Origin of the sequence: Streptomyces dryopteridis (assembly GCF_049606955.1) — a bacterium.
Classification (GTDB): Bacteria; Actinomycetota; Actinomycetes; order Streptomycetales; family Streptomycetaceae; genus Streptomyces.
Genome location: NZ_CP187113.1, coordinates 1,779,296 through 1,892,600 on the forward strand (window position 1 = coordinate 1,779,296; position 113,305 = coordinate 1,892,600).

Annotated in this window: 103 protein-coding genes (1 of these 103 only partly in view); 36 read left to right on the forward strand and 67 right to left on the reverse strand. The window is 73.6% G+C overall.

Annotation, left to right across the window (positions count from 1 at the left end):
- Positions 1–1,255 precede the first annotated feature (1,255 nt).
- Positions 1,256–5,170: a UvrD-helicase domain-containing protein gene (locus ACN20G_RS07225; RefSeq protein WP_424215408.1), complete on the reverse strand. Its 3,915-nt coding sequence runs from the start codon at positions 5,168–5,170 to the stop codon at positions 1,256–1,258.
- Positions 5,171–5,920: 750 nt separating this feature from the next.
- On the reverse strand, positions 5,921–6,349 hold the full coding sequence (locus ACN20G_RS07230) for an MGMT family protein (RefSeq protein WP_424211896.1): 429 nt from the start codon (positions 6,347–6,349) through the stop codon (positions 5,921–5,923).
- 893 nt (positions 6,350–7,242) lie between these two features.
- Here ACN20G_RS07230 and ACN20G_RS07235 point away from each other — a divergent pair.
- Positions 7,243–9,942: a lysylphosphatidylglycerol synthase domain-containing protein gene (locus ACN20G_RS07235; RefSeq protein WP_424215409.1), complete on the forward strand. Its 2,700-nt coding sequence runs from the start codon at positions 7,243–7,245 to the stop codon at positions 9,940–9,942.
- A gap of 106 nt (positions 9,943–10,048) precedes the next feature.
- On the opposite strand, the gene ACN20G_RS07240 is transcribed toward ACN20G_RS07235, so the two are convergent.
- Positions 10,049–10,969 (reverse strand): YwiC-like family protein, encoded by a 921-nt coding sequence (locus tag ACN20G_RS07240; RefSeq protein WP_424211897.1) that lies wholly within the window; start codon positions 10,967–10,969, stop codon positions 10,049–10,051.
- A 409-nt stretch (positions 10,970–11,378) separates the two neighbouring features.
- Here ACN20G_RS07240 and ACN20G_RS07245 point away from each other — a divergent pair, with 409 nt between their 5' ends.
- The 6 genes from ACN20G_RS07245 (at position 11,379) to hemG (ending at position 21,001) form a co-directional block, all read left to right on the forward strand.
- Positions 11,379–15,008: a nitrate reductase subunit alpha gene (locus tag ACN20G_RS07245; protein ID WP_424215410.1), complete on the forward strand. Its 3,630-nt coding sequence runs from the start codon at positions 11,379–11,381 to the stop codon at positions 15,006–15,008.
- A gap of 4 nt (positions 15,009–15,012) precedes the next feature.
- Positions 15,013–16,566 (forward strand): nitrate reductase subunit beta, encoded by a 1,554-nt coding sequence (gene narH / locus ACN20G_RS07250; RefSeq protein WP_424211898.1) that lies wholly within the window; start codon positions 15,013–15,015, stop codon positions 16,564–16,566.
- Positions 16,563–17,459 carry a nitrate reductase molybdenum cofactor assembly chaperone gene (narJ, locus tag ACN20G_RS07255; protein WP_424211899.1) on the forward strand — a complete coding sequence of 299 codons (897 nt, stop codon included), beginning with the start codon at positions 16,563–16,565 and terminating at the stop codon, positions 17,457–17,459. Before narH ends, narJ begins: the two co-directional genes overlap by 4 nt.
- Positions 17,459–18,187 (forward strand): respiratory nitrate reductase subunit gamma, encoded by a 729-nt coding sequence (gene narI / locus ACN20G_RS07260; protein WP_424215411.1) that lies wholly within the window; start codon positions 17,459–17,461, stop codon positions 18,185–18,187. Before narJ ends, narI begins: the two co-directional genes overlap by 1 nt.
- 142 nt (positions 18,188–18,329) lie before the next feature.
- The gene (locus tag ACN20G_RS07265) at positions 18,330–19,547 is read left to right on the forward strand and encodes a TIGR04053 family radical SAM/SPASM domain-containing protein (RefSeq protein ID WP_424211900.1); all 1,218 of its coding nucleotides are present in this window, start codon (positions 18,330–18,332) and stop codon (positions 19,545–19,547) included.
- Positions 19,548–19,618: 71 nt separating this feature from the next.
- Positions 19,619–21,001, forward strand: a complete 1,383-nt coding sequence (gene hemG / locus ACN20G_RS07270; protein ID WP_424211901.1) for a protoporphyrinogen oxidase — start codon at positions 19,619–19,621, stop codon at positions 20,999–21,001.
- 102 nt (positions 21,002–21,103) lie between these two features.
- On the opposite strand, the gene ACN20G_RS07275 is transcribed toward hemG, so the two are convergent.
- From ACN20G_RS07275 to ACN20G_RS07300, 6 genes are all read right to left on the reverse strand, one after another.
- Entirely contained in the window at positions 21,104–21,499 is a 396-nt protein-coding gene (locus ACN20G_RS07275) for a hypothetical protein (protein WP_424211902.1), read from the reverse strand.
- A 59-nt stretch (positions 21,500–21,558) separates the two neighbouring features.
- On the reverse strand, positions 21,559–21,966 hold the full coding sequence (locus ACN20G_RS07280) for a hypothetical protein (protein WP_424211903.1): 408 nt from the start codon (positions 21,964–21,966) through the stop codon (positions 21,559–21,561).
- 156 nt (positions 21,967–22,122) lie between these two features.
- Positions 22,123–22,320: a DUF397 domain-containing protein gene (locus ACN20G_RS07285; protein WP_424211904.1), complete on the reverse strand. Its 198-nt coding sequence runs from the start codon at positions 22,318–22,320 to the stop codon at positions 22,123–22,125.
- Between the two features lie 125 nt (positions 22,321–22,445).
- The gene (locus tag ACN20G_RS07290) at positions 22,446–22,643 is read right to left on the reverse strand and encodes a DUF397 domain-containing protein (protein WP_424211905.1); all 198 of its coding nucleotides are present in this window, start codon (positions 22,641–22,643) and stop codon (positions 22,446–22,448) included.
- A 125-nt stretch (positions 22,644–22,768) separates the two neighbouring features.
- Complete coding sequence (locus ACN20G_RS07295) at positions 22,769–22,969, reverse strand: DUF397 domain-containing protein (RefSeq protein ID WP_424211906.1); 201 nt, start codon at positions 22,967–22,969, stop codon at positions 22,769–22,771.
- Complete coding sequence (locus ACN20G_RS07300; RefSeq protein WP_424211907.1) at positions 22,966–24,126, reverse strand: helix-turn-helix domain-containing protein; 1,161 nt, start codon at positions 24,124–24,126, stop codon at positions 22,966–22,968. Before ACN20G_RS07300 ends, ACN20G_RS07295 begins: the two co-directional genes overlap by 4 nt.
- Between ACN20G_RS07300 and ACN20G_RS07305 the strand changes: the two genes are divergently transcribed.
- The 3 genes from ACN20G_RS07305 (at position 24,021) to ACN20G_RS07315 (ending at position 25,999) form a co-directional block, all read left to right on the forward strand.
- Positions 24,021–24,473, forward strand: coding sequence for a hypothetical protein (locus tag ACN20G_RS07305; protein ID WP_424215694.1), 453 nt, complete (start codon positions 24,021–24,023; stop codon positions 24,471–24,473). The genes ACN20G_RS07300 and ACN20G_RS07305 overlap by 106 nt on opposite strands.
- Before the next feature lie 65 nt (positions 24,474–24,538).
- A complete protein-coding gene (locus tag ACN20G_RS07310) occupies positions 24,539–24,844 on the forward strand; it encodes a hypothetical protein (protein ID WP_424211908.1) in 306 nt (101 codons plus the stop codon).
- A 456-nt stretch (positions 24,845–25,300) separates the two neighbouring features.
- Positions 25,301–25,999 carry a class I SAM-dependent methyltransferase gene (locus ACN20G_RS07315; RefSeq protein WP_424211909.1) on the forward strand — a complete coding sequence of 233 codons (699 nt, stop codon included), beginning with the start codon at positions 25,301–25,303 and terminating at the stop codon, positions 25,997–25,999.
- 7 nt (positions 26,000–26,006) lie between these two features.
- On the opposite strand, the gene ACN20G_RS07320 is transcribed toward ACN20G_RS07315, so the two are convergent.
- Together ACN20G_RS07320 and ACN20G_RS07325 are read right to left on the reverse strand one after the other, a co-directional pair.
- On the reverse strand, positions 26,007–27,122 hold the full coding sequence (locus tag ACN20G_RS07320) for a serine hydrolase domain-containing protein (RefSeq protein WP_424211910.1): 1,116 nt from the start codon (positions 27,120–27,122) through the stop codon (positions 26,007–26,009).
- Positions 27,123–27,275: 153 nt separating this feature from the next.
- Positions 27,276–27,947, reverse strand: a complete 672-nt coding sequence (locus tag ACN20G_RS07325; RefSeq protein ID WP_424211911.1) for a DUF4097 family beta strand repeat-containing protein — start codon at positions 27,945–27,947, stop codon at positions 27,276–27,278.
- Positions 27,948–28,197: 250 nt separating this feature from the next.
- Here ACN20G_RS07325 and ACN20G_RS07330 point away from each other — a divergent pair, with 250 nt between their 5' ends.
- Positions 28,198–28,965 (forward strand): helix-turn-helix domain-containing protein, encoded by a 768-nt coding sequence (locus tag ACN20G_RS07330; protein ID WP_424211912.1) that lies wholly within the window; start codon positions 28,198–28,200, stop codon positions 28,963–28,965.
- A gap of 165 nt (positions 28,966–29,130) precedes the next feature.
- Here ACN20G_RS07330 and ACN20G_RS07335 read toward each other — a convergent pair whose 3' ends face one another.
- The 4 genes from ACN20G_RS07335 to ACN20G_RS07350 all read right to left on the reverse strand — a co-directional run bounded on the left by ACN20G_RS07335 (position 29,131) and on the right by ACN20G_RS07350 (position 32,539).
- Positions 29,131–29,883, reverse strand: a complete 753-nt coding sequence (locus tag ACN20G_RS07335) for a DsbA family protein (protein WP_424211913.1) — start codon at positions 29,881–29,883, stop codon at positions 29,131–29,133.
- A gap of 23 nt (positions 29,884–29,906) precedes the next feature.
- Positions 29,907–30,875 (reverse strand): FKBP-type peptidyl-prolyl cis-trans isomerase, encoded by a 969-nt coding sequence (locus ACN20G_RS07340; RefSeq protein ID WP_424211914.1) that lies wholly within the window; start codon positions 30,873–30,875, stop codon positions 29,907–29,909.
- A gap of 15 nt (positions 30,876–30,890) precedes the next feature.
- Positions 30,891–31,346: a hypothetical protein gene (locus tag ACN20G_RS07345; RefSeq protein ID WP_424211915.1), complete on the reverse strand. Its 456-nt coding sequence runs from the start codon at positions 31,344–31,346 to the stop codon at positions 30,891–30,893.
- Positions 31,347–31,792: 446 nt separating this feature from the next.
- Positions 31,793–32,539 (reverse strand): hypothetical protein, encoded by a 747-nt coding sequence (locus ACN20G_RS07350; protein ID WP_424211916.1) that lies wholly within the window; start codon positions 32,537–32,539, stop codon positions 31,793–31,795.
- Positions 32,540–32,628: 89 nt separating this feature from the next.
- On the opposite strand from ACN20G_RS07350, the gene ACN20G_RS07355 reads away from it, so the two are divergent.
- The 3 genes from ACN20G_RS07355 to ACN20G_RS07365 all read left to right on the forward strand — a co-directional run bounded on the left by ACN20G_RS07355 (position 32,629) and on the right by ACN20G_RS07365 (position 35,371).
- Positions 32,629–34,191: an alpha/beta hydrolase gene (locus ACN20G_RS07355; RefSeq protein ID WP_424211917.1), complete on the forward strand. Its 1,563-nt coding sequence runs from the start codon at positions 32,629–32,631 to the stop codon at positions 34,189–34,191.
- A gap of 176 nt (positions 34,192–34,367) precedes the next feature.
- The gene (locus tag ACN20G_RS07360) at positions 34,368–35,060 is read left to right on the forward strand and encodes a DUF6232 family protein (RefSeq protein ID WP_424211918.1); all 693 of its coding nucleotides are present in this window, start codon (positions 34,368–34,370) and stop codon (positions 35,058–35,060) included.
- The gene (locus tag ACN20G_RS07365) at positions 35,057–35,371 is read left to right on the forward strand and encodes a hypothetical protein (RefSeq protein WP_424211919.1); all 315 of its coding nucleotides are present in this window, start codon (positions 35,057–35,059) and stop codon (positions 35,369–35,371) included. Before ACN20G_RS07360 ends, ACN20G_RS07365 begins: the two co-directional genes overlap by 4 nt.
- A 111-nt stretch (positions 35,372–35,482) precedes the next feature.
- Here ACN20G_RS07365 and moeZ read toward each other — a convergent pair whose 3' ends face one another.
- From moeZ to ACN20G_RS07425, 12 genes are all read right to left on the reverse strand, one after another.
- Complete coding sequence (moeZ, locus tag ACN20G_RS07370) at positions 35,483–36,661, reverse strand: adenylyltransferase/sulfurtransferase MoeZ (protein WP_424211920.1); 1,179 nt, start codon at positions 36,659–36,661, stop codon at positions 35,483–35,485.
- A gap of 62 nt (positions 36,662–36,723) precedes the next feature.
- Positions 36,724–37,491, reverse strand: coding sequence for a spherulation-specific family 4 protein (locus ACN20G_RS07375; RefSeq protein ID WP_424211921.1), 768 nt, complete (start codon positions 37,489–37,491; stop codon positions 36,724–36,726).
- Complete coding sequence (locus tag ACN20G_RS07380) at positions 37,479–38,534, reverse strand: NAD-dependent epimerase/dehydratase family protein (RefSeq protein ID WP_424211922.1); 1,056 nt, start codon at positions 38,532–38,534, stop codon at positions 37,479–37,481. The genes ACN20G_RS07375 and ACN20G_RS07380 overlap by 13 nt, the downstream gene beginning before the upstream one ends.
- A gap of 81 nt (positions 38,535–38,615) precedes the next feature.
- Positions 38,616–39,584, reverse strand: a complete 969-nt coding sequence (locus ACN20G_RS07385) for a hypothetical protein (protein WP_424211923.1) — start codon at positions 39,582–39,584, stop codon at positions 38,616–38,618.
- Positions 39,581–41,248 carry a glycosyltransferase gene (locus ACN20G_RS07390; protein ID WP_424211924.1) on the reverse strand — a complete coding sequence of 556 codons (1,668 nt, stop codon included), beginning with the start codon at positions 41,246–41,248 and terminating at the stop codon, positions 39,581–39,583. Before ACN20G_RS07390 ends, ACN20G_RS07385 begins: the two co-directional genes overlap by 4 nt.
- 628 nt (positions 41,249–41,876) lie before the next feature.
- Positions 41,877–43,559 carry a dipeptide ABC transporter ATP-binding protein gene (locus ACN20G_RS07395; RefSeq protein WP_424211925.1) on the reverse strand — a complete coding sequence of 561 codons (1,683 nt, stop codon included), beginning with the start codon at positions 43,557–43,559 and terminating at the stop codon, positions 41,877–41,879.
- Complete coding sequence (locus ACN20G_RS07400; RefSeq protein ID WP_424211926.1) at positions 43,556–44,566, reverse strand: ABC transporter permease; 1,011 nt, start codon at positions 44,564–44,566, stop codon at positions 43,556–43,558. The genes ACN20G_RS07395 and ACN20G_RS07400 overlap by 4 nt, the downstream gene beginning before the upstream one ends.
- Positions 44,563–45,474 (reverse strand): ABC transporter permease, encoded by a 912-nt coding sequence (locus ACN20G_RS07405; RefSeq protein ID WP_424215412.1) that lies wholly within the window; start codon positions 45,472–45,474, stop codon positions 44,563–44,565. Before ACN20G_RS07405 ends, ACN20G_RS07400 begins: the two co-directional genes overlap by 4 nt.
- A gap of 107 nt (positions 45,475–45,581) precedes the next feature.
- Complete coding sequence (locus tag ACN20G_RS07410; RefSeq protein ID WP_424211927.1) at positions 45,582–47,330, reverse strand: ABC transporter substrate-binding protein; 1,749 nt, start codon at positions 47,328–47,330, stop codon at positions 45,582–45,584.
- A gap of 266 nt (positions 47,331–47,596) precedes the next feature.
- A complete protein-coding gene (locus tag ACN20G_RS07415) occupies positions 47,597–47,692 on the reverse strand; it encodes an Ms4533A family Cys-rich leader peptide (RefSeq protein ID WP_424211928.1) in 96 nt (31 codons plus the stop codon).
- A gap of 104 nt (positions 47,693–47,796) precedes the next feature.
- Entirely contained in the window at positions 47,797–49,005 is a 1,209-nt protein-coding gene (locus ACN20G_RS07420) for a DUF3152 domain-containing protein (RefSeq protein WP_424211929.1), read from the reverse strand.
- A gap of 181 nt (positions 49,006–49,186) precedes the next feature.
- Positions 49,187–50,161 (reverse strand): alpha/beta fold hydrolase, encoded by a 975-nt coding sequence (locus ACN20G_RS07425; protein ID WP_424211930.1) that lies wholly within the window; start codon positions 50,159–50,161, stop codon positions 49,187–49,189.
- Between the two features lie 222 nt (positions 50,162–50,383).
- On the opposite strand from ACN20G_RS07425, the gene ACN20G_RS07430 reads away from it, so the two are divergent.
- The 4 genes from ACN20G_RS07430 to ACN20G_RS07445 all read left to right on the forward strand — a co-directional run bounded on the left by ACN20G_RS07430 (position 50,384) and on the right by ACN20G_RS07445 (position 52,298).
- A complete protein-coding gene (locus tag ACN20G_RS07430; protein WP_424211931.1) occupies positions 50,384–50,599 on the forward strand; it encodes a hypothetical protein in 216 nt (71 codons plus the stop codon).
- Between the two features lie 190 nt (positions 50,600–50,789).
- Positions 50,790–51,437 (forward strand): TetR/AcrR family transcriptional regulator, encoded by a 648-nt coding sequence (locus ACN20G_RS07435; RefSeq protein ID WP_424211932.1) that lies wholly within the window; start codon positions 50,790–50,792, stop codon positions 51,435–51,437.
- A 175-nt stretch (positions 51,438–51,612) separates the two neighbouring features.
- Entirely contained in the window at positions 51,613–51,840 is a 228-nt protein-coding gene (locus tag ACN20G_RS07440; RefSeq protein ID WP_424211933.1) for a DUF3107 domain-containing protein, read from the forward strand.
- 146 nt (positions 51,841–51,986) lie between these two features.
- The gene (locus tag ACN20G_RS07445) at positions 51,987–52,298 is read left to right on the forward strand and encodes a hypothetical protein (RefSeq protein ID WP_424211934.1); all 312 of its coding nucleotides are present in this window, start codon (positions 51,987–51,989) and stop codon (positions 52,296–52,298) included.
- 82 nt (positions 52,299–52,380) lie between these two features.
- Here the strand turns inward: ACN20G_RS07445 and ACN20G_RS07450 are convergent, their stop codons facing one another.
- A complete protein-coding gene (locus ACN20G_RS07450) occupies positions 52,381–53,145 on the reverse strand; it encodes a ferritin-like fold-containing protein (RefSeq protein WP_424211935.1) in 765 nt (254 codons plus the stop codon).
- A 458-nt stretch (positions 53,146–53,603) separates the two neighbouring features.
- Here ACN20G_RS07450 and ACN20G_RS07455 point away from each other — a divergent pair, with 458 nt between their 5' ends.
- The 3 genes from ACN20G_RS07455 to ACN20G_RS07465 all read left to right on the forward strand — a co-directional run bounded on the left by ACN20G_RS07455 (position 53,604) and on the right by ACN20G_RS07465 (position 57,044).
- Entirely contained in the window at positions 53,604–55,793 is a 2,190-nt protein-coding gene (locus ACN20G_RS07455; protein WP_424211936.1) for a DEAD/DEAH box helicase, read from the forward strand.
- A gap of 130 nt (positions 55,794–55,923) precedes the next feature.
- The gene (locus ACN20G_RS07460) at positions 55,924–56,790 is read left to right on the forward strand and encodes an alpha/beta fold hydrolase (protein WP_424211937.1); all 867 of its coding nucleotides are present in this window, start codon (positions 55,924–55,926) and stop codon (positions 56,788–56,790) included.
- Between the two features lie 101 nt (positions 56,791–56,891).
- Positions 56,892–57,044 carry a hypothetical protein gene (locus tag ACN20G_RS07465; protein ID WP_424211938.1) on the forward strand — a complete coding sequence of 51 codons (153 nt, stop codon included), beginning with the start codon at positions 56,892–56,894 and terminating at the stop codon, positions 57,042–57,044.
- Between the two features lie 118 nt (positions 57,045–57,162).
- Here ACN20G_RS07465 and ACN20G_RS07470 read toward each other — a convergent pair whose 3' ends face one another.
- From ACN20G_RS07470 to ACN20G_RS07485, 4 genes are all read right to left on the reverse strand, one after another.
- Positions 57,163–57,768 (reverse strand): MarC family protein, encoded by a 606-nt coding sequence (locus ACN20G_RS07470; RefSeq protein ID WP_424211939.1) that lies wholly within the window; start codon positions 57,766–57,768, stop codon positions 57,163–57,165.
- A 207-nt stretch (positions 57,769–57,975) separates the two neighbouring features.
- Positions 57,976–58,842, reverse strand: coding sequence for a PHP domain-containing protein (locus tag ACN20G_RS07475; RefSeq protein ID WP_424211940.1), 867 nt, complete (start codon positions 58,840–58,842; stop codon positions 57,976–57,978).
- A gap of 133 nt (positions 58,843–58,975) precedes the next feature.
- A complete protein-coding gene (locus ACN20G_RS07480) occupies positions 58,976–59,614 on the reverse strand; it encodes a DUF6758 family protein (protein ID WP_424211941.1) in 639 nt (212 codons plus the stop codon).
- Between the two features lie 100 nt (positions 59,615–59,714).
- On the reverse strand, positions 59,715–60,305 hold the full coding sequence (locus ACN20G_RS07485) for a suppressor of fused domain protein (RefSeq protein WP_424211942.1): 591 nt from the start codon (positions 60,303–60,305) through the stop codon (positions 59,715–59,717).
- Between the two features lie 587 nt (positions 60,306–60,892).
- On the opposite strand from ACN20G_RS07485, the gene ACN20G_RS07490 reads away from it, so the two are divergent.
- The 3 genes from ACN20G_RS07490 to ACN20G_RS07500 all read left to right on the forward strand — a co-directional run bounded on the left by ACN20G_RS07490 (position 60,893) and on the right by ACN20G_RS07500 (position 62,914).
- Positions 60,893–62,011 carry a magnesium and cobalt transport protein CorA gene (locus ACN20G_RS07490; protein ID WP_424211943.1) on the forward strand — a complete coding sequence of 373 codons (1,119 nt, stop codon included), beginning with the start codon at positions 60,893–60,895 and terminating at the stop codon, positions 62,009–62,011.
- Positions 62,012–62,102: 91 nt separating this feature from the next.
- On the forward strand, positions 62,103–62,408 hold the full coding sequence (locus tag ACN20G_RS07495) for a hypothetical protein (protein WP_424211944.1): 306 nt from the start codon (positions 62,103–62,105) through the stop codon (positions 62,406–62,408).
- Entirely contained in the window at positions 62,405–62,914 is a 510-nt protein-coding gene (locus ACN20G_RS07500) for a hypothetical protein (RefSeq protein WP_424211945.1), read from the forward strand. Before ACN20G_RS07495 ends, ACN20G_RS07500 begins: the two co-directional genes overlap by 4 nt.
- Positions 62,915–62,937: 23 nt before the next feature.
- Here ACN20G_RS07500 and ACN20G_RS07505 read toward each other — a convergent pair whose 3' ends face one another.
- Positions 62,938–63,957: a hypothetical protein gene (locus ACN20G_RS07505; RefSeq protein ID WP_424211946.1), complete on the reverse strand. Its 1,020-nt coding sequence runs from the start codon at positions 63,955–63,957 to the stop codon at positions 62,938–62,940.
- Positions 63,958–64,171: 214 nt separating this feature from the next.
- Here ACN20G_RS07505 and ACN20G_RS07510 point away from each other — a divergent pair, with 214 nt between their 5' ends.
- The 3 genes from ACN20G_RS07510 (at position 64,172) to ACN20G_RS07520 (ending at position 67,422) form a co-directional block, all read left to right on the forward strand.
- Positions 64,172–65,443, forward strand: coding sequence for a magnesium transporter MgtE N-terminal domain-containing protein (locus tag ACN20G_RS07510; RefSeq protein ID WP_424211947.1), 1,272 nt, complete (start codon positions 64,172–64,174; stop codon positions 65,441–65,443).
- A gap of 88 nt (positions 65,444–65,531) precedes the next feature.
- On the forward strand, positions 65,532–66,200 hold the full coding sequence (locus ACN20G_RS07515) for a DUF1003 domain-containing protein (RefSeq protein ID WP_424215413.1): 669 nt from the start codon (positions 65,532–65,534) through the stop codon (positions 66,198–66,200).
- A 52-nt stretch (positions 66,201–66,252) separates the two neighbouring features.
- Positions 66,253–67,422, forward strand: a complete 1,170-nt coding sequence (locus tag ACN20G_RS07520) for an Mrp/NBP35 family ATP-binding protein (RefSeq protein WP_424211948.1) — start codon at positions 66,253–66,255, stop codon at positions 67,420–67,422.
- Positions 67,423–67,496: 74 nt separating this feature from the next.
- Here the strand turns inward: ACN20G_RS07520 and ACN20G_RS07525 are convergent, their stop codons facing one another.
- The 5 genes from ACN20G_RS07525 to sigE all read right to left on the reverse strand — a co-directional run bounded on the left by ACN20G_RS07525 (position 67,497) and on the right by sigE (position 72,056).
- Positions 67,497–68,189, reverse strand: a complete 693-nt coding sequence (locus ACN20G_RS07525) for a hypothetical protein (protein ID WP_424215414.1) — start codon at positions 68,187–68,189, stop codon at positions 67,497–67,499.
- Between the two features lie 195 nt (positions 68,190–68,384).
- Positions 68,385–68,882 carry a sec-independent translocase gene (locus ACN20G_RS07530; RefSeq protein ID WP_424211949.1) on the reverse strand — a complete coding sequence of 166 codons (498 nt, stop codon included), beginning with the start codon at positions 68,880–68,882 and terminating at the stop codon, positions 68,385–68,387.
- A 105-nt stretch (positions 68,883–68,987) separates the two neighbouring features.
- Positions 68,988–70,316, reverse strand: a complete 1,329-nt coding sequence (locus ACN20G_RS07535; RefSeq protein WP_424211950.1) for a S1C family serine protease — start codon at positions 70,314–70,316, stop codon at positions 68,988–68,990.
- A 136-nt stretch (positions 70,317–70,452) separates the two neighbouring features.
- Positions 70,453–71,244 carry an anti-sigma factor family protein gene (locus tag ACN20G_RS07540; protein WP_424211951.1) on the reverse strand — a complete coding sequence of 264 codons (792 nt, stop codon included), beginning with the start codon at positions 71,242–71,244 and terminating at the stop codon, positions 70,453–70,455.
- On the reverse strand, positions 71,241–72,056 hold the full coding sequence (sigE, locus tag ACN20G_RS07545) for an RNA polymerase sigma factor SigE (RefSeq protein WP_424211952.1): 816 nt from the start codon (positions 72,054–72,056) through the stop codon (positions 71,241–71,243). The genes ACN20G_RS07540 and sigE overlap by 4 nt, the downstream gene beginning before the upstream one ends.
- Positions 72,057–72,176: 120 nt before the next feature.
- Between sigE and ACN20G_RS07550 the strand changes: the two genes are divergently transcribed.
- Positions 72,177–72,875 (forward strand): O-methyltransferase, encoded by a 699-nt coding sequence (locus ACN20G_RS07550; RefSeq protein ID WP_424215415.1) that lies wholly within the window; start codon positions 72,177–72,179, stop codon positions 72,873–72,875.
- Between the two features lie 114 nt (positions 72,876–72,989).
- Here the strand turns inward: ACN20G_RS07550 and ACN20G_RS07555 are convergent, their stop codons facing one another.
- Complete coding sequence (locus ACN20G_RS07555) at positions 72,990–73,157, reverse strand: DUF3117 domain-containing protein (protein ID WP_424211953.1); 168 nt, start codon at positions 73,155–73,157, stop codon at positions 72,990–72,992.
- Positions 73,158–73,462: 305 nt separating this feature from the next.
- Here ACN20G_RS07555 and ACN20G_RS07560 point away from each other — a divergent pair, with 305 nt between their 5' ends.
- The gene (locus ACN20G_RS07560; RefSeq protein ID WP_424211954.1) at positions 73,463–74,266 is read left to right on the forward strand and encodes an enoyl-CoA hydratase/isomerase family protein; all 804 of its coding nucleotides are present in this window, start codon (positions 73,463–73,465) and stop codon (positions 74,264–74,266) included.
- Positions 74,267–74,306: 40 nt separating this feature from the next.
- Here the strand turns inward: ACN20G_RS07560 and ACN20G_RS07565 are convergent, their stop codons facing one another.
- Together ACN20G_RS07565 and ACN20G_RS07570 are read right to left on the reverse strand one after the other, a co-directional pair.
- Entirely contained in the window at positions 74,307–74,909 is a 603-nt protein-coding gene (locus ACN20G_RS07565; protein WP_424211955.1) for a DNA-3-methyladenine glycosylase I, read from the reverse strand.
- Positions 74,906–75,379 (reverse strand): DivIVA domain-containing protein, encoded by a 474-nt coding sequence (locus tag ACN20G_RS07570; RefSeq protein ID WP_424211956.1) that lies wholly within the window; start codon positions 75,377–75,379, stop codon positions 74,906–74,908. Before ACN20G_RS07570 ends, ACN20G_RS07565 begins: the two co-directional genes overlap by 4 nt.
- Positions 75,380–75,463: 84 nt before the next feature.
- On the opposite strand from ACN20G_RS07570, the gene folP reads away from it, so the two are divergent.
- Positions 75,464–76,324 (forward strand): dihydropteroate synthase, encoded by an 861-nt coding sequence (gene folP, locus ACN20G_RS07575; protein WP_424211957.1) that lies wholly within the window; start codon positions 75,464–75,466, stop codon positions 76,322–76,324.
- Between the two features lie 103 nt (positions 76,325–76,427).
- Here folP and ACN20G_RS07580 read toward each other — a convergent pair whose 3' ends face one another.
- From ACN20G_RS07580 to dapE, 3 genes are all read right to left on the reverse strand, one after another.
- A complete protein-coding gene (locus ACN20G_RS07580; protein WP_424211958.1) occupies positions 76,428–76,859 on the reverse strand; it encodes an STAS domain-containing protein in 432 nt (143 codons plus the stop codon).
- A 300-nt stretch (positions 76,860–77,159) separates the two neighbouring features.
- Positions 77,160–77,915: a TIGR00730 family Rossman fold protein gene (locus ACN20G_RS07585; RefSeq protein ID WP_424211959.1), complete on the reverse strand. Its 756-nt coding sequence runs from the start codon at positions 77,913–77,915 to the stop codon at positions 77,160–77,162.
- 94 nt (positions 77,916–78,009) lie between these two features.
- Complete coding sequence (gene dapE / locus ACN20G_RS07590) at positions 78,010–79,092, reverse strand: succinyl-diaminopimelate desuccinylase (protein ID WP_424211960.1); 1,083 nt, start codon at positions 79,090–79,092, stop codon at positions 78,010–78,012.
- Between the two features lie 87 nt (positions 79,093–79,179).
- Here dapE and ACN20G_RS07595 point away from each other — a divergent pair, with 87 nt between their 5' ends.
- Both ACN20G_RS07595 and ACN20G_RS07600 read left to right on the forward strand, forming a co-directional pair.
- A complete protein-coding gene (locus ACN20G_RS07595) occupies positions 79,180–80,487 on the forward strand; it encodes a hypothetical protein (RefSeq protein WP_424211961.1) in 1,308 nt (435 codons plus the stop codon).
- Positions 80,488–80,750: 263 nt separating this feature from the next.
- Positions 80,751–81,125 carry an ATP-binding protein gene (locus ACN20G_RS07600; protein ID WP_424211962.1) on the forward strand — a complete coding sequence of 125 codons (375 nt, stop codon included), beginning with the start codon at positions 80,751–80,753 and terminating at the stop codon, positions 81,123–81,125.
- A gap of 140 nt (positions 81,126–81,265) precedes the next feature.
- Here ACN20G_RS07600 and dapC read toward each other — a convergent pair whose 3' ends face one another.
- A complete protein-coding gene (dapC, locus tag ACN20G_RS07605) occupies positions 81,266–82,363 on the reverse strand; it encodes a succinyldiaminopimelate transaminase (RefSeq protein ID WP_424211963.1) in 1,098 nt (365 codons plus the stop codon).
- 112 nt (positions 82,364–82,475) lie between these two features.
- Positions 82,476–82,802 (reverse strand): ferredoxin, encoded by a 327-nt coding sequence (fdxA, locus tag ACN20G_RS07610; RefSeq protein ID WP_424211964.1) that lies wholly within the window; start codon positions 82,800–82,802, stop codon positions 82,476–82,478.
- A 115-nt stretch (positions 82,803–82,917) separates the two neighbouring features.
- Between fdxA and ACN20G_RS07615 the strand changes: the two genes are divergently transcribed.
- Positions 82,918–83,922 (forward strand): GNAT family N-acetyltransferase, encoded by a 1,005-nt coding sequence (locus ACN20G_RS07615; protein WP_424211965.1) that lies wholly within the window; start codon positions 82,918–82,920, stop codon positions 83,920–83,922.
- 50 nt (positions 83,923–83,972) lie between these two features.
- On the forward strand, positions 83,973–84,773 hold the full coding sequence (locus tag ACN20G_RS07620; RefSeq protein ID WP_424215416.1) for a transglutaminase family protein: 801 nt from the start codon (positions 83,973–83,975) through the stop codon (positions 84,771–84,773).
- Positions 84,774–84,797: 24 nt separating this feature from the next.
- Here ACN20G_RS07620 and ACN20G_RS07625 read toward each other — a convergent pair whose 3' ends face one another.
- From ACN20G_RS07625 to ACN20G_RS07660, 8 genes are all read right to left on the reverse strand, one after another.
- Positions 84,798–85,403, reverse strand: coding sequence for a response regulator transcription factor (locus tag ACN20G_RS07625; protein ID WP_424211966.1), 606 nt, complete (start codon positions 85,401–85,403; stop codon positions 84,798–84,800).
- Entirely contained in the window at positions 85,400–86,593 is a 1,194-nt protein-coding gene (locus tag ACN20G_RS07630; RefSeq protein ID WP_424215417.1) for a sensor histidine kinase, read from the reverse strand. The genes ACN20G_RS07625 and ACN20G_RS07630 overlap by 4 nt, the downstream gene beginning before the upstream one ends.
- A 76-nt stretch (positions 86,594–86,669) precedes the next feature.
- Complete coding sequence (locus tag ACN20G_RS07635; RefSeq protein ID WP_424211967.1) at positions 86,670–87,476, reverse strand: ABC transporter permease; 807 nt, start codon at positions 87,474–87,476, stop codon at positions 86,670–86,672.
- Positions 87,473–88,450 (reverse strand): ABC transporter ATP-binding protein, encoded by a 978-nt coding sequence (locus ACN20G_RS07640; RefSeq protein ID WP_424211968.1) that lies wholly within the window; start codon positions 88,448–88,450, stop codon positions 87,473–87,475. Before ACN20G_RS07640 ends, ACN20G_RS07635 begins: the two co-directional genes overlap by 4 nt.
- Before the next feature lie 175 nt (positions 88,451–88,625).
- Positions 88,626–90,698, reverse strand: coding sequence for a hypothetical protein (locus ACN20G_RS07645; protein WP_424211969.1), 2,073 nt, complete (start codon positions 90,696–90,698; stop codon positions 88,626–88,628).
- Between the two features lie 340 nt (positions 90,699–91,038).
- Complete coding sequence (locus ACN20G_RS07650; protein ID WP_424211970.1) at positions 91,039–91,422, reverse strand: DUF6113 family protein; 384 nt, start codon at positions 91,420–91,422, stop codon at positions 91,039–91,041.
- Positions 91,419–92,318, reverse strand: coding sequence for an N-acetyl-1-D-myo-inositol-2-amino-2-deoxy-alpha-D-glucopyranoside deacetylase (mshB, locus tag ACN20G_RS07655; protein WP_424211971.1), 900 nt, complete (start codon positions 92,316–92,318; stop codon positions 91,419–91,421). Before mshB ends, ACN20G_RS07650 begins: the two co-directional genes overlap by 4 nt.
- Before the next feature lie 62 nt (positions 92,319–92,380).
- Positions 92,381–92,575 carry a hypothetical protein gene (locus tag ACN20G_RS07660; RefSeq protein WP_424211972.1) on the reverse strand — a complete coding sequence of 65 codons (195 nt, stop codon included), beginning with the start codon at positions 92,573–92,575 and terminating at the stop codon, positions 92,381–92,383.
- Between the two features lie 579 nt (positions 92,576–93,154).
- Here ACN20G_RS07660 and ACN20G_RS07665 point away from each other — a divergent pair.
- Positions 93,155–94,492, forward strand: a complete 1,338-nt coding sequence (locus ACN20G_RS07665; RefSeq protein WP_424211973.1) for an anaerobic C4-dicarboxylate transporter family protein — start codon at positions 93,155–93,157, stop codon at positions 94,490–94,492.
- Between the two features lie 85 nt (positions 94,493–94,577).
- Positions 94,578–95,936: a M20/M25/M40 family metallo-hydrolase gene (locus ACN20G_RS07670; RefSeq protein ID WP_424211974.1), complete on the forward strand. Its 1,359-nt coding sequence runs from the start codon at positions 94,578–94,580 to the stop codon at positions 95,934–95,936.
- Positions 95,937–95,978: 42 nt separating this feature from the next.
- On the opposite strand, the gene ACN20G_RS07675 is transcribed toward ACN20G_RS07670, so the two are convergent.
- The 13 genes from ACN20G_RS07675 to ACN20G_RS07735 form a co-directional block, all read right to left on the reverse strand.
- Complete coding sequence (locus ACN20G_RS07675; RefSeq protein WP_424211975.1) at positions 95,979–97,028, reverse strand: ABC transporter ATP-binding protein; 1,050 nt, start codon at positions 97,026–97,028, stop codon at positions 95,979–95,981.
- Positions 97,021–97,995 (reverse strand): ABC transporter ATP-binding protein, encoded by a 975-nt coding sequence (locus ACN20G_RS07680; RefSeq protein WP_424211976.1) that lies wholly within the window; start codon positions 97,993–97,995, stop codon positions 97,021–97,023. The genes ACN20G_RS07675 and ACN20G_RS07680 overlap by 8 nt, the downstream gene beginning before the upstream one ends.
- Positions 97,996–98,009: 14 nt before the next feature.
- Positions 98,010–99,035, reverse strand: a complete 1,026-nt coding sequence (locus ACN20G_RS07685; RefSeq protein ID WP_424211977.1) for an ABC transporter permease — start codon at positions 99,033–99,035, stop codon at positions 98,010–98,012.
- Entirely contained in the window at positions 99,028–99,951 is a 924-nt protein-coding gene (locus ACN20G_RS07690; protein ID WP_424211978.1) for an ABC transporter permease, read from the reverse strand. Before ACN20G_RS07690 ends, ACN20G_RS07685 begins: the two co-directional genes overlap by 8 nt.
- Before the next feature lie 70 nt (positions 99,952–100,021).
- Positions 100,022–101,650, reverse strand: a complete 1,629-nt coding sequence (locus tag ACN20G_RS07695; RefSeq protein ID WP_424211979.1) for a peptide ABC transporter substrate-binding protein — start codon at positions 101,648–101,650, stop codon at positions 100,022–100,024.
- A 129-nt stretch (positions 101,651–101,779) separates the two neighbouring features.
- Positions 101,780–102,718, reverse strand: a complete 939-nt coding sequence (locus ACN20G_RS07700; protein ID WP_424211980.1) for a GNAT family N-acetyltransferase — start codon at positions 102,716–102,718, stop codon at positions 101,780–101,782.
- Positions 102,719–102,866: 148 nt separating this feature from the next.
- Positions 102,867–103,907, reverse strand: coding sequence for an ABC transporter ATP-binding protein (locus tag ACN20G_RS07705; protein WP_424211981.1), 1,041 nt, complete (start codon positions 103,905–103,907; stop codon positions 102,867–102,869).
- Entirely contained in the window at positions 103,900–104,958 is a 1,059-nt protein-coding gene (locus ACN20G_RS07710; RefSeq protein WP_424211982.1) for an ABC transporter ATP-binding protein, read from the reverse strand. Before ACN20G_RS07710 ends, ACN20G_RS07705 begins: the two co-directional genes overlap by 8 nt.
- A gap of 13 nt (positions 104,959–104,971) precedes the next feature.
- Positions 104,972–105,925 (reverse strand): ABC transporter permease, encoded by a 954-nt coding sequence (locus ACN20G_RS07715; RefSeq protein WP_424211983.1) that lies wholly within the window; start codon positions 105,923–105,925, stop codon positions 104,972–104,974.
- Positions 105,918–106,862 carry an ABC transporter permease gene (locus ACN20G_RS07720; protein WP_424211984.1) on the reverse strand — a complete coding sequence of 315 codons (945 nt, stop codon included), beginning with the start codon at positions 106,860–106,862 and terminating at the stop codon, positions 105,918–105,920. The genes ACN20G_RS07715 and ACN20G_RS07720 overlap by 8 nt, the downstream gene beginning before the upstream one ends.
- A gap of 90 nt (positions 106,863–106,952) precedes the next feature.
- Positions 106,953–108,578, reverse strand: a complete 1,626-nt coding sequence (locus tag ACN20G_RS07725; protein ID WP_424211985.1) for a peptide ABC transporter substrate-binding protein — start codon at positions 108,576–108,578, stop codon at positions 106,953–106,955.
- Positions 108,579–109,142: 564 nt separating this feature from the next.
- Entirely contained in the window at positions 109,143–111,041 is a 1,899-nt protein-coding gene (gene typA, locus ACN20G_RS07730) for a translational GTPase TypA (RefSeq protein ID WP_424211986.1), read from the reverse strand.
- 438 nt (positions 111,042–111,479) lie between these two features.
- Positions 111,480–113,305, reverse strand: partial view of an ABC transporter family substrate-binding protein gene (locus tag ACN20G_RS07735; RefSeq protein ID WP_424211987.1) — the 3' portion only. 499 nt of this gene lie beyond the right edge of the window; only the last 1,826 of its 2,325 coding nucleotides appear in the window; its start codon lies off the right edge, out of view; the stop codon is at positions 111,480–111,482.

Here is a 113,305-nt window from a genome sequence, read left to right on the forward strand (position 1 = left end):
TGGCAGGACCAGACCGACGGGGCGACGTCCCGGCGTGTGCGGGGAGCGGATCCGCGCCTTCGGGGCCTCCGCACGGGCGCAGGGGTCATCCCCGCGTGCGCGGGGGCTGGTGCCGTCCGAGCGGACGATGCAGCGCGTCGGTGGGGTCATCCCCGCGTGCGCGGGGGCTGGTCAGGGTCGGCGAATTGGACGGCGGCGTCGACGGGGTCATCCCCGCGTGCGCGGGGGCTGGAGGTTGTCCAGATCTCCCATCGAACGCAGGTCGGGGTCATCCCCGCGTGCGCGGGGGCTGGAGTCTTTCACCTGCGGGTTTGTGGCGGCGGGGTGGGGTTTTGAGTAAGGATTGAAGATTGCGACATTCCGGGCATTGCGGGGGCCTTGGGTAGCTGGGGGCCTTCGTTAGGGGGTGTTCGGTTGTTATCGTCGCGGATTTTTTGGGCGGGTGGGGTGCGGACGGCGGGATGGGGTTGGGCCCTTCGCGCACCAGACCGTTGGGGGGGGGCTGGGGTGGCCGCCTGCCGGCGGCGGGTAGGTCAAAGGCTTTTCCCAGGGGCGGCGGAGGGACGCCGGGGTCTGGGGCCGTGGCCGTTCGACGGTTCGCTCGGGGTCGGGGTTGGTCCACGGCAGGCGACCGGCCCGGGGGCGGCTGGGGTGGGCCGCTCCATGAACTGCGACCGTGCGCCCCGCCACCCGCCGCGCCCACCGGGCGGTCTCGGGCGGGTGCGGGCCCGTCGTGCCACCCCGAACCCCGGCCGCCTGACACCAGGCGGGCCCGACTGCGACCAGCCCGGCGTGTCGCCACGTCGCGCGGCCGTCTGACACCTGGCGGGCCCGGGTACGACCGGGCTTGTGTGCCCCCACGGGGCGGCCGACCGACACCGGGCGGGCCCGGAGTGGGCCGGTCCGGCGTGTTGCCACGTGCCTCAGCCGTCTGGCGCCTGGCGGGGTCGGGGTGGGACGGGCTGGTGTGTCCCCACGGGCCGACCCGCAGGCAGGGGACGGGCTTGGGCACAGGTGGCCCCCCGCCCGGCACGTTTCTTTCGGATAGGGGGCGGTGCCGGCAGAGCGGTTGGCTTGCGCCGGTGGGGACGGGGTCAAGGGTGGCGCTTGCGCCATCGCGCAGCGACGCGACCGAAGGGAGCGCCCTTGAGGCCGTCCACACCGGTGAAAGACGATCGGGCTGCCGGGAGCGACCCGACCCACACCAGCCACCGACCAGAACCACGCACCGCCCGCAGGCGCCCGCGCGGCTGTGTCAGTCGATCGTGTGGCGGCCTTCGGCTCGGGCGCTGCACGAGGAGCGGAAGGAGCAGCGGGTGCAGTGTTCGCCCGTGGTGGGGGTGAAGCGTTCGTCGAGGACGCGGCCGGCGGCCGTGGCGAGGAGGTCCGCCGCCCAGTCTTCCGGGCCCTCGCCGAGCGGGGCCTGGGCCTGGATCTTGGGGGCCTCGTCGCCGCCCTCCTTCTGGGGCGCGCCCTGGCGGAGTTGGACGAGTTCGGCGCCGCCGGGCGGGGGGCGGGTGCCGTCGAAGGCCGCGTCGACGGCGCCTTCGCGGACGGCGAGCTGGTAGACGGCGAGCTGGGGGTGGCGTTCGACCTGGGCGCGGGTGAGGGTGCCCTTGCCGGTCTTGAAGTCGACGACGTAGGCCCGCCCGGCCCCGTCGGCTTCGACGCGGTCCATGGAGCCCCGGACGCGGACGGCGTATTCGCCCGCTTCGATCGTCACGTCGAATTCGTGCTCGGTGGCCACCGTGGTGCGTCCGCCCCGGTCGGAGTGGTGCCAGCGCAGGAAGCGTTCGAGGGCGGTGCGGGCGTTCTCCTTCTCCTGCGCGGATTTCCACGGCGCGTCGAAGGCGAGGGCGTCCCACACGGTGTCGAGGCGTTCCATCAGCACGTCGAGGTCGGCGGGGGTGCGGCCGGAGGCGACCTCGTCGGCGAGGACGTGCACGACGTTGCCGAAGCCCTGCGCGGCGGTCGCGGGGCTGTCGGCCTTGACCTCGCGGCCGAGGAACCACTGGAGGGAGCAGGTGTTCGCGAGCTGGTCGAGGGCGCTGCCGGACAGGACGACGGGCCGGTCCCGTTCACGGACGGGCTTCTCGGCGCGGGTGGGCTCGTGCAGGCCCCACCAGCGTTGCGGGTGGGCGGCGGGCACGAGCGGCCGGCCGTCCTCGTCGGTGAGGGCGGCGAGCCGGGCGAGTCGACGGGCGGCGGCGTCGCGCAGGGCGGGGCTCGCGGCGGGGTCGACGGTGGTGGCGCGCAGTTCGGCGACGAGGGCGGGCACGGACAGGGGCCGGCGGGGCCGGCCGGTCACGTCCTTGGGGGTGACGCCGAGTTCGGTGAGGAAGCGGGAGGGCTGGTCGCCGTCGTCGGCGGCGCCCTTGACGGCGGTGACGACGAGCCGGTCCCGGGCGCGGGTGGCGGCCACGTAGAACAGCCGGCGTTCCTCGGCGAGCATCGCGCCGGCGGTGAGGGGCTCGGCGAGGCCGTCGACGCCGATGCGGTCGGCTTCGAGGAGGGAGCCGCGGCGGCGCAGGTCGGGCCAGACGCCTTCCTGGAGCCCGGGGACGACGACGAGGCTCCACTCCAGGCCCTTGGAGCGGTGCGCGGTCATGAGGCGGACGGCCTCGGTGCGGCGGCCGGCGGTGCGGCCGGAGAGGGGGTCGGCGGCGATGTCCTCGGCTTCGAGCTGTTCGAGGAAGTTGAGGGCGCCCCGGCCGCCGGTGCGTTCCTCGGCGCGGGCGGCGGTGTCGAACAGGACGCACAGGGCGTCGAGGTCGCGGTCGGCGTTGCGGGCGGCGGCGCCGCCGCGCGAGACGCCGCGCAGGAGACGTTCGCGCCAGAAGGTGCCGTCCCACAGGGTCCACAGGGCCTCTTCGGCACCCCCGCCGCCCGCGAGGAGCTCGCGAGTCTTGCGCAGGAGCAGGCCGAGGCGGTGGGCGGCGCGGGCGTGACCGACGTCGTGGGCGAGGAGGCGTTCGGGCTCGGCGAGGGCGCGGGCGAGGAGCACGTCGGAGGGGGCGGGGGCGGGCGCGCCGGCGGCGCGTTCCTCGTCGCGCAGGGCACGGCCGAGGCGCCGGAGGTCGGCGGCGTCGAGGCCGGCGAGGGGGGAGGTGAGGAGGTCCAGGGCGTCCTCGACCGAGAGCCAGGACGGCGCGGCGTGGCTCTCCTGGGGGGCCTGGGGGGCGGGGTCGTGCGGGTCGGCGGCGTGCGAAGCGGCGGCGTGCGGAGCGGCCTCGGACGCGGGGTAGGCCGGGGCGGGGTCGGCCGGGGCGGCCTCGGGCTCGGGGGTGAGGTCGGACGGCCCGGGTCCGGGACCGGCCGGGGCGGCCTCGGGCGCGGACGGGGTCGGGGAGGGGGGACCGGACGGGGTGGGCCCAGATGCGCGGCCGGACGAGGCAGTCGGGGCGGCCTCGGGGGCGGACGGGGTCGCGGAGGGCAGGCCGGACGGGGCGACCGCGGGCGCGGGGCCGGACGGGGCGGCCTCGGGCGCGGAGGTGCGGCCGGACGGGTCGGGCCCGCGCGTCAGGCCGTGGGGGGCTCCGTCGGGAGCGGGAGCAAGCGTGGGTGCCTCGGCTGCCAGAGCGGAAGCAAGCGTGGGTGCCTCGGCTGCCAGAGCGGGAGCGGCAGCGGGTGCCTCGGCTGCCGGAGCGGGCTGGGTGGGCGCCGTGGCCGGTGTTGCCGGTGTTGCGGGGGCGTTCTCCGGTGTGAGGTCGGGCGGTGTGTCCGCGGCGGTCGGGCCGGGCGTGGCGGGCTCGGGCGTGAGGCCGGACGGGGACGGGACGTGTGCCTCGGGGGCCGGGTCGGATCCGGTCGGGGTCGGGGCCGTCGCCTCGGTGCGTTGGGGAGGGACGTGCGGGGTGGGGGTGTCCACCGGGGTGGTGAGCGCGGCCGTGGCCGTGACGCGCAGGGCCGTGAGGAGGGGGGCGACGGCGGGTTCGTGGCGCAGGGGGAGGTCGCCGCCGTCGGTCTCCACGGGCACGCCGGCGGCGGCCAGGGCGCGGCGGACGGAGACGAGGGTGCGTCCGCCGGTCCGGACGAGGACGGCCATGTCCTCCCACGGCACCCCGTCCTCCAGATGGGCGCGGCGCAGGACGTCGGCGACGTTGTCGAGTTCGGAGCCGGCGGTCGGGTAGGTGTGGGCCTCGACGCGGCCGCCGTCGCGAGTGGCGGTCAGGGCGCGGTGGGCGCGGACGGCGGCGGCGGGCAGGCGGGGCACGGACATGCGGGTGGTGAGGAGCCGGGTCGCGGCCAGGAGCGTGGCGCGGGAGCGGCGGGACACGTCGAGGGTGCGGACGCGGGCCCCGGGGAACGCGTCGGTGAAGCCGAGGATGCCGTTGATGTCGGCGCCCCGGAAGGCGTAGATGGACTGGTCTGGGTCGCCGAACGCGGTGATCGTGGCGCCACCGGCGGTGAGGGCGCGCAGGAGGCGGACCTGGGCGGCGTCGGTGTCCTGGTACTCGTCCACGTAGACGGCGTCCCACTGGGCGGCGACGGCCGGGGTGCGTTCGGCGAGGAGGACGGCGCGGTGCACGAGCTCGGCGTAGTCGATGCTGCCCTGCATGTCGAGCACGTCGAGGTACTCGGCGAGGAACGCGGCGGCGGCCGTCCAGTCGGGGCGGCCCTGGCGGGCGGAGAACGCGGCGAGGGCCTCGGGGCCGAGGCCGAGTTCGCGGCTGCGGGCGATCACGGCGCGGACCTCGTCGGCGAAGCCGCGGGTGGTGAGCGCGGCGCGCAGGTCGTCGGGCCAGCGGATGGGGCGGTGGGCCTCGGGCAGTTCGCGGTGACCGGCGAGGAGGGAGCGGACGGTGACGTCCTGCTCGGGCCCGGAGAGCAGCCGCAGGGGTTCGGCGAACAGCTCGGGGTCCTGGTGCGCGCGGACGAGGGCGTAGCAGTAGGCGTGGAACGTGGTGGCCTGCGGGGCGCGGCCGCCGGTCAGACGCAGGGCGGTGCGGTCGCGGAGTTCGACGGCGGCCTTGCGGCTGAAGGTGAGGACGAGGATCCGGGAGGGGTCCGCGCCGGCGGCGACCTTCGCCGCGAGGGTCTCGACGAGGGTGGTGGTCTTGCCGGTGCCGGGGCCCGCGAGAACGAGCAGCGGACCGCCGGTGTGATCAACCACGGCCTGTTGCGCTGCGTCCAGTGAAGGAGGATCCACCTGTTCCGGCCCGGTGCGCACGAGGCGGTACGCGTCCGGGGTCCGGGGCCGCGGTGCGCGGTCCGTCGCGGGAGGAGAGGTGAGCACGTGGAGGGCCGGTCCTGGTCGTTCGAGGACCCGTGCGGGCGTCGCACGGGCGGGCCGCCCGCGGGCGGGCGAAAGAGCAACGCTACGACACCGGTCGGGGTGTGCGCAGGTCCCGCAGGTGAGCGGGTGCGCGGGGGTGCGGGCGGGGTGGACGGAGGGTGTGACGGCACGAGCGGAGCAGGCGACACGGGCGGGGCGAGCAGCGTCGGTGGGGCGGGCGGCGCGGGCGGCACCGGTGTGGCCTGCGGGGCCCGTGGTGGGTGGGCGGATCGGCCGGGCCCGCCGGAGCGCCCGGAGCGCGGGGGCGGGGGTGGGCGTCGTGCGGGCCTGTCGTCGGGAGGCCGACGTGGGCCGAGTGGTGTGGCGGGTGGTGCGGGGGTGGCCGGTGGGCCGGGGTGGGGGCGCGCGCGGGGGTGCGGGGGTCGCTCGTACGGGCCTGTCGGGAGCGGCGTGGGGGTGGTGGGGGCCCGGGTATGGCCGAAGCTGTCCCCCGTGGGTCCGCGCGCGTGTCCGGTGCCACCCGCGGCCCGCACCGGGCCCGCGGGCGGGCCGCCGTGCCGCGTCGCGCGGACGGGCCGGGGCGGCTCTGCGGAACGGGCCGGAACGGCGTGCCGGGGCGGGGCGGCTTGCCGTGTCGCATCGGTCTGTCGGGCCGGGGTGGAGTGGCGGGCCGTTGCGGCGTGGTCAGTGGTGGGGGTCGGCTTGGGTGTGGTCGGTGGGGGTGGTCGGGTGGTCGGGGCGGCCGTTCCAGCGGGCTCGGCGCATGTCGACGCGGGGGCCGGTCGCGGAGTCGCGCAGTGGGGTGCCCTCGGCGCGGTACTCCGGCAGGGCCCGGTGTTCGTGCCCGGGCAGGGGGCGGCCGTCGGAGCGGACCACCCGCCACCAGGGCACGGCCCCGCCCCAGCGGGCCATGACGGCGCCGACCTGGCGGGGGCCTCCGGTGCCGAGCCATTCGGCGACGTCGCCGTAGGTCATCACCCGGCCGGGCGGAATCAGCTCGGTGGTGGAGAGGACGCGTTCCGCGTAATCGGGGAGTTCGCCGGGGCCCGGGGGCGGGTCGGCGGGGTCGTGGGCGGTGGGGTCGGCAGGATCGTGGTCCGTCACCGTGCCCATGGTGCCGTACGTCCCGCACGGGGGTTCCGACGCCGTGCTCGGGGGTCCCGGGGGACGGATCGGGGTGGGCTCGCGGCCCTGCCGGTCCGGGGCCGGGCCGGTCCGTGCCACCATCGTGCGGGCGGTGAGCCGTGATACGCGAGCAAGAAGAGACGGAAGTGACGACGAAGGAGCGCGGTGTGAGTCCACCGGAGAAGTCGGGGCCAGGGGCCGGGACGGGTGACGTCCCGGACCCGGGCGGCTCCGCCGCGCCCGGATCTGCGGGACCCGAGGGGCCGTCCGGCCCAGGGGGGCCGGTCGACGGGGAGTCCGGGGTCACGGCCCCGGTCGAGCCGCAGGCCGGCCGCCGGGCGCGCCCGGCGCACACCCCCGACCCGGCCGGTCGACACCACGCGCCCCACGGGTCCGACCGGTCCCACGGGTCCGCCGGCTCCGACGGGTCCGACCGGTCCCACAGTTCTGACCCGTCCCACGGGTCCCGCAGGTCTGACCGGTCCCACGGGTCCGACGAGTCCAACGGGTCCGACGAGTCCAACGGGTCCCACGAGCCTCGCGAGGCCGACGGAACCCAGGAGCACCTCGGGTTCCAGGAGCCGGACCGGCCCCGTGAGCCGAATCGGTCGCACGAGCCCGACGCCTCCCACGCGCCCTCGGATCCCCCGGCTTCCCCAGCGTCCCCGGTTGCCCCGGGGGCCTCGGCTCCCCCGACATCCCCGGCTCTCCCGGTGTCCTCGGCTCCCCCGGCGTCCCCAGCTCCCCCGGCTCCCCCGGCATCCCCCGTGCCCCCCGCCCCCCATGTGACCCCCGAGCCCGGTCGGGCTCACGCGGCTCTCGTGCCCCGGACCCCGCATTCGGCGGTGTCCGCCCGCGAGGTCCGGGACGACCCCGGGGTCGTGCTCGCGGGTGCGGATGCCGATGCCGAGGGGCATCGGGCCGTGGAGCGGGTGGAGGTGGACGAGCCGCTGCTCGCGGCCCGCGTGCACCGGCCGTCCGATCTGCTGCGCCTGTTCTCCTGCCTGCTGGGCATCGCGCTCGTGCTGGGCCTGGCCGCGTTCGCGCACGGCACGACCGCCGGCCTGGAGAAGGACATCAGCCAGGGCACCGCCCAGGTCCCCATCCTGCTGATCAACTTCACCGGCCTGGTGTCGGGCATCGCCGTCCTCCTCGTGCCGGTCGCGTTCGCGATCGAGCGCCTGATCAAGCGGGACGGGCTGCGGATCGCCGACGGCGTGCTGGCCGCCGTCCTCGCGCACGGCGTGACCCTGGCCACCGACCTGTGGGTGGACCGGGCCGCGCCCGAGACCATTCAGGACGCGCTGACCCGGGCCGGGCCGGCCGGGTTGTTGACCGACCCCGTGCACAGCTACCTCGCGCCGGTGATCGCCTACATGACGGCGGTCGGGATGGCGCGGCGCCCGCATTGGCGGGTGCTGCTGTGGGCGGTGCTGCTGCTGGACGCGTTCGCGATGCTGGTGCGCGGCTCGATCACGCCGTTCTCGATCGTGTTGACGGTGCTGATCGGCTGGGCGGTGGCGTACGGGACGCTGTACGCGGTGGGTTCGCCGAACGTGCGGCCCACCGGGCAGAACCTCCTCGCGGGGCTGCGCCGGGTCGGTTTCCGGCCGGTGAGCGCGGCGCGCGCGGAGGTCGCGGGCGATCCGGGGACGGCGGAGACCACCGGCTCGGACGCCGGGGACTTCGGCGCGGACCGGGGCCGGCGCTATCACGTGGTGCTGGAGGACGGCCCGCCGCTGGACGTCACGGTCGTGGACCGCGAGCAGCAGGCCCACGGCTTCTTCTACCGGGTGTGGCGGCGGCTGACGCTGCGCGGGATCACCACCCGCCGCAGTCTCCAGTCGCTGCGGCAGGCCCTGGAGCAGGAGGCGCTGCTGTCGTACGCGGCGATCGCGGCGGGGGCTCGGGCGCCGAAGCTGATCGCGACCTCGGAGCTGGGGCCGGACGCGGTGATGCTCGTCTACGAGCACATCGGGGGCCGGACCCTGGACAACCTCGACGACGCGGAGCTGACCGACGAGCTGCTGGGCAACGCCTGGGAGCAGGTGCGGGCCTTGCAGTCGCGTCGGATCGCGCACCGCCGGCTGACGGGGGACGCGTTGCTGGTGGATCGTTCCGGCAACATCATCCTGACCGATCTGCGGGGCGGGGAGATCGCGGCGGGCGATCTGGTGTTGCGCATGGACGTGGCCCAGTTGCTGACGACGCTCGGCCTGCGGGTCGGGGCGGAGCGGTCGGTGGCCTCGGCGGTGCGGGTGCTGGGGCCGGACACGATCGCGGACTGCCTGCCGCTGCTCCAGCCGATCGCCCTGTCGCGTTCCACCCGCGCGACCCTGCGCCGGCTGGCCCGCGAGCGGTCCCGACGGCAGCGCGAGGCGGTGCTGGAAGCCTCGCGGGTCTCGAAGGAGGAACGGGAGCGGGCGCGCGCGGCGGCCGCCGCCGAGGGCGCGGAGGAACGCGCCGCGGCGGGCGCCCCGCCGATGTCGACGGTGAGCACGAAGGCCGAGACGAAGGCGGAGCGCCGGGCCGAGAAGCGGGCCTTGGACGACGCCATGGACGGGGTGCGGGAGGAGGATCTGCTGAGCCAGATCCGCCGCCAGGTGCTGCTGATCCGTCCGCAGGCCCCGGTGGAGCCGGCCCGACTGGAGCGGATCCGGCCCCGGACCCTGGTGTCGATCATCGCGGGCGCGGTGGCGGCGTACTTCCTGCTGTCGAGCCTGACCGAGGTGGACTTCAAGCGGGTCGTGGACGAGGCCCGGTGGGGTTGGGTCGGGGTCGCGGCGGCGATCTCGGGGCTCAGCTACGTGGCCGCCGCGATGAGCCTGCTCGGGTTCGTGCCGGAGCGGGTCGGGTTCTGGCGGACGGTGCAGGCGCAGGTGGCCGGTTCCTTCGTGAAGCTGGTGGCGCCGGCGGCGGTCGGCGGGGTCGCGCTCAACACGCGGTTCCTGCAACGGTCCGGGGTGCGGCCGGGGCTGGCGGTGGCCAGTGTCGGCGCCTCGCAGTTGTTCGGCCTGGCCAGTCACATCCTGCTGTTGCTGTCCTTCGGCTATCTGACGGGCACGGAGAAGACTCCGGAGATGACCCCGTCGCGGACCGTGATCGCCGGGCTGTTGACGGTCGCGGTGCTGGTGCTGGTGGTGACGGCGGTGCCGTTCCTGCGGAAGTTCGTGGTGACCCGGATGCGGGCGCTGTTCGCGGGCGTGGTGCCGCGTCTGCTGGACGTGTTGCAGCGGCCGCAGAAGCTGATCACGGGCATCGGCGGCATGTTGCTGCTGACGGGGTGCTTCGTGCTCTGCCTGGCGGCGTCGATCCAGGCGTTCGGCGCGGACGCGTCCTCGGTCAGTCTGGCGAGCATCGCCGTGGTCTTCCTCGCGGGCAACGCGCTGGGGTCGGCGGCGCCGACGCCGGGCGGTGTCGGCGCGGTGGAGACCACGCTGACCTTCGGTCTGATCGCGGCCGGGCTGGACAAGGACGTGGCCCTGTCGGCCGTGCTGTTGTTCCGCCTGATGACCTTCTGGCTGCCGGTCCTGCCGGGGTGGATCGCGTTCAACAACCTGACCCGCAAGGGCGCGATCTGAGCGCTGCCGCACGGCGACGGCCGGGGTCGGACGGGACACGCTCCCCGTCCGACCCCGGCCGTTCTCACGACGCGGCCCGCCCCGGCCCGGGCCCCGGCCCGGCGGGTCAGAAGGCCAGGGTGAGGGTGAGCAGCAGGGCCAGGGAGCCGAGGACCTCCACCGCGCCGACCACCGCGACCTTCGCCCCGGTGCGGGGCATCACGACGGCGCGCAGCAGGTAGCCGGCGAAGGGCAGGGCCAGCCACGGCGAGAGCGCGGCGGCGGCCGGCACCAGCACGGCGTGCAGGGCGATCGAGGCGCGCCGGTACCCGGGCGAGTTCTTCTCCCGGATCATCGTCTTGACGTAGGGGACGGTGCCGCCGAAGTACAGCAGGCACGCGAGGGCCGGGGCCCATCCCTCGGCGGGGGTACCGCCGCCGAGCACGAGGGTGACCACGAGCATCCCGCAGGCCGGGACCACCGCCGCGAGGCCGTTGACCAGGGCGCGTTCCCGGTTGCGCCAGGCGTGCCAGGTGTTGACGGCCACGAACGGGGCCGCGCAGCCGGCCGCGAGCAGCAGCCACGGGTGCGTCCACGCCAGGGGCAGGGCGCAGGCCGCGAACACCCCGCCGAGGACGAGCGCCGGGCGCACGTGCCGGCCGGCGGCGCGCGGGTTGCGCGAGAGCCGGCGCAGTCGCAGCCACTGCTGGGCGTGGAAGGAGGCGATGTAGCCGAGGACCCAGGTCGGCAGCAGCAGGGCGTGCCAGGGGGTGGGGTGGGGAGCGAGGAGGGTGCCGGCGAGGAAGGGGACGGCGAGCATGGCCCAGGCGCCGTGCTGGTCGGGGATCCAGCGGACCTTCTTGCGGCCGCCGCGCTTGCCCGCGGCGCCCTTCTTCCCGGGCCGGGCGCCCTTGCCCGCGATGTCCTTGCCCTCGGTGTCCTTGCCGATGGCGCCCTTGCCCGCGGTGTCCTTCTTCACGGGCCCGGCGCCCTCGCGCGGTCGCACCGCCGTCGGGGTCGGTCGGCCGCCCCGTTCCCGCTCGTCCATCGCCCCGGGCCGCCTTTCGGAATTCGCCGTGGGATATTCGGCATTCGATCGCGTGATTTCGGCCCCTCCGTTCACGGAATCGGGCCTTTCCAGTCTGGCACCACACGGCCCTGTGAAAATCCGGGAATTGGTCACGCCGGAACGGGACCTTTGCCCCCGAAGCCAGTCGATTTTCGGACGTACCGTCGTTTCTGGTCCCTCGTGCCGGGCGCCTGCCTGCCCTCGTGCGGGCCGGGTGTGCCCGTGGTCCACGGGGCCGCCCACACCACGGAAGCTTGGCCTGGAGGGTCGCGCGTTGCATGAGCAGCAGGTCCGGGAGGGCCGAACGAGCGGGGCGAACGCCCCCGAGAACTCCACTCCCACCGTCCCGGAGACGTTCACCGGCCCGCAGGGCGCGGCCGAGGCGCTCATCAAGGCCGGCGGGGTGTTCCGCACCGCCGAGGTCTCCGACGACCTGCGCACCGTGCACCACACGGGCGGGCGCGCCGGCGAGGCTTTCTACCGGGACCGGTGGAGCCACGACAAGGTCGTGTATTCGACGCACGGCGTGAACTGCACCGGTTCGTGCCGGTGGAAGGTGTACGTCAAGGACGGGATCATCACCTGGGAGACCCAGGCCACCGATTACCCGTCGACCGGCCCGGACCGTCCCGAGTACGAGCCGCGCGGCTGCCCGCGCGGTGCCTCGTTCTCCTGGTACAGCTACTCCCCCACCCGGGTCCGCTACCCGTACGTGCGCGGCACCCTGTTGAAGTCGTACCGCGAGGCCAAGGAGCGCCTGGGCGACCCGGTGCTGGCGTGGGCCGACATCCAGGCCGATCCGGAGCGGCGGCGCGCCTACCAGCTGGCCCGCGGCAAGGGCGGTCTGGTGCGGGCCACGTGGGAGGAGGCGACGGAGATCGTCGCCGCCGCGCACGTGCACACCATCAAGGAGCACGGCCCGGACCGGGTCGCGGGCTTCTCCCCGATCCCGGCGATGTCGATGGCCTCGCACGCGGCGGGCGCGCGGTTCCACTCCCTCATCGGCGCGCCGATGTTGAGCTTCTACGACTGGTACGCGGACCTGCCGGTCGCCTCGCCGCAGGTGTTCGGCGACCAGACGGACGTGCCGGAGTCGGGCGACTGGTGGGACGCGGCGTACCTGATGATGTGGGGCTCGAACGTCCCCGTCACCCGGACCCCGGACGCGCACTGGATGGCCGAGGCCCGTTACCGGGGCCAGAAGGTCGTCACCGTCTCCCCCGACTACGCGGACAACACCAAGTTCGCCGACGAGTGGATGCACCCGCACCCGGGCACCGACGGGGCACTGGCCATCGCGATGGGCCACGTGATCCTGAAGGAGTTCTTCGTCGAGCGGAAGACGCCGTTCTTCACCGACTACGTGCGCCAGTACACCGACCTGCCGTTCCTGGTCTCGCTCGCCGAGACCGAGGCGGGTCTGGTCCCGGGCAAGTTCGTGACGGCCGCCGACCTCGCCGAGTCCGGGCTGCGGCCCGAGGGCGAGGAGAACGCGAAGTTCAAGACGGTGCTGATCGACGACGTGACGGGCGAGCCCGTGGTCCCGAACGGCACCCTGGGCCACCGCTGGGGCAAGAACGAGACCCCCGAGTGGCACCTGGACCTGGGCGAGACCGTGCCCCGGCTGAGCCTGCTGGAGACGGCCTCGGAGACCGCCGAGATCGTGCTGCCCCGGTTCGAGGACGACGAGTCGGGCACGATCCGGCGCGGCGTGCCCGTGACCCGGCTCGGCGGCCGGCTGGTGACCACCGTCTTCGACCTGATGCTCGCGCAGTACGGCGTGGGCCGCGAGGGCCTGCCCGGCGAGTGGCCGAGCTCCTACGAGGACGCCTCGCAGCCCGGCACCCCCGGCTGGCAGGAGTCGCTGACCTCGGTGCCGGCCGCCCAGGCCGCCCGGGTGGCGCGCGAGTTCGCCGAGACCGCCGAGAAGTCCAACGGCCGCTGCATGATCCTCATGGGCGCCGGCACGAACCACTGGTTCCACTCCGAGACCATCTACCGGGCCTTCCTCGCCCTGCTGAACCTGACCGGCTGTCAGGGCCGCAACGGCGGCGGCTGGGGCCACTACGTGGGCCAGGAGAAGTGCCGTCCGGTGACCGGCTGGGCCACGCTGGCCGCCGCCTCCGACTGGTCGCGCCCGCCCCGCCAGATGATCGGCGCGGCCTGGTTCTACCTGCACACCGACCAGTGGCGCTACGACACGCTGCCCGCCGAGGCGCTGGCCTCCCCGCTGGGCACCGGCCGTTTCGAGGGCATGACGGGCGCCGACTGCCTGGCCGCCTCGGCCCGCATGGGCTGGATGCCGTCCTACCCGACCTTCGACCGCAACCCCCTCGAACTCGGCGCGGCCGAGGACCCGGTGGGGCAGGCGGTGGAGGAGCTGAAGGCGGGCACGCTGGGCTTCGCCGGCGAGGACCCGGACGCGCCCCACAACTGGCCGCGCGTGCTCAACGTGTGGCGGGCGAACCTGCTGGGTTCCTCCTCCAAGGGCAACGAGTACTTCCTCAAGCACCTGCTCGGCACCCACTCCAACCTTCCGGAGGACGGGCCGCGCTGCACGCCGAAGGACGTGGCGTGGCACGAGGAGGACGTGGAGGGCAAGCTCGACCTGCTCATGACCATGGACTTCCGGATGACGTCCACGACGCTCCTGTCGGACGTGGTCTTCCCAGCGGCGACCTGGTACGAGAAGCACGACCTGTCGTCCACCGACATGCACCCCTTCCTGCACGCGTTCAGCCCGGCCGTGGACCCGCCGTGGCAGGCCCGGTCCGACTACGACGCCTACCTCGGGCTCGCGCGCCGCTTCGGCGAGCTGGCCGGCGAGCACCTCGGCGTCCGCAAGGACCTCGTGGCCACCGCCCTCCAGCACGACACCCCGGGCGGCGAGATGGCGCAGCCCGGCGGCGTGGCCCTGGACTGGTCGAAGGGCGAGTGCGAGCCGGTGCCGGGTCGCACGATGTACAACCTGGCGGTCGTGGAGCGGGACTACGGGGCGGTCGGCGAGAAGTTCGCCGCGCTCGGCCCGCTCGTCGACAAGCTCGGCGTCACCACGAAGGCGATCACCTTCGACGTGGCCGAGGAGGTCGACTACCTGGGCGCGAAGAACGGCCTGGTGCGCGGCGGGGTCGCCGCCGGCCGGCCGAGCCTGGAGACGGCGCAGATGGCGTGCGAGGCGATCCTGTCGCTGTCGGGCACCTCGAACGGGCGGCTGGCCACCCAGGGCTTCCAGACCCTGGAGAAGAAGGTCGGCACCGAGCTGGCGCACCTGGCGGCCGAGGCCGAGGGCAAGCGCATCACGTTCGCCGACACCCAGGCCCGCCCCACCCCGGTGATCACCTCGCCGGAGTGGTCGGGCAGCGAGTCGGGCGGGCGCCGCTACAGCGCGTTCACCGTCAACACCGAGCACCTCAAGCCCTGGCACACGCTGACGGGCCGGATGCACTTCTTCCTCGATCACGACTGGCTGCACGAGGTCGGCGAGTCCCTGCCGGTGTTCAAGCCGCCGCTGAACATGAACCGGTTGTACGGGGAGCCGGCGCTGGGCGTCGTCGACGAGAAGACCGTCGCCGTGCGCTACCTGACCCCGCACAACAAGTGGGCGATCCACAGCCAGTACCAGGACAACCTGTACATGATGACGCTGGGTCGCGGCGGTCAGACCGTGTGGATGTCCCCGCAGGACGCCGCCGCCATCGGGGTCGCCGACAACGACTGGATCGAGGCCGTCAACCGCAACGGCGTCATCACCGCGCGGGCGATCGTCTCCCACAAGATGCCCCCCGGCACCGTCTACATGAACCACGCGCAGGAGCGCACGGTCGGCGTGCCGAAGACCGAGAAGACCGGTCGACGCGGCGGCATCCACAACTCGCTGACCCGCGTGATGCTCAAGCCCACGCACCTCGTGGGCGGTTACGCCCAGCTCACCTGGGCCTTCAACTACCTCGGTCCGACCGGCAACCAGCGCGACGAGGTGACCGTGATCCGGCGCCGCTCGCAGAAGGTGGAGTTCTAGTCCTATGCGCGTGATGGCTCAGATCGCCATGGTGATGAACCTCGACAAGTGCATCGGGTGTCACACCTGTTCGGTCACCTGCAAGCAGGCGTGGACCAACCGGCGCGGCACCGAGTACGTCTGGTTCAACAACGTCGAGACCCTCCCCGGCCAGGGCTACCCGCGCCGCTGGGAGGACCAGGAGAAGTGGAAGGGCGGCTGGGAGCGGACCCGCTCGGGCAAGCTGCGCCTGAAGGCCGGCGGCCGGCTGAAGAAGCTCGGCACGATCTTCGCCAACCCGAACCTGCCGGAGATCGACGACTACTACCAGCCGTGGACCTACGAGTACAAGAACCTCACGGACGCGCCGGCGGGCACCGACCTGCCGGTGGCGCGGCCCGTCTCGCAGGTCACCGGTGAGCCCCTCGACACCATCGAGTGGGGCCCGAACTGGGACGACAACCTGGGCGGCGCGCCCGAGCACGCCGTGAAGGACCCGATCGTGGAGAAGATCCGCGAGGAGGTCGGCGAGAAGATCCGCATGGAGTTCGAGCAGAGCTTCATGTTCTACCTGCCGCGGATCTGCGAGCACTGCCTGAACCCGGCGTGCGTGTCCTCGTGCCCCTCGGGCGCGATGTACAAGCGCGAGGAGGACGGCATCGTCCTGGTGGACCAGGACCAGTGCCGCGGCTGGCGCATGTGCGTCACCGGCTGCCCGTACAAGAAGGTCTACTTCAACCACTCCACCGGCAAGGCCGAGAAGTGCACCCTGTGCTTCCCGCGCATCGAGGTCGGCATGCCCACGGTGTGCTCGGAGACCTGCGTGGGCCGCATGCGCTACCTCGGCGTGATGCTGTACGACGCGGACAAGGTCGCGGCGGCGGCCGCCGTGGAGGACGAGCACGACCTGTACCCGGCGCAGGTCGAGTGCTTCCTCGACCCGCACGACCCGGAGGTCGCCAAGGCGGCGCGGGCGGCGGGCATCACCGACGAGTGGCTGGACGCGGCGCGCCGCTCCCCCGTCTACGACCTGATCGCGAACTACCAGGTGGCGCTGCCGCTGCACCCGGAGTACCGCACCATGCCGATGGTCTGGTACGTGCCGCCGCTGTCCCCGGTGGTGGAGGCCGTGGCCGCGACGGGCAGCGACGGCGAGGACGCCGGGAACCTGTTCGGCGCGATCGACGCCATGCGGATCCCCGTCGAGTACCTGGCCGAGATCCTCACGGCCGGCGACCGGATCCCGGTGGAGGCGGTGCTGCGGCGGATGGCCGCGATGCGCTCGTACATGCGCCGGATCAACCTGGGCGAGGAGCGGGACGAGTCCATCGCCGAGGCGGTCGGGCTGACCGGGCAGGAGCTGGAGGACATGTTCCGGCTGCTGGCGATCGCGAAGATCGAGGACCGGTTCGTGATCCCGACGGCGGCCCGCGCGGAGGCCGACGCCCTCGCCGACTCCCACCCGTTCGACGCCGACGGCCCGGACGCCGGGTGCCCGGTGGGCGAGGTCGCGGGCAAGCCGCGCACCGCGAAGGTGACCCTCAACCTGGGGCCGACCCGCTCCGGCGGTGCCGCGTGACCGCCCTGTCGGCGCACGGGCTGATCCGGCTCGTCGCCGCCCGGCTGCTGACCCACCCGGCGGACGGCTCCGGCGGCTCCGGCGGCTTCGACGCCGAGCTGCCCGCGCTGCGGGCCGCGCTGGCCGGGGTCACCGACCCGGCCGACGCGCCGGCCGTCGCCGACCTCGCGTCCTTCCTCGCGCACACCGCCGCGCTGGACCCGATCGACCGGGCCGCCGAGTACACGGCGACCTTCGACACCCGCAACCGCCGCTGCCTGTACCTCACCTGGTGGGTGGACGGGGACACGCGGCGGCGCGGGCTGTCGCTGGTGCGGCTGAAGCGGATCTACCGGGACTTCGGCATGGAGTACACGGGCGAGGAACTGCCCGACTTCCTGCCCGTGGCCTTGGAGTTCGCGGCCCGTCAGGAGGAGGCCGGAACCCTGCTGCTCCAGGAGCACCGGGCCGGCCTGGAGCTGCTGCGGCTCGCGCTCGCGGAGGCCGCGTCCCCGTACGCGGCCGTGCTGCGGGCCGTGGCCGCGACCCTGCCCGGCCCCTCCCCCGAGACCAAGGCGCAGGCCAAGGCCCTGGCGAAGGACGGCCCGCCGCAGGAACTGGTGGGCGCCGGCAACCCGCTGGAGCCCTTCGGCCCCGGCATCGAACGGGAGGACGGCTCGGACCTCCCCGAGGACCTGCGGGCCGCGCTGGCCACCGCGCTGTCGGCGGGCACGCCCGCGGGCGGTTCGGTAGGCGGGGCGGCCGTCGCGGGCGGGGCGGAGGACCTGCCCTGGCCCGTGAACCTGGCCGGCCCGCCCCCGGCCGCCGAGACCGCACCCGTCACCCCCTCCGCCGCTTCCACCGCTACGACCACTTCCACCGCGCCCGCTCCGTCCGAAAGGCACCCGGCATGATCGACCTGCTCCTGTGGGGCGTGCTGCCCTACGCGTCCGTGGTGCTGCTGATCGCGGGCACCGTCTGGCGGGGCCGGCACGACAAGTTCGGCCTGACCACCCACTCCTCACAGCTGCACGAGTCGCAGCTGCTGCGGATCGGCTCCCCGCTGTTCCACTTCGGGATGCTGTTCGTGGTCCTGGGGCACGTGGTGGGCCTGGTGATCCCGAAGTCCTGGACCGACGGCATGGGCCTGAGCGACCACGCCTACCACCTGATGGCCGTGTCCACGGGCGCGGTCGCGGGCGTGGCGGCGGCGGCCGGCATCGGGATCCTGGTGTGGCGGCGGTTCACCGTACGCGCGGTGCGCAAGGCGACCCTCAAGAGCGACCACCTGATGTACACGGTGCTGCTCGGGGCGATGGTGCTGGGCCTGCTGGCGACCGTGCTGAACTCGGCCGGCGCGATGGGCGACTTCAACTACCGCGAGGGCATCTCGCCGTGGTTCCGCAGCCTGTTCACGCTGTCCCCGGACTACGCGCTGATGGCGGGCGCGCCGCTCGCGTTCAAGCTGCACATCGTCTTCGGCTTCACGCTGTTCGCGCTGATCCCGTACTCGCGGCTGGTGCACATGTTCGCGGTGCCGATCGGCTACCTGTTCCGCCCGTACGTGGTCTACCGCCGGCGGGACCCGAAGCAGCTCGCCAACCGCGAGGAGACCAAGCGGGGTTGGGAGCGGGTGTCCTGAGCCGCGGGTCCTCCCGGGGGCCGGCGCGAAAACCTTGATTCCTCGAAGAGGGGTGACGAGATGTGACAATATGCCCAGAAGGGCTGACGGTCGCCTTGTCACCCCTTTTCCGGCTCCTTCCCCCTTGTGGAGGCTTTGCCCGATGACACCCATCCATCGGGGGCGGGCGAACGGCGGCACGACCGTCGTCCGCACCCCCCGGCACGCGGTCTCCGACCGTCCGTTCATCGTGATCTGGGAGGCCACCCGAGCCTGCCCCCTGGCCTGCCTGCACTGCCGGGCCGAGGCGCAGACGGCCCGGGACCCACAGGAGCTGGACGGGGCGGACGCCCGCCGGGTCATGGACCAGATCGCGGCCTTCGGCAAGCCCAGCCCGCTGTTCGTCATCACCGGCGGCGACCCCTTCCAGCGCGCCGACCTGACCGAGCTGGTCCGGTACGGCACGGAACTGGGCCTGCGGGTCGCGGTCTCCCCCTCGGGCACCCCGACCCTGACCCGCGAGAACCTGGAGGCGGTCCGGGACGCGGGCGCCGTCGCCCTCTCCCTCTCCCTCGACGGACCCGACGCCGCGCGGCACGACGCCTTCCGGGGCGTGCCCGGCGTCTTCGACTGGACCCTCGACGGCTGGCGGGCGGCCCGCGCCCTGGGGCTGAAGGTCCAGATCAACACCACCGTGACCCGGCACAGCCTGCCCGACCTCGCCGACATCGCCGCGCTCGTGCGCCGCGAGGGCGCCATGCTGTGGTCGGGCTTCCTGCTGGTGCCCACGGGCCGCGGCGAGGCCCTGGACGCGCTGGGCGCCGAGGAGATCGAGGACGTCCTGCACTTCCTCTACGACTGCGGCGCCGTCATCGCCACCAAGACCACCGAGGGCCACCACTTCCGCCGCGTCACCCTCCAGCGCACCATCCTCGACGCGCGCGGCGAACGCCCGCGCCTGGGCCCGGTGTACGAGCGGCTGCGCGAGCGGGCCGCGGAACTGGGCCTGTTCGAGGGCGAGGGCCGCGCCGTGCGCCGGCCGCCCATGGACGTGTCCTCGGGACGCGGGTTCGTGTTCATCTCGCACACCGGCGAGGTCCACCCCAGCGGCTTCCTGCCGATCTCGGCGGGCAACGTCAAGAACCACCCGCTGACCGACATCTACCGCGGATCCGCCCTGTTCACGACCCTGCGGCAGCCGGAGCTGCTGCGCGGCAAGTGCGGGGCCTGCGAGTTCAAGACGGTGTGCGGGGGCTCGCGCTCCCGGGCGTACGGGGCCACGAAGGACATGCTGGCCGCCGACCCCTACTGCGCGTACCGGCCGGGCAGCTTCCCCTACCAGGAGGAGCTGAGGGCCCTGACCGAAAGCATGAGGCGCTGAACCCGCCCCCACCGGTAAATTTATGGATTGGGCAGGTTTGTCCGATTCGGTCGTGAGAGAAGACGGAAACCATGCGTTCAGTGATCGTCATCGGCGGCGGCATCAGCGGCCTCGCCGCCGCCTGGCAACTGCGCGGTGGCGCCGACGTCACCGTGCTGGAGAGCCACGCCAAGGTCGGCGGGAAGCTCCGCACCGGCACCATCGCCGGGATCACCGTGGACGAGGGCGCCGAATCCCTCATGGCCCTGCGCCCGGAAGCCGTCGAGCTCGCCGCCGCCGTCGGCCTCGGGGACGCCCTGTGCGACCCGGCCTCCGCCCCCACCACCGTCTGGACCCACGGCGACCTGCGCCCCCTGCCCGCCGGCCACGTCATGGGCGTCCCCACCGACCCGGCCGCCCTCGCCGGCACCGGCCTCCTCTCCCCCGAGGGCCTCGCCCGCGTCATGGCCGAGGAGACCCTCCCGGCCCGGCCCGTCACCGAGGACGTGTCCGTCACCGAATACCTCGCCGGCCGCATCGGCCAGGAGGCCGTGGACCGGCTCGTCGAACCCATGCTCGGCGGCATCTACGCCGGCATGGCCGAACGCCTCTCGCTGCGCGCCGCCATGCCCCGCATCGCGGCACTGGCCGCCCAGGGCGCGCCCCTGCTGCCGGCCCTGCGCCGGATGCGCGCGGGCGGCGCCCCGCGCTCCGGGGCGGTCGCCGTCCAGGGCGTACGCGGGGGCACGGGCCGCTTCCCGCAGGCCGTCGCCGAGGCGTGCGGGGCCCGCATCCTCACCGGCACCACCGCCCGCTCCATGCAGCAGCTCCCCGGCGACCGCTGGCGGGTGCACGCCGTCACCAACGACGGCCCGCTGACCATGGAGGCCGACGCCGTCGTCCTCGCGCTCCCCGCGTACGCCGCCGCCGAACTCCTGCGCCCCCACTCCCCCGCCGCCGAGACCGAACTCTCGGCGATCCCGCACGCCTCCTCGGCCGTCATCACCATGGCCTTCTCCCGCGCCCAGTCCCACTACCTGCCCGAGGGCAACGGCTTCCTCGTGCCGCCGGTGGACGGACACCTGGTCAAGGCCGCGTCCTTCCTCTCCAACAAGTGGGGCTGGCTGCGCGAATCGGCGCCGGACGTGTTCGTGCTGCGGGCCTCCGTCGGCCGCATCGGCGAGGACGTCCTGGAACGCCCCGACCGGCACCTGATCCGCTCGGCCATCGCCGAACTGCACCACGCGGTCGGCCCCATGGGCGAACCCATCGCCACCCGCGTCACCCGCTGGGACCGCGGCCTGCCGCAGTACGGCGTGGGCCACCGCGACCGCGTGGACCGCATCCGCACGGCCGTCGACAAACTCCCCACCCTGGCGGTCGCGGGCGCGGCGTACGAAGGCGTCGGCGTGGCGGCCTGCGTGGCAACGGGCCGCACGGCGGCAAAGGACATCCTGGACCACCTGGCCCCCTGAGCCCCGCCGAAACCGAAACACGTCGAGGGCGGCACCCGTAACGCACGGGTGCCGCCCTCGCTCGTACGTCGCCCCCCGATTCCACTGCCGGAACCGGCGGGCTCAGCCCGTGACGTGGACCAGGTAGGGGTTCATGTCGTCACCGGCGGCTTCGGCCCGAAAGCCCGCGGACCCGAGGACCGCGACCAACGTCGCGTGCATGTGCTCGGTGACGAACCGAAAGTGCCGGAACTCGGGGGATGCGAAGTCGACGGCGCGCACGTCCTGCCGGGCGTCCGGGACCAGGGCCAAGTCGGTCGCCCACTGGACGAAGACGCCTCCCCGGGAGTCGTTCCCCGGATCCACCGACACCCTGGCGCCCAGCGGCGCGAGCCCGTCGTCCGCGTCCCGGTGCACGGCGAACCCCGCCGCCGCCAACGCCTCGGCCACCCTGCCGGCGAGCCCGTTCCGTTCGGCGATCTCCGCCTCGCCGGCCCTCCGGTCCTCGAACACCGTCATCCGCCGATCCCCCACCTTCACGTCGTCTCCGTCCCGGTGAACTCGGCGGCGGCGGAACGTCAGAAGACGAGCCCCGACTCCGCCGGGAACTCCGGCGGCCAAGGCCCGTCGTACAACGACTCCCGACCGCCCATCAACGCGGACTCCGCCTCACGCCACCCCGGATTCCCGCCGACGACGAAGCTGCCGCCCTCGGGGTCCAGGATCCAGGTGTACTCCGCGTCGCCGGGCACCAGCCCGTGCCGCTCCGCGAGCACGGCGAACTGCTCGGGGGCGGCCCGCCGGATGTGCAGGCCGTCCTCGTGGTAGGGCCGGAGCAGCATCAGCCGCACGTGCCCGATGTACACCTCGACGCGGGTCGAGGTGTTGTCGATCAACGTCGCCTCGCTCGCGAGCAACAACTGCCGGTGGGACGGGTTGAACGCAACCACACGGAAAAGCCTCCCCGTGCGGATGAAATCGCTCATGCCCAAGGCCCCTCCTGGTCCCGGCCCCGCAGGGGGGCTGCCGGACGTGGAGCAGGATCCTAATCACGGCCCGCCGAGCGCGACCAGAGGATGATCACGTTCCGCCGAAAACCCACACCCGAGCGGAACCGGGCAGGTCACACCACCACCCACACGTCAGACGGCGCGGCCACCCCTGACCCCGGCAACGAACGCGGCGAACGCCGGGGCGGCGACGCGAAGCACCGGCCCACCGGCCACCTTGGAGTCCCGCACGGGGATGAGGCCGGCGGGGATCAGGTCGACGGAGACTTCGATACACGCGCCGCCATCTTGGCTGTGCGAGGACTTGAACCAGCGGAAATCAGTGGTCACGGGAGGCCCTTTCACTATGCGGGGATCACGGCTACGGGCACCCTGCCCACGGCATACGCCCGCCACGCACGCGACGAACCCCCCGACCGACACGGCCAAGGGGTTCGTCGTACTCAGACACAAGGTCAGACGGCGCGGTCGCCCTTGACCCCGGCAACGAACGCGACAAACGCCGGGACGGCGACGCGAAGCGTCGGGCCGGACGAGACCTTGGAATCCCGGACGGGGACCACACCGGCAAGAAGCATGTCGGCGAAGACTTCCACGCACTGCCCGCCGTTCGCGCTGTGCGAGGACTTGAACCAGTGGAGATCAGTAGTCACAGGGCTCCCTTTCGCGCTGCGGGGATCACGAATACGGGCACCCTGCCCACGACGTGGGTCCGCCACTCACGCGAGGAACCCCTCAGCCGGCACGGCCAAGGGGTTCGTCGCGTTCAGGCAGCAGGTCAGACGGCGCGGTCGTCCTTGACGCCATCGACGAACGCGGCGAAAGCGGGGGCGGCGACGCGGAGCACCGGGCCGGCCTGCACCTTTGAGTCCCGGACGGGGACAACGCCGGTTGCTGCCGCAGTCGCAGGCTGCCACTCAACGCAGGTCCCGCCGTTGTCGCTGTAGGACGATTTCACCCAGCGGGTATCGGGGATCACGGCTTTCCCTTTCTGAGATCACGGAGCAGGGCCAGGGTTGCCGGTTGGGACAGCGCGCCCGCCTGTAGCTGATAGTAGGCCCTCAGCGTGGCCCGGACAGCGCGCGCATCCCGTTCAAGGTGACCCCGCTGGGCGGACTCAGCCCACGACATGAACGAGCCGCTCGGCATGGTCAGGATGTAGACGGGGAGCCGCAGAGGCCGCTCCGTCCCCATGTCGAACGGAGCCACTTGGAGGATGGTGTTGCCGCCTTCCGCGAACCTCTCCAAGGCGGCAAGCTGCTCACTCCACACCTCAGGACTGCCGACAGGACGTCGGATGCAGCTCTCGTCCAAGATGAAATGCAGCAGCATGGGCGGAGTGCGGGTCAACGCCTCCTGCCGCGCCATGGTCACGCGCACTCTCTCGTCTGCTTGATCCGCGGAGATTATGCCTCGCCGGGCATCGTATGCCGCGAGTTCCCGCGCGTACGCCTTGGTTTGGAGCAAGCCTGCCACGACGCCGACTTCATAGGCCCGCAGCTCTGCCGCGCGCGCCTCGTGCACCAGGTACTCGGGGTAGCCCTCCATAAGAGTGCCGCCCCGCAACCGTTCCACCTCAGCGACGAACGAATCCCGGTGATCCACGAGCCCCAAGGCCAGATCCACGGCTCTCGCCATGTCGAGAGTGAAGGTGCGTCGACCAGTTTCGACACCGGCAATATGCGAAGCGGCATATCCCAGATGCGTACTCATCGTCTCGCAGGACCAACCCCTCTGGTCCCGCAAGCTGCGCAAACGCACCCCAAGCGCCTCCCGGGCGCCCGCAGCAGGGTCCAGCTTCTTACGATTCACGCCACACCACTCAACTCTCAGGCCACTACAGGTCAGTTGATCGGTGCACCGACCGTACTCCAACCTGGTGGCACACCGCAGTCGGTTCGACACGGAGGGGAGTGGGCGGGCTTCGTGATGCCCGTCCGCCGGGGCCGGCCGCGTTGTGGGCGGGCCCTCGGCGTTGTCGTTCCCCGGGGGTTCGTCACGTCCGCTCGCCGTCCGGAGGAGCCCCCGCCATGAACCTCGCCTGTTCCGCCTCGCTGAGCCGGATCCCGCAGTACGTCGTCGCCACGGTTCCGCTCGGCACCGAGTACGAACGTGCCGCCGAGTGCGAACTCGCACGCGGCCACGACGGTTCGCACGCCGACCTGTTGTACGAGGTCGGCGGCTTCCTCGCCGTCTGGCTGCGGTGGGTGCTCGGCGGTGACCCCGAGACCGAGGCGCCCGCCCCATACTGCGACACGCGGCACCCCGGCGACGGGGAAGGCTGCGGGCTCGCCGTGACGCACCTCGGGCCGCACTCGTGGGAGATCCGCTACCCGGACCCCACGGCTGCGGCCACGGCCGCGGCCGAGATCGACGCCGAGGCCGGGGCCGACAGCGGGACCAGTGCCGACTCCGGGGTCGACGCCGGGACGGGGAGCGGCGTTGGGCCGGGGCCCGGGGCCGGGTCCGCGTTCACGGACTGAGTCGCGTCACCCCGTACCGCACGCCCCCACACCCGTCCCGCCCGCCCCGCGTCCCTGGAGTGTCCGTGACCGCGTTCCGTCGTGCCGAGTGTGGTGCTTCGTTCTTCGTCGCGCGGGATCTCGCCGGCGCGGCGCTGGACCGGCCGTGCGCACTCGCCCCCGGGCACCTGGGCCCGCACATGCGGCACGTGTGCGAGCACCCGACGCCGGGCGGCGCCGCCGTCTGGTTCGTGTGGAACGCCGTCATCGGGGTCACGCGGGTGCTGCCGTACTGTTCCTCGACCTCCGGGCACACCGGCTCCGCCTGCCTCTACCCGGAGGGGCACGGCAGCCCGCACACCTGGGGCTCGTCCGGGGTCGATCGCGCCTGATCTCGCCGGTGGGATATGCACCGGATTCGGGGGTTCCGGCGATTCGTCCCGTGTGCGTCTCCTGACCCCGGGGTTCCGCCCGCAGACTTGCGCGTCGTCACGCACCACTCGAAAGGGATCGAGAGGAGCACCGCCATGACGCTCGCACCGCACGCGCACGTGCCCGTCACACCCGTCCCGTCCACACCGGCCGGCTCGCCGCCCGCCCCGTACCGGGATCCCCGGGGGTACGTCCTGCCACCCGGGGGCCGACTGTCACTGATCCGCGTCCCCGATTCCGCCCACCCGGCCCGGAGTTCCTCTCGGGCCGGGTGACGCACGTCAAGGGCCCGGTGCCGTCCTCCCCCGTTCCGGGGGTCGGCGGGTCGGGGCCGTCCCCCGTCGGCGACCCACCCGTTTGGCCCCTCGACCGTTCTCCCCCGCACCCCCCGTTTCCCGGAAGCAGGCATCCCCACCATGAGCAGCACGACCGGCGCCCCGCCCACCACCCCCGCCGAGTACTGGGACAAGTACCGGCCCCACAAGGGCGAGGGGCCGCAGGTCCGGCCGGCGGCGGAGCGGTTCGACTGGACGGGGGTGCCGGGGGCGCCGGGGCCGGACGTGACGCTGTTCGGGGAACCGTTGCCCGCCGCGGCCCTGGACCTGGGGCCGGCCGAGGGCGAGAACGCGGCGGTCCTCGCGCGGGCGGGGGTGCGGGTGACGGCGGTGGACTTCTCGGCCGTGCAGGTGGCCCGGGCGCGCGGCTTCTGGGCCGATCTGCCGAACCTGGAGTTCGTGCACGCCGAGGCCCTGGCCTGGCTGGACGAGCAGACGGGGGCCGGGCGGCGGTGGGAGCTCGTCTACTCGACGTGGGGCGCCGTGTGGTTCACGGACCCGGAGGAGTTGCTGCCACGGGTGGCGCGGGCGCTGGCGCCGGGCGGGTTCTTCGCGTTCTCGCACCGTGAGCCGGCCGTCGGGCACCACGGGGCTCGGCGGATGAGCGGCGCGTGGTTGGCGGGGCGGGAATCGGAGCTGACCGTGCTGCGGTGGCAGCACACCGCGCAGGAGTGGTCGGACCTGCTCAAGCGGCACGGTTTCCGGGACGTGGACGCCCGGGTGCTGCCGGCGGCCGAGGCGGGCGCGCTGGGCACCCTTCTCGTCACCGCCCGAGCCTGAACCGCCCTCAGGAGGACGGCCGGCCGGGGCCGAAGACGGCGTCCACGAGTCGGCCGGTGGCCTGTTGGAAGGGGACGGCCATGGAGAGGCCGGCGTCGTCCGTGTAGTTGATCGACGCGGTGAGGATCGTGCCGGCGTCGGGGGTGGCGTAGAGCAGGGCGGCGTGGCCGGCCATGCCGCCGTTGTGGGTGAGGACCACGGCGCCGTCCTCGCCGACGGGCTGGACGAACAGCCCGAGCCCGTACCCGACCTTGGCCTCCGGGGTGCGCATCTCGGCGAGCAGCGCGGCCGGCAGGAACGACCCGCCCAGGAGGCCGGCGGCGAAGCACTGGAGGTCCTTGGTCGTGGAGATCACGTCGCCGCCGGTGGAGATCCAGGACGGGTTCTGCCGGGTGACGTCGACGGTGACCTGCTCGCCGGCCTCGTCCTCGTACCGGTAGTGGGCGCGGGCGTGGGGTTCGGGGAGGTCCGGGTCGGTCTCGGGCAGGCGGGTGTCGGCGAGGCCGAGCGGGTCGAGGACCAGGCGGCGCATCTCGTCGCGGAAGGGCCGGCCGGTGACGTTCTCGACGAGCAGGCGCAGCAGGACGTAGTTGGTGTTGGAGTAGCTCCAGTCGGTGCCCGGCTCGAAGCGGGCGGGGCGGGCGAGGGCGAAGCGGGCGAGTTCGGCGGGGCGGTACGTCGTGAACCGGTGGTCGACCCAGGCGCGGCCGGCGGTCGTCGCGGGGATGCCGGGGGTGAAGGTGCCGTCCTCGTGGTACTCGCCGGTGAAGTTGAAGACCCCGCTGGTGTGTTGGAGCAGCATCCGGGTGGTGACGCGGGGGTCGAGGCCGAGGCCGGGGAGGTGGCCGGCGGCCGGGGCGTCGAGGGTGAGGGCGCCCTCGGCGACGAGGCGCAGGACGGCAGCGGCGGTGAGGGGCTTGGTGACGCTGCCGACGCGGACGTGCCCGTCGATCGGCGGGGGTTCGGTGCCGCCGGGTGCGGTCAGGCCGGCGGCGGCGGTCCATTCGCCGTGCTCGTCGAGCAGGCGCAGGGTCACGCCGGTGAAGCCGCTCGCGGCCATGTCCTCGATGATCTCGCGCAGGTCAGGGCGGTCGTGGCGGTCGTGGGTCGTGATGGTGGACACGCGGATGCTCCTCGGGGTTGCGGTGCGACGGGGGAACGGGGGGGGGGACGGGGTGGGGCCGGCGGCCCGGGCGGTGCGGGGCCCGGACGGTCACGGGGGCCGGGCAGGAGTACGGATGGGGGTACGGGACCCGGCCGGACGCGGGTCAGGGGCTCAGGCGGTGCGGGCGGTGATGTCGCCGTATCCGGTGGTGGCGTGCACGGTGAGGGCGACCTCGGCGCCGCCGGTCGTGCCCAGGGCGTTGTGGATCCGGCCGTGACCGGTGCCCGCGTCGAGGGCGGCGGCGACGCCCCGGGCCGCGGAGACCTCGATGTCCCCGTGCCCGGTGTTCAGGCGGAGGGTGCCGCGCACGGCCTCGGTCACGCGGATGTCGCCCTTGAGGGTGCTGATCTCGGCGTCGCCGGTCAGTCGGCCGGCGGTGACGTCGCCGGCCTGGAGGACGAGGCGGGCGGCGGCGGCCTCGTCGAGCTTGACCGAACCGGCCGCGCTCTCGAAGCTCACGTCGCCCAGGCGGCCCACGCCGCGCAGTTCGGCGTCGGCGGCCGTGACCGCGACGCGGGAGCCGGCGGGCAGTTGGACGGTGATCTCGACGGCCCCGCTGTGGCCGAGGACCCGGTTGCCGGCCTCTGCCGCGCGGATCCGCAGCACCCCGTCGGCGTACCCGACCTCGATCCGCTCGGCGGCCTTCACGTCGCGGCTCTTGCCGGGGGTGGCGGGCAGGACCTCCACGACGGTGTCGGCGCGGTCGGCGGCGATGAGGCGGATCCGGCCGGCGGGGACGTCGAGGACGGCGGAGACGGCGGTGGTGGTGGCGAACGTGCGCATGGTGTCGATCCTTCGTTTCGGGTGACTCCGTCGGCGTTTCCGACATGAGAAAAGCTACGTTGCCTTTCCATGACAGGCAACACACCCAGCGCACAGAATCCTCAATATTGCAGCTCAGAACCCCTATTTCATTGCAACGGTCAGAATTCTAACGCAACGTCGACTCCGCACCACCGTTGCAATGGACTGAGATCGAACGCTATGCTGCGGATCCACCCGCACCACCCCGCACCACCCGAAGGAGAGCGCGATGCCGGGAGGCAGACTCACTCAGGCGGAACGCCGGCAGATCGCGCAGGGACTGGCCGACGGCCTCGCCTACGCCGAGATCGGCCGCCGCCTCGACCGGCCCACCTCCACCGTCACCCGCGAGGTGATGCGCAACGGCGGCCCCACCGACTACCGCGCCGACCGGGCCCACCGCGCCACCGAGGAACGCGCCCACCGCGGCCGGCAACCCGCCGCCCCCCGCACCGGCGGCGACGCCACCCCGCGCGCCCACGGCCGCGACCCCGAGGCGGTGCGCGCGTACGAGGAGGTGTTCGCGGGCGTCTTCGAGCAGTCGGGCCTGCCCCGGATGACGGCCCGCGTGCTGGCCTGCCTCTACACCACGGACGCCGGCACCCTCACGGCCGCCGAACTCGCCGGCCGTCTCCAGGTCAGCCCGGCGACCGTCTCCAAGGCCGTCGCCTTCCTCGAAAGCCAGGGCCTGGTGCGCCGGGAACGCGGCGAGGGCCGGCGCGAGCGGTACGTCGTGGACGACGACGTGCTGTACCAGTCCACGATGGCCAGCGCCCGCTCCACCGCCCACCTCGCCGTCATCGCCCGCCAGGGCGTCGGCGTCCTGGGCAGCGGCACGCCGGCGGCGGGCCGGCTGGAGAACATCGCGCGGTTCGTGGAGTTCGTCTCGGAAAACATCGCCCGAGCCGCCGACCAGGCCCGAGCCATCCTCCACACCACCCCGCCCATTCCCCCCACCCCGGCCGACGCCGAACCCCCGGCGTCGGCCGGGGGCTGAGTTCACCGTGTCGGGAGCTCGGCGACACGGCCGGCGGTGCGTGGCCGACCGTCGAAGACCTCCGCGCGCCGCTGTTCACGACCTGCCCGACCCGGGACCGGACGCTCTCGCCGGGGAGCCTCTCGGTGCGGGTCGGGCGGACACGTCATCGGGCTGTCGAGCCCCTCACAGGGTGGCACCCGAGGCCGCGAGGGCCTCCTTCACCTTGCGGATCAGCTGTTCGCCCGTCAGTGACGCCGTTTCGGAGCGCGACAGCAGGAGACCGTTGACGTCGAGGGAGGGAGCACCGGAGGGAACCTTCCCCTCGAACTCCTCCTGCGAAGCCGAGACCCAATTCCTGTAGGAATTCGCGGCGATGCAGGAGTTCATTTCACGGCTATCGAGCCCGGCACCTCGCGCCACGCCCCGAACCACGTCCTCGCCGCCCGAGCCGGAGTCCTTTCGCCGCTCCACGACGGCGGCGAGGAAGGGACTCAGCCCTCCGTGATCATCGGCACAGGCGGCAGCGGCGGCGAGGTCCCTGGCGAGCGATCCGTCACGGGATTCGGCGCGATCGTGCACGAATCGGTAATCGATCTGCACCTGCCCGGTCTTCAGGAGCCGCTCCAAGGACGACCGGTGCTTCTCGAGGAATCCGGTCGAGTGCTCGCCCGACAGATCGACGTACAGAGTCACCGTGACCGGCACCGCGGGTTGCTCTCGGAGCGCCAGTCGCCCCTCCGCCCCACCCGAGGAGTTCGAGGGGTAGACGACCTGACGGGCCGTCTTCTCGCGGACCTTGAGGCCGACGATCGCCGCAGCCCCGTACACCAGGGTGCCCGCCACCAGGATCACCACGATGCGGTTCTTGTTCTGCCGCACGGTCTCCAGAAGTCGCACCACCCGGGAGTTCGACCGCAGTTCTCTGTCACGCCACATCTGAAATTTCTCACACCCTCGTTCTAGGACGCCGCGGCAGGAGCCGCAGGCGCGGGACGGGAATCGAAGATGTCCACGACGAACACCAGCGTCGCATCCTCGGGACAGTCACGTGGCGGATTCTTTCCATACCCCTTTTCCGGGGGAATGGTCAAAAGAACCCGACTGCCGACCCTCTTCCCGATCAACCCCTCGCTCCAGCCTTCGGTCCATTGTGACACCGGCTCCCACATGGGCACGGGCAAAGGGTGATTGAACTCCCATGAAGAGTCGAACTTCTTGCCCGCCTCCCACGCGTAACCCGCGTAGTGGACCTGGATCTGGTCCATGGATCCGACAGGCTTCCCCGAACCCTCCACGATGACCTCACTCCGGTACTCCCGGGGCGGAGCACCTTCCGGAATCCTCACGTCGGGTTCCGACGCACCGGCGGTGACGATCGGGTTTCCGGCATCGCCCCGTTCGACGAGGCGGCCGTCCACCTGGACCCTCTTGGCGTAGTTCTTCACCACGTCCAGCACCAGCAGCACCGGCTCGTCGGGTTTGACACCGAAGCGCTTGTTGCCACGGTCCCCGTAGAGGGACTCGGCCGGAGTGGAGACCTGTAGCCTGCTGCCTTCGGCAGCTCCTTCGACCGCCTTGAGGAAAGCCTCCGGAGGGCGTCCGGGGCCGGTGTCACCGGCCTGGAAGAAGAGCGGGAACTCTGCCGCCGCAAAAGAGTTCCCGACCTCCCGTCCGTCCCCGAGCGAGTACATGGCGTACTCGACCGAGATGAAATCCCCCGACTCCACGGGCTTGCCGTCACCGGTGATGACGGTTTTCACGTCGAGTTCCGGAGGGGTGACAGGTGAGCTGATCCCGACCGTCGGCTTCTCTCCGAATGCACCCGCGACCGATATCTTCTCGGCTTTCGGTGCGGTGCACGCGGCGAGCGTCAGTGCCATGACTGCCGCGGCGAAGGCGGTACCGGTCTTGAACCGCCACCTGTCCATGTTCGGCCCCGATCCTTAACGGGCGGACGCCGCCGCCTGAGCGGGCGCCGGTTCGGCGGCGCTCTTGTGCAGGGACTTGCCGTCACCGGGCACCCCGGCGGGCCCGTAGACGACACCGTTGATCCGCTGGTACGTCACCCAGGTGTCGCCATCCTGGATCCAGTCCGCGAAGCGGTTGTCGTAGTAGAAGGTGTGCTTCTTGCCCTTCTGGTACCCAATGAAGTGGCCGTAGGCGAAGTTCCCCGCCATCATCCAGTCGGCCCACACCTCGGGCTCGGAGTCCCGACCGGTGTAGCAGGCCTGGTAGACCTTGTTACCCTCGTGGAACTTGTACTTGGTGAAGGGCTTGAACCCCGGCGCGACCTCGATGAGGCAACTGACCCCACCACTGCGGTAGGTGTCGGGCTTGGCCGGCACACCTTCCGGACGGTTCTTCTTCATCGGGTTGTCGAGCAGGTCGACGACATCCACCGCATTATCCGACTGAGTCGCGGAAGCAGCCTTCTCGGGCTTGCCCCCGTCCGCGAATGCGGTCCCCCCGAGTGGAATCGTGATGGCGGCAGCGAGTGCTATGCTGACGATTTTCTTGGACATGTTCACCTGTTTTCATTTCGCTTGGTCAGGGCGAAATTTCGGGCCGATCCCAGATCGACCGTGTTCCTCCGGCAGGTTTTTGCCGGGCTTGCTGAGAAAACTATGAGCCGAGGATTGCGGAAATCCATCGATGCCGTAACAGCGAAGTAACGAAAAGTCCCAAGATTTGATCATGGGAAATGGTGACCATGGACCCACGGCATTCCACACAATGAAATGAGGGCGCGGAATCAGCCCCAGGCGTCAGGACTCGAATCTCGTCCGATCCGCGCCCCCGAAGACGTCGAGCAATTCCACCCGCCCATTCACCACGAGCGTGCGGATCACCGCCGCGCGGCGGGTGCGGAGAGGGTGCGGAGGAGGGACTCGCAGGTGCGGCGGGCCGGGGAGTCCGGGCCCGGGGGGAGGGTGACGGGGGTCGGCGGGGGCGGGGTGTGGGTGTGGGGGCTGCGCGGGGACCAGCGGGAGGGGGTCGGGGGCGGGGTCGGGGGGCGGTCCTGCCAGATCTCCTCGCCCAGGGAGGCCGGGTCCGCCGCCTCGGAGCCCCCCGCCGCCGGGTCCGCCGTCGCCGGGGCGCCGGACACCGGGTCCGTCGTCGCCGAGCCCTCGGCCGCCGGGGCCGTCGTCGCCGGGGCGGCGGCCGCCGGGTCCCCGGGCGGCTCGCGGTGCGGCGCGGTGCCCTGCTCGCGCTTCCGGTCGCCGTTCCGCGCGCCGACTCCGGCGGTGCCCCGGTCGCCGTCCGGCGCGGGGGCCGGGGTCGTGCGCGGGATCGTGCCCACGCCGCCACCCGGGGACGGGTCCCCGCCCGGGTCGGTGAACCAGGGTTCCGGGAAGCCCGCCGCCTCGCGGGCCTCCGCGAGTTCCGTCGCGTGCTCCCACCAGTCGCGGGCCAGGGCCGCCACGCGCGGGTCCGCCGGCTCCCAGTCGGCCAGCTCCGCCACCCGTGCCAGCAGCCGGGCCCGAGCGGCCCGGAAGCGCGGCGGGAGCGCCGGCTCGGCGGGCGACGGCGGCTGCGGCGGCGAGGGCGGGGGCAGGGGCGGGGGCAGGGGCGGGGGCTCGTACCGTTCCACCTCCCCAGTTCACCCGTATCGGGCCCCCTCCGCACCCCGAACGGGTCACGGCACGGGCGCGCGGCCCGGGCGCGTCGCAGGATGGGGCCATGCCGCGAAACCCCCTGAGGATCACCGCTGCCACAGCCCTCGTCTCCGCCCTGCTCGGCACCGCCGTCGGATGCTCCCCGGGAGAGCGTCGGGGTGCGACGGTCGGCGAGAACGGCCCCCGCGACCTCGGGGCGCAGACCCTGAGCTGGGCCCCGTGCCCCGCGCCCGACGCCGCCCAGGGCAGCGGGCAGGCGCCCGGGGCGGAGTGGAGCTGCGCGACGCTGGAGGTGCCCCTCGACTACGCCGAGCCCGAGGGCCGCACCATCCCGATCGCGTTGATCCGCGCCGAGGCTCGCAAGAAGGCCGAACGCCTCGGCTCCCTCGTGTTCAACTTCGGCGGGCCGGGCGGCTCGGGCGTCACCACCCTGCCCGGCGCGGCGAAGGAGTACGACACGCTGCGCGAACGCTGGGACCTGGTCTCCTTCGACCCGCGCGGCGTCGGCCGCAGCTCCCCCGTGCTGTGCGAGACGGACAAGCAGCTCGACGCGTACTACGCGCTGGACGCGACCCCCGCCACCCCCGCCCAGGAGGCCGTCTACCTCGACGCGCAGCGCACCTACCGGGAGGCGTGCGAGAAGAACTCCGGGCAGACCCTCCCGCACGTGGGCACCCTGAACGCGGCCCGCGACATGGACCTGCTGCGCCAGGCCCTCGGCGACGCGAAGCTGAACTACTTCGGGATCAGCTACGGCACCGAGCTGGGCGGGGTGTACGCGCACCTGTTCCCGAAGAACGTGGGCCGGGCCGTGTTCGACGCGGTCGTGGATCCGACGAAGACCGCCGAGGCGAGCGCGCTCGGGCAGGCCAAGGGCTTCCAGCTCGCGTTCGGGAACTGGGCCCGGGACTGCGTGGCCCGAGGTGACGCCTGCCGGATCCAGGGCAGCACGGCGCAGGAGATCCAGGACAACGTGATCGCGCTGCAAAAGCGCCTTGCGAAGACCCCGATCCCGGGCCTGGGCGGTCGCCGGCTCACCGAGACCGCCGCCACCAACGGCATCGCGCAGGCCCTGTACTCCAAGGAGCTGTGGCCGCTGCTGGAGGAGGGCATCGACGAGGCGGACGGCGGCCAGGGGCAACTCCTGATGGCCCTGTCCGATGCCCTCAACGGCCGTGATCAGAACGGCCGGTACAGCAACATCGGCGCCGCGAACACCGCGATCAACTGCGCCGACAGCAAGGAGCGCTACACCCCGGAGCAGACGAAGGCGAAGCTGCCGGAGTTCCGCGCCGCGTCCCCCGTGTTCGGGGACTTCCTCGGGTGGGCGATGCTCAGCTGCAACGACTGGCCGGTCAAGGGCGCCTGGGAGACCCCGGATGTGAGCGCGCCGGGCGCCTCCCCGATCCTCGTCATCGGCAACACCGGCGACCCGGCCACCCCGTACGAGGGCGCCCGCAACATGGTCGACCGGCTCGGGCCGGGCGTCGGCGTGGAGCTGACGTACAAGGGCGAGGGGCACGGGGCGTACAACAGCGGCGACCCGTGCGTGCGCAAGGCGGTGGACGCGTATCTGAACGAGGGCACGGTCCCCCCGAAGGACACGGTCTGCACGGCCGCCCCCTGACCCGTCCCGCTCGCCCGCCCGTGTCCGCACGCCCCCGGCCCCACCCGGCCGGGGGCGTCGGCGCGCGCAGAACGGCCGAATCCCGCCCCCCGTCAAGGATTCCTCAGCATCCCTCCCCCGGGCATCCTTGACCGCGCGTCACATCCGTGCCGCACGATCCACACCGGGGGCAGCCCATGAGCGAACCACCCAATCCGCACGGCCCGATACCGCCGCGCCCCAGCGGCCCGCCGACCTCACCGGGCGTCCCGATCCCCGGCACCCGGCCCGCCTCCTCGGAGCCGGTGCCGGCCGACAACCAGCTCGTGGTCCGCGACCGCCTGCTCTGGGTGCACGGGGCGGCGTTCCCGCTGGCCAACATCGCCCGCGTGCACACCTTCGTGCTGGTGCCCCGGCGCGGGGCGGCCGTGGCCCGGTTCCTGATCCGCCTGGTCGGCGTGGTCGTGGTGGCCGGGCTGCTCACCAGTCTGACCGGCCTGACGAACAGCGGCTCCTCGTACGGCGGGTACGAATCGGACGACAGCGGCAGCGGGCTCGCGACGTTCGTCTGGATCGCCGCCCTCGCCTACCTGGGCTGGGAGGCGAACGTCCTCGTCAAGGTGCTCCGCGCCAAGGACCAGCACGTGCTGGCCGTGGACACGGCGGGGCCGCCGAGCGCGATCATCACGTTCCAGGACCGGTCCCGCCGGCAGCAACTGCTGGCGCAGCTGGCCTACGCGCTCGACCACCCGGGCACGGAGTTCACGGCGATCATCGAGACCCTGAACCTGGACATGCGCCGGTACCAGGGCTCGGGCAACAACTTCCAGTTCCACTCCGGCTCGGGCAACAACTCCGTGACCGGCGGCAGCAGCGGGAGCGGTCGATGAGCAACTACCAGTTCCACTCCGGCTCCGGCGACAACAACATCACCTACCACGGGAGCGACCCCGCGGCCGGCACGGACGAGCTGATCGCCCGCCTCCTCGCCGAGATCGCGTCCCTGCGCGCCGGCACCGCCCTTCCGGACACGGCCGGCGCCTCCCTCGACCACTCCCGCGAGGTGCTGGAGGCCGACGACGCGAGCCCGCGCGAGCGGCGCGGGGCGCTGGCCTCGGTCGCGGCGATCGCGACGGCGGTCGGCGCCATCGGCGCCCCCGCCCTGGCCCTGGCCCAACAACTCCTGACCACCCTCGGCTGACCCGCACCCGCCCCCGCACCCTCCACCCCCGCACGACACGCCGCCGGCCCGGCTCCCTCTCGCGAGGGGGCCGGGCCGGTGGGTGGTTCGGGGGCCGGGAGGCCGGGTGGGTCAGTAGACCGGCTTGTCGGGCTCGATCTGGTTGACCCAGCCGATCACGCCGCCGCCCACGTGGACCGCGTCCGCGAAGCCGGCCGCCTTCAGGACCGCCAGGACTTCCGCACTGCGGACACCCGTCTTGCAGTGCAAGACGATCCGCTTGTCCTGGGGCAGGCTCTCCAGGGCGGTGCCCATCAGGAACTCGCCCTTCGGGATCAGCTTCGCGCCGGGGATCGAGACGATCTCGTACTCGTTGACCTCGCGGACGTCGATGATCTCGATGTTCTCGCCCTCGTCGATCCACTCCTTGAGCTGCTTGGGAGTGATGGTCGAGCCGAGGGCGGCCTCCTGGGCCTCCTCCGAGACGACGCCGCAGAACGCCTCGTAGTCGATCAGCTCGGTGACCGTCGGGTTCTCGCCGCAGACCGCGCAGTCGGGGTCCTTGCGGACCTTGACCTGGCGGTACTGCATCTCCAGGGCGTCGTAGATCATCAGGCGGCCGACGAGCGGGTCGCCGACCCCCGCCAGGACCTTGATGGCCTCGGTGACCTGGATGGAGCCGATGGACGCGCACAGCACGCCCAGCACGCCGCCCTCGGCGCAGGAGGGAACCATGCCCGGCGGCGGGGGCTCCGGGTACAGGCAGCGGTAGCACGGGCCGTGCTCGGACCAGAACACCGACGCCTGGCCGTCGAACCGGTAGATGGAGCCCCACACGTACGGCTTGTTCAGCAGCACGCAGGCGTCGTTCACCAGGTAGCGGGTCGCGAAGTTGTCCGTGCCGTCGACGATCAGGTCGTACTGGGAGAAGATGTCCATCACGTTCTCGGCTTCGAGCCGTTCCTCGTGCAGGACCACGTTCACGTACGGGTTGATGCCGAGCACGCTGTCGCGCGCCGACGCGGCCTTCGAGCGGCCGATGTCCGCCTGGCTGTGGATGATCTGGCGCTGGAGGTTCGACTCGTCGACCTCGTCGAACTCCACGATGCCGAGGGTTCCGACACCGGCGGCGGCGAGGTACATGAGGGCGGGCGAGCCGAGGCCGCCGGCACCCACGCAGAGCACCTTCGCGTTCTTCAGGCGCTTCTGTCCGTCCATCCCGACGTCCGGGATGATCAGGTGGCGGGAGTACCGACGGACCTCGTCAACGGTCAGCTCGGCAGCGGGCTCTACCAAGGGTGGCAGCGACACGGGGACTCCGATGGTGAACGGATTGAACGGTTGTTCTTCCGGTAACACTGCCACGCCTTCCTTCATTCCGAGACACCGGGTCCGATGCGCGAGACGATTTCGTCCCAGTACCCGGGCATCCCGGCCCACGCCTCGCCCGTACCCGTCCCCTCCCTCCGGTCCGTGAACCACACCGTGCCCGCCCCCTGCCAGCGGGCGATCCGCGCGGCCTCCGTCAGGTGCCCGCGCGGGACCCCGTGCACGAGGTGGCAGAACTTCTCCGGCGGGTGCTCCGCCGTCCACTCCGCCACCTGTGACCAGCGGTAGTCGGCCCAGCAGCCGGAGAAGGTGACCAGCTGGTCCCCGATCTCCGCGTAGCCGGCGCTGGGGTGGGTGCCGTGCCCGAGGACCACGTGCGCCCCCTCCCGCAGCGCCCGCAGGGTGTCCACCAGTCGGGACGTGTACGCGAGCCCGACCGGGTCCACCGGCGCGTCCGCGAGGTAGAACCCGCCCACCCGGTACCAGTCCAGGAAGTGCTGGGCGTCGGCGATCAGCTCCCCGAGCCGCCGGGTGCCGTCCCGCAGGGCGAGATGCCCGAGCAACACGCCCCCGGTGAGCGCGGCCCCGACGCGCAGGCGGGCCGCGCTCTGCGAGCAGTACGGGTCGGGCCGCTGCCCGGGCCCGTCGGCCACGTTGAGCACCGCCCAGTCCAGCGGGGTGCCCGGCCGGCTCAGCTCGGCCCACTCCATCGGCGCGACCATCGGGTGGGCGTACCCGGGGGCGCCGAGCCCGAGCCGACCGGCTGCCGGGGCGGCCGGTCGGGACCCGGGCGGCGTGGTCAGATGCGGCACGCCGCCTCCATCCAGATGTCCGCCAGCGACTCCTCCAGGTTGATCCGGGGCCGCCAGCCCAGCCGGTCCCGGGCGGTGCGCACGTCGGCCTGCTGCCAGGCCCCGCAGCCGTCGGGGTACGGGTAGGAGGGCGGGGTGACGGCGATCGGGGGCTCGGAGCCGGGTTCGGCGCGGGGCGCGCCGATCATCGGCCGGCCCGGCCCGTGGCCCGGCCCGCCGTGTCCGAGGCCGTGCCCGCCGTGCCCGTGACCGCCCGGACCGTGCCCGCCGGGGCCGTGGCCCTGCTGCGGCACGTCCAGCTCGTGCAGGGAGCCGCCGTAGCCGGCGACCCGGGCGAGGATCCCGGCGGCGTCCCGCAGGCGGACCGCGCGTCCGGTGCCGATGTTGACGACGCCCTGCGCCGCCGACAGGGACGCGGCGTGCACGGCGCGGGCCACGTCCCGCACGTCCACGAAGTCCCGCTGCACCCCGAGGCCGCTGAGCTTGAGCTCCCCGTCCCCGGCCTGCATGGCCCGGCGCATCGCCTCGGCGAGCCGGCCGAGCGGGGAACCGGCGGGGGTGCCGGGGCCCACGGGCGAGAACACCCGCAGCACCACCGCGTCCAGTCCCGAGCCCAGGACGAGTTCGGTCGCGGCGAGCTTGCTCACCCCGTACGGGCCGCCGGGGCGCGGCACGGCGTCCTCGGCGGTGGAGGAGCCGGGCTGGCTGGGCCCGTACTCGGCGGCGCAGCCCAGTTGCACGAGCCGGGCCCCGCAGCCGCTGCGGCGCAGCGATTCACAGATGGTGGCCACGGCGACGGTGTTGTGCCGGGTGAGTTCGCGCGCGCCGCCCCGGGTGGCGCCCGCGCAGTTGATGACGACCCCGGGGTGGACGGCGTCCAGGAACCGGGTGAGCGCCCCGGGGCTGCCGGTGGCCAGGTCGAACCGCACGTCGGCGTCGTCGCCGCGGCCGAGCGCGGTGAGTTGCACGGCAGGGTCGGCGAGCAGCCGGTCGGCCACGTAGCGGCCGAGGTATCCATTGGCTCCGATCAGCAGGACTCTCATCGTGCTTTCCGTTTCTCCTCTTGGGTTCTGGCGGGGGCGTGCGCGGCGCTTGGGGCGGGGGCGCCGGCGGCCCCGGGTCTGTCAGGCCGGGCGCGGGGCGGGGCCGGTGTGGGCGGAGGCCCGGGTGAGGGTGACGAGGGCGTGGCCGAGCAGCGCGGCGGCGGCGGTCCAGGCCCCGGCGGGGCCGAAGGCGGCGAGAGCGCACGCGAGGATCAGGGGGGCGGGGCGGGCGCCGTGCGCGAGCGGCAGGCGCACGGCGAACAGCGCGGCGGCCAGGCCGAGGGGGGCGCCGGTGGCCAGGCACAGGGGCAGGGCGAGCGCGAGGTGCGCGAGGTGCGCGAGGAGGGGCAGGGGACGGGCCCGGCCGGCGAACTCGTCGAGGCCGCGGGCCCCGGCGAGCCGGCGGCGCACGAGGGCCGCGTGGCCGAGGACGCACAGCTGGGCGGGGACGGCGGCCAGCGCGATGCCGAGGGCGGGGCCGGGGCCGGCGTCGGCGAGGGGTCCGGCGGCGGTGAGCGCGAGCAGCAGCAGGAGCGCGAGCCGGACGGGCAGGTCGCGGCGGACCCGGCCGGGGGCGAGGGGCAGCGCGACGGCGGCGCCGGCGGCGAGCCAGACGAGGCCGGCGGGCGCGTGCAGGGCGGCGGCGGCCCCGGCGAGGACGGCGGGCAGCACGACGGGCCCGAGGGCGCGGGCCACGGGCGCGGGGCGCAGCGAGGCGCGGGGCGCGGGTCCGGCGCCGGGCGCGCGCGCGGGCGTGGTGGTGGGCGCGGGGGTCTCGGCGGTGGGCACGGCGCCGGCGCGGTGGTCCTCGCGGCGAGGGCCGCGGGCCCAGAGTTCCTCGGCGAGGGAGAACACGTCGCGGTGCCGGTAGCGGGCGGCGGCGCGGTCGCCGATGCCGGCGGCCTCCAGGCCGGCCGCTATCTCCAGCGGGTCGACGGCGCGGTGCACGAGCTCGCGGTGGCGGTGCAGCAGTCCCGTGACGGGGTCGGCGGGGCCGCCGGGGCGGCGCGCGGGGGGCGCGTCGGGGGCGGGGGCGGACGGGGCGGTCATACGGGGACCTCCGGTGCGGTGGTGGTGGGGGCGGCGGACACGTCCCGCGCGGGCGTCTCACGGGCGGGCGTCTCACGCGCGGGCGGCTCGCCGGTGGGCGCGGCCCAGTGCGGGCTGGTCCAGTGGCCGGGGACGACGGCCTCGGGGGCGACGGCGAAGGGGGCCGCGTCGCCCGTCGGCCGGGGCGCGCCGGCGCGGGCGACGAGCCGCAGGTACAGCTCGCCGAAGCGGGCGACCGTGCGCTCCACCGTGAACAGGGTCAGGGCGCGCTCGCGGGCGGCCGCGCCGAGCCGGGCGGCGCGCTCGGGGTCGGCGAGGAGGGCGAGGCAGGCGTCGGCGAGGGCGGCCGGGTTGCGGGCCGGGACCACGAGGCCGGTGCCGCCGATCACCTCGCAGACGGCCCCGGTGTCGGTGGAGACGGTGGCCCGGCCGCACAACATGGCCTCGACCAGCGGGATCGGGAAGCCCTCCACGACCGAGGACAGCACGAGGACCCGGCCGGCGGCGTAGGCGTCGGCGACGGTCGGGGCCTCGGGGCCGCCGATCTCCTCGAAGGAGACGGGGCTCTCGCCGACGGTGTGCGCGTGCGCGGCCTGGTCGGGGAAGAGGTGCGCGGCCAGGGACCGGGCCTCGTCGAGGTGCCGCGCGCCCTCGGGACCGGCGGGGGTGGCCGTGAACAGGCGCAGTCGGGCCGCGGGGCGGGCGCGGCGGACCCGGGCGAAGGCGTGCAGCAGCCCGATGAGGTCCTTGGCGGGGTCGGGGCGGCCGACCCAGGCGAGGGTGTCGGGGTCGGCCGGGTCCCCGCGTTCGGCGGCCTCGGCGACGGGCGCGAACCGGTCGGCGGCCATGCCGGGGTAGACGGTGTGCAGCCGGTCGCGGGGGGCTCCCGCGTGTTCCTGCCAGCGGCGGGCGTGGGTGTTGCCGGCGGTCACGAGGTCGGCCTCGGCGTACAGTTCGGCGGCCAGCCGCTGGTGCAGGGCGGTGCGCAGGGCGCGCGGGGCGGGGCGGTCGCCGCCGTGTTCGAGGTACTGGCCGCGCAGGTGCGAGCCGTACTCGGTGAGCAGCAGCGGCACCCCGCAGAAGCGTTTGGCCAGCAGTCCCGGCAGGGCGGTGACGCCCCCGGCGGCGGCGTGCACGAGGTCGGTGCCGCCGAGCGCGTCGGGCCCGTACCAGGGCAACGACAGCGGGCGCAGGGTGCGCTCCAGTTCGTCGGCGAACTCCAGCAGATCGGGCACCCGCGCCTGCGCCAGCGGCCCGCCGACCCCCCGGGCCCGGCAGCCGGCCTCGATCACGCGGATCGCGGTCTCGGAGCGCAGCGCCGCGTACATGCCGCCCTTGTCGCGGGCGAGTTCGGCGAGCCCGTGCAGCCCCTCGGAGAAGGGTTCGGGGGTACCGGCGCAGATCCCGGTGACGAGTTCGCGCAGGGCGTCGGCGAAGCGGCGGCGGTCGCGCCGGCCGTGGCCGCGCCCGTCGTCGCCGGGGGCCCACAGGGCGGCCGTCCGGGCGGCGGCGACGCGGGACCGGGCGGCGTCGGCGGGCCCGGTGGGGGCGGGTTCGGCCTCGCGGGCCAGGACGTGCAGGGCGAACTCGTGCTGCGGGAGCCCGCGCACGAGCCGCTCGCACCAGAGCCGCGCCCCACCGTCGGTGAGCAGTCCGATCCGCACGTGGGCACCCCGCATTTCCGATGGTCGAAGCCGGCCGTCCCGACAGTCGCCGCCGGGCCGCGAGAGCACTCAACCCGATGGGCCATCGCGGTGATGGACGGTTGTCCGTCGCGCCACCGGAAGGGGTGAAGACTCGTAACTTTCCGGTACGGGTGACGTTCGTGCCGAGTAGACGAACGCCTCTCGCTCACGCGCTCGTTCACCCCGCGGTCCGGGCCCCGTCACCCACTCGCGAAAAGCCCCGGCGGCGGGGACGGCCGGGCGGGGAGGGGTGCGGGGAACCGGGGCGACGGGCCGCCACCGTCTCGCGGACCGCATCGGCACGGCGGCACGGCGGCACGGCGGCACGGCGGCACGGCGGCACGGCGGCACGGCGGCACGGGGCAACGCGGATCGGCACGGGGCGGCACGGGGCAACGCGCGCGGGCGGGGGCCGGTGCGCGGCGGACGCGGCCGGGGGCCGGTAGGCGGCGGACGAGGCCGGGGGCCGTAGGCGGACGCGGCCGGGGGCCGCGACGTGCCGCAGGCGCGGGAGCGGGCACCGCACGGTGCCCGCGCGGAGGTCCGGGCCCCGACCCCGGCCAGGGGCCCGGCCAGGGGCCCGGCCAGGGGCCCGTTCCCGGCCCCGTCAGACCCCGGCCGTGGCGGGTGTCTTGCCGGTCGTGCGGTCCCGTTCGGCCGCTTCCGCCGTCGCGCGGGCCGCTCGGCGGGGTTCGGCCTGGCGGGGGTCCAGGGTGGGGACGGCGGCCAGGAGGGCGCGGGTGTAGGGGTCGCGGGGGTGGTCGTAGACCTCGTCCGGGGTGCCCTCCTCCACGATCCGGCCCCGGTGCATCACCAGGACCCGGTCGCTGACCTGGCGGACCACGGCGAGGTCGTGCGCGATGAACACCAGCGCGATGCCGGTCTCCCGGCGGACCCGTTCGAGGAGGGCGACGATCTGGGCCTGGGTGGTGACGTCGAGGGCGGAGACGGGCTCGTCGCAGACGATCAGGCTCGGGCGGGGGGCCAGGGCGCGGGCGATGCCGACGCGTTGGCGTTGGCCGCCGCTGAACTCGTGCGGGAAGCGGTCGCGGTGTTCGGGTGCGAGGCCGACGAGGTCGAGGAGTTCGGCGACCCGGGCCCGGATCGTCTTCTCGTCGCGTTCGCCGGCGGCCCGCAGCGGGTCGGCGACGGACTCGCCGACGGTGCGGCGCGGGTTGAGGGAGGCGACGGGGTCCTGGAAGACCATCTGGGCGCCGGGCACGATGCCGGTGACCCGTCGTCCGTCCCGTCGGACCTCGCCCGCGTCGGGCGGGAGCAGGCCGACGAGCATCCGGCCGAGGGTGGATTTGCCGCTGCCGGACTCGCCGACGACGCCGAGGGTCTCGCCGGGACGGACCACGAGGTCCACGCCGTCCACGGCGGTGAGCGCGGACCGGCCCCGGCCGAAGACGCGGCGCAGTCCGACCGCCTCGACCACGGGCGGGGCGCTCGGGTCGGGGGCGGGTTCGCGGAGCGGGAGGGGGGCCTCCAGGCGGGGGACGGCGGCGATGAGCTCGCGGGTGTAGGGGCGGGCGGGGGCGCGGGTGATCGCCTCGACGGGGCCGTGTTCGACGGCGCGGCCGTCCTTCATGACGAGGACCTCGTCGACGCTCTCGGCGGCGACGCCCACGTCGTGGGTGACCAGGAGCAGGGCGAGGCCGTCGGCGACCCGCAGGTCGTGCAGCAGGTCCAGGACGCGGGCCTGCACGGTCACGTCGAGGGCGGTGGTGGGTTCGTCGGCGACGAGCAGCCGGGGTTCGCAGGCCAGGGCCATGGCGATGAGGGCGCGTTGGCGTTGGCCGCCGCTGAACTCGTGCGGGCGGCGGCGGACGGCGCGGGCCGCGTCGGGGATCCCGACCCGGTCGAGGACCGCGACGGCGCGGGCGCGGGCGGCGCGCCGGCCGGCGGGGTGGTGGACGCGGTACACCTCGGCGATCTGGTCGCCGACGGAGCGGTAGGGGTCCAGGGCGCTCAGCGGGTCCTGGAAGACCATGGCGGCGGTGCCGCCGCGCAGGGCGCGCAGGGCGGCGGGGTCGGCGTGGGCGGGGTCGACGCCGGCGACGCGGACGGAGCCGGTGACACGGGCGCCGGTGCCCCGGTGCAGGCCGAGGAGGGCGCCGGCGACGGTGGACTTGCCGCTGCCGGACTCGCCGACGAGGGCGAGGGCGCGGCCGGCCTCCAGGGTGAAGGAGAGTCCGTCGACGGCGCGGACCCCGCTCGCGGGGAAGTCGACGACGAGATCGTCCACCCGTACCAACGGGGCGCTCCCCGTGTCGTGTTCCCGGGTCACGCGAGGACCACCCTTCGGTCGGTGAGGGCGTGCAGCAGTTCGCCCAGGAGGCCGGCGAGGACCACGGCCACGCCCATGACGAGGACGATGCCGAGGACCACGGGCAGGTCGGCGACGCGGACCGCGTCGATGAGGGATTTGCCCAGGCCCGGGATGCCGAACAGGGACTCGGTGAGGACGGCGCCGCCCATCATCGTGCCGAGGTCGGTGGCGCTGAGGGCGATCACGGGCGGCAGGGCGCCGCGCAGGGCGTGCCGGGTGACGACGGCGCGTTCGCCGACGCCGTAGGCGCGGAAGGTGCGGATGTGGTCCTCGGCGAGGGTCTCCAGGGTGCCGCTGCGGGTGAGGCGGGCGTATTTGGCGCTTTCGAACAGGCCGAGGGTGAGCCACGGCAGCAGCAGGTTCCACGCCCACTGTTCGGGGTCCTCGCCGAAGGGCACGTAGCTCGGGAACGGCAGCCATTGCAGGTAGGCGCAGACGGCCATGAGCAACAGCAGGCCGAGGATGAACACGGGGGTGCCGCTGCCGACGAGGGTGAGGACCGTCAACACGCGTTCCAGGGTTCCGCCCCGGCGCAGCGCGGACAGCAGTCCGGTGCCGACGCCCACGAGGGTCCACACGGCGAACGCGCCGATCGCCAACGAGCAGGTGGCCGGGAGCCGTTCGAGGACGATCTCGGTGACCTGGCGGTCGTCCTGGTAGGAGTAGCCCAGGCAGGGGGCGTCGCAGGTCATGACGGTGCCGGCGCCGCCGGACTGCTCCCGGCCGGCGACGAGGCCGCCGAGGAAACGCAGGTATTGGGTGAAGAGCCCGTCGTTCAGGCCGAGCCGGTCGCGGACCTGGGCGAGTTGGGCCGGGGAGCAGCGTTCGCCGCAGACGAGGACGGCCGGGTCGCCGGGGGCGAGGCGCAGCAGGGCGAAGACGAGGACGGACAGGGCGAGCAGCACGAGCAGCGCGCCGCCGAGGCGGTGCGCGAGGAAGCGGCCGAGCCGCGGCGGGAGGGTCACCGGCCGCGCTCCTTTCGGGTGCCGACCCGCAGCCGGGAGGCGGCGCGCGGGTCGAGGGCGGTGCGGATGGCGTCGCCGAGGACGGTGAAGGCGAGCACGGTGGTGAACAGGAGCCCGGCGGGCAGCAGCACGTACAGCGGGTCGGCGAGGAACCAGGTCTGCGCCGAGGCCAGCATCTGCCCCCAGGACGGGGTGGGCGGTTTGACCCCGAGGCCGAGGAAGGACAGGGACGCCTCGACGACGATCGCCGTGGGCAGGGTGATCGCGGCGTGCGTGATGAGGGGCGCGGCCAGCGAGGGCAGGAGTTCGCGGCGGCCGATCCGGACCGGGCCGTTGCCGGCGAGACGGGCGGCGGCCACGAAGTCCAGGCCGAGCAGGGCCCCGGCCTGGGTGCGCACGAGGCGGGCGGTGCCGCCCCAGTTGAGCAGGCCGATGACGAGGATCAGCAGCAGCGGGCGCGGGAAGTCGGGGGGTACGACGGCGGTGAGGGCGACGGCCACGACGAGCATCGGCAGGGCGAGGGACACGTCCGTGACGCGGACGACGATCCGGTCCGCCCAGCGGGGGCCCAGGGCCCCGAGCAGGCCGACGAACAGGCCGATGCCGATCTGGAGGAGGGTGGCGCCGAGGGCGACGAGCAGCGAGATCCGGGCCCCGTACACGAGGCGGATCAGCAGGTCGCGGCCGGTGCCGGGTTCGACGCCGAGCCAGTGTTCGGCGGAGATCCCGCCGAGGGGGCCGATCGGGACGCCGCCCTGGGCGGAGTCGACGAGGGCGTCGTGGAAGGTGTCGGGCTGTTGTCCGGTGACTGCGGCGACCAGGGGCGCGGCGAGGGCGAGCAGGACGAGCAGGGCGAGGACGGCGGCGGCGGTGAGCGCGGCCGGGCCGCGGCGCACGGCGTGCAGCACGCGCGCCCCGGCCCCGACCCCCGCCGCCGCCCGCCCGCCGTCGCGCCCGGACGGGGACGCGACGGCGGGTTCGCCGGAGACCTCCGGCGGGTTGGGGGGTGCCTGGGTCACTTGACGGAGACCTGCGAGATGTCCAGGACGCCGGTCCAGTCGCTGATGACCACGTTCTTGACGTCCTTGCCGACGAGGCGCTTGTAGACGGGGTGGAACAGCGGGACGGAGAGGGCCTGGTCGGCGATCTTCTTGTCGAGGGCGCCCCAGCGGGCCCCGGCGGCCTTGAGGTCGGTGAGCTTGGCGATCTCGTCGATCTCCTTGTTCACCTCGGGGTCGTCGAGCTGGGCGTGGTTGTAGTTGGAGCCCTCGGTGACGATCTGGCGGCCGTCGTAGATGGGGGCGAGGAAGGGTCCGCCGGAGGGCCAGTCGGCGCCCCAGCGGGAGAGGAAGAAGCCGGGGGTGTCCTTGGCGTCCTGGCGGCGCTTGTTGTAGGCGGCGTCCTCCAGGCCCTCCAGCTTGACGGTGATGCCGGCGGCGGCGAGGGCCTGCTGGACGGCGGTGGCGATCTCGGGACCGGTCTGGCGGTTGGCCTTGGTGTTGTGGGTGAGGGTGATCGTCAGGCCGTCGGGGTGCCCGGCCTCCTTGAGGAGTTCCTTGGCCTTGGTCGGGTTGCCGGTGGCGCCGGCCGGGAACGGGTCGTGGGCCAGGTGGCCGAAGGCCGCGCGCTCGGGGAGGAAGGTGGTGCCGGCCTCGGCGAGGGCGGAGCCGCCGGCGGCGTTGACGACGCTGGTGCGGTTGACGGCGTAGGCGATGGCCTGGCGGACCTTCGGGTTGTCGAAGGGGGCGACCTTCGGGTTGAAGGCCAGGTAGTTGACGTAGCCGAAGTGGCCGGTGCCGACGCGGCCGGCGAGGGCCTTGTCGGAGCCGACGCGGGCGAGTTCGGCGGGCCCGAGGTTGGTGTCGGTGGTGACGGCGGCGGCGTCGGGGCCGGCCGAGGTGGTCAGGCGCTGGTTGATGACGGCGGGGTCGAGGCCGGAGCGGACGTCGACCTTGTCGGGGTACGCCTTGCGCTCGGGGTCGGTGGCCGGGTCCCAGTGCGGGTTGCGTTCCAGGGTGAGGCGTTCGCCGTCGTTCTCGTTGCGGACCACCTTGTAGGGGCCGGAGGAGAAGGGGTGTTCCTCGTAGGTGACGCCGGTGTCCTTGGCCTTGGGGACGGGCGCGAACTGGGTCTGGGTGGCGAGGAAGGGGAAGTCGCCCTCGGGCTTGCGGAGCTTGAAGACGATGGTCTTGGCGTCGGGGGTGACGACGGAGTCGAGTCCCTTGCCGCCGTCCTTCCACGGGCCCTGGTAGTCCTCGCCGCCGACGAGCCAGTCGCGCAGGTAGGGGGCGCCGCCGGAGAGTTCGGCGGCGAAGGAGCGCTCGATGCCGTACTTGATGTCGGCGCTGGTGATGGGCGTGCCGTCCTCGAACTTCAGCCCGTCCTTGAGGGTGTACGTCCACTCGGTGGCGTCGGCGTTGGGGCGGCCGAGGTCGGTGGCGAGGTCGGGGACGACCTTGGCGCCCTCGGGGCCGTTCTCGCGGTTGCGGGTGGTGAGGGTCCGGAAGACCAGGGAGGGGACGTTGCCGCCGCCGGAGGTGTAGAGGCGGGCGGGGTCGAAGTCGCTCTGGGCCTCGGCGTTGAGGACGGTGAGGGTGCCCCCCTTTTGCGGGGTGCCGGGCTTTCCGGGGTTGCCGGCGGGGGCGCCGTCGGCGGCCTTGTCGGTCCCGGTCTCGGGGCCGCACGCGACGGCGCCCCCGGCCAGGACGAGGCTGACGGCGAGCGCGGCGGCTCTGCGGCGCGGTGCGGAGGACTGGCGGGACATCGAAGGGGACCTCTCGGCGTGGTGGACCTGGGCGGGACGGCGCCGGCGGGGTGTGCCGGGGCGCGTCGGGTGCTGTGCGGGTCACGCCGGGCGGGGCTGGGGTGCGCGTCCGCTCCCGGTGCGCGGCGGGGCCGGGCACGTGGGGAGGGAGCGGGGGAATGCGGGGGCCGCGCCCGGGCGTGGAACCGTCCGGGGCGCGGTGGAGTGGTGTCGGGGCCCGTTCGCGGGGAACGGGGACGGGCCGACGGCGCGCGCTCGGGCGGGCGTCAGCTACAGAGGATGTCGGCCACGCTGTGCGCGGTCACGCCGAAGAGCGCCAGCTCCAGGGCGGCGCTCGCATCGCGTGTGTGTTCGGTCGACATGCGCAGAACAATGACCGAAGATCGGACACCTTGTCAACGCGGGTCCCGGCCGTCCGGCCGGCCCGAATTCGGCCCCGGACCCGACCTGAATCACTGAGGGTCCGTCAATCCTGCGGGTGGGGCCAGGGGTTGGGCAGGCACTTGATCCCGTCCAGGTCCAGGGTCTTGGTCTGCTGTTGCATGACGGGGGCCAGGGTGCCGGGGGTGCGGCAGCTCTCGTGGCCGTGACCGAGGCGGTGGCCGACCTCGTGGTTGATGAGCATCTGGCGGTAGGCGAACATCGCGTCCGGCCCGAAGGTGGGCGAGCCCTGGGCCCACCGGTAGGCGTTGATCATGACGCGTTCGGTGGAGGCCGAGTCGCAGGAGACGTTGTCGATGGCGATGTCCAGCCCCGACTTCTTGCACCACACGCCGGTGGTGCCGGGGCTGGCCAGGGTGACGGCGAACTCGGCGCTGGAGTCGGAGACCCGCTCGAAGGTCCGCTTGCCGCCCTCGCCCCAGCTGCGGGGGTCGTTGAGGGTGGTCTGCACGGCCCGCGCGAACAGCTCGGGATCCAGCCCCAGCCCGCGTTCCACGTCCACCCGGTAGCGCACGACGGTGCCCTTGCCGGGGGCCTTGTCGGTGCCGGGCACGGTGTCGAACTCGCCGGTCGCGGTCAGCTTGGGGTCGATGGGCTGACTCGCGGCCATCTGCTGTTCGTAGCTGGGCGGGGTGGGCGCGGGCGCCGGGGCCCGGCTGGGCACGGCCGAGGCGGGAGCGTCGGCGGCGGCGCTCGCCGGGGATTCGCCGGCGGCGTTCTCCTGGCCGCTGAGCCGGGCCGTCTCCTCCCCCGTCACCTGGCCGGCGACGACCACGGCGAGGGCGGTGGTGAGGACGGCGGCGGCCATCCCGGTGTAGGTGCGGAACTTGACGCCGCGTCCGGTGGGCGGGGCGACGGGCGCGGCGAGACCGGTGCCGGTGTCGGGGCCGCCGGTGTCGGGGGCCGGCCGGTCGACGACGGGGGCGCGGTCGGTGCCGGGGGCCGGGCGGGGGGCGGGGATCCGCCGGTGCGCGCCGGTCCCGGTCAGGGCGTCCCGGCCGCCGTCGGTGTCCCGCTCCGGCGCGGCCGGGGCCTCGGGCCGGGGCGCGTGGGCGGCGGGCGGCGGCGGGGGGACGGGGAAGCCGCCGGTGCGGGTGCGCGCGGGACGGGGCACGCCCTGCCAATCGCCGTACAGGGTCTCGCCGGTGACGTCGGGGCCCCAGGGGCGGTCGGGTTCGCGGCGGGGCGGGTGCCCGAAGGGGGAGCGGGTCTCGACGTGCTCGATGTCGTCCATGCGACCCGTGTGCCCCGCGTGCCCGGGGTATGCCGGGTGACCGGCCCGATCGGGGTGCGCGGCCGGGCCGGGGTGCGCGGGACGGGCGGCGGGGTCGGGAGCGGGGGCCGGGGCGGCCCCGGCGTCCGGCCGTGCGCCGTCGGCCGGGGCCTTGCGACTGTGTCGTCCCACCGTGTCGGCCTCAGTCCTGTTCGTGGTCGGCGCCGGCCCGCGACAGGTCGGTGACGGCGGCGGCGACGATCTCGGGATACTCCATCATCGCCACGTGTCCGGCCTCGGGCAGCACCAGCAGGCGCGCCCCGCGGAACGCGACGGCGGCGCGGCGGGCCATCCTGACCGAGACCAGTCGGTCGCGTCCACCGTAGACGAGCAGGGTCGGCGCCTGCACGCGTTCGGCCTGCCGCCACAACCCGTGCTGCCCGCCCAGGGTGTAGGCGTCGACGATGCCGCGCGCGGAGCGGGCCAGCGCCTCCCAGAACCAGGGCAGCGCCATCCGCCGTTCCATCTCCTCCACGGCGTACCGGAAGCCCTCCGGGGTGACCCGGCCCGGGTCGCCGTAGCACAGGCCCATGACCCCGCGGGTGCGCTGCGCGGCGGTGAGTCCGCCGCCCGCGCGGGCCAGCAGGCCGGCCATCCCGGGCAGGGCGAGCAGGGCGGTGGGCACGGCCGAGCGCTGCACCCGGATCTCGGGCAGGGCCGGGGAGATCAGGGTGAGCCCGGCGACGAGGTCGGGGCGGACGGCGGCCACGCGGGTGGCGACGGCCCCGCCGAGGGAGTTGGCGACGAGTTGCACGGGGCCGCGGCCGGCGGAGTCGAGCAGCCGGATCACGGCGCGGGCCATCGCGGTGACGGAGTAGTCGCGGTCGACGGGCGGCGGGGAGTCCCCGAACCCGGGCAGGTCCACTGCCTCGCAGGCGAGGGTGTCGGCGAGGAGTTCCATCAGCGCCGACCAGTTCTGCGAGGAGCCGCCGAGGCCGTGCACGAACAGGGCGGGCGGCAGGTCCTCGCGGGCGGAGGGGCGCGAGCGCACCGAGAGGGTGAGCCCCGGCAGCTCCACCCGGCGCAGCCGTTCCCCGTCGGCCACCCGGACCGGGCTTCCGACCTGCGGGAATCCGCTGGTCAGCGGGGGCGGAACGGGGAGTTCGGTGGACGACATGCGGCAATGTTACGAGAAGATCACGCCGGCGCCCGATCCCCCGCTTGTGGCGGCCGTCACAGGGGTCCCGTCCGCCTCCCGCGCCCCGCGTAGCGGGCGGTCGGCCTTCCTCCTACGCTCGTAGAGGAGAGGCTGCGGGAGGAGGGCGCCGGGGGATTCGGGGCAGACGCGGGGCAGGACACCACCGACCGGCAGAGCCCGGAGAGAAACGAGGACAGTCCCATGACCGTCGATCCCGCCGAGCCCGACACCTTCGACTCCGCCTGGGACGGCGAAGCCGACGCCGAGGCGCCGGAGGCGGACGCCGCCGAGCAGCACACCGAGCTGACCCCCACCGAGGACGACCCGCCCGGGTCCCGCGACCGCGACACCGCCGCCGAGGGCGACTTGGCCGAACAGGCACGGGTCGTCACCCTCGACGAGGAGGAGTACCGCTGACCTCGCCGGGCCCCCGGACGCACCCCCGTCCGGCCCCTGACCACGCCCGTCGCGCCCGGACCGGGATCGATCGGGGTCGTCCGTACCGCGAGAAAACTCGCTTTCGACCCCCCGGATCCGGTTACCGAAAAGTACGATGGCGGGCGCGGTGCGCGGCGCACTGAGATCGACGGAGAAAGTGGGAGGCGGCGTGACAGCCATCGAGCAGACCGAGGCGGCGCGCCCGCGGGGCACGCGGTTGCCCCGTCGAGCCCGACGCAACCAGTTGCTGGGCGCGGCCCAGGAGGTGTTCGTCGCGCAGGGCTACCACGCGGCCGCGATGGACGACATCGCCGAGCGCGCCGGGGTCAGCAAGCCGGTGCTGTACCAGCACTTCCCCGGGAAGCTGGACCTGTACCTGGCCCTGTTGGACCAGCACTGCGAGGCGCTGCTGACGGCGGTGCGCGGGGCTCTGGAGTCGACCTCGGACAACAAGCTGCGGGTCGCGGCGACCATGGACGCCTACTTCGCGTACGTGGAGGACGAGGGCGGCGCGTTCCGGCTGGTCTTCGAGTCGGACCTGACCAACGAGCCGGCCGTGCGCGAGCGCGTGGACCGGGTCTCCCTCCAGTGCGCGCAGGCCATCTCCGAGGTGATCGCGGAGGACACCGGCCTGTCCACCGACGAGTCCATGCTGCTCGCGGTGGGTCTGGGCGGGGTCTCGCAGGTGGTGGCACGGTACTGGCTGTCGAGCGAGAGCCCGGTGCCCCGGGACACGGCGGTGTCGCTGCTCACCTCGCTGGCCTGGCGCGGCATCGCGGGCTTCCCGTTGCACGGCGAGGGCCACGAGCAGCACTGAGCGCGGAGAGCGGCGGACGGCGCCGGCGGGACCCCGTGACGGGTCGCGCCGGCGCCGTCCGTGTTCGCTCCCAGCGTCCTCGCCGTACTCCGTACGGGTCCCTCCCCCGGGCTAGTGTGTCCGGAGTACGGTGCGTGATCGCGCACATCCGGATGTCGTCGGAAGGGACATAGCCGTGGAGGTCAAGATCGGCGTGCAGCACGCACCCCGGGAGATCGTCGTGGAGACCGAACTGAGCGCCGAGGAGCTGGAGAGCACCGTCACGGCCGCCCTGACCGGCGCCACCCCGCTGCTCTCCCTCACCGACGCCAAGGGCCGCAAGGTCCTCGTGCCGACGGACCGCCTGTCGTACGTCGACATCGGCGAGCCCGCCGTCCGCAAGGTGGGCTTCGGCGCCGCCTGAGGCTCCGGCACCGACCCGCGCCCGCTCGTGGCGCGGTCGAGCGCGGATCACGGCCCGGTGGATCTCTCCACCGGGCCGTTTCCGTTTCCTCCGCTTCGGGTAGTGAGGCTGCGACACGCTTTGCTCCGCAGGTGGGAGGGACCTCGATGCCGCTGACGCCCCTGTTCGAACTGCTCGGCTCCGCCGCGCTGGGGACCGCCTTGGCCTGGCTGGCGTTGCGCCGGCTGCCCGGCCGGTTGCCGACCCCGCGATCGGTGCTGGTGGGCACGGTGACGGGGGCGGTGGCCGGGGCGTTGATCACCCGGTTCGCGTTCGGCCCCGGGCACGGCGGCCCGCTGTTCACGCTGCTGGGCGCGGCCTTCGTCGGGGCGGTGGCGGTGGCCCTGTTCCTGCGTCCCTCGCACCGCCCGTCGCGGGCGCCCCGGCAGGCTCCGTTTTCCCTCCCGTCCGGCGGCTGATCCGGGATCGGCGGAGGGCCGACGCGCACGGCCGCCGGACGCCGGGTGAGCTCACCGGGCGTACGACGGCCGAGGGGGCCGATCAGGCGGCGAGGCCGAGGGCGGCCATCCGCTTGGTGTGCGCCTTGGTGATGCGGGTGAACATCTCGCCGACGGCGGCGAGGTCGAAGCCGGCGGCCATGCCGTCGACCCCGCCCACGAGCATGGTGGACAGGGCGTCGCGTTCGGCGACCACGCGCTGGGCCTGCGAGAGGGCCTCGCCCATGAGCCGGCGGGCCCACAGCGCGAGCCGGCCGCCGACGCGCGGGTCGGCCTCGATCGCGGCGCGGACCTTCTCCACGGCGAAGTTGCCGTGCCCGGTGTCGTCGAGGACGCCGAGCACGAGGGCGCGGCTGTCGGTGTCGAGGTGGGTGGCGACCTCGCGGTAGAAGTCGCTGGCGATGGAGTCGCCGACGTATGCCTTGACCAGGCCCTCCAGCCAGTCGGAGGGGGCGGTCTGGCGGTGGAAGTCGTCGACGCCCTTGGCGAAGGGCTCCATGGCGGCGGTGGGCTCGGCGCCGATGGCCGAGAGCCGCTCGCGCAGCCGCTCGAAGTGGTGGAACTCGGCGGAGGCCATCGCGGCGAGTTCGGCCTTGTCGTCGAGGCCGGGGGCGAGCTTGGCGTCCTCGGCGAGCCGCTCGAAGGCCGCGAGTTCCCCGTACGCGAGCGCCCCGAGCAGGTCCACGACGGCGGCGCGGTACTGCGGGGAGGCGGAGGCGGTGTCCCAGTCCTGCGCGGCGATCCCGACGGGCGTCGGCTCGGCTTCGGGCGCGTTCGTGTCGGGGGCGGCGTTCTCTTCGGTCGACATGCTCCGCACAATAGCCCGCTCCGCAACCGGTCACGGCACCGTCGTGAGCGGCGGGAACGGCCGGAGTGCCGGAATTCACCCGGCACACCTGCACGATTTGGGGGTACAGTGGTATTGCGCCTGCCGAGCACTCGGCGGGCCATCCGAATGAGGATGCCCGGTCGGTGGCCCGATCGGCTCCAAACCGACCGCCCTCGCCGCGGTACGCGCCCCGCGCGTCACCGCCCATGAGGGGCCCCCTCAGCGGTACGAGCGCTTGAGCGATGGCAGTGGTCCCGCGCAGCTTGGTACGTGGCAGTACGAAAGCCCGGCACGGTACGACCCCCCTCTCGCCGCCTCGCGCCGCGTCTCACAGAAGAGGCAGCACCCTGACTACGTTCCGAGACCTCGGGATCTTTCCCGAGACCGCCGAAGCCCTCGAAGCCGTCGGCATCACCTCCCCCTTCCCCATCCAGGAGATGACCCTCCCCGTCGCCCTCTCGGGCTCGGACGTCATCGGCCAGGCCAAGACCGGCACGGGCAAGACCCTCGGTTTCGGCCTGCCCCTGCTGGAGCGCGTCGTGGTCCCCGCCGACGTCGAGGCGGGCCGTTCGCGCCCCGAGGAGCTGACGAACTCCCCGCAGGCCCTCATCGTCGTCCCGACCCGCGAGCTGTGCACGCAGGTCACCAACGACCTCCAGACCGCCGGCAAGGTGCGCAACGTGCGCGTCCTGGCCATATACGGCGGCCGCGCCTACGAGCCGCAGGTCGAGGCCCTCCAGAAGGGCGTCGACGTGATCGTCGGCACCCCCGGCCGCCTGCTCGACCTCGCCGGCCAGCGCAAGCTCGACCTGTCGAAGGTCAAGGCGCTGGTCCTGGACGAGGCCGACGAGATGCTCGACCTGGGCTTCCTGCCCGACGTCGAGAAGATCATCAACCTGCTGCCGGCCAAGCGCCAGACGATGCTGTTCTCGGCGACGATGCCGGGCGCCGTCATCGGCCTCGCCCGCCGCTACATGTCGCAGCCCACGCACATCCGCGCGACCACGCCGGACGACGAGGGCCTGACCGTCGCCAACACCACCCAGCACGTGTTCCGCGCGCACTCGATGGACAAGCCGGAGCTGGTCTCCCGCATCCTCCAGGCCGAGGGCCGCGGGCTGGCGATGATCTTCTGCCGCACCAAGCGCACCGCCGCCGACATCGCCGAGCAGCTGGAGCGTCGCGGCTTCGCCTCGGGCGCCGTCCACGGCGACCTGGGCCAGGGCGCCCGCGAGCAGGCGCTGCGCGCCTTCCGCAACGGCAAGGTGGACGTGCTGGTCTGCACCGACGTGGCCGCGCGCGGCATCGACGTCGAGGGCGTGACCCACGTCATCAACTACCAGTCCCCCGAGGACGAGAAGACCTTCCTGCACCGCGTGGGCCGCACCGGCCGCGCGGGCGCGAAGGGCACCGCCGTCACCCTGGTCGACTGGGACGACATCCCGCGCTGGCAGCTCATCAACAAGGCGCTGGGGCTGGACTTCCACGACCCGCAGGAGACCTACTCCACCTCGCCGCACCTCTACGAGCTGCTGCACATCCCGGCCGGCACCAAGGGCGTCCTGCCCCGGTCCGAGCGGACCCGCGCGGGTCTGCGCGCCGAGGAGGTCGAGGACCTCGGCGAGACCGGTGGGCGCGGCCGCAAGGCCGCCGCGCCGGCCGCCCGCGTCGAGGAGCGCGCCCCGCGTCCGGAGCGCACCCGCGCCCCGCGTCAGCGGCGTCGGCTGCGCGGCGGCTCCGAGCTGCCCGCGCAGGGCGAGGCCCCGGCCGCCGAGTCGGCCGCGCCGGTGACCCCGGCCGGTGACCCCGCGTCGGAGGGCCCGCGCCGCCCGCGTCGTCGTCGGACCCGGTCCACGGCCGCGAGCCGCGCGGCGCAGGCCGCCGTCGTCGCCCCGGTCGAGACCGCGCCGGCGCAGGCCGCGCCGGTCGAGGCCGCCCCGGTGGTGCCCGTGGTGACGGAGCCGGCCCCGGCCGCCGCCGTCGTGGCCGAGCCGGCCGCCGAGCCGCGTCGTCGGACCCGGACCCGCAAGAAGGCCGAGACCGCCCCGGTCGAGGCCGCCGAGGCCGTCGTCGCGGTGACCGAGGCCCCCGTGGCCGAGGCGCCCGTCGAGGAGGCCCCGGCCAAGCCCCGCCGCACCCGCAAGACCGCCGCCGCGAAGGCCGCCGAGGCCGTCGTGGAGGCCGCCGAGGCCATCACGGAGGAGGCGGCCGCCAAGCCCCGCCGCACCCGCCGTACGGCCGCCGCCAAGGCCGCCGAGGCCGTGGAGGCCGCAGCGGTGACCGAGGCCCCCGCCGAGGAGGCCCCGGCCAAGCCCCGCCGCACCCGCAAGACCGCCGCGACGAAGGCCGCCGAGGCCGCCGCCGCGACCGTCGAGGGCGCGGAGGAGGTCGTCGCGGCCCCGCGTCGGACCCGCCGCACGGCCGCCGCCAAGGCCGCCGAGACCGTCGAGACCGCAGCGGTGACCGAGGCCCCCGCCGAGGAGGCCCCGGCCAAGCCCCGCCGGACCCGCAAGACCGCCGCGACGAAGGCCGCCGAGGCCGCCGCCGCGGGCGAGGAGGCCCCGGCCGCCCCGCGTCGTCGCACCCGCAAGAAGGCCGAGACCGCCCCGGAGACCCCCGAGGCGTAGGTTCGGCCCACGGCACGTCCACGGCCCCGGCCCCCGCGAGGGGGACCGGGGCCGTCGGCGTTCCCACGACCGGCCGCACCGGCCCCGCCGGCGCCTCCCCCGGCCGCCCCCGGCTCGGTAGCCTCGGGCCATGAGCAAGCCTCCCTTCCTGACCCTGCCCCCCGGCGCCCGGGCCCGGGTCCTCGACACCGCGCGCGGCCCCTTCGCCGTCCACGAGGCCGGCGCGGCGGGCGCGGGCACGGCACTGCTGGTGCCGGGCTACACGGGCAGCAAGGAGGACTTCGTGGGCCTCCTGGCCCCGCTCGCGGACGCCGGGTACCGGGTGGTGGCGGTGGACGGGCGCGGGCAGTTCGAGAGCCCGGGGCCGCGCGAGGAGTCGGCGTACACCCTGGCGGAGCTGGCCGCCGACGTGCACGCGCAGGTCGCGGCCCTGGGCGCGGCGGGCCCGGTGCACCTGCTGGGGCATTCGATGGGCGGCCTGGTGGCGCGCACGGCCGTGCTGCGGGACCCGGCCCCGTTCGCCTCGTTGACCCTGCTCAGCAGCGGCCCGGGGGCGGTCTGCGAGGAGCAGCGGGCGCGCACGAAACTGCTGGTGACGGGCCTGGAGCTGCTGGGTGACGACATGCCGGCGGTGTGGGAGGCGATGCGGGCGGAGAGCCCGGACGGGATCGCGGAGGAGTCGCCGGAGCTGACGGCGTTCCTGCGGCGGCGGTGGCTGGGGACGGTGCCGGAGCAGTTGATCGGGACGGGGCGGGCGCTGATGGACGAGCCGGACCGCACGGCGGAGCTGGCGGAGCGCGCGCCGGACCTGCCGAAGCTGGTGCTGTCGGGGGTCCGGGACCCGGTCTGGCCGGTGGCATGGATGGACAGCATGGCCGAAACCCTGAATGCGACGCGGATCACAATCGAGGGGTCGGAACACTCGCCGAACGCGGAGAAACCGCAGGTCACAGCGGGTGCGTTGATCCGGTTCTGGGAGTCTGCGCACCGCTCATAGTTAGGCTGGCGAAAAATTTCCTTAGCGTAGGGAATGTTTGCTCCATACACTTCGTTAGCACGGGTACAGGAAGTACACACACCGACGAAGGGAGAAGCATCATGCGCTTCGAGATTCTGCGCCTTGACGACGTCGACGGCAGTGCCGTGGACAGCACCGTCGTGGACGCGGCCTCCGTCAACCGGATCGTGCAGCAGGCCGCAGCCGTGGGCCAGCGCATTCTGATCCGACCGGCAGCGTCCGCGTCCTCCTGATCCACCCTCGGCCGATCCACTGATCGGCACCAACCGACCCGAACGCCCCCGCATCGCCATGACGTGGCGATACGGGGGCGTTCGCATGTGCGCAGACGCGCGAAGGGGCTACTGGGGCTCAGGCTCCGTTCACGACCTGCGTGACGCCGTTGATGATCTGCTGCACCGCGATGGCGGAGAGCATCATGCCCGCGAGCCGGGTCACCAACACCACGCCGCCGTCCTTGATGATCCGGATGATGACCAGCGAATACCGCATCACCAGCCACAGCACCAGGTGCATCGCCAGGATCGCGGTCCACACCGAGAGCTGACCGCCGAAGCCGTCCGCCTTCTCCACCGCCAGGATCACCGACACGATCGCGCCGGGCCCCGCCAGCAGCGGCATGCCCAGCGGCACCAGCGCCACGTTCACGTCCTTGGTCTGCTTGGGCTCGTCGGTCTTGCCCGTGAGCAGGTCCAACGCGATCAGCAGGAGCAGCAGACCGCCCGCGATCATCAGCGCCGGCACCGATACGTGCAGGTAGTTCAGGATCTGCCGGCCGCACAGGCCGAACACCGCGATCACGCCGAAGGCCACGCAGACGGCCTGCCAGGCCATCCGGCGCTGCACCTTCGCCGGGCGGCCGGAGGTCAGCGCCAGGAAGATCGGGGTGATCCCCGGCGGATCCATGATCACGAACAGGGTGAGGAAGAGCGAGCCGAACACGGCGATGTCGAACACGGTGATGCCTTGGCCTTGCGAAGTGACGGAAGAACGAACGGTCGGCGCGCGCACGGGCGCGCCACGCTGCCGGCCCGGCCCGCCCGGGGACGGACGGCCGGCGCGACACGCGACGGGTGGGAGAAGGGGGTGAGGGACGGGAGCGGGCGCACGACCGCGCGCCGACCCGGTGGGAGACGGACCCGCGCGGCGGGCCCGGCCGAGGGCTCAGCCCCCGGCGCGTCCACCCGTGCCGGGCACCGGGAAGGCGCCCGTGGCACGGCGGGTGATCTCGCCGTAGATCTCGGGATCGGTGGTGTACTCCCCGAGCCGGCAGGTCTTGCGACTGCCGTGGTAGTCGCTGGAGCCGGTGACGAGCAGGCCCAGCTCGGCGGCGAGCCCGCGCAGCCGGGCCCGGGTCGGGTCGTCGTGGTCCATGTGGTCCACCTCGATCCCGTCCAGCCCCGCCTCGGCGAGCGCCGCTATCGCCTCGTCGGACACGACCCGACCGCGTTTGACGGCCGCCGGGTGCGCGAACACGGTGACCCCGCCGGCCGCCTTGACCAGCCGGACCGCGTCGAACGGGTCCAACTCGTGCTTCTCCGCGTGCGCCCGACCGCCGTCGGCCAGCCACATCGGGGTGAAGGCGTCCGAGACGCTCGCGACCACGCCCAGCTCCACCAGGGCGGTCGCCAGGTGCGGCCGGCCCACCGAGCCGCCGGCCGCGATCTCCGCGACCCGCTCCCAGGTCACGGGCACGCCCAGACCCTGGAGCTTGGCGACCATGGCCCGCGCGCGCGGCACCCGGTCGTCCCGCACCAGCTCGCGCTCGCGCGCCAGGTGCGGCTCGGCCGGGTCGAAGAGGTAGGCCAGCATGTGCAGGCCGATGCCGTCGAGCCGGCAGGAGAGTTCGGCGCCCGGCACGACGGTCAGCCCCTCGGGGGCCGCGGCCAGGGCCTCGGCGTGCCCGGCGACGGTGTCGTGATCGGTGATCGCCACCACGTCCAGCCCCGCGCCGGCCGCGTTCGCGACCAGTTCGGCGGGGGTGTCGGTGCCGTCGGAGGCCGTGGAGTGGGCGTGCAGGTCGATGCGCACGGCACGGCTCCAGGGGTCGAACGGACGGACGGGACACCTCAGGATAACCGGGCCGTAAGTCCCTCCCGGCCCCCCGGCTACACCCGTGCCCGAGCCCACCCGGGCGGACGCGCCCGCCCGGGGAGCGCCGGGGTCAGCCCAGCACCCGGGGCGAGAGCGCCCCGCAGGGCAGCAGCTCCACCTCGGCGCCCGCGTCCCGCAGGTCCGTCAGCACCAGTTCGTCGTACATCAGCAGCCCCGACTGCTCGGGCCACACGATCGCCCACAGCCACAGCCCGCGCGCCTCGCCCGCGAACACCGCCCGGTCCGCCGGAGCGCCCTTGACGTGCCACAGGGGGGTGGGCCGGCCGGCCGCGACCACCTTGGCGTGCGGCGGGGAGCTCACGTCGATCGCGGTGCCGGGGTCGGGGCCGTCGATGCCCGCGTACCGGGCCCCCAGGCCCACGCCCAGTTCCTCCGCGACCAGCAGCAGTTCCCCGATCCCGCCCAGCGGGCCGGGTCCGGAGCAGGCCACGGCCGTGGCCCGGACCCCGGAACGGTCGTCGCCGGCCGCCGCGACCCCGGTGAACAGCCAGCCCACGGGCAGCGGCCAGGGCATCCAGACCGGCACCCGGGAGCGGTTCACGATCACCCCGAGCCCCTCGACGCTCGGCGGGAGCACCGGTTGCAGGGGTTGCACGGGACCGTGGGCACCGCAGTTCCAGGTGTCGGCGAAGAGGCCGGGCGCCCTGACCCGACCACCGCACTTCGGGCAACTCGGTTCGCCCCTCATAGGGAGCACGGTCCTCCCCGGCCGGCGCCGCGTCAAGGGACGATCACCCGTCCGGATGCGATCGGGGCGGATTGCCCCGGGCGCGGGCGCCGGGGGGGGCTCAGTCCAGGGCCACCGAGACCCGGCGGGGGTCGCGCAGGTCCGTGCCGCGCGCCAGCCACCGCTCGCGCAGCGCCGTCGCCCCGTGCACCCGCTTCCACGCGGCCTCGTTCGCGGTCATCGGCAGCAGTGGCAGGAAGCGCACCGGCTCCAGCGGCGGGTCGGTCTCCAGGTCCGGCACCAGCCCGCCGGACTCGGCCACCAGGACGGAGGAGAAGGGGGCGCCCGGCCACAGCGGCTCCCCCGTGTCCAGCGAGGCCCCGGCCGCCACCACCAGGCCCTCGACCTGCGGGGCGGCGGCGAGCACGGCGAGCGGCCGGAGCACCTTGTCGGTGTCGGCCAGGCCCGCGCGGACGGTGAGCACGAGTTCGGCGCGCGGCCCCTTCACCGGGTCGGCCACCATCGCGGTGGGATCGGTCATGGGGTGCGCGGACATGCCGAGGGTCGCGTAGCGCACCAGCCCGTCCTCGGGCGAGAGGAAGCGGAGCACCTCGATCCGGTCGGTGCCGAGGAAGGTGACGGCGGCACGGGCGTCGGGTTCGCCGAGCGCGGTGCGCAGCCGGGCCTCCACGAGAGCGAGAAGTTCAGCCATGCCCGCGAGCATAGAACGCGTATCGCGCGGGTAAAGACAGCCCTTTGGGCAAGTACCGACTGCTACTGTTGACCGCCGGCCAGGGCTCCCGCGTCTCTTCGCGGTGATCACGCGCCCCGGCCGTCAGGACTTCCCCCACGGGGGACCGGCCGGAGGAGGTGGGGCTGCGGTGGATCGAAGTCGATCGGGCAGTACGAGCAGCTCTTCCCCGCATACCGGCCCCCACCCGGGCCGCCGCCGCTCCTGACACCACCGACCCACCCGGACCCCTCCGCCGCGCACGCGGATCGTTCCGGGCCCGTCCGCCCGTACGGCGACCCCGCGTTCCGCGTCGGCCGCCGTACCTCCGAACGGGCCCCGGACCCGCGGGGGGAGCCTCCCGGTCCCGACGCCGCCACGCAGTGCGGCAGAGCGGGCCCACGGGTCGACGGCACTCGGGACACGGCCGCGCGGGAGAGCGCACGGCAGCACCCTCACCTCCCCGTACCCACTCCGCCGTCCCCGCCGCACCGCCCTTGTCCCAAGGGTCGCGGGCGGGGGCCGGGGTCGTCCCGCCGCGCGGGTCAGTGCCGCGCCAGGAGCCTGCCATGTCGATGATCCGTGATCTGCGCGCCGTCGTCCGTCCGCGCAAGTCCACCCCCAACCAGCCCGGTTACGACAGCACCCGCGACCACCTGGCCGCCGGCAGCGCCGTCGTGGACTGCGGGCTCTACCGCGAGGGCCGCCGGATGAGCGGCGGCTGCCTCAGTCCGCGCGAGGCGATGCGCCGGGTGCGCGCCGACGGGGGCTTCGTGTGGATCGGCCTGCACGAGCCGACCGAGGCCGAGTTCGCCGGGATCGCGGCCGAGTTCGGGCTGCACCCGCTGGCCGTGGAGGACGCCGTGCACGCGCACCAGCGGCCGAAGCTGGAGCGCTACGACGACACCCTGTTCACGGTGTTCAAGACCATCCACTACGTGGAGCACGCCGAACTCACCGCGACCAGCGAGGTCGTGGAGACCGGCGAGGTGATGTGCTTCACCGGCCGGGACTTCGTCATCACGGTCCGGCACGGCGGGCAGGGTTCGCTGCGCGGGCTGCGCAGCCGGCTCCAGGACGACCCCGAGGCCCTCGCCAAGGGCCCCTCGGCGGTGCTGCACTCGATCGCGGACCACGTCGTGGACGGGTACATCGCGGTCGCGGCGGCCGTGCAGGACGACATCGACCTCGTGGAGACCGAGGTCTTCGCGGCCCCCACCCGCTCGGGCAAGGGCGCGGCGCGCGGCTCGGACCCGGGCCGGATCTACCAACTCAAGCGCGAGGTACTGGAGTTCAAGCGGGCCGTCACGCCGATGATGCGGCCGATGGAGCTGCTGGGCGAGCGGCCGATGCGGCTGATCGACCCGGACATCCAGAAGTACTTCCGCGACGTGGCCGACCACCTGGCCCGGGTGCACGAGCAGGTCACGGGCTTCGACGAGCTGCTGAACTCGATCCTCCAGGCGAACCTGGCGCAGGCCACCGTGGCGCAGAACGAGGACATGCGGAAGATCACCTCGTGGGCGGCGATCATCGCCGTGCCCACGATGATCTGCGGGGTGTACGGCATGAACTTCGAGCACATGCCGGAACTGACGTGGAAGTACGGCTACCCGATGGTGATGGCCGTCATCGCGGGCTCCTGCTTCGCGATCCACCGCACCCTGCGCCGCAACGGCTGGCTGTAGGGGCGGGTACCGCGGCGGCGCCCCGCGAGTTCACCGGGAGGACATCGCGCAGTGGTGTCCTCCACCCGGCGCGGGGCGCGAGGATGCGCGCGTGAGCACACCGTCGAAGCCCCGCCGCCGCCCGTGGACGCCGAACCGCCCCGAGGGGGACGGGGCGTCTGCCGTGCTGTCCGTGCTGTGCCTGCTGCCCGCCGGCCTGCTGAGCTGGAACGGCTTCACCGACCCCGGGGCCGGGACCTGGATGCTCGTGCTCGCCTGGGTCCTGCCCGCGGCCGGCCTCTGGGTGGCCTTCCGCGACGTGCGGGCCTGGCTGCGGGCACGGCGCGAGCGGGCGGCTGCCCCGGGCCCCGACGAGGGCCCGGGATCCGGTGCCGCACGGCCTACCCTGGGGCCATGACACTGAGCACGCTCGATCTGGCGCTGGTCGAGGAGGCCGTCCGCAAGTCGGGGTTGATCTGGGTGCGCGGCACCGGGGTCGATCGCGCGCTGTGGCACGCCTGGGTGGACGGCGCCGCGTACGTGGTGGGCGGCGGGCCCGGGGAGCAGCCGCTGCCGGGGCTCGCGGACGGGGGCGCGGTGGTGGTGACGGTGCGTTCGAAGGACAAGGGCGGCCGGCTGCTGGCGTGGACCGCGCGGGCCGAGGAGGTCACGCCGACCGATCCGCGGTGGGAGCCGGCGGTGGCCGAGCTGAAGGGCAAACGGCTCAACTCCCCCGACACCGAGACGATGACGGCGCGCTGGGCGCGCGAGTGCCGGGTGCTGCGGTTGGAACCGTTCTCGGTGGACACCGAGGGGCCCACGCACGCGCTGGCGGCGGAGCCGCTGCCCTCGCCGGCCACCACCCGCCGGCCCGCGCCGGCGGGTCTGCCGAAGCTGCTGCTCAAGCGCCGCCGGCGGTCCTGACACCGGGGCCCGGGGGCGCGGTCTCAGGAGGTGCTCGCGCCGCCGACCGCGCCGGCGTCGGGGGCGGGGCTCTCGGTGGGGTCGGTGCCGGGGCCGGGCTCGGTGCCGGGGCTCTCGCCGGGGGCCGTGCCGTCGGGGCCGGCCGGGCCCGCGTCCGTGCCGGGGCTCGCGTTCGGGTCGCCGCCGGGGCCGAGGTCCGCGCCCTCGCCCGCGCCGGCCGTGGCCGAGCCGGCGCCGCCGCCCGTGCTTCCCGTGCCGCCGCCCTTGCCGCCCCCGCCGGTCCTGCCTCCGCCCTTGCCGCCCGCGGCGGGGCCGGTGGGGAGTTGGCTGCCGTAGTCGACGACCTGGCCGGCGGGCGGGGCGTCGAGGGCGACGGGCCCGCCCCAGTCGGAGAGGGTGACGGCGCCGGCGCCGCCGCCGCGTTCCATCCGCAGCGGGTAGGGGGTGCCGGTGAGGGCCACGGACATCCGGCCGCCCTTGCCCTCGTCGGCGAGGACGGGCACGACGCGGTCGCCGTCCACGTCCCCGTAGGGGCCCTTGGTGAGCTTCCCGGTCATGCCGAGCAGGCCGTCGAGGAGCACCCGCATCTCGGTGAACCCGCGGAAGCGCGCGTAGGAGGGGTCCTTCTCGGGGACCTTCACGTACTTGTCGCCGAGTTTCGCGGCGGATTCGGAGGTGCCCCAGAACGCGGCGCCGGCCTTGACCCACAGGGTGTCCCCGACCCGGAGCAGGGTGAACGTGGCGTCCTGGGCCTTGACCTGCCCGGTGCCGCCGTCCTTCCCGAGCCGCATGTCGAGGGTGTAGGTCTTGCCGCCGGTGAGCAGGGTGCCGGCGAGGCGGACCGAGCCGGCCCCGTTCGCGGCGGCGCGGGCCTTGTCGTTCACGGCCTGCGGCTCCAGCTTGCCGACCCCGTTGGTGCCCTTGTCGGGGTCCTCCTTCTCGCAGGCCCCGACGGTGAGGGCGAGGCCCAGGGCGAGGGTCGCGGCGAACGCGGCCCGCCACGGCCGGGCGGCCCGGGGGCCTGCGGGGGTGGAGACGCTCACGACAGTGCCTCTCGTCGGGGGCCGGACGGCACGCAGCGTACCGGGCGGGCGCGCGGCGGGTGCCCGCGCGGTGGGCGGTCGGCGCCCGCCCGGACCCCGTGCGGGCGGCCCATCAGGGCGAACGGTGCGATCACGGGCTAGCCTGAGGGCCGCAGACCCGTTTCGCGGGCGCTTCGGCGTCCGCCCTGGAGCCACCACAAGGAGGCGCACGTCGATGGCAGCAGGCGCCCCGCGGATCTTCGTCTCGCATCTGTCGGGAGTGCCCGTCTTCGACCCCAACGGTGACCAGGTCGGGCGCGTGCGCGACCTGGTGGCCATGTTGCGGGTCGGCGGCCGGCCGCCCCGGCTCCTCGGGCTCGTGGTGGAGGTGGTCAGCCGACGGCGGATCTTCCTGCCGATGACCCGGGTGACGGGCGTGGAGTCCGGGCAGGTCATCACCACCGGTGTCGTGAACATGCGGCGGTTCGAGCAGCGGCCCACCGAGCGGCTGGTGCTGGGCGAGCTGTTGGACCGTCGGGTGCGGCTGGTCTCGGACGACCAGGAGGTCACGGTCCTGGACGTGGCGATCCAGCAGTTGCCGGCCCGGCGGGACTGGGAGATCGACCGGATCTTCGTCCGCAAGGGCAAGATGGGCGCGCTGCGGCGGCGCGGGGAGACGCTGACGGTCGAGTGGTCGGCGGTCACGGGCTTCTCGCTGGAGGAGCACGGGCAGGGCGCGGAGAACCTCGTCGCGACCTTCGAGCAGATGCGGCCGGCGGACCTCGCGAACGTGATGCACCACCTGACGCCGAAGCGGCGCGCGGAGGTGGCCAACGCCCTCGACGACGACCGGCTCGCGGACGTCATGGAGGAGCTGCCCGAGGACGATCAGATCGAGATCATCGGGAAGCTGAAGGAGGAGCGCGCGGCGGACGTCCTGGAGGCGATGGACCCGGACGACGCGGCCGACCTGCTCTCCGAGCTGTCCGAGGACGACCAGGAGCGGCTGCTGACGCTGATGCGGCCCGACGACGCGGCCGACGTGCGGCGCCTGTTGTCGTACGAGGAGAACACCGCCGGTGGTCTGATGACCACGGAGCCGATCGTGCTGCGGCCGGACGCGACGGTCGCGGACGCGTTGGCGCGGGTGCGGATGGCGGACCTGTCGCCGGCGCTGGCGGCGCAGGTGTACGTGTGCCGGCCGCCCGACGAGACGCCGACGGGCAAGTACCTGGGCACCGTGCATTTCCAGCGGCTGCTGCGGGATCCCCCGTTCACGCTGGTGAGTTCGATCGTGGACGCCGACCTGCCGCCGCTGCGGCCGGACGCCTCGCTGCCGACGGTGGCGGGGTACCTGGCCGCGTACAACCTGGTGTCGGTGCCGGTGGTCGACGAGAGCGGGTCGCTGCTCGGCGCGGTGACCGTGGACGACGTACTGGACCATCTGCTGCCGGACGACTGGCGGGAGACGGACTTCCACTCCGAGGAGGCCGCCCGTGGGCGTTGAGCGGGGGCCCGAGCAGGGTCGGGAGCGGCGGCGCGACGCGCTGCGGGAGCGGCGTGAGGCGGCCCGTCGGCGGGCCCGTGAACACGGCCTGGCGGTCGGGGACGCGGGGTCGGCGGGCGGCGGGTCCGGCGCGGGCCGGGAGCGGTCGGCGGCGGACCGGGAGCGCGAACGGGAACGGGAGCGGGAGCAGCGCCAGGAGCGGGAGCGCGAGAAGGAACGGGAGCGGGCGAAGGCATCGGCGACCGGGCAGGCGGGGCGGTCGCGGGCGCGGCTGGACCAGCCGAGGCCGGCGCGGCGGCGGTTGCTGCCGGAGTACGACCCGGAGGCATTCGGGCGGTTCTCGGAGAAGATCGCGCGGTTCCTGGGCACCGGACGGTTCATCGTCTGGATGACGATCATCATCATCGTCTGGGTGCTGTGGAACATCTTCGCGCCGGCCTCGCTGAAGTTCGACGAGTACCCGTTCATCTTCCTGACGTTGGCGCTGTCGTTGCAGGCGAGTTACGCGGCCCCGCTGATCCTGTTGGCGCAGAACCGGCAGGACGACCGGGACCGGGTCAACCTGGAGCAGGACCGCAAGCAGAACGAGCGGTCCATCGCCGACACGGAGTACCTGACGCGTGAGATCGCGGCCCTGCGGATGGGTCTGGGCGAGGTCGCGACCCGGGACTGGATCCGTTCCGAGTTCCAGGACCTGATCAAGGAGCTGGAGGAGCGTCGCCCCCCGATGGCGGAACGTGACGAAGGCGACCGCTGACGGTCTTTCCGCGCGGCCCCCACAGCGGCCCCGGCGCCGTACCATCGGGTTCATGGCTACCGACACAAGCTCCGCCGGCGCGCCGGGCGTGCCCGACCAGGACGCGATCCTGGAGGCCCTGGCGACGGTGAACGACCCCGAGATCAACCGGCCGATCACCGAGCTCGGCATGGTGAAATCGGTCGAGATCGCTCCGGACGGCGCGGTGGACGTGTCCGTCTGGCTGACGGTGTCGGGCTGCCCCATGCGCGAGACGATCACCTCCAACGTGCGCGGCGCGGTGGAACGGGTGCCGGGCGTGGGCGCGGTGAGCGTGACCCTGGACGTGATGGGCGACGAGCAGCGCAAGGAGCTGGCGACGGCGCTGCGCGGCGGGACCGCCGAGCGCGAGGTGCCGTTCGCGAAGCCGGGGTCGCTGACCCGGGTGTACGCGGTGGCCTCGGGCAAGGGCGGGGTCGGCAAGTCCTCGGTGACGGTGAACCTGGCGGCGGCGATGGCGGCCGACGGGTTGAAGGTCGGCGTGGTGGACGCGGACATCTATGGGCACAGCGTGCCGCGGATGCTGGGGGTGGACGGGCGTCCGACCCAGGTCGAGAACATGATCATGCCGCCGTCCTCGCACGGCGTGAAGGTGATCTCCATCGGCATGTTCACCCCGGGCAACGCGCCGGTGGTGTGGCGCGGTCCGATGCTGCACCGGGCGCTCCAGCAGTTCCTCGCGGACGTGTTCTGGGGCGACCTGGATGTGCTGCTGCTCGACCTGCCGCCGGGCACCGGTGACATCGCGATCTCGGTGGCGCAGTTGGTGCCGAACGCGGAGATCCTGGTGGTGACCACCCCGCAGCAGGCCGCGGCGGAGGTCGCGGAGCGGGCCGGGTCGATCGCGGTGCAGACGCACCAGAAGATCGTCGGCGTGGTGGAGAACATGTCCGGGCTGCCGTGTCCGCACTGCGACGAGATGGTCGACGTGTTCGGCACCGGTGGCGGGCAGCTGGTCGCGGACGGGCTGACGAAGACCACGGGCGCGACCGTGCCGGTGCTGGGGCAGATCCCGATCGACGTGCGGCTGCGCGAGGGCGGGGACGACGGCCGGCCGGTGGTGCTGGCGGCCCCGGACTCGCCGGCGGGCGCGGCGCTGCGGGCGATCGCGGGCAAGCTGGGCGGCCGGCAGCGGGGGCTGTCGGGCCTGTCGCTGGGGATCACCCCGCGCAACAAGTTCTGACCCGCTCCGGGAGCTTTCGAGAAGGGGGCGCGCGGCTTCGGCCGGGTGCCCCCTTCGGCGTTCCGGGGGGCCGGTCAGGCGCGGTAGCCGGTGAGGTCGCCGGCGCGGGCGAAGGCGAGGCCGTAGGCGCTCATGCCGCGGCCGTAGGCGCCGAGGTGGACGCCGATGGCGGTGGTGCCGGCGAGGACCCAGCCGAATTCGGACTCGCGGTAGTGGAACGGGGTGGGCACGCCGTCCACGGGCAGGGTCAGGCTCGCCCAGTCGGGGCCGGCGAGGTCGTCGGCGAGTTCCCAGGCGGCCTCGGTCTGCTGGTCGAGCCAGTGGTCGCGGCGGATGTGGTCCATCTGCGCGGGCCAGGTGACGGTGAGGAGGCCGGAGCCGGCGAGCCAGGCGGCGGAGGAGACGGAGGTGGCCTCCAGGACCCCGGTGCCGTCGCCGCTGCGGCGGGGCGGGACCCCGTTGACGGTGACGACCACGGCGAAGCGTTCGCGTTCGACGCCGGGTTGTTCGGCGCGGACGACGGGCTCGTCACCGTGGCCGGTGGAGCCGTGTTCGACGCTGCCGTCGGCGGCGGTGCCCACCTGCATGAGCCAGCGGGGGCCCGTGAAGGCCGCGTCGAGTCCGTACCAGGGGAATTCCGCCCTCAGGTAGGCGAGGGTCCTGGCGGTGCCCCCGGCCGCCGCGGGCGGGGGGACGGCGCCGCTCGCGGGTCCGCCGGCCCGTTCGTCCGCGGGCTGTGTGCCGACCCGGCTGCTGGTGGTCTCCATCTGCGCGGCCTCTCGCTTCGTGGGGACCTCGGTCGGGCCCCACCCCTCGGGCGTCCTGCGTCCGGACAAAGGGAGAGAATAGCCGGCCCCGGGGCCGCTCACGGGCAGCGCGCGGGGGATGGCGGGCGCCGGGTCGTGGCACGGGCGGGCGTGCGGGGAGCGCGTTCGGGGGCGCGTGCCCGGCCGCGCGCCGGGTCAGGTGGCGTCGAGGTCGTAGCGCACGCGCGGCTCGGCGGCCGGGGTGGCGGGCTTCTTGAACATGTCGTGTTCGGCCTCGGCCGGCGCGGCGGGCCTCTTGGTCAGGTCGGGGCCGGCGGCGGGCGCGGGCACCTCCGGGGAGACGTCGGCGGCCGGGTCGGGGCGGGGCTCGCGGCCCTTGACGGCGTCGGTGACCTCGGTGAGTTCCTTGCGCAGGTCGAAGCTCTCGCGGAGTTCCTTCAGCTCGCCGCCGCCGTTCTCGGCGAGCTGCTTGCGGATGAAGTTCTTGGGGTTGAGGTCCTCGAACTCGAAGTCCTTGAACTCCGGGCCGAGCTCGGAGCGGATGTCCTGCTTGGCGCTGTCGGAGAAGGACCGGATCTTGCGGATGATCGCGGCCGTGTCCTGAATCAGCTTCGGCAGCTTGTCCGGGCCGAAGATGAGGATGGCGATGACCGCGATCGTGAGGATCTCGAGTCCGCCTATGTCGTCCAGCACCTTGCCGCTCCTCGACTCATCACCTGTGACCAGTCCCACGGTACCCCGGGTGTGCCCCGGGGAGGACACCCCGGGGGCCGTGGTCCCGTGCCGTTCACTCGGGCGTCAAGAGCCGTTCGCGGTGCCCAGGACCAATTCGGTGGTGCGCGCGCGGCCGTCGCGCTCGTACGTCAACGTCAACGAGTCCCCCGGACGGTGCGCGCGGATCTTGACGATGAGCTCGTCCCCGCCGCGCACCCGGGCCCCGTCGACCTTGGTGATCACGTCGCCGGCGCGGATCCCGGCCCGGTCGGCGGGGCCGTCGGGGACCACGGCGGGTTTGCCCTCGCCGCCGTCCCCGCCGACCCGGGCGCCGTCCCCGGCCCAGCTCAGGTCGAGGGTGACGCCGATGACGGGGTGGGTGGCGCGGCCGGTGCGGATCAGTTCCTCGGCCACGCGTTTGGCCTGGTTGACGGGGATGGCGAAGCCGAGGCCGATGCTGCCGGTCTGCCGGCTCGGGCCGCCGTCGGCGCGGCCGCGGCCCTCCTCGCCCTGGTTGCCGGTGTCCTCGGGGCCGCGGATGGCGCTGTTGACGCCGATCACGCGGGCCTTGGAGTCGAGCAGCGGGCCGCCGGAGTTGCCGGGGTTGATGGGGGCGTCGGTCTGGAGGGCGTCCACGTAGCTGATGTCGCTGCCGTCGCCCTTCTCGCCGCCGGCGGTGATGGGTCGGCCGGTGGCGCTGATGATGCCGGCGGTGACGGTGTTGGACAGGTCGAAGGGGGCGCCGATGGCGACGACGGGGTCGCCGACGCGGACGTTCTCGGAGTTGCCCAGGGCCAACGGGCTCAGATTGCGCACCCCCTCGACCCGCACCACGGCCAGGTCGTAGCCCGTGTCGCCGCCGACGAGACGGGCCGGGACGCTCTCGCCGGAGCCGAAGGTGACGTACATCCGGGTGGCGCCGGCCACGACGTGGTGGTTGGTGAGGATGTGGCCCCGGGAGTCGAGGACGAAGCCGGTGCCGGTGCCGCCGCCGTCCCCGTCGCCGCCGGAGACGTGCAGGGTGACCACCCCGGGCAGGGCCCGCTCGGCGATGCCGGCCACCGACTCGGGGGCCCGGCCCCGGTCCTCGGGGCCGGCCTGCGGAAGGACCACGGAGGCACCGGCGCGGCGTTCGGCGAGCACGCCGATCCAGCCGCCGAGGCCGCCGGCGACGAGGGCGACGCCCAGGCCGAGGCCGATCAGGGTCAGGGTGCGGGGGCCGCGCCGGGCGGTGTCGGCCGGGCCGTGGTCGACCACCTGGAAGGGGGCCCGGGGCAGGGCGGCGGGGGCGGGCGGGTCGAAGCCGGCGACCCTCGGCGGCGGGATCCGCCCGTCCGACCCGGCCGACGCGGGCTCGGTCGGTCCGGGCTCGGTCGGTCCGGGGGCCGGTTCGGTGGGTCGGGTGTCGGACACGGCGTTGCTCCCCCGGGAGGTGGACGCGTGCCGCCGGCGCGACGGCACCCCCGGATTCAACCAGGTCGCGGGGGTCCCGCAGGGGGCGCGGCGGCCCGGGGTGCCCCGCCGCACACGTGCGCGACGGGGCGGCCGGTCAGGGGCCGGTGAGCAGGATCGGGGCGCCGCCGGTGGCCACGGGGGGCAGCGGGGACGGGCTGGGGCCGCCGGCCGCCGGCCGGTCCGCGTCCCGGCCGCCGTGGGCGTGCGGGTCGATCCGGTAGGGCGAGGGCAGCCCGTCGGGGGTGGGCAGCGGGGCCCGGACGGAGGCGTCGGCCACCGAGAGGGCGCCGCCGGCGGGGCCGAAGCCGGCCGGGCCGGGCCGGACGGCGGGGGTGACGGCCGAGCCGTCGCCGCGCGCGGCCTGCTCGGCGGGGTCCAGGGGCAGGGCGCCGCCGAGGGCCAGGGCCGCCAGCGAGACCGCGCCGGCGGCGACGAACGCGAACCGGCGGCGCGGCCGGCCCACCTCGTGCACGCGGAAACCGCCGCGGCCGTCGGGGCGGACCGGGCCGCCGCCGAGGACCGTGCCGAAGGCCATCCCGCCGAAGGGGTCGGTGCCGGCCGGTGGGCGGGCCCCGGTGCCGGGTCTGACGGGGGCGGTGCGGAAGCCCCCGCCGGGGAAGGGGCCCGGTGGGCCCTCGGGGCCGCTCGGCTGCCCCGGCAGGCCCTGGAGGCGCGCCAGCAGCCCTTCGGAGAGGGGGGGCGGCTCGGCCTGGGTGAACATGCTCTTCACCCGGCGCTGGGCGTCGGCCTCCGCCTTGCATCGGGGGCAGGTGGCCAGGTGCGCGAGGACCCGCTCGCGCGCGTCGTGGCTCAACTCCCCGTCGACGAGGGCGGCCAGACGGTCGCCCAGGTGGTGGTCGGCGGGTGAGGTACCGGAACCGCTCACGCCCGCGCACCACCCTCTCCCCCGGCGAAGGACGCGGCTCCGACGGGGATACCGACGGCGGTGCGGGCGGCGGGGGCCGTCCGGGCCGCGGGGGCGCGCTGTTCGGCGCGTGCCTGCGGGGAGCGGTGCTTGAGGGCCTTGCGCAGGTGCGAGCGGCCCCGGTGGATGCGGCTGCGGACGGTGCCGAGCTTCACGTTCAGGGTGGCCGCGATCTCCTCGTAGGACAGTCCCTCGATGTCGCAGAGGACCACGGCGGCGCGGAACTCGGGGGCGAGGGTGTCCAGGGCGTGCTGCACGTCCGCGTCGAAGTGCGTGTCGTGCAGGACCTGCTGCGGGGAGGGCTCGCGGCTCGGCAGGCGCTCGGCGGCGTCGTCGGCGAGGGCGTCGAAGCGGATCCGCTGCTTGCGGCGGACCATGTCGAGGAAGAGGTTGGTGGTGATGCGGTGCAGCCAGCCCTCGAAGGTGCCCGGCGTGTACGTGGACAGCGAGCGGAAGACGCGGACGAAGACCTCCTGCGTGAGGTCCTCGGCGTCGTGCTGGTTGCCGGTCAGTCGGTACGCCAGGCGGTAGACGCGAGCACTGTGCGCGCTGACGATCTCCTCCCAGGTGGGAGGGGTCCACGCCTGCGGGTCCGCATCGGTGGCGAAGGTCGCGGTGGTTGCGGGCACGGCGGTGCGGAAGTCAGCGGTCTCGGTCACGGATTTCGGCTCACCCGCCGACCAGAAGAGACGTCGGAAGACGCCTGACCGATCCACAGGCGCAGCCGCACCTCCCCTGTCGGCTCTGGTGGTGTCCAGTGGAGCCCCTACCATAGCCACCCCGTCCGTCAGCTCCGGATAAACGTTTTTACCGTTTCTTTACGGGAGCCGGTCCGCGGACGCTCCCAAGCGCCCCGCCCCGTCCCGTTCATCCCTTCCAACGCCCGGTCCCATCTGCGGGTTCCCGACTCCAGCGGATACAGTCACCGTTGCGCCAATCATTGGGGACAGGAGAGGGTCATTACCGGCAACCGGCAGACGAGCTGGGCGTTCGCCGACGCGTTCGTCGCCGAGGACGAAGCGCTGCGATGGGCCCGCGACCGGGCCCGCGAGTCGGGCCTGCGTTCGGTGTCCCCCGGAACCGGCGCCGCCCTGCGCCTGTTGGCCGCCACCGCCGACGCCAAGGCCGTCGCCGAGATCGGCACCGGCACCGGCGTCTCCGGCATCCACCTGCTGCACGGGATGCGCCCCGACGGGGTCCTCACCACCGTCGACCCCGAACCCGACCGGCAGGCATTCGCCCGCCAGGCATTTCGCGCCGCCGGCTTCGCCGGCAACCGGGCCCGCTTCATCCCCGGCCGCGCCCTGGACGTCCTGCCCCGCCTCGCCGACGGCGGCTACGACCTGGTGTTCTGCGACGGGGACCCGACGGAGTCGCTGGACTATCTCGGCGAATCGTTGCGCCTGCTCCGTCCGGGTGGCCTGGTCTGCTTCGAAGGGGTCTTCTCCGACGGACGCACCGTGGACTCGGCGGCCCAGCCGGTGGAGGTGCTGCGGGTGCGCGAGCTGCTGCGCACCGTCCGCGAGAGCCCCGCCCTGGAGGCCGCGCTGCTGCCCGTGGGCGACGGTCTGCTGTGCGCCGTGCGCCGCTGACCGACCCGCCCCCGACCCGCCCCGACAACGGCGCCGCCCCGGTGCCCCGCGCCTCGGAAAGGGGCGCGGGACGCCGGGGCGGCGTCGAAGATGTCGTGCGTGTCGTGCGTCGGGTCAGCCGACGACCTGCTTGAGGGCGTCGCCAAGGGCCGCCGCCTCGTCGGGGGTCAGCTCTACCACGAGCCGACCGCCGCCTTCGAGCGGTACGCGCATGACGATCCCGCGCCCCTCCTTGGTCACCTCGAGCGGGCCGTCGCCCGTCCGCGGCTTCATGGCCGCCATGCTCGTTCCCCTTCCTGAAACCAGCTCATCGTCAGCCGACGGCCCCATTCAGGTGCCTGGTACCCGGCATCGAACACATTGCTTCCCGGCCATTATCCCGCATGTCAGGACCCGATGACCAACATCGGTCGGGAACGCTTGCGCAACGCGCTCGACCAAAACCACTCATTTCGGCGATCGGCCTGCGATACTTCGCACTCCCCCACGCCCGAGCGGCCCGAGTTTCTTTGACGCACATCACATGTCGACCCCCCGGGGCGTCCGCCATGCTGGGCTCGACACCCGCGACGAAGGGGGATCCCACCATGGCCGACACGGTGCTCCACGACCTCACCGACGGACTCGCCACCGTCACCATCAACCGTCCCGACGCGATGAACGCCATGGACACCGCCACCAAGGAGGCCCTGCGCGACGTGCTGCGCGCGGTCGGGGCCGATCCGGCGGTCCGGGCCGTGCTGCTCACCGCCGCCGGCGACCGCGCGTTCTGCGTGGGCCAGGACCTCAAGGAGCACGTGGCCCACCTGGCCGCGGACCGCGAGTCCGGCACCTCCCGCACGATGGACACCGTCGCCGCGCACTACAACCCGATCGTCCGCGCCCTCACCGAGATGCCCAAACCGGTGGTGGCCGCGGTCAACGGGGTGGCCGCCGGCGCCGGCTTCGGGTTCGCGCTCGCCGCCGACTTCCGGATCGTGGCCGACACCGCCTCCTTCAACACCTCCTTCGCCGGGGTCGCGCTGACCGCCGACTCGGGGGTCTCCTGGACCCTGCCCCGGCTGATCGGCGCCTCCCGCGCCTCGGACCTGCTGCTCTTCCCGCGCACGGTGAAGGCCGCCGAGGCCCTCGAACTGGGCATCGCCAACCGGGTGGTGCCGGCCGCCGACCTGGCCGCCGAGGCGGGCGCGGTGGCCCGCGCGCTGGCCGCGGGCCCCACCGTCGCCTACGCGGCGATCAAGGAGTCCCTGGCCTACGGCGCGGGCGCCTCCCTGGGCGAGGCCCTGGAGCGCGAGGACCTGCTCCAGGCCCGCGCCGGCTCCTCCGCCGACCACGGGGCGGCCGTGGCCGCGTTCCTCGCCAAGGAGAAGCCGGTCTACGAGGGCCGCTGACGACAGGGTCGGCCGACGGGGCCGGGCCGCGCGGGCGGGGTCAGCGCAGGGCCCCGCCACGCGCCGCGCAGTCGGCGAGGTGGTCGTCCACGAGCCCGCACGCCTGCATCAGCGCGTAGGCGGTGGTCGGGCCCACGAACCGGATCCCGGCCTTCTTCAGCGCCTTCGACAGCGCCGTGGACTCGGGGGTGATCGCCGGCACCTCGGCCAGGGTCACCGGCGCCGGCCGGCCCTCCGGGTCCGGGGCGTGCGACCAGATCAGCGCGTCGAGTTCGCCCGGGGCCCAGCCCGCGAGGGTCGCGGCGTTGGCCAGGGTCGCCTCGATCTTGAGCCGGTTGCGGATGATGCCGGTGTCGGCGAGCAGCCGCTCCGCGTCCTCGGGGCCGAAGCCCGCGACCTTCTCGATGGAGAACCCGGCGAACGCGGCGCGGAAGCCCTCGCGTCGACGCAGGATCGTGATCCACGACAGGCCGGACTGGAACGCCTCCAGGCTGAGCCGTTCGAAGAGGGCGTCGTCGCCGCGGACCGGCCGGCCCCACTCCTCGTCGTGGTAGGCCAGGTAGTCGGGCGCGGACAGGGCCCAGCGGCAGCGCGGCAGCCCGTCGGGGCCGAGCGGGGCGAGTTCGGGTCCGGGGGCGCTCACGCGAACCGCCCCCCGTCCCGCTCGTCCTCGCCGGCGCCGGGGCGCTTGCCGAAGTCCACGCCGCCCGGGTCCGCGCCGCCGCCGGGCTCGGGTCCCTCGGTCTCGGGGCGCTCCCAGGCGCTCCACTCGGCGGGGATCCCGTCCACCGGCTCCGGGGCCGCGGCCGGGGCCGGGTGTCCGGCGCGGGCGCCGGCGGCCTCCAGGGCGGCGATCCGGGCGTCGCGCTCGGCGAGTTCGGCGCCGAGCCGGGCCAGCACGTCGTCCACCTCCGCCATCCGGTAGCCGCGCGGGGCCACCGGCAGGCGCAGGTCCTCGATGTCGGCGGCGGCCACCGGCCGGGTCTCGGGCAGGGCGTCGGCCACCCGCTCCGGTTCCGCCTCGGGCAGCACCGCCTCCTCGCCGCCGCCCACGACCGCGAGCGTCACCGCGGCCACGACCACGACCAGCGCGATCAGCAAGAACCAGAACACGATCCACTCCCCTGAGAGTCCTCGGACCATCAGGTTAAGGTCACAAGCGGGGCGGCGAGTGCCGCCGGAGGAGGAATCACGGGAATGCTGCGACTGGGTCGGCGCGAGTTCGACGTCCACGAGCCGGTGATCATGGCGATCGTGAACCGGACCCCCGATTCCTTCTACGACCAGGGGTCCACCTTCCGCGACGAACCCGCGCTGGAGCGGGTGGAGCGGGCCGTGGCCGAGGGTGCCGCGATCATCGACATCGGCGGGGTGAAGGCCGGCCCCGGGGAGCACGTGGACGCCGCCGAGGAGGCCCGGCGCACCGTCGGCTTCGTCGCCGAGGTCCGCCGCCGCCACCCGGACGTGGTGATCAGCGTGGACACCTGGCGGCACGAGGTCGGCGAGGCCGTGTGCGAGGCGGGGGCGGACGTGCTGAACGACGCCTGGGGCGGGGTGGACCCGAAGCTGGCGGAGATCGCCGCCCGGTACGGCGCGGGCCTGGTGTGCACGCACGCGGGCGGGGCCGAGCCCCGGACCCGTCCGCACCGGGTGGAGTACGAGGACGTGATGGCCGACGTGCTGCGGGTGACGCTGGGGCTCGCGGAGCGGGCCGCCGCCCTCGGCGTGCCGCGCGAGTCGATCATGATCGACCCCGGGCACGACTTCGGGAAGAACACCCGGCACTCGCTGGAGGCCACCCGGCGGCTCGGCGAGATGACGGAGACCGGCTTCTCCGTGCTGGTGTCCCTGTCGAACAAGGACTTCGTCGGGGAGACCCTCGACAAGCCGGTCAAGGAGCGGCTGCTCGGGACCCTGGCGACCACGGCCGTCTCGGCCTGGCTGGGCGCGCAGGTCTACCGGGTGCACGAGGTGGCCGAGACCCGGCAGGTGCTGGACATGGTCCGCTCCATCCAGGGGCTGCGGCCGCCGGCCGTCGCGCGGCGCGGCCTGGCCTGACACGCGGGCGCCCCCGCCCGGGACTCGGGCGGGGGCGGGAGCGGGGCGCCCGGCACGGTGCGGCCGGGCGCGCGGGGACGCGGGGCGTGTGGGGGTGTGGGGATCAGCGCCCGGCGCCGCGCGGGCCTCCCCGGGCCGGTGGCGCCCCCGGGCCCCGCGGGGCCGGTGGCGGACAGCCGGCGCGGACGGCGGCCAGCAGCAGGTGGTCCACGGTGCGGCTCTCGCCGGTCAGTCGGTAGCGGCGGCCGGGGCCGGCCCAGCCGTCGAGCAGGTCGAGGAACGCGGAGTCCGCGAAGGAGACCCCCGAGAGGTCCACGACGAGGTCGGTGAACCCGCAGGCGGCGGCGCGGGCCAACAGGGCCCGCAGCGGTTCGGCCGTGTGCAGGTCGATCTCGCCGCGCAGGTGGAGCTGGAGGGTGTCCCCGGAGACGGCCCAGCGGTCGAGGACCGCGTCGCACAGGTCGGTGTCGGTGTCCCGGGGCAGCAGCAGTATCGGGGGGTTCGTGGCGGCCGAGGCCGAGGGTGAGGTGGTCACGCCCGGTCCAACCGTCCCCCGGGCACGTCGGTGACGCCCGCGGCCCGGTCTTCACCCCGAGGCGGCCGGCGGCACCACCCGTCGGTGGGAAATCCGCCACCCACACGAGCCAACCGGAGCGGCACCCGCATCCGGGGCCGGCGGGCGTGCGCCGGCTCCCGTCAGGGGCGGGACGGGAGCGGATCGGGCGCGGGGCGCGCAACCGGAGCGGGGGTCGTCGGCCCGTCGACACCCGCGCGGGATGTGCTACGGACGGCCGCCGCCCCCGGGCGCGCGCCCCTCTCCCCTACTGCCCGACCCCTATTGGCCGGCCTCCTTCGTGACGAGCGCGATGGCCTCGTCCACGTCGTCGGTGACGTGGAAGAGGTACAGGTCGCGTTCGGATGCCTTGCCCTGGGCGATGACGGTGCCCCGCAGCCAGTCCAGCAGGCCGCTCCAGTACTCGGTGCCGAAGAGCACGATGGGGAAGCGGGTGATCTTCTGGGTCTGGACCAGGGTCAGCGCCTCGAACAGCTCGTCCAGGGTGCCCAGGCCGCCGGGCAGGACCACGAAGCCCTGGCTGTACTTCACGAACATCGTCTTGCGGACGAAGAAGTACCGGAAGTTCAGGCCGAGGTCCACGTGCGGGTTGAGGCCCTGCTCGAAGGGCAGCTCGATGCCCAGGCCCACCGAGACCCCGCCGGCCTCGCTCGCGCCCTTGTTGGCGGCCTCCATGGCGCCCGGCCCGCCGCCCGTGATCACGGCGAAGCCGGCGTCCACCAGGGCGTGCCCGATGCGCACGCCGGCCTCGTACTCGGGCGAGTCCACGGGGGTGCGGGCCGAGCCGAACACGCTGATCGCGGCCGGCAGCTCGGCGAGCGTGCCGAAGCCCTCGATGAACTCGGACTGGATCCGCAGCACCCGCCACGGATCGGTGTGCACCCATTCGCTGGGTCCGGCGGAGTCCAACAGCCGCTGGTCCGTCGTGCTGCCGGCCTGGATCTGGCCCCGGCGGCGCAGGACCGGACCGGCCTGCTGCTCCTCGGGCCTGCGGCGCCCTTCCTCGGAGTTGGCCATGTTGTGCTCCCTCCTGACGATCGTCGGCCCAGGGTAGGCGCAGGAAGCCGGCCGGCAGCGGAATTTCGCGCGTACCCCGGGCCGCGTCAGGACGTCAGGCCGTGAGCCAGGCCCGCAGGCGCTCCTCGCAGTGCAGGATCGCGGCGGTCTCGACGCGTTCGTCGACCTTGTGGGCCAGCAGCGCGTCACCGGGTCCGTAGTTCACGGCCGGCACGCCCAGCGCGCTGAACCGGGACACGTCGGTCCAGCCGAACTTGGGCATGGCCCGCCCGCCGACGGCCTTCATGAACGCGGCGGCGGCCGGGTGCGACAGGCCCGGCAGGGCGCCGCCGGAGGAGTCGTCCACGACGAACTCGTCCACCTCGCAGTCCGCGAACACCTCCCGCACGTGCGCCAGCGCCTCGGCCTCGGAACGGTCGGGGGCGTAGCGGAAGTTGACGGTGACGGTGCAGGCGTCGGGGATCACGTTGTTGGCGACGCCGCCCTCGATCCGGACCGCGTTGAGGCCCTCGTGGTACTCCAGCCCGTCGATGACCGGCCGGCGCGGCTCGTAGGAGGCGAGGCGGGCCAGGATCGGGGAGACGGCGTGGATGGCGTTGGAGCCCATCCAGCTGCGCGCGGAGTGGGCGCGTTCGCCCTTGGTCCGCAGCAGCACCCGCAGGGTGCCCTGGCAGCCGCCCTCGACCTGCGCGTTCGACGGTTCGAGGAGGACGGCGAAGTCCCCGACGAGCCAGTCGGGGTGGGCCTCGGCCACCTTGCCGAGCCCGTTGAGGTGCGCGGCGACCTCCTCCTGGTCGTAGAAGACGAAGGTGAGGTCGCGGTTGGGGGCGGGGACGGTCGCGGCGATCCGCAGCTGGACGGCGACCCCGGACTTCATGTCGGTGGTGCCGCAGCCCCACAGCACGCCGTCCGCGTCGAGGCGGGAGGGCACGTTGTCGGCGATGGGCACGGTGTCGAGGTGCCCGGCCAGGACCACGCGCTCGGCCCGGCCCAGGTTCGTGCGGGCCACGACGTTGTTGCCGTACCGGTCGACGGTCAGGTGCGGCAGCCGGCGCAGCGCGATCTCGACGGCGTCGGCCAGCGACTTCTCGTCACCGCTGACGGAGGGGATGTCGACCAGGCGGGCGGTGAGGGCGGCGGCGTCGAGGGCGAGGTCCAGCTCGGGTTCTTCGGACATGCCGTCGACCCTAACCCGGGGCGGGGCCGGAAATCCGTGCCGCCGGGACCGGTGGAGCCGCGGCGGGTCTCGGTTACGGTGGGCCGCGTGTCCGAGACCCCCACGCACGATGCGAACGCGCGCACGAGTCCCGCACCGACCGGGACGCCCGCCGAGCCCCTGCCCCGACGCCGACGCGGCCGGGCCCTGCGCGCCGCCGCCGGCCTGACCGTGCTGTGCGGGGTCGCCGGGTACGTGACGGTGCAGTACGAGGCCGGGTCGGGCCTGGGCACGCCGAGTTGCGTGGTGGCCGTGGCGGCGGACGCGGGCGGGCCGGGCGCGGGCACCTCGTACCGGCTCGGCCGCGAACAGGCCCGGCAGGCGGCGACGATCGCGGCGGTGGGCACGGCGAAGGGGGTGCCGGAGCGGGCGGTGACGATCGCGGTGGCCACGGCCATGCAGGAGTCGAGCCTGCGCAACATCCGCTACGGGGACCGCGATTCGCTGGGCCTGTTCCAGCAGCGGCCGTCCCAGGGCTGGGGCAGCCCGGACGAGATCATGGACCCGGTGTACGCGGCCGGCATCTTCTACGACAACCTCGTGGAGGTCCGCGACTACCAGCGGCTTCCGCTGACGGTCGCGGCGCAGAAGGTGCAGCGCAGCGCGTTCCCTGATGCCTACGCCAAACACGAGCGGCAGGCGGTGCTGTTGGCGGCGGCGTTCACGGGCCGACCGGGGGCCTCCGTGGTCTGCGGCGGGCCGGCGCCGACCGCGCCGGGCGATCCGGACCGGGTCCGCACGGAGCTGACGCGGGCCTTCGGCCCGAGCCTGATCCACCCGGCGGGCGCGGCGGGCGCGACCCCGGTGGAGGCCGGCGAGGGCCCCCCGCCGGGCGCCGGCACCGGCGCCGGCCCACGCACGGGCGGCGCCGAGGAGCGGCGCCCGGAGGCCACCCTGGAGCCGGCGGGACCCACGACGCGCGGCGAGGTCCGCCTGCGGGTCAGCCCGCCGGCAGACCCGCGCCCCCGGACGGACCGCGAGGACCGCGCCCCCGACCGCCCCACGACCCGGGAACCGGACGGCGACCTCGGCCAGGCGGTGGCCCGCTGGGTGGTCGCGCACGCGGAGGACCTGCGGGTCACGCGGGTGGAATACGGCACGGAAGTCTGGACGGCCGGCCGCAACGCGGGCGAATGGGTCCCCGCGACCGCCGCGTCCCGTACCCCGGCCGCCCCGCCGACCCCGCCCGCGCCCGCCGCCGAGCCCCCGTCGGACGCGAAGCCCGCCGACCGCCCCCCGACCCCCGGCCCGGCCCCGGAGCCCCTCGCCCCGAGCACCCCGGCACCCCCCGCCGCGGCGCCCCCGGCCCCGGACGAGATCCGCATCGTCACGTCCCCGACCACCCCGGAGAACTGAGGCCCGCGCCGCCGGATCCGCGCGGGACAGGTGTGCGGATGGTCGCTCGTGTGGGGTGTGCGGGGGGTTGGGGGGCGGGCGGGGGGTGGGGGTGTTCTCGCTGGTGGGGGGCGGTTTTCGGGGGCGGTCATGGAATCGGATCAAACGATCCGGGCGGATCTTTTACCCGGGGCGCGCGCAACTTCACCTCGGGGGGTGGGTGTTGAGCACTGCGTTCGTACGGACCCACCCGTCCTCGTCAGTGAATCCTTAGGAGCATCCGCATGGCCCTCCCCCTGACCCGTCGCATCGCCCGTACCGCCCTGCTCCTCGCGGCCGGAGCGGCACCCGCGATCGGCGTGGCCGGCACGGCCGCCGCCGCCGATCTCCCGGCGGCGCCCGACCTGGGCGGCGTCACCAACCTGGACGGCGCGAGCACCCTCGTCGGCGACACCACCGGCACCCTCGGGCAGACCGCCCCGGGCGCCGACAAGCTGCTGGGCGGCCTGCCGGTGAGCCAGGCGAACGGCGCGACCGGCGCGGTGGGCCAGTCCCTGCCGACCGACGGGGTCGCCGGCGCCTCCGCCGACGCGCTGCCCACCGACGCGCTCGGCTCCGCGCTGCCGACCTCCGGCCTGAACCTGCCGGGCCTCGGCTGATCCGAGGCTCCCCGCCGTACCGGCCCACCCCGACCAGGGGGCCGGGCGGGGAGCGCGAGACCCACACGCCCGAGGGGGCCCGGAGCGCGAACTCCGGGCCCCCTCGGGCGTGCGTGCGGCCGAACGCGGCCGCGCGGCGGTCAGCCGAGGCGCTTGACGGCCTGCTCCACGCGTTCGTCGGTCGCGGTGAACGCGACCCGCACGTACCGGGCGCCGGCCTCGCCGTAGAAGTCGCCGGGGGCCACGAGGATGCCGAGCTCGGCGAGGGCGGCGACGGTGTCCCAGCAGGACTCGTCGCGGGTGGCCCACAGGTACAGGCTGGCCTCGCTGTGTTCGACGCGGAAGCCGGCCGCCTCCAGCGCGCCGCGCAGGGCGGTGCGGCGGGCGGCGTAGCGGGCGCGCTGCTCGGCCACGTGCGCGTCGTCGCCGAGGGCCGCGACGGTGGCGGCCTGCACGGGGGCGGCGGTCATCATCCCGCCGTGCTTGCGGATCTGCAGCAGTTCGCCGAGGACGGCGCGGTCGCCGGCGACGAACGCGGCCCGGTAGCCGGCGAGGTTGGAGCGCTTGGACAGGGAGTGCACGGCGACCAGGCCGGTGAAGTCCCCGCCGCACACGTCCTCGTGCAGCACCGAGACGGGTTCGGCCTCCCAGCCCAGTTCGAGGTAGCACTCGTCGCTGAAGACGAGCACCTCGTGCTCGCGGGCCCAGGCCACGATCCGGATCAGCTCCTCCTTGGCGAGGACCTTCCCGGTGGGGTTGGAGGGCGAGTTCAGCCAGAGCAGCCGGACCCGGGTCGGGTCGAGGTCGACGGTGGGGTCGTCGTAGACCACGGGCTCCGCGCCGCACAGCCGGGCGCCCACCTCGTAGGTGGGGTAGGCCAGGCGCGGGTAGGCGACCTGGTCGCCGGCGCCGAGCCCGAGCTGGGTGGGCAGCCAGGCGACGAGTTCCTTGGAGCCGACCACCGGCAGCACCTCGACGTGCTCGACGGGGCGGGAGCCCAGCCGGCGCTCCACCCAGCCGGCGATGGCGTCGCGCAGCGCGACGGTGCCCCACACGGTGGGGTAGCCGGGAGTGTCGGAGGAGGCTTCGAGGGCCCGACGGATCAGGTCCGGGACGGGGTCGACGGGGGTGCCGACGGACAGGTCGACGAGGCCGTCGGGGTGGGCGGCTGCGGTCGCCTTGTAGGGCTCCAGCTTGTCCCACGGGAAGACGGGAAGACGCGCGGACACTGCGGCCACGGTGTGCTCTGCTCTCTGGCGCGGGCGCGCGCGGGGCGCGCGGTCGGACAAACACCTCGGTCCCGTGCGGCGCGGGGCCGGACGGGACCGAGGGACACGGCGGTGGGGCCGGTCAGTGCGCTTCGGCCTGCGGCGGCAGCGCGGCGATGAACGGGTGGTCCCGCTCGATCAGACCCAGCTTGGAGGCACCACCGGGCGAGCCGAGCTCGTCGAAGAACTCGACGTTCGCCTTGTAGTAGTCCTTCCACTCCTCCGGGGTGTCGTCCTCGTAGAAGATGGCCTCGACGGGACAGACCGGCTCACAGGCACCACAGTCGACGCACTCGTCCGGGTGGATGTACAAGGACCGGGAGCCCTCGTAGATGCAGTCGACGGGGCACTCTTCGATGCAAGCCTTGTCCTTCACGTCGACACAAGGCTGCGCGATGACGTAGGTCACGCTCTCGTTCCTCCTCGGTAGGGCCGTCCATATCGCGCGGGAGCGCGTCGTCGTCGATGCCCGCACCTAGTATCGCCGTTCCCGAGCACGATCCGAACAGGAGGGGCGAGAACCCGTGGAATTCACCGCCGGTGGCCTGCTGGAATTGCGAGTCACCCCCGCTGACGTGGGAAAACGAGTCTCTGTGCGACAGCTGGACCCGACGCGTGACGGGGGCCCGATGTTCACGGACACCGTCGGTGTGCTCACATCCTGGAACGAGGGTGTGGTGGTGATCACACGAAAGAGCGGGGAAATCGTCCGCATCCCGGAATCCGCGCTGGTCGCGGGCAAGGTGGTGCCCGCCGCGCCGGTCCGCAGACGGGGTCCGGCGGCCTCCTACGCGGAGCTGAACCGGGTCGCGGCACGGGCCTGGCAGCCCGTGGAGTCCGAACTGTTGGGCGAATGGACGCTGCGGGCGGCGAACGGGTTCACCAAGCGCGCGAACTCGGTGCTGCCGGTCGGCGACCCGGGGATACCCGTGCCGGATGCACTCGCGCGGGTGACCCGCTGGTACGCGGAGCGGGGTCTGCGGGCCGGGGCACAGGTCGCGACGGGCTCGGCCGGCACCCAGGAGACGCTGATCCCGGTGCTCCGGGACGCGGGCTGGGTGAACGACGCCGCGGTGGAGGTCCGGATCGGCTCCCTGGCCCCGCTGGTGGACTCGGTGGAGCCCGGTTCGGCGGTCGCGAAGGCGGCGGCGGAGACGGAGCTGGCGCGGGAGCCGGACGCGGAGTGGCTGGAGCGTTTCGGGCCGGTCGCCGACCCGGACACGACGCTGCGGGTGCTGACGGCGGGCCCCTCGGTGTGGTTCGCGAAGCTGCCCGGCCGCGCGATCGGCCGGCTGGTGGTGGACGGCCGCTGGGCCGGGTTCTTCTCCCTCGGCGTGGACCCGGCGCACCGGCGGCGGGGGCTGGGGCGGGCCGTGATGCACGCGCTGGCCGAACGGGCGCTGGCGGAGGGGGCCTCGGCCGGGTACCTCCAGGTGGAGTCGGACAACGACCCGGCGCGGGCCCTGTACGCGGCCCTCGGCTGGCAGGTCCACCACCTGTACCACCACTACCGGGCGCCGGCCGCGTGAGCCCGCACGAGGACGGGCCCGCCCACGAGCCCGAGGAGCTGCCCGGAGACCTGCCCTTCGGGCCGGAGGCGCTGCGGGCCCGGTTCGCCCGCGAGGCCCGCGAGGAACGCCCGGACCTGTCGGTGCTCTGCCTGTGCCTGGCCGGCCTGCTGGACCCGACGATGGACGAGCGGGCCTTCGACGAGGCCGAGATGGAGCTGGACCGGCTCGCCGGGCTGCTGCCCTACGGCCTGCGCACCCCCAGGGCCTGGGCGAACGCGCTGACGGAGCTGCTGGGCGGCCGGCTGGGCTTCCACGGCACGCCCGCCGACTACGACCGGCTGTCCTCTTCCCTGCTGCACCGCGTGCTGCGCCGCCGGCGCGGGCTGCCGATCCTGCTGTCGGTGGTGTGGCTGGAGGTGGCGCGGCGGGCCGGGGCCCCGGTGTACGGGCTCGGGCTGCCGGGGCACTTCGTCATGGGCTTCGGGGCGCCGGAGGAGAACGTGGTGGTGGACCCGTTCGCGGGGGGCGCCTCCCTCGGCAACGGGCCGGCCCAGGCGGCCGAGGGGCCCCGGGAGCCGGCGCGGACGGTGGACGTGGTGCTGCGGATCCTGAACAACGTGCGGGCGTGGGCGGCGAGCCGGCCGGAGCGCTCCGACGTGGAGCTGACCGCCCTGGACCTGTCGCTGGCGCTGCCCGCGCACCCGGCCTCGCTGCGCTGCGAACGGGCCCGGCTGCTGGTGCGGCGCGGGCAGTACGCGGCCGGGGCGCGCGAGTTGGAGGAGTACGCGGAGGTGGTGGCGGCCCTGGACCCGGCGACGGCGGAGGGCATCCGCGGCGAGGCCCGCGCGGCCCGCGCCCTGCTGAACTGACGGCGCGGCGCCGTCCGCGCGGGTCTAGAGCCAGCCCTTGTCGCGGGCGGTGCGGACGGCCTCGGCCCGGTTGCGGGCGGCGAGCTTCTGGATGGCGGCCGACAGGTGGTTGCGGACGGTGCCCTGGGAGAGGTGCAGGCGGGCGGCGAGTTCGGCGTTGCCGGCGCCGTCGGCGGCCTCGCGCAGCACCTCCCGTTCCCGGTGCGTGAGGGGGTTGGCGCCCTCGGCGAGGGCGGCCGCGGCCAGAGTGGGGTCGATGACCCTTTCCCCGGCGAGCACGAGGCGGACGGCCTCGGCGAGCTTCGCGGCGGGGGCGTCCTTGACGAGGAACGCGGAGGCGCCGGCCTCCATCGCGCCGCGCAGGTAGCCGGGGCGGCCGAAGGTGGTGAGCACGACGATCCGCACCCCGGGCAGTTCGGCGTGCAGGCGGGCGGCGGCCTCGATGCCGGTGAGGCCGGGCATCTCGATGTCGAGGAGGGCCACGTCCACGGCGTGCTCGCGGGCGGCGGCCACCACCTCGTCCCCGCGCGCCACCTGGGCGACGACCTCCAGGTCCGGTTCGAGTCCCAGCAGGGCGGCGAGGGCCTCGCGGACCATCGACTGGTCCTCGGCCAACAGGATCCGGATCATGCGCTCGTTCCCGGGTCGGGGGTGGGGGCGGGTGCGGGGGTCCCGGTGAGGGGGACGCGGGCGGTGAGGACGAATCCGGTGCGCCCGGCGGGGCCGGTGGCGAGGGTACCGGAGACGGCGCCGAGGCGTTCGGCGAGCCCGGTGAGGCCGTTGCCCCGGCCGCGCGGGCCGGCGGGGGCGCCCTGGCCGTCGTCGCGGACGGTGAGTTCGGCCCAGGGGCCGGCGAGGGTGTCGGCGGTGCCGAGGGTGATGGCGCAGCGACGGGCCCCGCTGTGCCGCACGACGTTGGTGACGGCCTCGCGCAGGGTCCAGGCGAGCGCCGCCTCGACCTCCTCCGGCAGGGCGTGCCCGGTCGGCGCGTCGGGCGGGGTTCCGTCGGGGAGGTCGGCGACGATGCCGGCGGCGGCCAGGGCGGTGCGGGCGCCGGCGAGTTCCCCGGGCAGGGTGGGGCGCCGGTAGCCGCTGACGGCCTCGCGCACGTCCACCAGAGCCTGCCGGCTGACCCGTTCGATGTCGGCGATCTGCGCGCCGGCCTTCTCGGGGTGCTCGGGCAGCATCCGGCCGGCCAGCTCGCTCTTCAACGTGATCAGGGAGAGGGAGTGGCCGAGCAGGTCGTGCAGGTCCCGGGCGAGCCGCAGGCGTTCCTCGTTCGCAGCGAGTTGGGCGACGGTGGCGCGGGCGCGGCGCAGTTCGACGGTGGTGCGGATCATGGCGCGCACCCCGACCATCGCGAACCCGCCGAGGAGGGCGGGGATGAGCAGGCCGACGAGGTAGTCGCGGCCCTCGGGGACGAGGAAGCCCAGGCCCGCGAGGAGGGCGGTGACGGCGGGCACGCTGAACCGCGAGAGCCGGATCGGCAGCGAGGCCCCGGAGGCGATCGAGACGTACACGAACAGCACCAGCCACTCGCGGCCGAGGCTGAGGGTGAGCGCGGCGGCCTCGACGGCGAGGACGCCGAGGACGACCAGGGTGCGGCGGGCCGGGCCCCGGTCGTCGACGCGGAACACGAGCAGCAGGTAGCAGCCGACGAACGCGAGCAGCCCGAGGATCCCGAGCAGCCGCGCCGAGCCGCTGTGACCGCCGCCGACCAGGTCGCTGACGGGGGCCCCGAGGTACACCATCCACACGCAGGTCCACAGGGTCTTCACGACCCGCCCGCGCCGGTTCTCCGGCGGGGCGCCGATCCGGATCGGGCCGAACTCCCCGTCGAGGTCCCGCCCCGCCCCGGCGGCCCGGCCGCCCCGTTCGTCGAATCGGTTCACGTCGTCACGCCTTGTGGGAGTCCTTGCGGTACAGCCAGGCGGCCGCACCACTGAAGAGTGTGAAGTAGGCGAGCAGCAGTGCCACGTCCTTCAGGTGCGGCGCGCCGCCCGTCTCGATGGCCTGGCCGAGGCCGGCGTAGGCGTGGGTGGGCAGCCAGGAGCAGATCGAACGGAGCCAGTCCGGGAGGTAGTTCGTGGGCATCCACAGGCCGCCGAGGAGGGAGAGCCCGAAGTAGACGACCATGGTGATGGGGCGGACGGTGTCGCCGGTGGCGAGGTAGCCGATGGCGACGCCGAGGGCGGCGAAGACGAGGCTGCCGGCCCAGATGGAGCCGGTGAGGGCCGCCCACTGCCAGGCTTCGAAGCGGACGTCCTTGACGACGGCGGCGATCACGAAGACCACGAGGATCGCGGGCAGCGAGAGCACGGCGGCGCCGGCGGTCTTCGCCGTGACGTAGCCCCGGCCGGGCAGGGCGGTCAGGCGGAGCTGTCGGACCCAGCCCTTCTCGCGTTCCTTGGCGATGCGTTCGCTGTTGCCCATCAGGACGGCGGTGAGGGCACCGAAGGAGGCCATGGAGACCATGTAGAAGGCCGGCATGGTCAGGGTGGTGCCGGGCACGGTGTGTTCGGCGTCCTGGGTGCCGCCGAGGATCAGGAAGAGGAGCGCCGGGTAGAGCACGGTGAAGAACAGGTACTTCTTGTTGCGCAGGGCCCGGGCGAGTTCGAGGCGGACCAGGTGCGAGGTGCCGGAGCCGCGGCGGGCGGCGGGCGTGGCGAGCGGGGCGGTGGCGGTGGCGGCGGTGGCGTTCATCGGGTGGCCTCCTCGGCCTCGACGGCGGATTCGTGGGCGGTGGTGAGGGCGAGGAACGCCTGCTCCAGGCCGAGGCCGGCGACCTCCAGGTTGCGGGGGTACAGGCCGAGGGCGTAGAGGGCGTGCACGGTGGCGTCGGCGTCGGCGGACTGCAGGCGCACGGTGTGGCCGTGCCGTTCGTAGCCGGTGAGGGCGGGCAGGGCGCGCAGTTCGGCCTCGGCGACGCCGGTGTCGGCGGGGTCGAGGTCGAAGGCGACGCGGCGGGCGCCGGCGCGGGCCTTGATCTCGGCGGCGGTGCCGTCGGCGAGCAGCCGGCCCTTGGAGAGGACCATGACGCGGTCGGCGATCGCGTCGGCCTCCTCCAGGTAGTGGGTGGCGAACAGGACGGTGCGGCCCTGGTCGGCGTGGGCCCGCATGGTGGCCCAGAAGTCGCGGCGGGAGGTGACGTCCATGCCGGTGGTGGGCTCGTCGAGGACGATGAGGTCGTTGGCGCCGGCGGTGGCGAGGGCGAAGCGGACCCGCTGTTCCTGGCCGCCGGAGAGCTTGGTGACGGTGCGGTCGGCGATCTCGGTGATCCCGGCGCGGGCGAGGACCTCCTCGACGGGGAACGGGCGCGGGTGCAGGGCGCAGCCCAGGCGCACCAGTTCGCGGACGGTGACCTCCTCCATCAGGCCGCCGCTCTGGAGCATGGCGCCGACCCGGCCGGCGGCGATGGCGGCGCGGGGGGTGCCGCCGAAGAGGGTGACGGCGCCGCTGTCGGCGGGGCGCAGGCCGAGGAGGAGGTCGAGGGTGGAGGACTTGCCGGCGCCGTTGGGGCCGAGCAGGGCCACGGTCTGGCCGGGGTGGAGGTCGAAGGAGAGGCCGTCGACCGCGCGGACCGTGCCGTGGCTCTTGGTCACGTTCCGGAAGCTCACCACGGGTGCGGCCGGGGATGCGGGGGCGGCGGCCCGGGGGGCCGCGGTCGTCGTCGTCATGGTTCGAGGATGGCGGCGCGGACCCCCCGCCCGGCAGTGTCCCGCGTCCGGACTCCACCGTGACGGATGTCATGCACGCACCCGTGACACCCCCGGTGAGCCGCGGCGGAGCACGCGTCGAGCCCCCCGGGCCGGGTGGCTCGGGGGGCTCGACGGGGTGCGGTGAGGGGCGGGGTCAGGCCACGTTGGTGGGGACGGTGACCGCGCGTTCCTCGGGGGTCTTGCCGCGCAGGGCCTTGCCGAGGACCCCGGCGATGTCCTGCGGGGTGACGGCGGTCTTCTCGCCGCTGCCCCGGGTGATGAGGACCCCGTCGAAGGTAGCGCCGTAGAACCGCTTGATGGCCTCCAGGTCGTACTTCTCGACCAGTTTGCCGTCGACGGCCTGCATGGAGAGGATCTCGCGCAGCGAGCGGGCCGGGCCGAAGAGGATGGACCGGCCGCCGATGGTGACCTTGACGTTGCCGGACATCGCGGGCTTGGCGAACTCCTCCATGGCCCGGTCGATCTCGGCCTGCCCGATGGTGGGTTCCTTGGTGGTGACGGGGAGGATCACGGCCGGGGCCTTGCCGGTGGCCAGCAGGGTCTCGTACGCCTCCTTCACCTTCGCGACGGCGGCGGTGGTGTCGACGGCGCTGCCGGCCTTGCCGGGCTTGGCGACGGGGACGCCGGTGTCGAAGGTGATGGTGCCCTCGCTGTTGCCGGCCGCGCCGCCGGCGGCGGCCTGGAGGGCCACCTGGAGCTTCTCCTCGTCCACGCGCACCTGGGCGGCGGCGGGGCGTTCCTGGCCGAGGAGGGTGCCGATGACGGTCAGCGGGTTGTAGTCGCTGCCGGCGGCGCCGCGCACGGTCTCCTGCTGGTCGAGGGTCAGGCCGGCCTTCTCGGGGGCGAGGGGGACGTTCTTGCCGCCGACCGTGAGGGTCAGGGGCTGCACGGCGCGTTCGCCGAATGCCTTCTGGAGCTTGGCGAGGGCCTCGTCGCGGCTGCCCTCGATGTCGGATCCGTAGACGGTGGTGCCCTTGGGCACGTCGGAGTGGTTCAGCAGCAGGCCCGCGCCGTAGGCGACGCCGACCAGCGCGAACACGCCGCCGCCCGCGAGGACCAGCTTGGAGCGGCCCTTCTTCTTGGGCTTGCCGGCCTTCGCCGCGGCCGGGGCCTGCGCGGACGGGGGCGGCGGCGGGACGGGGACGGCCGCGCGGGGCATCACGGGGGGCTGCGGGACGCCGGGGGTGCCGCCGGCGGGGGTGCCGGTGGGGCCGCCGGGCGGGTTCGTGCCGAAGGGCGCGCCGCCGGCCGGGCCGTTGCCGGGCCGGGGGAAGGGGTCGTTGCCGGGGTGCGCGCCGGGGCCGGGGAACGGGGCGCCCGCGCCCGGCGCGTTGCCGCCGGGGGCGGGGAAGGGGTCACGGGGGCCCTGGGCGCGGCCGCGCCCGGGGAACGGGGCGCCGGCGCCGGGACCCGCGGGGCCCGGGCCCTGCGGCTGCGGGGGCTGGTGGGTCCCCGGCAGCGGGGCCTGGGGGGTGACGGCCGGGAACGGCGCGGTGGTCTCGGCGGCCGGGGTCTGCGGGCCGGGCCAGCTCGCGGCCGGTTCCGGCTCCGGGGGCGTGACGGGCATGGTGCCGAAGGCCGGGCCGGTGGTGGGTCCGGTCGGGTAGGAGCCGTTGGGGGCGGAGCCCTGCTCGGGGGCGCCGAAGCCCTGCTGCGGGTCGGGGGCCCCGTAGGGGGCGGCCTGCGGGTCGGGGGCGCCGTAGGGGGCGGGCGGGGCGCCGTAGGGCGCGGGGGCCTCGCCGAAGCCCTGGGGGGCGCCGAAGCCCTGCTGCGGGTCGGGGGCGCCGTAGGGGGACTGCGGCGGCTGCGGGGCGGCGCCGTAGGGCTGCTGCGGCTGCTGGTGCTGCGGGGCGGGCGGCTGCGGGGCCGGCTCGGGGTCGGAGCCGCGACGGGGCGCGAACCAGTTCTGGCCGCCCTGGTCGCCGCCCGGCCCGGGGGCCTGCGGGGTCGGGGCGGGCCCGGCCGGTCGCGGCTCGGGGCTGCGGGGGCCGGGCATCGCTGCCGGGGAGCCCGCCGCGGGGGGCGCGGCCGGCGCGCCGGAGTCGCCGGTGTCGGCGTCCGACCCGTTCTTCCCCTTCACGGGCTTGCGCACCACCACGGGCGGGATGGGCCGGGATCCGGGGATGTTGATCCGGATGCGGGTGGTGAGTTGGGTCTCGGTCTTGGGACCCTCGGCGTCCGCGTCGGCGGGGTGCTTGGCGTTCAAGGGGTTCTCCTCCGTGGCGTTCGCCGCGGTGTCCGTGGACGGTTGGCCGGTTCCGTACGGCGGCGTACCCGAGGGGTAGGCGAGTCCTCCGCGCCCCGAGGGCCCGGAGGACGAACTGTCAGTTTCACGGCTCAAGGCAGGTTCTCCCGGTTGGCTCCGCCGCCCCGGACACCGTAGGCGGGCAGCTCGGCGGCCCGACCACCATACTGGCCGGCGCCGAGGCCGGATCCTGCCGTGTCCGGCGTCACGCGGGCCGACGGGGCCCCGGGACGGCGCCCCGGGGGTGTCGATCCGCCGTCAGCGGTGCTTCGGTCGGGGTCGGGCGGTGTCGAACGGCACGTCATCTTCCGGGCCGGGCGGCCGAAACCGGCCGATCGACGACATCTCGGAGGGTGGCGCAGATCACAGCGATGATCACGCCGCCCAAAAGGTACACGTACATGCCCATCCCGGACGCGCTGAGCAGGAAGTCCCCTTCCGGGCGCGGGACGCTGAGCATCACGTAGACGAGGAACCAGCCGACGCCGACCGCGCCCACCCCGAGCGGTCCGCCGACGGCCAGGCGGGAGCCGAGGCAGACGCCGAGCAGGGCGAGGAGGGCCAGGAGCAGGCCGACGGGGCGCCAGACGTCCACGGCGAGCCAGCCGGCGAGGCCCGTGAGCACGCCGGCGAGGAGCGCGCCGAGCAGGGCGAGGAGGCGGGCGGGGGTCCAGGTCGCGCTCACGCCGTCACCCCCGCGAACAGGTCGTCCTCGCGGGCCCCGGCCGGGGCGCCGGAGCGGCCGGCGACCAACTCGTAGTACTCGCGCGTGAACAGCGGCTGCCCGAGGTCGTTGGAGAGGGCGAAGAAGGGGCCGTCGACGGCGACCTGGGTGGCGTGCGCGCGCATCGCGGCGGCCTTGGCCTCGGCGTGCGCGCGGCTGCCGGGCCGGTCGGCGATCTCGGCGGTGATCCGTTCGTCGGGCACCACCCCGGGCACGTCCTCGGGGGCCGCGACGCCGGGGAAGGAGTGGCCGGCGGCGCGCAGGGCGGCGAAGCCCTCGTCCACGACGGAGCGGGGCACGCGGTTCCAGTACACCTTGGCCACGGCGTGGGCGGGGCCCGCCTCGGGGGCGAAGGCCGGGTCGGCGGCGAGTTCGACGGCGCGGGTGGCGACCCGGTGGGCCTGGATGTGGTCGGGGTGGCCGTAGCCGCCGTCGGGGTCGTAGGTGACGAGGACCTGCGGGCGGACCTCGCGGATCACCTCGACCAGCGGGCGGGCCGCCTCGTCCACGGGGGTGGACCAGAAGGAGCCGGGGCGGGAGTTCTGCGGGGCGCCCATCATCCCGGAGTCCCGGTAGCGGCCGGGGCCGCCGAGGAAGCGGTGGTCGGTGACGCCGAGCGCGGCCATCGCGGCGGCGAGTTCGCCGATCCGGTGGGGCCCGAGGGTGTCGTCCCGGTCCGGGGCCAGGTGGGCCAGCTCGGGCGGGATCACCTCGCCCTCCTCGCCGAGGGTGCAGGTCACGAGGGTGACGTGGGCGCCCTCGGCCGCGTAGCGGGCCATGGTGACGCCGTTGTTGATCGACTCGTCGTCGGGGTGGGCGTGCACCAGCAGCAGGCGGCGGGCGGGAAGACCGTTCATGGGGACAGCCTAGGCTGCGGCCCTCGGCTGCCCCGGGAGCGGTCGGCCCGCCGCCGGCGGCGTCAGAACTTGATGCCGCTGATCATGCCCGCGACGCTGGAGGTGAGGTTGCGCAGGGTCGGCTCGAAGGAGGAGCTCGACAGATAGAAGCCGAGGAGCATGCACACCACGGCGTGGCCCGCCTTCAGACTCGACTTGCGGATCAGAAGGAAGACGATGATCGCCAGCAGCACCACGGCGGAGATCGAGAGTGCCACGGCGTGTCACCTCCAGTGTCGAATGTCCCCAACGACGACGTTCCGGTGAGTGCATACCCACCGAGCGCTACGGATCATAGCCATTCCGGGTGACACATCGATCGACATTCGGCAGCACAAGGGGCGCACGCCGCGCATGAGATGGGGGCACATGCCGGCGTGCGCCCCTCGCGGGCGAAGGGCCGGTCGGGGCGGAACGCGCACGTCCTCGCCGGTACGACCGGCCCGCGGTCCCCACACGACCGCTGCGCCCCAGCGTGCACCCACCGGATTTCGGATCCGCGTCGCCCAAGTTGCCCCGGGATCAACGGACCTGACGGATTCTCGACCGCACACGTCCCGCACGCGCCCCGCACGCGGCCCACGCCCGGCCCGCGCCCGATCCGCGCCCGGCCCCCGGCCGGTGACACCCCCCGCCGGCGCGCACGCCCGGCGCACGGGTCGGGTCCCACCGCGTTCGGGCCCTCCGACCCTGGCCAATGGCGGGCGACGGGGGACCTCCGACGCCTCCTGCGGACGGCCGATGGCCAGAAGTATGAGGAGCGTAGGCCCACAGCCCCGTTTGAGAGCGAACCCCCCATGGAAGTCCTCAAGGTCATTCTCGAAGCCGCCATCGTGCTCGGCGCCATCGGTCTGGGGGTGCGCACCGGCGGTATCGGACTCGGCCTCTGGGGCGCCTTCGGCACCGCGCTCCTGGTCTTCGGCTTCGGGATGTCCCCCGGTTCCCCGCCGGTCGCCGCGTTCTTCATCATCATCGCCGTGATCTCGGCCTCCGCCGCGATGCAGGCCGCGGGCGGCATCGACTACCTGGTGCGGATCGCGTCCCGGATCATCCGGAAGCGGCCCGGGCAGATCACCTACGTGGCGCCGCTGGTCAGCTTCCTGTTCACGGTCGGCTCCGGCACCTCGAACATCTTCTTCGCGCTGATGCCGGTCATCTACGAGACCGCGCACAAGAACGGCGTCCGCCCCGAGCGCCCGCTGACCGCCTCCACCATCGCCTCCGGCCTCGGCATCACCGCCAGCCCGGTCTCCGCCGCGATGGCCGCGTACCTCACCCTGCTGCCCGGGGACTTCACGCTCGCGAAGATCCTCATGATCACCGTGCCCTCCGGCATCCTCGCGATCATCGCCGTCTCCGTGGTCCAGTCCCGGATCGGCAAGGAGCTCAAGGACGACCCCGAGTTCCAGCGCCGGGTCGCCGAGGGCCTCGTGGAGCCCATCCCCACCCGCGCCGAGCGCGGGCAGGAGACCGCGGAGGCCCCGCTGCCCGCCGGCGCGGCCCGCAGCGCCTGGGTCTTCGGCACCGCCGTCGTCGTCGTGGTCCTCATGGGCCTCTTCGACGCGCTGCGCCCGATCGTCACCGTCAAGGACAAGGCCGCCCCGCTGGACATGTCCACCGTGATCCAGCTCGTGATGTTCACGGTCGCGCTGATCATCGTGGTGTGGAACAAGGTCGAGCCCGCCAAGGTGGTGCGCCAGCCGCTGATGACCGCCGGTCTGGTCGCCGCGATCGCCCTGTTCGGCATCGCGTGGATGGCCGACACCTTCATCGCCGGCAACCAGACCACCCTGATCGACCCGCTCACCGCGCTGATCAAGGACCACCCGTACCTGGTCGCCGTCGGCTTCTTCCTCGTCGTCGGTCTCACCACCAGCCAGTCCGCCGCGACCCGCACCATCGCCCCGATCGGTCTGGCCGCGCTCAGCCCGGCCACCGTCACCGCGATGTGGACCTCCCTCACCGGTGTCTGGCTGTTCCCGGCCAACGGCTCCCAGATCGCCGCCGTGGAGATGGACAAGACCGGCACCACCAAGCTCGGGCGCGCCGTGGTCTACCACTCGTTCACCATCCCGATGGTGGTCTCGTGGCTGGTCTCCGTGGGCGTCGGCCTCGGCATCGCCTCGCTGATGTGAGCCCCGGCCGGCCCCGGGCCCCGCGCCCGGCGGCCGGCCCGCCCGACCCCCACCGCCCGCCACCCCGCAGAACGGGAGCGACACCATGACCACCACCCCCGTGACCGACCTCGCCGCCCGGGTCGAGGCCCTGATGCCCGAGGTGCTCGACGAGCTGGCGACCCTGGTCGCCCTGCCCTCCGTGGCCTTCCCCGGCTTCCCCGCCGACCCGGTCCTGAAGGCCGCCGAGGCCACCGCCGAACTGCTGCGCCGCAGCGGCGCCCCGAACGCGCGCCTGCTGGAGATCCCCGACGGCTACCCGGCCGTGTTCGCCGAGGTGCCCGGACCGGCCGACGCCCCGACCGTGCTGCTGTACGCGCACTACGACGTGCAGCCCGCCCCGCTCGAACAGGGCTGGACCTCCGACCCGTGGACGGCCACCGCCAAGGAGGACGGCCGGGTCTACGGGCGCGGCATCGCCGACGACAAGGGCGGCATCGTGATGCACGCCGCCACCCTGCGGGCCTTCGAGGGCCGGCCGCCGGTCAACCTGAAGATCCTGATCGAGGGCGAGGAGGAGACCGTCAGCCACCTCGGGCCCTTCGTGACCGCGAACCCCGGGCTGTTCTCGTGCGACGCCTTCGTCATCGCCGACGTGGGCAACCTGCGGGTCGGCGAGCCGGCCCTGACCACCGGACTGCGCGGCACCGCCGTGTGCGACGTCCGCGTGGACACCCTGGCCGATCCGGTGCACTCCGGGGTGCTCGGCGGACCGGTGCCGGACGCGCTGCTGGCGCTGACCCGGATCCTGGGCAGCCTGCACGACGAGCGCGGGAACGTGGCCGTGCCCGGGCTGACCGGCTCCGAGTGGGTGGGCCCGCACATGGACGCGGCGGACCTGCGGGCCAGTGCCGGGGTGTTGGACGGGGTGGACCTGGTCGGTTCGCACTCCCCCGCCTCGCACCTGTGGTCGCGGGCCTCGGTCAGCGTGCTGGGCATGGACGTGCCGAGCATCGCCGAGGCCGCGAACGTGCTGCTGCCGACGGCCGCCGCCCGCGTCTCCATGCGGGTCCCGCCGGGCGCCGACCCGGCGGCCGAGCTGGAGGTGCTGATGGCGCACCTGCGCGCCGCCGCGCCGTGGGGCGCCCGGGTGGAGGTCACGCCGATCAAGGCCGGGCTGCCGTTCGCGGTGGACGTGACGCACCCGTACTTCGAGGCCGCGCGGGCCGCGCTGACCGCCGCCTTCGGCAAGCCGGCCGGGGCGATCGGCGCGGGCGGGGCGATCGGGCTGGTCGCCACCCTCCAGTCCGTCTCCCCCGAGGCCGCCGTGATCCTGTGGGGCCCGGAGGACGTGGCCCAGGCCCGGATCCACTCCGCCGACGAGTCCCTGGACCCGGCGGAACTGGAGCGGATGATCCTGGCCCAGTCCCTGATGCTGGCCGGCCTGGCGGACACCGACCGCTGACCGTCCGCCCCCGACCGCCGATGCGACGGCCCGGCCCCCCGCTCAGGGGGTCGGGCCGTCCGGCGTGGTGCCCACCACCTGCTTCTCGGAGGCGAAGTGACAGGCCGAGGGGTGCGCGGAGGGGTGCTCGGGGTCGGCGCGCAGCCACCCGGGCACGGCGAGCAGCGGCTCCTCCTGCGCGCACCGGTTCTCCGCCTTCCAGCAGCGGGTGCGGAAGCGACAACCGGAGGGCGGATTGGCGGGCGAGGGCACGTCGCCGGAGAGGATGATCCGCTCGCGCCGGCTGCGGGCCTCCGGATCGGGCACGGGCACCGCCGACAGCAGGGCCTGGGTGTAGGGGTGGGTGGGGTGGTCGTAGATCTCGGTGTCCGTGCCCACCTCGACCATCTTGCCGAGGTACATCACCCCGACCCGGTCGGAGATGTGCCGGACGATGGACAGGTCGTGGGCGATGAACACGTAGCTGAGGTCGAACTCGTCCTGGAGCTTCTCCAGCAGGTTCACCACCTGCGCCTGCACCGACACGTCGAGCGCGGACACCGGCTCGTCGGCCACGATGATCTCGGGCCGCAGGGCGAGGCCGCGGGCGATGCCGATGCGCTGGCGCTGGCCGCCGGAGAACTGGTGCGGGTAGCGGTTGATGTACTCCGGGTTCAGCCCGACCACGTCGAGGAGTTCGCGCACCTTGCGGCGCCGGTCGCCCTTGGGGGCCACCTCGGGGTGGATCTCGTACGGTTCGCCGATGATGTCGCCGACCGTCATCCGCGGGTTCAGCGAGGTGTACGGGTCCTGGAAGACCATCTGGATGTTGCGGCGGACCGCCTTGAGGGCGCGCGGGGAGAGCCCGGCGATGTCCTCGCCCTTGTAGCGGATGGTGCCGGAGGTGGGGCGTTCGAGGTTGACGAGGAGTTTGGCGACGGTGGACTTGCCGCAGCCGGACTCCCCCACGATGCCCAGGGTCTCGCCGGCGCCGAGTTCGAAGGAGACCCCGTCCACCGCGCGGACCGCGCCGACCTGCCGTTTGAAGAGGATGCCCTGGGTCAGCGGGAAGTGCTTGACGAGGTCCCGGACCTCCAGGATGGGCTCAGCCATCGAGGGTCTCCCTCCAGTAGAAGCAGGCGCTGGTGCGCTCGGGGGCGACCTCGGCGAGCGGCGGCACGTCGGTGCGGCAGTTGTCCCGGGCCATCGGGCAGCGCGGGTTGAAGGCGCAGCCGGGCGGGATGTTCATGAGGTTGGGCGGCAGGCCCTTGATCGCGTACAGCTCCCGGCCCTTCTGGTCCAGGCGCGGGATCGATTCGAGCAGCCCCTTGGTGTAGGGGTGGGCGGGCCTCTTGTAGATCTCGTGCACGGGCGCGGACTCCACGATCCGGCCCGCGTACATGACGGCGATCTCGTCGGCCACGTCGGCGACGACCCCGAGGTCGTGGGTGATGAGGATCAGGCCCATGGAGAGTTCGCGCTGGAGTTCCGAGAGCAGGTCCATGACCTGGGCCTGCACGGTGACGTCGAGGGCGGTGGTGGGCTCGTCGGCGATGATCAGCGAGGGCTCCAGGGCCAGCGCCATGGCGATCATGATGCGCTGGCGCATGCCGCCGGAGAACTGGTGCGGGTAGTCCCCGACGCGCTGTTTCGCGGCCGGGATCTTGACCCGGTCCATGAGCTCGACGGCCTTGGCGCGGGCGTCCTTGCGGGACATGCCCCGGTGCACCTCGAACATCTCGCCGAGCTGGGCGCCGACGGAGAGCACGGGGTTGAGGGAGGACAGGGCGTCCTGGAAGATCATGGCCATCTCGGCGCCGCGGATCCGGCGCCGTTCCTCCTCCTTCATGGTGAGGAGGTTGCGGCCCTTGAAGAGGATCTCGCCGCCGGTGATCTTCCCGGGGGGCATGTCGAGGATGCCCATGACGGCCTGGGCGGTGACGGACTTGCCGGAGCCGGACTCGCCGAGCACGGCCAGGGTGCGGCCCTCGTCCACGGCGTAGCTGACCCCGTTGACGGCGCGGGCCACCCCGTCCCGGGTGCGGAACTCCACGTGCAGGTCGCGTACTTCGAGCAGCATGGCGGCGGGGCTCCTCAGCGCAGTTTGGGGTCGAGGGCGTCACGGACGGCGTCGCCGAGCATGATGAACGCGAGCACGGTGAGGCTGAGCGCGCCGGCCGGCCACAGCAGCATGTGCGGGGCGTTGCGGATCTGCGGGGCGGCGTTGGAGATGTCGATGCCCCAGGAGACGGTGGGCGGGCGCAGGCCGACGCCGAGGAAGGACAGCGTGGCCTCCAGGGCGATGTAGGTGCCGAGCGCGATGGTGGCGACGACGATCACCGGGGCGATCGCGTTGGGGGCCACGTGCCGCAGCAGCATGCGGCCGTTGCCGGCGCCGAGCGCGCGGGCGGCCTGCACGTAGTCGTTCTGTTTGGCGGTGATGACCGAGCCGCGGGCGATGCGGGCGATCTGGGGCCAGCCGAGCAGGACGATGAAGCCGACCACGGGCCAGACGGTGCTGCTGGTGACCACGGAGAGGAAGACCAGGCCGCCGAGGACCACCGGGATGCCGAAGAAGATGTCGGCCAGTCGGGACAGCAGCGCGTCCCACCAGCCGCCGAAGAAGCCCGCGAGGCCGCCGAGGAGGGAGCCGAGGAGGGCGGCGCCGGCGGTGGCGCAGACGCCGACGGTGATGGAGGCGCGGGCGCCGTGCACGGTGCGGGTGTAGACGTCGCAGCCCTGGGTGTCGAAGCCGAAGGGGTGGCCGGGTTCGGGGCCCTCCTGGGACTTGGCGAGGTCGCAGCGCAGCGGGTCGCCGCCCGCGATGAGCTGGGGCCAGATCGCGATGACCACGAGGAAGAGGATGAGGAGGGCGGAGACGAGGAAGACCGGGTTGCGGCGCAGCTGGTGCCAGGCGTCCGACCACAGGGAGCGGACGGGCTCGGGGCCGGTGCCGGGGCCGGGGGGCTGTTCCAGCGACTCGGCCTCCTGGAGGGCGAGGTCCATGGCGCCGCCCTGGCCGGTGGGGGCCATGGCCTCGCCCGGTCGCGGGCCGACGGGGTCGTAGCCGTGGCCGCCGGTGGGGTCGCCCGGTTCACGGGGTTGCTGGGGCTCAGGCATACCGGATCCTCGGGTCCAGGACCGCGTACAGCAGGTCGACGAGCAGGTTCGCCAGCAGGAAGACGATGACGAGGATGGTGACGAAGCCGACCACGGTGGGGGCGTTGTTGCGCAGGATGCCCTGGTAGAGCTGGTAGCCGACGCCGTGGATGTTGAAGATCCGCTCGGTGACGATGGCGCCGCCCATGAGGGCGCCGATGTCGGTGCCGATGAAGGTGACCACGGGGATCAGCGAGTTGCGCAGCAGGTGCCGGGTGATGACGCGGCGTCGGGGCAGGCCCTTGGCAACGGCGGTGCGCACGTAGTCGGCCTTGACGTTCTCGGCGATGGAGGTGCGGGTCAGCCGGGTCACGTAGGCCAGTGAGACCAGGGCCAGGACCACGCCGGGCAGGATCAGTTCGTCGAAGGGGGCGTCGGTGGAGACGGTGGGCCGCACCCAGCCCCATTTCACGCCCAGCACGAACTGGAGCAGGTAGCCGGTGACGAAGGTGGGGACCGAGATCACCACCAGGGTGAGCACCAGCAGGGTGGTGTCGACGGCCTTGCCCCGGCGCAGGCCGCTGATCACGCCGAAGGTGATGCCGACGAGCACCTCGATGCAGATGGCGACGATGGTCAGGCGCAGGGTGACGGGGAAGGCCGTGGACATCAGGCTGGTGACCTTCTGTCCGTTGAAGGCCGTCCCGAAGTCGCCCTGGAAGATCTGCCCCATGTAGTGCAGGTACTGCTTCCACAGGGGCTGGTCGAGATAGAGCTCCTTGCGGATGCGGGCGGCGGTGGCCGGGTCGGGGGCCTTGTCCCCGAAGAGGGCCGCGACGGGGTCGCCGAGCGCGTACACCATGAAGAAGATCAGGAAGGTGCTGCCGATGAACACCGGGATCATCTGGAGCAGCCGCCGGATCACATAACGTCCCATTCCACGCTCCGGGGTGGCGTCGGAGCCGCGTCCCCCGCGCGGGCGGGGGACGCGGCCGGGGGCCGGACGGTCAGCCGGCGACCTTGATGCGGTCGTAGACGGGCACGCTGAACTGGTTCAGGGCCACGTCGGAGAGGCGCTCGGAGAAGCCGGCGCTGCCGTTCTGGTACCAGAGCGGGAGGGCGGGCATCTGGGTGGCGAGGACCTTCTCGGCGTCCTGGAACTTGGCGACGGCCTTGGCGGTGTCGCTCTCGCGGTTGGCCTCGTCGACGAGCTTGTCGAACTCGGGGTTGCTGAACTTGCCGTAGTTCGAGGAGGCGCCGGTGTAGTACAGGGGCTCCAGGAAGTTCTGGATCAGCGGGTAGTCGGCCTGCCAGCCGGACCGGAAGGGGCCGGTCAGCTTGTAGCCGGAGAGCTGGTTCTTGAAGTCGGCGAAGGTGCCGATCGGGTTGACGGTGCAGACCGGGCCCTTGCCGAGGGCGTTGTTGACGCTGTTGCAGACGGCGTCGAGCCAGGTGCGGTGGGAGCCGGTGTCCACGTTGGAGGTGAGCGTGAGCTTGCCGCCGGGCAGGCCGCCGCCCTCCTCGATGAGCTTCTTCGCCGCGGCCGGGTCGTACACGCACGCCTCGCCGCACATGTCCTTGTAGCCGCCCTTGTCGCCGAGGGCCGCCGAGGTCCAGTCCTTCGCGGGGGTGCGGGTGTCCTGGTAGATCTTCTTGGTGATCTCCTCGCGGTTGATCGCGCGGGAGATGCCCTGACGGACCTTCTCCATGCCCGGCTTGTTCCAGTTCGCGTCGTAGAGCGGGAACACCAGGGTCTGGAGGATGAGGGCGGGCTGGTTGATGTACCGGTCGCCGAGGTCGTTCTTGACGTTCTTGAGCTGCTGGGCGGGCACGTCGTCGACGAGGTCGAGGTTGCCCGACATCAGGTCCGTGTAGGCGGTGTTGTTGTCGGTGTAGACCTTCAGGTCCACGCCGCCGTTGAGGGCCTTGTCGGGGCCGGTGTAGCCGTCCCAGCGGCGCAGCTGCATCGCGGTGCCCTTGGTGTAGGACTCGACCGTGTAGGGGCCGTTGCCGACGGGCTTGTCCAGCCAGGCCGCGTGGTCGGTGAAGAAGACCTTGGGCAGCGGGGAGTACGCCTGGTAGCCGAGGGTGTCGGGCCAGGTGGAGAACTTCTCCTTGAGGGCGACGGTGAAGGTCCGGGCGTCCTTGACCACGAGCCCGGACATGGTCTTGGACTTGGGTTCGCCGGAGGCCGGGTGCACGTCCTCGTAGCCGACGATGTCGGAGAAGAACGGCGAGTTGTTCTGCTTGTTGCGCACGTCGGCGCCGTAGTTCCACGCGTCCACGAAGGACTGGGCGGTGACCGGCTCGTCGTTGGAGAACTTCCAGCCCTCCTTGAGGGTGACGGTGAAGTTCTGCTGGTCGGTGCTCTCGATCTTCTCGGCCACCATGTCCTGGGCCGCGCCGGTCTTCGCGTCGTACCGCTTCAGGCCCCGGAAGATCATGTCGAGGACCTTGCCGCCCTGCACCTCGTTGGTGTTCGCGGGCTCGACCGGGTTCTGCGGGTCGCCCCAGGAGGAGGAGATGATCCCGGAGCCGTCGCCGGAACCGCCGTCCGAGCCGCCGCCGCAGGCCGTGGCCGTCAGGGCGACGGCGACCGCGCAGGCGATCCATTTGCCGTGCGTGGCTCCGCGCATCGAGTGCCTCCTGATTGGTACCTGGACTCCACCGGTCACTGGAGACTCAATGTCACCCGCTGTCCCGGTCCATGCACCTCGGAGACGGCCGAACGGGGCATGTCACCCGTTCGGGGGGCGCGCCGGGGGTCACGGCGTCAACGGCAGCTCCCAGGTGTCCACCGCGTGGTGGACGCGCATCCCGACCCGTTCGTAGAGGCCGACGGCCCCGGTGCTGTTCTCGGTGTCCACGTCGAGCCCGACGCTGCCCCGGCCGCGCGCGGCGAGCGCGGCGAAGGCGTGCCGCAGCAGCAGCGTGCCCAGGCCCCGGCCGCGTTCCCCGGCCCGCACCCCGAGGTTGTCGATCCAGCCCATGGCGGCGCGGTCGTCGCGGGCCACGAGCACCCCGAGGTCGGGGCCGCCGGGCCGGGCGACCAGCCAGACCAGGGACCAGTCGAGGTCGTGGGCGTCGTGGGCGTCGAGCCAGCGCTCGAAGGAGCGGGGGCGGTGCCCGAAGTGGTCGGCGAAGGTCTCCTCCACCAGGGCGTGGGCGCGGCGCGGGTCCTCGGGGTCGCCGGCGCAGTGCCGCAGTCGCGGGGCGTCGGCGGGGCCGGGCGGGGCGGGTGCGGGGGGCAGGTCGCGGGCGGGGTCGAGGGCGCGGACCATGGCCTGGTGCCGGCGGACGGGGCGCCAGCCGCGCAGCGCGAGGTGGCCGGGGTCGAAGGTGGTGCGGGCGCCCTGGCGCAGCCGGACCCGGGCGCCGGGCAGGGCGCGGGCGCGGGTGCGGGCGCGGTGTTCGAGGGCGGTGAGCAGGCGCAGGCCGAGTTCGGGGCGGCCGGGCAGGACGTAGTGGTCGGCGTCGAGTCGGTCGGGGGCGCCGTCGGGGCGCAGCAGGGCCCAGCCGACGGGGCGTCCGGAGTCGAGGGCGAGCCAGGAGTCGAGGGCGAGGTCGGTGCCGGGGTGGTTGAGGTCGGCGGTGACGGTCGCGGGGTCGGTGGCGGGCCGGCCGGTCTCCAGGAGGTCGACGCGGTTGAGGAGGGCGCAGATGTCCCGGGCGTCGCCGGGCCCGGCCGGGCGTACGGTCAGCATCGGCCCACTCTCGGGGCCGGCCGGGGTGGGGCGCAACGGGGTACGGGGATCGGGTCCGGGTGCGCGGGGGTGTGCGGGGGCGCCGGACGCGGCGCCGCCCGCCCCCGGGAGCGGGTGCTCCGGGGGCGGGCGGCGTCGGGGTCCGGGCTCAGACGGCGAGGACGGACTTCTCCTCGGCGAAGTGGCAGGCCGATTCGTGGGCGGCCTTGCCGGTGGTGCCGGCGAACCGGGTGGGGATCGCGAGCAGCGGCTCCTCCGTGGCGCACTTCTCCTCGGCCTTCCAGCAGCGGGTGCGGAAGCGGCAGCCGGAGGGCGGGTTGGCGGGCGAGGGCACGTCGCCGGTGAGGATGATGCGGTCGCGGTTCTCGCGGGCCAGCGGGTCCGGGACCGGGACGGCCGACAGCAGCGCCTGGGTGTAGGGGTGCGTCGGGTGGTCGTAGATCTCGGTGTCCGTGCCGATCTCGGCCATCTTGCCCAGGTACATGACGCCGACGCGGTCGGAGATGTGCCGGACGATGGAGAGGTCGTGCGCGATGAAGACGTAGCTCAGTTCGAACTCGTCCTGGAGCTTCTCCATCAGGTTGATGACCTGCGCCTGCACCGACACGTCGAGCGCGGAGACCGGCTCGTCGCAGATGATGATCTCGGGCTGGAGCGCGAGGCCGCGGGCGATGCCGATGCGCTGGCGCTGGCCGCCGGAGAACTGGTGCGGGTAGCGGTTGATGTACTCCGGGTTGAGGCCGACGACCTCGAGGAGTTCCTGCACCTTGCGGCGCCGGTCGCCCTTGGGGGCCACCTCGGGGTGGATCTCGTAGGGCTCGCCGATGATGTCGCCGACCGTCATGCGCGGGTTCAGCGAGGTGTACGGGTCCTGGAAGACCATCTGGATGTTGCGGCGGACCGCCTTGAGGGCGTTGCCGGACAGCTTGGTGATGTCCTGGCCCTTGTAGAAGATCTCGCCGGCGGTGGCCCGCTCCAGGTTCATCAGCAGCTTGGCGACGGTGGACTTGCCACAGCCGGACTCGCCGACGATGCCGAGGGTCTCGCCCTTGTAGAGCTCGAAGGAGATCCCGTCGACGGCCTTGACGGCGCCGACCTGCTTCTTGAACAGGATGCCCTGGGTCAGCGGGAAGTGCTTGACCAGGTTGCGGACCTCGAGGATGGGCTCGCGGGTGGTGGACTCAGCCATGGAGCGTCTCCTTCCAGAAGTGGCACGCGCTGCCGCGGCCCGGCAGCTCCGTGCCGTCCTGCTCGGTCACCTGGTGCAGCGCGGGGACCTCCGTGCGGCAGATGTCCTGGGCCTTGGGGCAGCGCGGGTTGAAGGCGCAGCCCGGCGGGATGTTGAGCAGGTTGGGCGGCAGGCCCTTGATCGCGTAGAGCTCCTGGCCCTTCTGGTCCAGGCGCGGGATCGAGTCGAGCAGGCCGCGGGTGTAGGGGTGGGCGGGGCGCGCGTAGATCTCGTGGACCGGCGCGTCCTCCACGATCCGACCGCCGTACATGACGGCGATCTTGTCCGCGACGTCGGCGACGACGCCGAGGTCGTGGGTGATCAGGATCAGGCCCATGTTCATCTCGCGCTGGAGGTCCGCGAGCAGGTCCATGACCTGGGCCTGGACGGTCACGTCGAGCGCGGTGGTCGGCTCGTCCGCGATGATCAGGTCCGGTTCCAGGGCCATCGCCATGGCGATCATGATGCGCTGGCGCATGCCGCCGGAGAACTGGTGCGGGTAGTCCCCGACCCGGGCCTTGGCGGCGGGGATCTTCACGCGGTCCATGAGCTCGATGGCCTTGGCCGTCGAGTCCTTCTTGGACATGCCGCGGTGGACCCGGAACATCTCGCCGAGCTGGGCGCCGACGGTGTGCACCGGGTTGAGGGAGGACAGGGCGTCCTGGAAGATCATGGCGATCTTCTGGCCGCGCACCTTGCGGTACTCCTCGGCGGGCAGCTTCAGCAGGTCGGTGCCCTGGAAGAGGATCTCGCCCTTGGGGATGCGGCCGGGGGGCATGTCGAGGATGCCCATGATGGCCTGCGCGGTGACGGACTTGCCGGAGCCGGACTCGCCGAGCACGGCCAGGGTCTCGCCGGCGTTCACCGAGTAGGAGACGCCGTTGACGGCCTTGGCCACGCCGTCGCGGGTGTGGAACTCCACGTGCAGGTCGCGGACTTCGAGCAGGGGCGTCTCCGGGGAGTCGCCCGAGCGCGGGGCCGGGACGTTCGAGGTCTTGTCGATGATGGTCAACGTACGCCCTTCCTCAGCGCAGCTTCGGGTCGAGGGCGTCGCGGACCGCGTCGCCGACCATGATGAACGCGAGCACCGTGATGCTCAGCGCGGCGGCCGGGAACAGCAGCACGTGGGGGGCCTGGAGGAAGCGCACCGAGGCGTCGCTGATCATCAGACCCCACGAGATCTCCGGCGGCTGGACGCCCACGCCGAGGTAGGACAGCGCGGCCTCGGCCGAGATGTACACGCCCAGGCTGATCGCGCCGACCACGATGACGGGGGCGACGGCGTTCGGGAGGATGTGCCGCATGGTGATGCGCAGGGTGCCGGCGCCGAGGGCGCGGGCGGCGACGACGTAGTCGTTGTTCTTGTTCTGCAGCACCGAGGACCGCATGATGCGGAAGATCTGCGGCCAGCCGAGAGTGGCGAGCACCACGGACACGGTCCAGGCGTTGCCCTTGCCGAGGCCGGACATGATCAGCATGCCGCCGAGCATCAGCGGGATGGCGAAGAAGATCTCGGTGAAGCGGGACAGGGCGCTGTCGACGAAGCCGCCGGCCCAGCCGGCGAGCAGGCCGAGGAGGCCGCCGACGACCAGGACGAGCACCGTGGTGACGACACCGACGATGACCGAGTTGCGGGTGGCCCAGATGGTGCGGATGTAGACGTCGCAGCCCTGGATGTCGTACCCGAACCAGTGGTCGGCGCTCGGCTTCTTCAGGGAGTCCGCCAGGTTGCAGGCGCCCGGGGTGAACGGGCTGCCGCTGGTGAACAGCTGCGGCACGGCCGAGAGCACCAGCATGACCAGCACCAGGAAGGCGCCGATCAGGAAGACGGGGTTGCGGCGCAGGTCCTGGAGGGCGTCGGACCACAGGGAGGCGGCCCGCTCCTTCTTCGGCTTCGCGGCCGCGCCGTCGCCCGCCGGGGCGGGCTCGGTGGTCTGGGTCTTGGTCAACTCGTCCCCCACCGTATTCGTGTCACGCATAGCGGATCCTCGGGTCGAGCACGGCGTAGAGCAGGTCAACGATCAGGTTGGCGAGCAGGTAGACGAGGATCAGCAGCGTCACGATGCCGACGATCACCGTCCCCTCCTTCCGGTACACCGACTCGGCGAGCTGGCCGCCGATGCCCTGGATGTTGAAGATCTTCTCCGTGATGACCGCGCCGCCCATGAGGGAGCCGAGGTCGGCGCCGAGGAAGGTGACGATCGGGATCAGCGCGTTGCGCAGCGCGTGGCGCGTGACGACGCGGCGGCGGGGCAGGCCCTTGGCCACGGCGGTGCGGACGTAGTCGGCCCGCATCGTCTCCATGAGGCTCGTGCGGGTCAGGCGTGCGACGTAGGCCAGGGAGGCGGAGGCGAGGACGAAGGCCGGCAGCAGGTAGGACCGCAGGCCCAGTTCCTCCTTGAAGGAGACCGGGAAGAAGTCGATGCCGAAGCTGTTGTTGAGCTGCACGCCGAGCACGAGCTGGAGCACGAAGCCGGTGACGAAGACCGGGATCGAGATGACCATCAGCGTCGAGATCAGCACGAGCTGGTCGATGAACTTGCCGCGGCGCAGGGCGGCCATGATGCCCGCCAGGATGCCGACGGACGCCTCGATGACGAAGGCCACCAGGGCGAGGTTCACCGTGTAGGGGAACGCGTCGGTGATCATGTCCCAGACCGAGCGGCCGGTGAGGGTCTCACCGAAGTCGCCCTGGAACAGGTTGGTCATGTAGTGCCAGTACTGGGCGAGGAAGGACTCGTCCAGGTGGTACTTGGCACGGAGCATCTCCGCGACGAGCGGGTCGGCCCGTCGTTCGCCGGCCAGTGCCTGGATCGGGTCACCGGGCAGTTTGAACGACAGCCAGTAGATGAGGAACGTGGCACCGATCAGAACAGGGATCGCCTGTATGAGTCGGCGGATGAGGTAGCGGCCCATCAGACCTCCAGCGATGAACAGGGGACAGGGCGGGCAGGCGGAAACCTGATTCCGCCTGCCCGCCCCCTGGTGCCCCTTGGTGAAGAAGGACTAGTTGAGTTCGACGTTGGCCAGGTCCATGCGGCCCTGGGCGTCGACCTCGACGTTCTTCACCGACTTCGAGTAGGCCGAGGAGGACATGTAGGTGAAGACCGGGATGTACGGAAGGTCCTTGATGATGATGTCATCGGCCTTCTGGTACAGCTCCAGACCCTTCTTCGGGTCGGCGGCCTCGTCGGCCTCCTTCATGGTCTTCTCGAACTCCTCGTTGACGTAGCCGCCGTAGTTGGAGCCGTTCTCGATCGCGACCTTGGAGAAGAGCGGGCGCAGGTAGTTCTCGGCCGCCGGGTAGTCCATGGACCACGCCATGCGGAAGCCGCCCTTGTACTTCTTGTCGCCGAGGTCGGTCAGCAGGTCGCCGAACTTGGCGAACGGCTTGGCGGTGACGTCGACGCCGAGGTTCGTCTTCAGCTGGTTCGCGACGGCCTCGATCCACTCCTTGTGGCCGCCGTCGGCGTTGTAGCCGAGCTCGATCTTGTTGTCCGGCACGCCGCCGGCCTGGGTCCACAGCTCCTTGGCCTTGCCCGGGTTGTACGTGCCGGACTCGCCGAGCGCGCCCTTGCGGTAGCCGGGGACGATCGGGCTGATGAAGTCGTCGGCCGGCTTGCGGGTGCCGTTGAAGATGGTCTTCGTGATGGCGTCCCGGTCGATGGCCATGGAGATCGCCTTGCGGATCTCCGGCTTGCCGAATGCCTCGGGGTTGGTGGCGATCGGGAAGCCGATGTAGCCGACGGCCGACTCGGGCTTGTAGATGTAGCGGTCGCCGAACTCCGCCGACACGGTGGCCATCGCGGAGACCGGGAGCTTGTCCGTGATCTGGATGGCGTCGGTGCGCAGGTCGTTGTACGCGGTGTCGAGCGAGTCGTAGATCTTGAAGGTGACGCCCGCCAGCTTCGCGCGGCCCTCGGCCGGGTAGTTGTCGTAGCGCTTGACCTTGATCTGCTTGTTGTGCTCCCAGGCGCCGTCCATCTGGAAGGGGCCGTTGCCGATCGGCTTCTCGCCGAACGCCTTCGGGTCGGCCTCGAAGGCCTTGGGGAGCGGGTAGAAGGCGTTGTAGCCCAGCATGGTCTTGAACTGGGAGAACGGCGCCTTCAGGGTGACGGTGAAGGTCTTCTCGTCGACGACCTTCAGGCCCTTGAGCTCCTTGGCGGTGGGCTTCTTGTCCTTGCCCGGGGCCAGCTCGTCGGAGCCGTCGATCTTGCTGAAGAAGGGCATCGCCTCGGCGGCGTTGTCCTGGTTGGCGCCCCAGTTCCAGGCGCGGACGAACGACTGCGCGTCGACCTTCTCGCCGTTGTGGAAGGTGTAGCCGTCCTTGAGCTTGATCGTCCAGACCTTCGAGTCGGGCGACTCGATGGACTCGGCGACCGCGAGCTTGGGCTCGTTGGTCTTGTTGTCGTAGTCGACCAGACCGGTGAAGAGGGCGTTGAGAACCTCGGCACCCTCGGACTCGGCCGTGTTCTGGCCCACCAGGCCGTGCTGGGGCTCGCCGAGCTGGACGGTGATGCTGCCACCGCCGGCCGGCTTCTCCTTGTTGTCCTTGCTGGTGCTGCAAGCGGTCGCGGCCAGGGCCACGACGACGGCACCGGCGACCCACTTGGCGCTCGTTGCTCCGCGCATGGGTTTTTGCCTCCTCAAGAGTCACTGTCGATACGTGAATGTCCCGGCCGTTCGCTGACACCCCTGACAGCGGTGGACCGGTCCGTTCGTGTGTGCTCGTGAGTCGGCGCTCCCCACAGCGCGTGACCCATTGACCCGAGCTAATGGAGCAATCCTCAGGGACGTTCAAGCCGTAAACCACACTTGGGTGGTCTCGTTTTCACAACATCAATCTCGGCCGGAAAACCGAAATCCGGACAAAGGGAACAGAGACAGACACCCGCGAAACGGACTGTCAGCACACCTTTCGGAGTGTGACGATCGGATTCCGGACGTTTGGGGGTCAACCGAACGACCAAATCCACTTGACAAAAGTGAACCGGCCCCACCCCGTGTGACCCGCGAGTACGGTGTCGAGTTCTTGCGGAAGCGATCGTCGCACGCCCCCCTCGCCGGCCGCGTCACTTCCCTCGAATCCCCCCGCAGGAGGCCGCGAAACGCCCGGAAACGCCGAACGGCGCCGACACACGAGGTGTCGACGCCGTTCGGGGCGACGGGCGGCCGGACGCGCGGTCCGGCCCCGCGTCAGCGCTTGGAGCGCGAGGCGGTGCGGGCGCGGTCCTTCTGGTCCAGGACGACCTTGCGGATGCGCACGGCCTCCGGGGTGACCTCGACGCACTCGTCGTCGCGGCAGAACTCCAGGGACTGCTCCAGCGACAGCTTGCGCGGCGGGACGATCGCCTCGAAGGAGTCGGCGGAGGAGGAGCGCATGTTGGTGAGCTTCTTCTCCTTGGTGATGTTCACGTCCATGTCGTCGGCGCGCGAGTTCTCGCCGACGATCATGCCCTCGTACACCTCGGTGCCGGGGTCGGTGAACAGCACGCCGCGCTCCTGGAGGTTCGTCATCGCGAACGCGGTGACGGCGCCGGAGCGGTCGGCGACCAGGGAGCCGTTGTTGCGGGTCTGGAGCTGGCCGAACCACGGCTCGTGGCCCTCGTGGATCGAGTGCGCGATGCCGGTGCCGCGGGTCTGGGTCAGGAACTCGGTGCGGAACCCGATCAGGCCGCGCGAGGGCACGACGAACTCCATGCGGACCCAGCCGGAGCCGTGGTTGGACATGTTGTCCATGCGGCCCTTGCGGACGCCCATGAGCTGGGTGACGGCGCCCATGTGCTCCTCGGGCACGTCGATGGTCATGCGCTCGACGGGCTCGTGGGTCTTGCCGTCGACCTCGCGGGTGACGACCTGCGGCTTGCCGATGGTCAGCTCGAAGCCCTCGCGGCGCATCTGCTCGACCAGGATGGCCAGCGCCAGCTCACCGCGGCCCTGCACCTCCCAGGCGTCGGGGCGCTCGGTGTCGAGCACGCGGAGCGAGACGTTGCCGATGAGCTCGCGGTCGAGGCGGTCCTTGACCTGGCGCGCGGTGACCTTGCGGTCCTTCACGACGGCCTTGGCGTCGGCGCCCTTGCCGGTGGCGCCGCGGCCGACCATCGGGGAGGTGTTGGTGCCGATGACCATGGAGATGGCCGGCTCGTCCACCGTGATCAGCGGCAGCGCGATCGGGTTCTCGGGGTCGGCCAGGGTCTCGCCGATCATGATCTCGGGGATGCCGGCGACGGCGCAGATGTCACCGGGGCCCGCGACCTCGGCCGGCTTGCGGGTGAGCGCCTCGGTCATCATCAGCTCGGTGATGCGGACGTTGGCGATCGAGCCGTCGCGCTTGATCCACGCGACCGTCTGGCCCTTGCGCAGCTCGCCCTGCTCGACGCGGAGCAGCGCGATGCGGCCGAGGAAGTTGTCGGCGTCGAGGTTGGTGACGTGCGCCTGGAGCGGCGCCTCCTCCTCGTACGTCGGGGCCGGCACGTGGGCCAGGATGGTGGAGAAGAACGGCTCCAGGTTCTCGCTGTCGGCGGGGACGGTGCCGTCCTCCGGCTTGGTCAGCGAGGCGATGCCGTCACGGCCGCAGGCGTAGACGATCGGGAACTCGATCTGGTCCTCGTCCGCGTCGAGGTCCAGGAAGAGGTCGTAGGTCTCGTTGACGACCTCGTCGATCCGGGAGTCCGGACGGTCGGTCTTGTTGATGCAGAGGATGACGGGCATCCGGGCCTGCAGGGCCTTGCGGAGCACGAAGCGGGTCTGCGGCAGCGGACCCTCGGACGCGTCCACCAGCAGGACGACCGCGTCCACCATCGACAGACCGCGCTCGACCTCGCCACCGAAGTCGGCGTGGCCGGGGGTGTCGATGATGTTGATCGTGATGGGCGCCCCGCCGTCCTTGGGGTGGTACTTCACCGCCGTGTTCTTGGCGAGGATCGTGATGCCCTTCTCACGCTCCAGGTCGTTCGAGTCCATCATGCGGTCGTCGAGATGCTGGTGGGCGGCGAAGGCACCGGCCTGCTTGAGCATGGCGTCGACGATGGTCGTCTTGCCGTGGTCGACGTGGGCGACGATGGCGACGTTACGAATATCGTGGCGCGTGGGCATACTTCGGCGCTTCTCCCAGATCGTGGATGGCATCGCGTACGGTCCGGCACGCGCGCTCGACCGGGCGGAAAACCTGCCACGGCCTTACCCCATCGTACGCGGCATGACGGGAACCGGCCGCCCGGGGGCTGTCAAGAGGGCGTACGGACCGTGTTCCGGCAGGTCGCGGATCACCGACGGGGGGCGGCGCACGACGGTGGGCGCCTGGTGGGGCACCCGCGCGGGGTCCGGGGTCGAAAGGGTCCGGACCAGGGGTTTCGGTCGTCTCGGGGACGGCCTCGGGTCAAGGGTCGCGCGGGGCTTTCGCTTTCTGTGGGTGCTACGACCTTGCCCGCCGGGACACCCGGCGGGCAAGGGACTTGAGCCGATTCTGAGCTTGTCGTCACATCGGCGGTCGCCCGCCCGCCCCGAGCCGTTCGCCGGGGCGGGCGGAGGAATTCACCGGTTCTTCTCCCCCTTCGCCCCCGCCGCCCCGGCCTTCTTCCAGCCGATGTCCTGGTAGCGGGGGGTGCCCAGGCCGAAGGCGCCCGCGTTGACGACCCCGGAGCGGGCCGCCACCAGCTCGGGCCGCTGGAACAGGGGCACGGAGCCGGCCGCCGCCCAGATCCGGGCGTCCGCCTTGCGCATCAGCTCCCGGCCGCGCTCGGGGTCGAGCTCGCCGAGGGCCTCGTCGAAGAGCTGGTCGATCTGGTCGGTGCCGACCCGGGTGTAGTTCTGCTCCACCACGAGGGAGCCCTCGGGGCCGGGCTCGGGCTTGGCGAAGATCGGCCGGGCGTCGGTGGCGGGCCAGGCCGTGGCGGGCCAGGCGTACAGGGCCAGGTCGTACTGGCCGGAGGCGATGTGGTCCTTGAAGAACGAGGCGTCGGAGACCTTGATCATCTCGGTGTGCACGCCCACCTCCAGCAGGGCCTTGGAGATCCGCTCGCCGACCGCGCGCAGCGATTCCGAGCCGGGGCCCGAGGGGAGCACGAAGCGCAGGGTCAGCGCCTTGCCGTCCTTGGCGAGCAGGGCGCCGGAGGTCTGCACCGCGGGCTTGCGGCCGGCGGGGGCGGGGGCCGGGCTGGCCTTGGCGTCGCTCTCCCCGGCCTCCTCCTCGCCCGCCTTGGCGTCGTCCTCCCCGCCGGCGCGGGCCGCCGCCTCGATCTGGGCGATCAGGGAGTGCGCGCGGGCGTCGGCGGGGTCGGCCGGGGTGCGCGGGACGGCGCCCTCGGGCAGCTCGCGGGTGCCGGCGGGGGCCTTGCCGTCGTCGCCGTTGGCGTTGTCGTCGCCGACGATGTACAGCCCGTCGTTGCCGGTGCCGTCCCCGGAGCGGGGCCGGCCGGCGGCGGGGCTGCGGCCGTCGTCCTGCGGGGCGCCGGCGGCGGGGGCGCCCGCCTCGGCCTCGGCCCGGCCCTTGAGCGGCTCGGTCAGCCGGCCGCCGCGCCGCCAGCCCGCGTCGGTGAGGAGGGCCTGGGCGGCCTGGAGGTCGGTGCCGCCGAGGGTCTCGCTGTTGTCGACGTAGGCGTTCTGCCCGGCGAGCGCGAGGTGGTTGCCGAGCGGCTTGGCGGGCAGGCCGAGCGGGCGCAGCACGAGGTCGGCGAGGTCCTGGCGGTTCAGGGAGCGGGCCAGGGCGCGGCGGACCCGTTCGTCGGCGAGGGGGCCGGAGGCGCCGTTGAGGGCGAGCTGGGTCCAGGCCGGTTCCAGGGACTTGCGGACGGTGAAACGGTTCAGCGCCTTCTGCTGGTCGGCGTAGGCGCGGATCGCCGTGGTCCGCTGGGCGCGGATCGCGCGCTCCTCCTCGGCGGCCTCCTCGTCCTCGCCGAAGGCGCGGGCCCAGGAGGCGATCGCGGCGGCCGCGGTGAACTCGGCGGCGGGGCCGTGGGCGGGCGGGCCGGCGGCGGGGCCCTGTTCGGCGTCCCGGTGGGCCAGGGCGATCCGGGCGGTGCCGGCGCGGTCGATCTCGGCGAGGTCCACCTTCCCGGAGGCGAGGGCGGCGGGGCGTTCGGCGCGCGGCACGGCGGTCAGCACGAGGCGTTCGAGCTTGGCCGTGGCCCCCCACCAGCGGGGGTTGCGGACCAGGGTGATCGTGCCGTTCTTCTTGTCCACCGGGCCGAGGCCGAAGGGGCCGGCGGTGGCCTTGAGGCCGGTTCGGGCCCCCTCGTTGAACGCGGCCGGGTCGGCCGTGACCTGGCGCGGGTAGAGGGGGCTGAACAGGGACTGCCAGTCGGCGTAGGGGCGGGCGAAGGTGACCTTGACCTCCAGGTCGGTCTTGCCCTTCTCGATCT

Excerpts from the sequence above, each read along its gene's own strand:
- ACN20G_RS07415 (WP_424211928.1), bottom strand. The coding sequence starts at position 47,692 with ATGTCGACCGAACACACACGCGATGCGAGCGCCGCCCTGGAGCTGGCG.
- hemG (WP_424211901.1), top strand. The coding sequence starts at position 19,619 with ATGCGTTCAGTGATCGTCATCGGCGGCGGCATCAGCGGCCTCGCCGCC.
- ACN20G_RS07335 (WP_424211913.1), bottom strand. The coding sequence starts at position 29,883 with ATGTGGCGTGACAGAGAACTGCGGTCGAACTCCCGGGTGGTGCGACTT.
- ACN20G_RS07385 (WP_424211923.1), bottom strand. The coding sequence starts at position 39,584 with ATGACCGCCCCGTCCGCCCCCGCCCCCGACGCGCCCCCCGCGCGCCGC.
- ACN20G_RS07240 (WP_424211897.1), bottom strand. The coding sequence starts at position 10,969 with ATGGACGAGCGGGAACGGGGCGGCCGACCGACCCCGACGGCGGTGCGA.
- ACN20G_RS07280 (WP_424211903.1), bottom strand. The coding sequence starts at position 21,966 with ATGAGCGATTTCATCCGCACGGGGAGGCTTTTCCGTGTGGTTGCGTTC.
- ACN20G_RS07340 (WP_424211914.1), bottom strand. The coding sequence starts at position 30,875 with ATGGACAGGTGGCGGTTCAAGACCGGTACCGCCTTCGCCGCGGCAGTC.
- ACN20G_RS07680 (WP_424211976.1), bottom strand. The coding sequence starts at position 97,995 with ATGCTGCTCGAAGTACGCGACCTGCACGTGGAGTTCCGCACCCGGGAC.
- folP (WP_424211957.1), top strand. The coding sequence starts at position 75,464 with ATGCTGCGACTGGGTCGGCGCGAGTTCGACGTCCACGAGCCGGTGATC.
- ACN20G_RS07555 (WP_424211953.1), bottom strand. The coding sequence starts at position 73,157 with ATGGCGGCCATGAAGCCGCGGACGGGCGACGGCCCGCTCGAGGTGACC.
- ACN20G_RS07275 (WP_424211902.1), bottom strand. The coding sequence starts at position 21,499 with ATGACGGTGTTCGAGGACCGGAGGGCCGGCGAGGCGGAGATCGCCGAA.
- ACN20G_RS07665 (WP_424211973.1), top strand. The coding sequence starts at position 93,155 with ATGGAAGTCCTCAAGGTCATTCTCGAAGCCGCCATCGTGCTCGGCGCC.
- ACN20G_RS07705 (WP_424211981.1), bottom strand. The coding sequence starts at position 103,907 with ATGGCTGAGTCCACCACCCGCGAGCCCATCCTCGAGGTCCGCAACCTG.
- ACN20G_RS07585 (WP_424211959.1), bottom strand. The coding sequence starts at position 77,915 with ATGGCCAACTCCGAGGAAGGGCGCCGCAGGCCCGAGGAGCAGCAGGCC.
- ACN20G_RS07685 (WP_424211977.1), bottom strand. The coding sequence starts at position 99,035 with ATGCCTGAGCCCCAGCAACCCCGTGAACCGGGCGACCCCACCGGCGGC.
- ACN20G_RS07305 (WP_424215694.1), top strand. The coding sequence starts at position 24,021 with ATGAACCTCGCCTGTTCCGCCTCGCTGAGCCGGATCCCGCAGTACGTC.
- typA (WP_424211986.1), bottom strand. The coding sequence starts at position 111,041 with ATGCCCACGCGCCACGATATTCGTAACGTCGCCATCGTCGCCCACGTC.
- ACN20G_RS07690 (WP_424211978.1), bottom strand. The coding sequence starts at position 99,951 with ATGGGACGTTATGTGATCCGGCGGCTGCTCCAGATGATCCCGGTGTTC.
- ACN20G_RS07450 (WP_424211935.1), bottom strand. The coding sequence starts at position 53,145 with ATGTCGACCGAAGAGAACGCCGCCCCCGACACGAACGCGCCCGAAGCC.
- ACN20G_RS07675 (WP_424211975.1), bottom strand. The coding sequence starts at position 97,028 with ATGGCTGAGCCCATCCTGGAGGTCCGGGACCTCGTCAAGCACTTCCCG.
- ACN20G_RS07720 (WP_424211984.1), bottom strand. The coding sequence starts at position 106,862 with ATGGGCCGCTACCTCATCCGCCGACTCATACAGGCGATCCCTGTTCTG.
- ACN20G_RS07700 (WP_424211980.1), bottom strand. The coding sequence starts at position 102,718 with ATGCTGACCGTACGCCCGGCCGGGCCCGGCGACGCCCGGGACATCTGC.
- ACN20G_RS07525 (WP_424215414.1), bottom strand. The coding sequence starts at position 68,189 with ATGGAGACCACCAGCAGCCGGGTCGGCACACAGCCCGCGGACGAACGG.
- ACN20G_RS07600 (WP_424211962.1), top strand. The coding sequence starts at position 80,751 with ATGGCCCTCCCCCTGACCCGTCGCATCGCCCGTACCGCCCTGCTCCTC.
- ACN20G_RS07455 (WP_424211936.1), top strand. The coding sequence starts at position 53,604 with ATGACCCTCCCCGTCGCCCTCTCGGGCTCGGACGTCATCGGCCAGGCC.
- ACN20G_RS07460 (WP_424211937.1), top strand. The coding sequence starts at position 55,924 with ATGAGCAAGCCTCCCTTCCTGACCCTGCCCCCCGGCGCCCGGGCCCGG.
- mshB (WP_424211971.1), bottom strand. The coding sequence starts at position 92,318 with ATGAACGGTCTTCCCGCCCGCCGCCTGCTGCTGGTGCACGCCCACCCC.
- ACN20G_RS07360 (WP_424211918.1), top strand. The coding sequence starts at position 34,368 with ATGAGCGAACCACCCAATCCGCACGGCCCGATACCGCCGCGCCCCAGC.
- ACN20G_RS07625 (WP_424211966.1), bottom strand. The coding sequence starts at position 85,403 with ATGATCCGGATCCTGTTGGCCGAGGACCAGTCGATGGTCCGCGAGGCC.
- narH (WP_424211898.1), top strand. The coding sequence starts at position 15,013 with ATGCGCGTGATGGCTCAGATCGCCATGGTGATGAACCTCGACAAGTGC.
- sigE (WP_424211952.1), bottom strand. The coding sequence starts at position 72,056 with ATGGTAGGGGCTCCACTGGACACCACCAGAGCCGACAGGGGAGGTGCG.
- ACN20G_RS07430 (WP_424211931.1), top strand. The coding sequence starts at position 50,384 with ATGACCGTCGATCCCGCCGAGCCCGACACCTTCGACTCCGCCTGGGAC.
- ACN20G_RS07485 (WP_424211942.1), bottom strand. The coding sequence starts at position 60,305 with ATGGCTGAACTTCTCGCTCTCGTGGAGGCCCGGCTGCGCACCGCGCTC.
- ACN20G_RS07560 (WP_424211954.1), top strand. The coding sequence starts at position 73,463 with ATGGCCGACACGGTGCTCCACGACCTCACCGACGGACTCGCCACCGTC.
- ACN20G_RS07380 (WP_424211922.1), bottom strand. The coding sequence starts at position 38,534 with ATGAGAGTCCTGCTGATCGGAGCCAATGGATACCTCGGCCGCTACGTG.
- ACN20G_RS07695 (WP_424211979.1), bottom strand. The coding sequence starts at position 101,650 with ATGCGCGGAGCCACGCACGGCAAATGGATCGCCTGCGCGGTCGCCGTC.
- ACN20G_RS07355 (WP_424211917.1), top strand. The coding sequence starts at position 32,629 with ATGCCGCGAAACCCCCTGAGGATCACCGCTGCCACAGCCCTCGTCTCC.
- ACN20G_RS07490 (WP_424211943.1), top strand. The coding sequence starts at position 60,893 with ATGTCGATGATCCGTGATCTGCGCGCCGTCGTCCGTCCGCGCAAGTCC.
- ACN20G_RS07365 (WP_424211919.1), top strand. The coding sequence starts at position 35,057 with ATGAGCAACTACCAGTTCCACTCCGGCTCCGGCGACAACAACATCACC.
- dapE (WP_424211960.1), bottom strand. The coding sequence starts at position 79,092 with ATGTCCGAAGAACCCGAGCTGGACCTCGCCCTCGACGCCGCCGCCCTC.
- ACN20G_RS07445 (WP_424211934.1), top strand. The coding sequence starts at position 51,987 with ATGCCGCTGACGCCCCTGTTCGAACTGCTCGGCTCCGCCGCGCTGGGG.
- ACN20G_RS07520 (WP_424211948.1), top strand. The coding sequence starts at position 66,253 with ATGGCTACCGACACAAGCTCCGCCGGCGCGCCGGGCGTGCCCGACCAG.
- ACN20G_RS07635 (WP_424211967.1), bottom strand. The coding sequence starts at position 87,476 with ATGAACGCCACCGCCGCCACCGCCACCGCCCCGCTCGCCACGCCCGCC.
- ACN20G_RS07420 (WP_424211929.1), bottom strand. The coding sequence starts at position 49,005 with ATGGACGACATCGAGCACGTCGAGACCCGCTCCCCCTTCGGGCACCCG.
- ACN20G_RS07640 (WP_424211968.1), bottom strand. The coding sequence starts at position 88,450 with ATGACGACGACGACCGCGGCCCCCCGGGCCGCCGCCCCCGCATCCCCG.
- ACN20G_RS07265 (WP_424211900.1), top strand. The coding sequence starts at position 18,330 with ATGACACCCATCCATCGGGGGCGGGCGAACGGCGGCACGACCGTCGTC.
- ACN20G_RS07465 (WP_424211938.1), top strand. The coding sequence starts at position 56,892 with ATGCGCTTCGAGATTCTGCGCCTTGACGACGTCGACGGCAGTGCCGTG.
- ACN20G_RS07425 (WP_424211930.1), bottom strand. The coding sequence starts at position 50,161 with ATGTCGTCCACCGAACTCCCCGTTCCGCCCCCGCTGACCAGCGGATTC.
- ACN20G_RS07670 (WP_424211974.1), top strand. The coding sequence starts at position 94,578 with ATGACCACCACCCCCGTGACCGACCTCGCCGCCCGGGTCGAGGCCCTG.
- ACN20G_RS07510 (WP_424211947.1), top strand. The coding sequence starts at position 64,172 with ATGGCAGCAGGCGCCCCGCGGATCTTCGTCTCGCATCTGTCGGGAGTG.
- ACN20G_RS07715 (WP_424211983.1), bottom strand. The coding sequence starts at position 105,925 with ATGCGTGACACGAATACGGTGGGGGACGAGTTGACCAAGACCCAGACC.
- ACN20G_RS07315 (WP_424211909.1), top strand. The coding sequence starts at position 25,301 with ATGAGCAGCACGACCGGCGCCCCGCCCACCACCCCCGCCGAGTACTGG.
- ACN20G_RS07500 (WP_424211945.1), top strand. The coding sequence starts at position 62,405 with ATGACACTGAGCACGCTCGATCTGGCGCTGGTCGAGGAGGCCGTCCGC.
- ACN20G_RS07725 (WP_424211985.1), bottom strand. The coding sequence starts at position 108,578 with ATGCGCGGAGCAACGAGCGCCAAGTGGGTCGCCGGTGCCGTCGTCGTG.
- ACN20G_RS07480 (WP_424211941.1), bottom strand. The coding sequence starts at position 59,614 with ATGAGGGGCGAACCGAGTTGCCCGAAGTGCGGTGGTCGGGTCAGGGCG.
- ACN20G_RS07330 (WP_424211912.1), top strand. The coding sequence starts at position 28,198 with ATGCCGGGAGGCAGACTCACTCAGGCGGAACGCCGGCAGATCGCGCAG.
- ACN20G_RS07325 (WP_424211911.1), bottom strand. The coding sequence starts at position 27,947 with ATGCGCACGTTCGCCACCACCACCGCCGTCTCCGCCGTCCTCGACGTC.
- ACN20G_RS07230 (WP_424211896.1), bottom strand. The coding sequence starts at position 6,349 with ATGGGCACGGTGACGGACCACGATCCTGCCGACCCCACCGCCCACGAC.
- ACN20G_RS07410 (WP_424211927.1), bottom strand. The coding sequence starts at position 47,330 with ATGTCCCGCCAGTCCTCCGCACCGCGCCGCAGAGCCGCCGCGCTCGCC.